At 70.3% G+C, this 111,269-nt stretch carries 106 protein-coding genes, 1 tRNA gene and 3 pseudogenes; 61 read left to right on the top strand and 49 right to left on the bottom strand.

All coding sequences use genetic code 11. The features are described from left to right. Nucleotides 1-67: 67 nt before the first annotated feature. From GAS53_RS13430 to GAS53_RS13420, 3 genes are all read left to right on the top strand, one after another. A complete protein-coding gene (locus tag GAS53_RS13430) occupies nucleotides 68-1,273 on the top strand; it encodes a DNA polymerase III subunit delta' (RefSeq protein WP_151477749.1) in 1,206 nt (401 codons plus the stop codon). Between the two features lie 156 nt (nucleotides 1,274-1,429). Next, complete coding sequence (locus tag GAS53_RS13425) at nucleotides 1,430-3,031, top strand: alpha/beta hydrolase (protein WP_151477748.1); 1,602 nt, start codon at nucleotides 1,430-1,432, stop codon at nucleotides 3,029-3,031. Nucleotides 3,032-3,133: 102 nt separating this feature from the next. After that, nucleotides 3,134-3,210, top strand: a tRNA-Thr gene (locus GAS53_RS13420). 81 nt (nucleotides 3,211-3,291) lie between these two features. Here the strand turns inward: GAS53_RS13420 and GAS53_RS13415 are convergent. Further along, the gene (locus GAS53_RS13415; protein ID WP_225858896.1) at nucleotides 3,292-4,605 is read right to left on the bottom strand and encodes a tyrosine-type recombinase/integrase; all 1,314 of its coding nucleotides are present in this window, start codon (nucleotides 4,603-4,605) and stop codon (nucleotides 3,292-3,294) included. Further along, nucleotides 4,602-5,240 (bottom strand): hypothetical protein, encoded by a 639-nt coding sequence (locus GAS53_RS13410; RefSeq protein ID WP_151477747.1) that lies wholly within the window; start codon nucleotides 5,238-5,240, stop codon nucleotides 4,602-4,604. Before GAS53_RS13410 ends, GAS53_RS13415 begins: the two co-directional genes overlap by 4 nt. Before the next feature lie 180 nt (nucleotides 5,241-5,420). Here GAS53_RS13410 and GAS53_RS13405 point away from each other — a divergent pair, with 180 nt between their 5' ends. The 5 genes from GAS53_RS13405 (at nucleotide 5,421) to GAS53_RS13390 (ending at nucleotide 9,117) form a co-directional block, all read left to right on the top strand. Further along, complete coding sequence (locus GAS53_RS13405; RefSeq protein WP_151477746.1) at nucleotides 5,421-5,807, top strand: hypothetical protein; 387 nt, start codon at nucleotides 5,421-5,423, stop codon at nucleotides 5,805-5,807. Then, nucleotides 5,807-6,499, top strand: a complete 693-nt coding sequence (locus GAS53_RS55110) for a hypothetical protein (RefSeq protein ID WP_192583091.1) — start codon at nucleotides 5,807-5,809, stop codon at nucleotides 6,497-6,499. Before GAS53_RS13405 ends, GAS53_RS55110 begins: the two co-directional genes overlap by 1 nt. Then, nucleotides 6,496-6,813 carry a hypothetical protein gene (locus GAS53_RS13395; protein WP_151477745.1) on the top strand — a complete coding sequence of 106 codons (318 nt, stop codon included), beginning with the start codon at nucleotides 6,496-6,498 and terminating at the stop codon, nucleotides 6,811-6,813. The genes GAS53_RS55110 and GAS53_RS13395 overlap by 4 nt, the downstream gene beginning before the upstream one ends. A 2-nt stretch (nucleotides 6,814-6,815) precedes the next feature. Further along, entirely contained in the window at nucleotides 6,816-6,980 is a 165-nt protein-coding gene (locus GAS53_RS55105; protein WP_192583090.1) for a DUF6257 family protein, read from the top strand. Between the two features lie 85 nt (nucleotides 6,981-7,065). Then, a complete protein-coding gene (locus tag GAS53_RS13390) occupies nucleotides 7,066-9,117 on the top strand; it encodes an ATP-binding protein (protein WP_151477744.1) in 2,052 nt (683 codons plus the stop codon). A 229-nt stretch (nucleotides 9,118-9,346) separates the two neighbouring features. Here the strand turns inward: GAS53_RS13390 and GAS53_RS13385 are convergent, their stop codons facing one another. Further along, complete coding sequence (locus GAS53_RS13385; protein WP_151477743.1) at nucleotides 9,347-9,928, bottom strand: XRE family transcriptional regulator; 582 nt, start codon at nucleotides 9,926-9,928, stop codon at nucleotides 9,347-9,349. Between the two features lie 694 nt (nucleotides 9,929-10,622). Here GAS53_RS13385 and GAS53_RS13380 point away from each other — a divergent pair. Beyond that, nucleotides 10,623-10,844, top strand: a complete 222-nt coding sequence (locus tag GAS53_RS13380) for a hypothetical protein (RefSeq protein WP_151477742.1) — start codon at nucleotides 10,623-10,625, stop codon at nucleotides 10,842-10,844. A gap of 60 nt (nucleotides 10,845-10,904) precedes the next feature. Here the strand turns inward: GAS53_RS13380 and GAS53_RS13375 are convergent, their stop codons facing one another. Further along, nucleotides 10,905-11,510 carry a hypothetical protein gene (locus tag GAS53_RS13375; protein WP_151477741.1) on the bottom strand — a complete coding sequence of 202 codons (606 nt, stop codon included), beginning with the start codon at nucleotides 11,508-11,510 and terminating at the stop codon, nucleotides 10,905-10,907. Nucleotides 11,511-11,537: 27 nt separating this feature from the next. Beyond that, nucleotides 11,538-11,804, bottom strand: a complete 267-nt coding sequence (locus GAS53_RS13370) for a hypothetical protein (RefSeq protein WP_151477740.1) — start codon at nucleotides 11,802-11,804, stop codon at nucleotides 11,538-11,540. Nucleotides 11,805-12,010: 206 nt separating this feature from the next. Between GAS53_RS13370 and GAS53_RS13365 the strand changes: the two genes are divergently transcribed. Then, a complete protein-coding gene (locus GAS53_RS13365; RefSeq protein WP_151477739.1) occupies nucleotides 12,011-12,523 on the top strand; it encodes a hypothetical protein in 513 nt (170 codons plus the stop codon). A 96-nt stretch (nucleotides 12,524-12,619) separates the two neighbouring features. Here GAS53_RS13365 and GAS53_RS13360 read toward each other — a convergent pair whose 3' ends face one another. From GAS53_RS13360 to GAS53_RS13320, 9 genes and pseudogenes are all read right to left on the bottom strand, one after another. Next, nucleotides 12,620-12,892, bottom strand: coding sequence for a hypothetical protein (locus tag GAS53_RS13360; RefSeq protein ID WP_151477738.1), 273 nt, complete (start codon nucleotides 12,890-12,892; stop codon nucleotides 12,620-12,622). 332 nt (nucleotides 12,893-13,224) lie between these two features. Beyond that, nucleotides 13,225-14,286, bottom strand: a complete 1,062-nt coding sequence (locus tag GAS53_RS13355) for a tyrosine-type recombinase/integrase (protein ID WP_151477737.1) — start codon at nucleotides 14,284-14,286, stop codon at nucleotides 13,225-13,227. A 723-nt stretch (nucleotides 14,287-15,009) separates the two neighbouring features. Then, nucleotides 15,010-16,560 (bottom strand): hypothetical protein, encoded by a 1,551-nt coding sequence (locus tag GAS53_RS13350; RefSeq protein WP_151477736.1) that lies wholly within the window; start codon nucleotides 16,558-16,560, stop codon nucleotides 15,010-15,012. Further along, nucleotides 16,557-17,720 carry a hypothetical protein gene (locus GAS53_RS13345; protein ID WP_151477735.1) on the bottom strand — a complete coding sequence of 388 codons (1,164 nt, stop codon included), beginning with the start codon at nucleotides 17,718-17,720 and terminating at the stop codon, nucleotides 16,557-16,559. Before GAS53_RS13345 ends, GAS53_RS13350 begins: the two co-directional genes overlap by 4 nt. A gap of 139 nt (nucleotides 17,721-17,859) precedes the next feature. After that, complete coding sequence (locus GAS53_RS13340) at nucleotides 17,860-18,273, bottom strand: hypothetical protein (protein ID WP_151477734.1); 414 nt, start codon at nucleotides 18,271-18,273, stop codon at nucleotides 17,860-17,862. A gap of 86 nt (nucleotides 18,274-18,359) precedes the next feature. After that, nucleotides 18,360-18,584 (bottom strand): helix-turn-helix domain-containing protein, encoded by a 225-nt coding sequence (locus tag GAS53_RS13335; RefSeq protein ID WP_151477733.1) that lies wholly within the window; start codon nucleotides 18,582-18,584, stop codon nucleotides 18,360-18,362. Nucleotides 18,585-18,907: 323 nt separating this feature from the next. Further along, nucleotides 18,908-19,240, bottom strand: a pseudogene (locus GAS53_RS13330) (tyrosine-type recombinase/integrase); the annotation flags it as partial. Between the two features lie 132 nt (nucleotides 19,241-19,372). Continuing rightward, nucleotides 19,373-19,765 carry a type II toxin-antitoxin system VapC family toxin gene (locus tag GAS53_RS13325; protein ID WP_151477732.1) on the bottom strand — a complete coding sequence of 131 codons (393 nt, stop codon included), beginning with the start codon at nucleotides 19,763-19,765 and terminating at the stop codon, nucleotides 19,373-19,375. Beyond that, nucleotides 19,762-20,040: a hypothetical protein gene (locus GAS53_RS13320; protein ID WP_151477731.1), complete on the bottom strand. Its 279-nt coding sequence runs from the start codon at nucleotides 20,038-20,040 to the stop codon at nucleotides 19,762-19,764. The genes GAS53_RS13325 and GAS53_RS13320 overlap by 4 nt, the downstream gene beginning before the upstream one ends. Nucleotides 20,041-20,143: 103 nt before the next feature. Between GAS53_RS13320 and GAS53_RS13315 the strand changes: the two are divergent. After that, a pseudogene (locus tag GAS53_RS13315) lies at nucleotides 20,144-20,356 on the top strand (hypothetical protein); the annotation flags it as partial. A 320-nt stretch (nucleotides 20,357-20,676) separates the two neighbouring features. On the opposite strand, the gene GAS53_RS13310 reads toward GAS53_RS13315, so the two are convergent. Next, nucleotides 20,677-23,472, bottom strand: a complete 2,796-nt coding sequence (locus GAS53_RS13310; protein WP_151477730.1) for an alpha/beta hydrolase family protein — start codon at nucleotides 23,470-23,472, stop codon at nucleotides 20,677-20,679. Nucleotides 23,473-23,810: 338 nt separating this feature from the next. Then, nucleotides 23,811-24,758 carry a M56 family metallopeptidase gene (locus GAS53_RS13305; protein WP_151477729.1) on the bottom strand — a complete coding sequence of 316 codons (948 nt, stop codon included), beginning with the start codon at nucleotides 24,756-24,758 and terminating at the stop codon, nucleotides 23,811-23,813. A gap of 173 nt (nucleotides 24,759-24,931) precedes the next feature. Here GAS53_RS13305 and GAS53_RS13300 point away from each other — a divergent pair, with 173 nt between their 5' ends. The 3 genes from GAS53_RS13300 to GAS53_RS13290 all read left to right on the top strand — a co-directional run bounded on the left by GAS53_RS13300 (nucleotide 24,932) and on the right by GAS53_RS13290 (nucleotide 30,374). Continuing rightward, on the top strand, nucleotides 24,932-25,381 hold the full coding sequence (locus GAS53_RS13300) for a DUF3052 domain-containing protein (protein ID WP_151477728.1): 450 nt from the start codon (nucleotides 24,932-24,934) through the stop codon (nucleotides 25,379-25,381). Between the two features lie 248 nt (nucleotides 25,382-25,629). Continuing rightward, on the top strand, nucleotides 25,630-26,520 hold the full coding sequence (locus GAS53_RS13295) for a glycosyltransferase family 2 protein (RefSeq protein ID WP_263974132.1): 891 nt from the start codon (nucleotides 25,630-25,632) through the stop codon (nucleotides 26,518-26,520). A 473-nt stretch (nucleotides 26,521-26,993) separates the two neighbouring features. Next, nucleotides 26,994-30,374 carry a BTAD domain-containing putative transcriptional regulator gene (locus tag GAS53_RS13290; RefSeq protein ID WP_151477819.1) on the top strand — a complete coding sequence of 1,127 codons (3,381 nt, stop codon included), beginning with the start codon at nucleotides 26,994-26,996 and terminating at the stop codon, nucleotides 30,372-30,374. Between the two features lie 79 nt (nucleotides 30,375-30,453). Here GAS53_RS13290 and GAS53_RS13285 read toward each other — a convergent pair whose 3' ends face one another. From GAS53_RS13285 to GAS53_RS13270, 4 genes are all read right to left on the bottom strand, one after another. Further along, a complete protein-coding gene (locus GAS53_RS13285) occupies nucleotides 30,454-32,163 on the bottom strand; it encodes a bifunctional 3'-5' exonuclease/DNA polymerase (RefSeq protein WP_151477727.1) in 1,710 nt (569 codons plus the stop codon). A 114-nt stretch (nucleotides 32,164-32,277) separates the two neighbouring features. Continuing rightward, complete coding sequence (locus GAS53_RS13280) at nucleotides 32,278-33,009, bottom strand: Clp protease N-terminal domain-containing protein (protein WP_151477726.1); 732 nt, start codon at nucleotides 33,007-33,009, stop codon at nucleotides 32,278-32,280. 84 nt (nucleotides 33,010-33,093) lie between these two features. Beyond that, a complete protein-coding gene (locus tag GAS53_RS13275) occupies nucleotides 33,094-33,723 on the bottom strand; it encodes a LysE family translocator (RefSeq protein ID WP_151477725.1) in 630 nt (209 codons plus the stop codon). Nucleotides 33,724-33,849: 126 nt separating this feature from the next. Beyond that, the gene (locus tag GAS53_RS13270) at nucleotides 33,850-34,563 is read right to left on the bottom strand and encodes a Crp/Fnr family transcriptional regulator (RefSeq protein WP_151477818.1); all 714 of its coding nucleotides are present in this window, start codon (nucleotides 34,561-34,563) and stop codon (nucleotides 33,850-33,852) included. 26 nt (nucleotides 34,564-34,589) lie between these two features. On the opposite strand from GAS53_RS13270, the gene GAS53_RS13265 reads away from it, so the two are divergent. Further along, nucleotides 34,590-34,898, top strand: coding sequence for a YciI family protein (locus tag GAS53_RS13265; RefSeq protein ID WP_151477724.1), 309 nt, complete (start codon nucleotides 34,590-34,592; stop codon nucleotides 34,896-34,898). A 20-nt stretch (nucleotides 34,899-34,918) separates the two neighbouring features. Here the strand turns inward: GAS53_RS13265 and GAS53_RS13260 are convergent, their stop codons facing one another. Further along, nucleotides 34,919-37,186, bottom strand: coding sequence for an ABC transporter permease (locus GAS53_RS13260; protein WP_225858895.1), 2,268 nt, complete (start codon nucleotides 37,184-37,186; stop codon nucleotides 34,919-34,921). Beyond that, the gene (locus tag GAS53_RS13255) at nucleotides 37,180-37,905 is read right to left on the bottom strand and encodes an ABC transporter ATP-binding protein (protein ID WP_151477723.1); all 726 of its coding nucleotides are present in this window, start codon (nucleotides 37,903-37,905) and stop codon (nucleotides 37,180-37,182) included. The genes GAS53_RS13260 and GAS53_RS13255 overlap by 7 nt, the downstream gene beginning before the upstream one ends. Before the next feature lie 129 nt (nucleotides 37,906-38,034). Between GAS53_RS13255 and GAS53_RS13250 the strand changes: the two genes are divergently transcribed. Continuing rightward, nucleotides 38,035-39,213, top strand: a complete 1,179-nt coding sequence (locus tag GAS53_RS13250; protein WP_151477722.1) for a DUF2786 domain-containing protein — start codon at nucleotides 38,035-38,037, stop codon at nucleotides 39,211-39,213. A gap of 34 nt (nucleotides 39,214-39,247) precedes the next feature. Here GAS53_RS13250 and GAS53_RS13245 read toward each other — a convergent pair whose 3' ends face one another. The 4 genes from GAS53_RS13245 to rpmB form a co-directional block, all read right to left on the bottom strand. Next, nucleotides 39,248-39,796, bottom strand: a complete 549-nt coding sequence (locus GAS53_RS13245; protein WP_151477721.1) for a DUF4232 domain-containing protein — start codon at nucleotides 39,794-39,796, stop codon at nucleotides 39,248-39,250. A gap of 302 nt (nucleotides 39,797-40,098) precedes the next feature. Continuing rightward, a complete protein-coding gene (locus GAS53_RS13240; RefSeq protein WP_151477720.1) occupies nucleotides 40,099-40,617 on the bottom strand; it encodes a hypothetical protein in 519 nt (172 codons plus the stop codon). A 100-nt stretch (nucleotides 40,618-40,717) separates the two neighbouring features. Next, on the bottom strand, nucleotides 40,718-41,023 hold the full coding sequence (gene rpsN, locus GAS53_RS13235) for a 30S ribosomal protein S14 (protein ID WP_151477719.1): 306 nt from the start codon (nucleotides 41,021-41,023) through the stop codon (nucleotides 40,718-40,720). After that, nucleotides 41,023-41,259 carry a 50S ribosomal protein L28 gene (rpmB, locus tag GAS53_RS13230; protein WP_151477718.1) on the bottom strand — a complete coding sequence of 79 codons (237 nt, stop codon included), beginning with the start codon at nucleotides 41,257-41,259 and terminating at the stop codon, nucleotides 41,023-41,025. The genes rpsN and rpmB overlap by 1 nt, the downstream gene beginning before the upstream one ends. 64 nt (nucleotides 41,260-41,323) lie before the next feature. On the opposite strand from rpmB, the gene rpmG reads away from it, so the two are divergent. The 8 genes from rpmG (at nucleotide 41,324) to GAS53_RS13185 (ending at nucleotide 45,085) form a co-directional block, all read left to right on the top strand. Continuing rightward, nucleotides 41,324-41,488, top strand: coding sequence for a 50S ribosomal protein L33 (gene rpmG / locus GAS53_RS13225; protein WP_151477717.1), 165 nt, complete (start codon nucleotides 41,324-41,326; stop codon nucleotides 41,486-41,488). Nucleotides 41,489-41,493: 5 nt separating this feature from the next. Continuing rightward, complete coding sequence (locus GAS53_RS13220) at nucleotides 41,494-41,760, top strand: type B 50S ribosomal protein L31 (RefSeq protein WP_151477716.1); 267 nt, start codon at nucleotides 41,494-41,496, stop codon at nucleotides 41,758-41,760. After that, nucleotides 41,760-43,079: a GTP-binding protein gene (locus tag GAS53_RS13215; RefSeq protein ID WP_151477715.1), complete on the top strand. Its 1,320-nt coding sequence runs from the start codon at nucleotides 41,760-41,762 to the stop codon at nucleotides 43,077-43,079. The genes GAS53_RS13220 and GAS53_RS13215 overlap by 1 nt, the downstream gene beginning before the upstream one ends. Before the next feature lie 3 nt (nucleotides 43,080-43,082). After that, entirely contained in the window at nucleotides 43,083-43,325 is a 243-nt protein-coding gene (rpsR, locus tag GAS53_RS13210; protein WP_151477714.1) for a 30S ribosomal protein S18, read from the top strand. A 67-nt stretch (nucleotides 43,326-43,392) separates the two neighbouring features. Further along, nucleotides 43,393-43,767, top strand: a complete 375-nt coding sequence (locus GAS53_RS13205) for a VOC family protein (protein WP_151477713.1) — start codon at nucleotides 43,393-43,395, stop codon at nucleotides 43,765-43,767. A gap of 7 nt (nucleotides 43,768-43,774) precedes the next feature. Beyond that, nucleotides 43,775-44,119, top strand: a complete 345-nt coding sequence (locus tag GAS53_RS13200; RefSeq protein ID WP_151477712.1) for an ArsR/SmtB family transcription factor — start codon at nucleotides 43,775-43,777, stop codon at nucleotides 44,117-44,119. Further along, nucleotides 44,116-44,691: an SRPBCC family protein gene (locus tag GAS53_RS13195; protein ID WP_151477711.1), complete on the top strand. Its 576-nt coding sequence runs from the start codon at nucleotides 44,116-44,118 to the stop codon at nucleotides 44,689-44,691. Before GAS53_RS13200 ends, GAS53_RS13195 begins: the two co-directional genes overlap by 4 nt. Nucleotides 44,692-44,866: 175 nt before the next feature. Next, nucleotides 44,867-45,085 (top strand): DUF397 domain-containing protein, encoded by a 219-nt coding sequence (locus tag GAS53_RS13185; RefSeq protein ID WP_151477816.1) that lies wholly within the window; start codon nucleotides 44,867-44,869, stop codon nucleotides 45,083-45,085. Between the two features lie 168 nt (nucleotides 45,086-45,253). Here GAS53_RS13185 and GAS53_RS13180 read toward each other — a convergent pair whose 3' ends face one another. Further along, on the bottom strand, nucleotides 45,254-45,751 hold the full coding sequence (locus GAS53_RS13180) for an ATP-binding protein (protein ID WP_192583088.1): 498 nt from the start codon (nucleotides 45,749-45,751) through the stop codon (nucleotides 45,254-45,256). A gap of 344 nt (nucleotides 45,752-46,095) precedes the next feature. Here GAS53_RS13180 and GAS53_RS13170 point away from each other — a divergent pair, with 344 nt between their 5' ends. From GAS53_RS13170 to GAS53_RS13140, 7 genes are all read left to right on the top strand, one after another. Beyond that, nucleotides 46,096-46,920: a helix-turn-helix domain-containing protein gene (locus tag GAS53_RS13170; protein ID WP_151477814.1), complete on the top strand. Its 825-nt coding sequence runs from the start codon at nucleotides 46,096-46,098 to the stop codon at nucleotides 46,918-46,920. A 119-nt stretch (nucleotides 46,921-47,039) separates the two neighbouring features. Next, nucleotides 47,040-48,500: an aldehyde dehydrogenase family protein gene (locus GAS53_RS13165; RefSeq protein ID WP_151477708.1), complete on the top strand. Its 1,461-nt coding sequence runs from the start codon at nucleotides 47,040-47,042 to the stop codon at nucleotides 48,498-48,500. A 146-nt stretch (nucleotides 48,501-48,646) separates the two neighbouring features. Further along, nucleotides 48,647-49,195 (top strand): DinB family protein, encoded by a 549-nt coding sequence (locus tag GAS53_RS13160; RefSeq protein WP_151477707.1) that lies wholly within the window; start codon nucleotides 48,647-48,649, stop codon nucleotides 49,193-49,195. A 43-nt stretch (nucleotides 49,196-49,238) separates the two neighbouring features. Continuing rightward, complete coding sequence (locus GAS53_RS13155; protein WP_151477706.1) at nucleotides 49,239-49,880, top strand: PadR family transcriptional regulator; 642 nt, start codon at nucleotides 49,239-49,241, stop codon at nucleotides 49,878-49,880. A 186-nt stretch (nucleotides 49,881-50,066) separates the two neighbouring features. Next, complete coding sequence (locus GAS53_RS13150) at nucleotides 50,067-51,032, top strand: ATP-binding cassette domain-containing protein (protein ID WP_151477705.1); 966 nt, start codon at nucleotides 50,067-50,069, stop codon at nucleotides 51,030-51,032. Further along, nucleotides 51,029-51,790, top strand: a complete 762-nt coding sequence (locus GAS53_RS13145) for an ABC transporter permease (protein WP_225858894.1) — start codon at nucleotides 51,029-51,031, stop codon at nucleotides 51,788-51,790. The genes GAS53_RS13150 and GAS53_RS13145 overlap by 4 nt, the downstream gene beginning before the upstream one ends. 343 nt (nucleotides 51,791-52,133) lie before the next feature. Then, on the top strand, nucleotides 52,134-53,372 hold the full coding sequence (locus tag GAS53_RS13140; protein WP_151477704.1) for a WD40/YVTN/BNR-like repeat-containing protein: 1,239 nt from the start codon (nucleotides 52,134-52,136) through the stop codon (nucleotides 53,370-53,372). Between the two features lie 38 nt (nucleotides 53,373-53,410). On the opposite strand, the gene GAS53_RS13135 is transcribed toward GAS53_RS13140, so the two are convergent. Next, complete coding sequence (locus GAS53_RS13135) at nucleotides 53,411-54,817, bottom strand: glutamate decarboxylase (protein WP_151477703.1); 1,407 nt, start codon at nucleotides 54,815-54,817, stop codon at nucleotides 53,411-53,413. 180 nt (nucleotides 54,818-54,997) lie between these two features. Between GAS53_RS13135 and GAS53_RS13130 the strand changes: the two genes are divergently transcribed. Then, entirely contained in the window at nucleotides 54,998-55,759 is a 762-nt protein-coding gene (locus tag GAS53_RS13130) for a MerR family transcriptional regulator (protein ID WP_151477702.1), read from the top strand. Nucleotides 55,760-55,820: 61 nt separating this feature from the next. Here GAS53_RS13130 and GAS53_RS13125 read toward each other — a convergent pair whose 3' ends face one another. Further along, a complete protein-coding gene (locus GAS53_RS13125; RefSeq protein ID WP_151477701.1) occupies nucleotides 55,821-56,186 on the bottom strand; it encodes a YbjQ family protein in 366 nt (121 codons plus the stop codon). Nucleotides 56,187-56,328: 142 nt separating this feature from the next. Between GAS53_RS13125 and GAS53_RS13120 the strand changes: the two genes are divergently transcribed. Further along, the gene (locus GAS53_RS13120) at nucleotides 56,329-57,324 is read left to right on the top strand and encodes a DedA family protein (protein WP_151477700.1); all 996 of its coding nucleotides are present in this window, start codon (nucleotides 56,329-56,331) and stop codon (nucleotides 57,322-57,324) included. Nucleotides 57,325-57,480: 156 nt separating this feature from the next. Here the strand turns inward: GAS53_RS13120 and GAS53_RS13115 are convergent, their stop codons facing one another. Both GAS53_RS13115 and GAS53_RS13110 read right to left on the bottom strand, forming a co-directional pair. Continuing rightward, nucleotides 57,481-59,118, bottom strand: coding sequence for a threonine/serine exporter family protein (locus GAS53_RS13115; protein ID WP_151477699.1), 1,638 nt, complete (start codon nucleotides 59,116-59,118; stop codon nucleotides 57,481-57,483). 104 nt (nucleotides 59,119-59,222) lie between these two features. Next, on the bottom strand, nucleotides 59,223-59,714 hold the full coding sequence (locus GAS53_RS13110) for an inorganic diphosphatase (protein ID WP_033321679.1): 492 nt from the start codon (nucleotides 59,712-59,714) through the stop codon (nucleotides 59,223-59,225). A 79-nt stretch (nucleotides 59,715-59,793) separates the two neighbouring features. Between GAS53_RS13110 and dacB the strand changes: the two genes are divergently transcribed. From dacB to folE, 6 genes are all read left to right on the top strand, one after another. Beyond that, a complete protein-coding gene (gene dacB, locus GAS53_RS13105) occupies nucleotides 59,794-61,380 on the top strand; it encodes a D-alanyl-D-alanine carboxypeptidase/D-alanyl-D-alanine endopeptidase (RefSeq protein WP_151477698.1) in 1,587 nt (528 codons plus the stop codon). A 151-nt stretch (nucleotides 61,381-61,531) separates the two neighbouring features. Further along, nucleotides 61,532-62,656, top strand: coding sequence for a zinc-dependent metalloprotease (locus tag GAS53_RS13100; protein WP_151477697.1), 1,125 nt, complete (start codon nucleotides 61,532-61,534; stop codon nucleotides 62,654-62,656). Nucleotides 62,657-62,829: 173 nt separating this feature from the next. Next, the gene (tilS, locus tag GAS53_RS13095) at nucleotides 62,830-63,879 is read left to right on the top strand and encodes a tRNA lysidine(34) synthetase TilS (protein WP_151477696.1); all 1,050 of its coding nucleotides are present in this window, start codon (nucleotides 62,830-62,832) and stop codon (nucleotides 63,877-63,879) included. A gap of 107 nt (nucleotides 63,880-63,986) precedes the next feature. Continuing rightward, nucleotides 63,987-64,547 (top strand): hypoxanthine phosphoribosyltransferase, encoded by a 561-nt coding sequence (gene hpt, locus GAS53_RS13090; protein ID WP_151477812.1) that lies wholly within the window; start codon nucleotides 63,987-63,989, stop codon nucleotides 64,545-64,547. A gap of 212 nt (nucleotides 64,548-64,759) precedes the next feature. Next, on the top strand, nucleotides 64,760-66,802 hold the full coding sequence (gene ftsH / locus GAS53_RS13085; RefSeq protein WP_151477811.1) for an ATP-dependent zinc metalloprotease FtsH: 2,043 nt from the start codon (nucleotides 64,760-64,762) through the stop codon (nucleotides 66,800-66,802). Nucleotides 66,803-66,948: 146 nt separating this feature from the next. Continuing rightward, nucleotides 66,949-67,554, top strand: a complete 606-nt coding sequence (gene folE / locus GAS53_RS13080) for a GTP cyclohydrolase I FolE (protein ID WP_151477695.1) — start codon at nucleotides 66,949-66,951, stop codon at nucleotides 67,552-67,554. Nucleotides 67,555-67,722: 168 nt separating this feature from the next. On the opposite strand, the gene GAS53_RS13075 is transcribed toward folE, so the two are convergent. The 6 genes from GAS53_RS13075 to GAS53_RS13050 form a co-directional block, all read right to left on the bottom strand. After that, nucleotides 67,723-68,208 carry a DUF3180 domain-containing protein gene (locus GAS53_RS13075; RefSeq protein ID WP_151477694.1) on the bottom strand — a complete coding sequence of 162 codons (486 nt, stop codon included), beginning with the start codon at nucleotides 68,206-68,208 and terminating at the stop codon, nucleotides 67,723-67,725. Between the two features lie 67 nt (nucleotides 68,209-68,275). After that, nucleotides 68,276-68,884: a 2-amino-4-hydroxy-6-hydroxymethyldihydropteridine diphosphokinase gene (gene folK / locus GAS53_RS13070; protein WP_151477693.1), complete on the bottom strand. Its 609-nt coding sequence runs from the start codon at nucleotides 68,882-68,884 to the stop codon at nucleotides 68,276-68,278. Then, entirely contained in the window at nucleotides 68,881-69,240 is a 360-nt protein-coding gene (gene folB / locus GAS53_RS13065) for a dihydroneopterin aldolase (RefSeq protein WP_151477692.1), read from the bottom strand. The genes folK and folB overlap by 4 nt, the downstream gene beginning before the upstream one ends. Before the next feature lie 236 nt (nucleotides 69,241-69,476). Continuing rightward, entirely contained in the window at nucleotides 69,477-69,980 is a 504-nt protein-coding gene (locus tag GAS53_RS13060; RefSeq protein ID WP_151477691.1) for a nuclear transport factor 2 family protein, read from the bottom strand. After that, entirely contained in the window at nucleotides 69,977-70,855 is an 879-nt protein-coding gene (gene folP, locus GAS53_RS13055; RefSeq protein WP_151477690.1) for a dihydropteroate synthase, read from the bottom strand. The genes GAS53_RS13060 and folP overlap by 4 nt, the downstream gene beginning before the upstream one ends. A 268-nt stretch (nucleotides 70,856-71,123) precedes the next feature. Further along, nucleotides 71,124-72,929 (bottom strand): phosphatidylglycerol lysyltransferase domain-containing protein, encoded by a 1,806-nt coding sequence (locus GAS53_RS13050; protein ID WP_151477689.1) that lies wholly within the window; start codon nucleotides 72,927-72,929, stop codon nucleotides 71,124-71,126. A 227-nt stretch (nucleotides 72,930-73,156) separates the two neighbouring features. Between GAS53_RS13050 and GAS53_RS13045 the strand changes: the two genes are divergently transcribed. The 3 genes and pseudogenes from GAS53_RS13045 to GAS53_RS57990 all read left to right on the top strand — a co-directional run bounded on the left by GAS53_RS13045 (nucleotide 73,157) and on the right by GAS53_RS57990 (nucleotide 76,925). Then, complete coding sequence (locus GAS53_RS13045; RefSeq protein WP_151477688.1) at nucleotides 73,157-74,281, top strand: alpha/beta hydrolase; 1,125 nt, start codon at nucleotides 73,157-73,159, stop codon at nucleotides 74,279-74,281. A 101-nt stretch (nucleotides 74,282-74,382) separates the two neighbouring features. Then, a pseudogene (locus GAS53_RS13040) lies at nucleotides 74,383-74,789 on the top strand (glycine betaine ABC transporter substrate-binding protein); the annotation flags it as partial. Between the two features lie 222 nt (nucleotides 74,790-75,011). Then, entirely contained in the window at nucleotides 75,012-76,925 is a 1,914-nt protein-coding gene (locus GAS53_RS57990; RefSeq protein ID WP_318722151.1) for a cell division protein ZapB, read from the top strand. Nucleotides 76,926-77,034: 109 nt separating this feature from the next. On the opposite strand, the gene GAS53_RS13025 is transcribed toward GAS53_RS57990, so the two are convergent. Next, nucleotides 77,035-78,339, bottom strand: coding sequence for a PH domain-containing protein (locus tag GAS53_RS13025; protein WP_225858904.1), 1,305 nt, complete (start codon nucleotides 78,337-78,339; stop codon nucleotides 77,035-77,037). Nucleotides 78,340-78,521: 182 nt separating this feature from the next. Then, complete coding sequence (locus GAS53_RS13020) at nucleotides 78,522-79,037, bottom strand: PH domain-containing protein (protein ID WP_151477687.1); 516 nt, start codon at nucleotides 79,035-79,037, stop codon at nucleotides 78,522-78,524. Nucleotides 79,038-79,068: 31 nt separating this feature from the next. Here GAS53_RS13020 and GAS53_RS13015 point away from each other — a divergent pair, with 31 nt between their 5' ends. After that, nucleotides 79,069-80,220 carry an NADH-quinone oxidoreductase subunit D gene (locus GAS53_RS13015; protein WP_151477686.1) on the top strand — a complete coding sequence of 384 codons (1,152 nt, stop codon included), beginning with the start codon at nucleotides 79,069-79,071 and terminating at the stop codon, nucleotides 80,218-80,220. A 67-nt stretch (nucleotides 80,221-80,287) separates the two neighbouring features. On the opposite strand, the gene GAS53_RS13010 is transcribed toward GAS53_RS13015, so the two are convergent. After that, on the bottom strand, nucleotides 80,288-81,322 hold the full coding sequence (locus GAS53_RS13010; protein WP_151477809.1) for an SAM-dependent methyltransferase: 1,035 nt from the start codon (nucleotides 81,320-81,322) through the stop codon (nucleotides 80,288-80,290). A 152-nt stretch (nucleotides 81,323-81,474) separates the two neighbouring features. Between GAS53_RS13010 and GAS53_RS13005 the strand changes: the two genes are divergently transcribed. The 3 genes from GAS53_RS13005 to GAS53_RS12995 all read left to right on the top strand — a co-directional run bounded on the left by GAS53_RS13005 (nucleotide 81,475) and on the right by GAS53_RS12995 (nucleotide 84,133). Next, nucleotides 81,475-82,677, top strand: coding sequence for a sensor histidine kinase (locus GAS53_RS13005; protein ID WP_151477685.1), 1,203 nt, complete (start codon nucleotides 81,475-81,477; stop codon nucleotides 82,675-82,677). A gap of 38 nt (nucleotides 82,678-82,715) precedes the next feature. Next, nucleotides 82,716-83,387 (top strand): response regulator transcription factor, encoded by a 672-nt coding sequence (locus tag GAS53_RS13000; RefSeq protein ID WP_151477684.1) that lies wholly within the window; start codon nucleotides 82,716-82,718, stop codon nucleotides 83,385-83,387. A gap of 113 nt (nucleotides 83,388-83,500) precedes the next feature. After that, nucleotides 83,501-84,133, top strand: coding sequence for an AAA family ATPase (locus GAS53_RS12995; protein ID WP_151477683.1), 633 nt, complete (start codon nucleotides 83,501-83,503; stop codon nucleotides 84,131-84,133). A gap of 70 nt (nucleotides 84,134-84,203) precedes the next feature. Here the strand turns inward: GAS53_RS12995 and GAS53_RS12990 are convergent, their stop codons facing one another. Beyond that, nucleotides 84,204-85,307 carry a DUF5937 family protein gene (locus GAS53_RS12990; RefSeq protein ID WP_151477682.1) on the bottom strand — a complete coding sequence of 368 codons (1,104 nt, stop codon included), beginning with the start codon at nucleotides 85,305-85,307 and terminating at the stop codon, nucleotides 84,204-84,206. A 209-nt stretch (nucleotides 85,308-85,516) separates the two neighbouring features. On the opposite strand from GAS53_RS12990, the gene GAS53_RS12980 reads away from it, so the two are divergent. Beyond that, a complete protein-coding gene (locus GAS53_RS12980) occupies nucleotides 85,517-85,720 on the top strand; it encodes a hypothetical protein (RefSeq protein WP_151477681.1) in 204 nt (67 codons plus the stop codon). 27 nt (nucleotides 85,721-85,747) lie between these two features. Here GAS53_RS12980 and GAS53_RS12975 read toward each other — a convergent pair whose 3' ends face one another. After that, nucleotides 85,748-86,935: a threonine aldolase family protein gene (locus tag GAS53_RS12975; RefSeq protein WP_151477680.1), complete on the bottom strand. Its 1,188-nt coding sequence runs from the start codon at nucleotides 86,933-86,935 to the stop codon at nucleotides 85,748-85,750. Nucleotides 86,936-87,082: 147 nt separating this feature from the next. Here GAS53_RS12975 and GAS53_RS12970 point away from each other — a divergent pair, with 147 nt between their 5' ends. From GAS53_RS12970 to GAS53_RS12920, 10 genes are all read left to right on the top strand, one after another. After that, the gene (locus GAS53_RS12970) at nucleotides 87,083-88,030 is read left to right on the top strand and encodes a Rossmann-like and DUF2520 domain-containing protein (protein WP_151477679.1); all 948 of its coding nucleotides are present in this window, start codon (nucleotides 87,083-87,085) and stop codon (nucleotides 88,028-88,030) included. 31 nt (nucleotides 88,031-88,061) lie between these two features. Next, nucleotides 88,062-89,051, top strand: a complete 990-nt coding sequence (gene panC / locus GAS53_RS12965) for a pantoate--beta-alanine ligase (protein ID WP_151477678.1) — start codon at nucleotides 88,062-88,064, stop codon at nucleotides 89,049-89,051. Continuing rightward, nucleotides 89,048-90,769 carry an L-aspartate oxidase gene (locus GAS53_RS12960; protein ID WP_151477677.1) on the top strand — a complete coding sequence of 574 codons (1,722 nt, stop codon included), beginning with the start codon at nucleotides 89,048-89,050 and terminating at the stop codon, nucleotides 90,767-90,769. Before panC ends, GAS53_RS12960 begins: the two co-directional genes overlap by 4 nt. Before the next feature lie 5 nt (nucleotides 90,770-90,774). Continuing rightward, the gene (nadC, locus tag GAS53_RS12955; RefSeq protein WP_151477676.1) at nucleotides 90,775-91,782 is read left to right on the top strand and encodes a carboxylating nicotinate-nucleotide diphosphorylase; all 1,008 of its coding nucleotides are present in this window, start codon (nucleotides 90,775-90,777) and stop codon (nucleotides 91,780-91,782) included. A gap of 2 nt (nucleotides 91,783-91,784) precedes the next feature. Further along, a complete protein-coding gene (locus tag GAS53_RS12950) occupies nucleotides 91,785-92,582 on the top strand; it encodes a type III pantothenate kinase (RefSeq protein ID WP_151477675.1) in 798 nt (265 codons plus the stop codon). A 249-nt stretch (nucleotides 92,583-92,831) separates the two neighbouring features. Next, nucleotides 92,832-93,446, top strand: a complete 615-nt coding sequence (locus GAS53_RS12945) for a hypothetical protein (RefSeq protein ID WP_151477807.1) — start codon at nucleotides 92,832-92,834, stop codon at nucleotides 93,444-93,446. A gap of 224 nt (nucleotides 93,447-93,670) precedes the next feature. Continuing rightward, nucleotides 93,671-93,850: a hypothetical protein gene (locus tag GAS53_RS12935; protein WP_151477674.1), complete on the top strand. Its 180-nt coding sequence runs from the start codon at nucleotides 93,671-93,673 to the stop codon at nucleotides 93,848-93,850. A gap of 187 nt (nucleotides 93,851-94,037) precedes the next feature. Next, nucleotides 94,038-94,496: a BlaI/MecI/CopY family transcriptional regulator gene (locus GAS53_RS12930; RefSeq protein WP_151477673.1), complete on the top strand. Its 459-nt coding sequence runs from the start codon at nucleotides 94,038-94,040 to the stop codon at nucleotides 94,494-94,496. A 9-nt stretch (nucleotides 94,497-94,505) separates the two neighbouring features. Further along, the gene (locus GAS53_RS12925; RefSeq protein WP_151477672.1) at nucleotides 94,506-95,045 is read left to right on the top strand and encodes an amino-acid N-acetyltransferase; all 540 of its coding nucleotides are present in this window, start codon (nucleotides 94,506-94,508) and stop codon (nucleotides 95,043-95,045) included. Between the two features lie 259 nt (nucleotides 95,046-95,304). Further along, nucleotides 95,305-95,640, top strand: coding sequence for a histone-like nucleoid-structuring protein Lsr2 (locus GAS53_RS12920; RefSeq protein WP_151477806.1), 336 nt, complete (start codon nucleotides 95,305-95,307; stop codon nucleotides 95,638-95,640). On the opposite strand, the gene GAS53_RS12915 is transcribed toward GAS53_RS12920, so the two are convergent. Beyond that, entirely contained in the window at nucleotides 95,619-96,212 is a 594-nt protein-coding gene (locus GAS53_RS12915; RefSeq protein WP_151477671.1) for an SCO3374 family protein, read from the bottom strand. The two genes, GAS53_RS12920 and GAS53_RS12915, sit on opposite strands and share 22 nt — an antisense overlap. A 429-nt stretch (nucleotides 96,213-96,641) precedes the next feature. Here GAS53_RS12915 and GAS53_RS12905 point away from each other — a divergent pair, with 429 nt between their 5' ends. Then, nucleotides 96,642-99,167, top strand: coding sequence for an ATP-dependent Clp protease ATP-binding subunit (locus GAS53_RS12905; RefSeq protein WP_151477670.1), 2,526 nt, complete (start codon nucleotides 96,642-96,644; stop codon nucleotides 99,165-99,167). Between the two features lie 99 nt (nucleotides 99,168-99,266). Here GAS53_RS12905 and GAS53_RS12900 read toward each other — a convergent pair whose 3' ends face one another. The 3 genes from GAS53_RS12900 to GAS53_RS57590 form a co-directional block, all read right to left on the bottom strand. After that, on the bottom strand, nucleotides 99,267-99,908 hold the full coding sequence (locus tag GAS53_RS12900; RefSeq protein ID WP_151477669.1) for an HAD family acid phosphatase: 642 nt from the start codon (nucleotides 99,906-99,908) through the stop codon (nucleotides 99,267-99,269). Between the two features lie 131 nt (nucleotides 99,909-100,039). Then, on the bottom strand, nucleotides 100,040-100,162 hold the full coding sequence (locus GAS53_RS57595) for a hypothetical protein (RefSeq protein ID WP_263974131.1): 123 nt from the start codon (nucleotides 100,160-100,162) through the stop codon (nucleotides 100,040-100,042). 96 nt (nucleotides 100,163-100,258) lie between these two features. After that, on the bottom strand, nucleotides 100,259-100,384 hold the full coding sequence (locus tag GAS53_RS57590; RefSeq protein WP_263974130.1) for a hypothetical protein: 126 nt from the start codon (nucleotides 100,382-100,384) through the stop codon (nucleotides 100,259-100,261). Between the two features lie 187 nt (nucleotides 100,385-100,571). On the opposite strand from GAS53_RS57590, the gene GAS53_RS12895 reads away from it, so the two are divergent. Continuing rightward, nucleotides 100,572-102,113 (top strand): carboxylesterase/lipase family protein, encoded by a 1,542-nt coding sequence (locus GAS53_RS12895; protein ID WP_151477668.1) that lies wholly within the window; start codon nucleotides 100,572-100,574, stop codon nucleotides 102,111-102,113. A gap of 120 nt (nucleotides 102,114-102,233) precedes the next feature. Here the strand turns inward: GAS53_RS12895 and GAS53_RS12890 are convergent, their stop codons facing one another. Beyond that, nucleotides 102,234-104,798 carry an NACHT domain-containing protein gene (locus GAS53_RS12890; protein ID WP_151477667.1) on the bottom strand — a complete coding sequence of 855 codons (2,565 nt, stop codon included), beginning with the start codon at nucleotides 104,796-104,798 and terminating at the stop codon, nucleotides 102,234-102,236. A gap of 51 nt (nucleotides 104,799-104,849) precedes the next feature. Next, entirely contained in the window at nucleotides 104,850-107,414 is a 2,565-nt protein-coding gene (locus GAS53_RS12885; protein WP_151477666.1) for an NACHT domain-containing protein, read from the bottom strand. 453 nt (nucleotides 107,415-107,867) lie between these two features. Here GAS53_RS12885 and GAS53_RS12880 point away from each other — a divergent pair, with 453 nt between their 5' ends. Beyond that, entirely contained in the window at nucleotides 107,868-108,584 is a 717-nt protein-coding gene (locus GAS53_RS12880; RefSeq protein WP_151477665.1) for a M23 family metallopeptidase, read from the top strand. 54 nt (nucleotides 108,585-108,638) lie between these two features. Here GAS53_RS12880 and GAS53_RS12875 read toward each other — a convergent pair whose 3' ends face one another. Further along, nucleotides 108,639-109,223 carry a TetR/AcrR family transcriptional regulator gene (locus tag GAS53_RS12875; RefSeq protein WP_151477664.1) on the bottom strand — a complete coding sequence of 195 codons (585 nt, stop codon included), beginning with the start codon at nucleotides 109,221-109,223 and terminating at the stop codon, nucleotides 108,639-108,641. Between the two features lie 134 nt (nucleotides 109,224-109,357). Between GAS53_RS12875 and GAS53_RS12870 the strand changes: the two genes are divergently transcribed. Then, on the top strand, nucleotides 109,358-111,121 hold the full coding sequence (locus tag GAS53_RS12870; RefSeq protein WP_151477663.1) for an MDR family MFS transporter: 1,764 nt from the start codon (nucleotides 109,358-109,360) through the stop codon (nucleotides 111,119-111,121). The last annotated feature ends 148 nt before the right edge of the window (nucleotides 111,122-111,269 follow it).

Below are 111,269 nucleotides of genomic sequence, written 5' to 3'. Positions count from 1 at the left end.
GTTGTCAGTCCCCTCCCGCACAATGGGACGCGGCAAGGCACATGCGTGACGGAAGGGCGGGCAACCCATGACCGTGTGGGACGACCTGGTGGGCCAGGAGAAGGTGAGCGCGGAGCTCGGCGCCGCCGCCCGGGACGCCGACACCCTGGTCACGGCGGTGGCGGCCGACACCCCGGTGCCCGAGTCGTCGAAGATGACGCACGCCTGGCTCTTCACGGGCCCGCCCGGCTCGGGCCGTTCCACCGCGGCGCGGGCCTTCGCGGCGGCCCTCCAGTGCGTGAGCCCCGACCGCGCCCTCGGCGGAGCCCCCGGCTGCGGCTTCTGCGACGGCTGTCACACGAGCCTGATCGGCACCCACGCCGATGTGCAGATCATCCGCACCGACCTGCTGTCGATCGGTGTGAAGGAGACCCGTGACCTCGTACGCCGCGCTCAGATGTCCCCGGCGGGCCGCCGCTGGCAGGTCATCATCCTGGAAGACGCCGACCGCCTCACGGAGGGCGCGGGCAACGTACTGCTGAAGGCCGTCGAGGAGCCCGCCCCGCGCACGGTCTGGCTCCTCTGCGCGCCCTCGATCGAGGACGTCCTGCCCACCATCCGCTCCCGCTGCCGCCTCCTCACGCTCCGGACCCCGCCCGTGGACGCGGTCGCCGACATCCTCGTACGCCGAGACGGCATCGAGCCGGACGTGGCGGCCGCCGTGGCCCGCGCCACCCAGGGCCACATCGGGCGCGCCCGCCGCCTCGCCACGGACGAGCGTGCCCGCGCGCGGCGTGCCGCCGTCCTCAAGCTGCCGCTGCGTGTCGACGACGTGGGCGGTTGCCTCAAGGCCGCCCAGGAGCTGATCGACGCGGCCTCCGAGGATGCCAAGCAGGTCGCCGAGGAGATCGACGTCAAGGAGACCGACGACATGAAGGCGGCGCTCGGCGCGTCCCAGGGCGGCCGTATGCCGCGCGGTACCGCCGGCGTGATGAAGGAGCTGGAGGACAAGCAGAAGCGCCGCAGGACGCGTACGCAGCGCGACAGCCTGGACCTGGCCCTCATCGACCTCACGGCCTTCTACCGCGACGTGCTCGCCCTCCAGTTCGGCACGAATCTCGCCCTCGCCAACACGGAGATGCGGGACACGCTGGACCGGCTGGCACACGGTTCGTCACCCGAGGCGACCCTGCGCCGGATAGAAGCGATCGCCGCCTGCCGCGAGGCTCTCGACCGGAATGTGGCGCCGCTGCTGGCGGTGGAGGCGATGACGATGGCGTTGCGGGCGGGCTGACCCTCACTCGCCGCCCACTCACTCTCACCACACCCACACCCACACCCCACCCACCACCCATCGCTCACACCCGGCGAAGAGTTGACTACGTCACTCGTACGAGGCGCGTCGACCACTCTGAGCGATCATGGCATCGCGCAGGGTTACTCTCGCTTGATGTACATCAGGCGCCAGCCCAGGTCATCCCGGGCCAACCGATCCCTCCGCGCGTGCGGCACGCTGCTCGCCGTCGCCGGACTGCTCGTCTCCGCCTGCTCCGCGGGGAGTTCGACGAGCTCCGCGAGCCCTGCCGGGGCGGCGGCGCTGCGCGCGCTGCCCGAGGCCACCCCGTCGGCGCTGGCCCCGTACTACGGGCAGCGGCCGAACTGGCGATCCTGCGGAGTCCCCGGCTTCCAGTGCGCCACGCTGAAGGCCCCACTCGACTACACCGAGCCGGCCAAGGGCGACATCCGACTGGCCGTCGCCCGCAAGAAGGCCACCGGCCCGGGCAAGCGGCTCGGTTCGCTGCTGGTCAACCCGGGCGGGCCGGGCGGTTCGGCCGTCGGCTACCTCCAGTCGTACGCCGGCATCGGCTACCCGGCGGAGGTGCGCGCCCGCTACGACATGATCGCGGTGGACCCGCGCGGCGTCGCCCGCAGCGAGCCGGTCGAATGTCTCACCGGGCGCCAGATGGACGCGTACACGCAGACGGACACGACCCCCGACGACGCGGGCGAGACCGGTGAACTGGTCGATGCCTTCAAGGACTTCGCGGAGGGCTGCGGGAAGCGCTCGGCGGACCTGCTGCGCCATGTGTCCACGGTCGAGGCGGCCCGCGACATGGACGTCGTGCGCGCCGCGCTGGGCGACAAGAAGCTGACGTACGTGGGTGCTTCGTACGGCACGTTCCTGGGGGCGACGTACGCGGGCCTGTACCCGGACCGAGTCGGCCGCCTGGTTCTGGACGGTGCGATGGACCCGACCCTGCCCGCGCGGGAGATGAACGAGGATCAGACGGCCGGGTTCGAGACGGCCTTCCAGTCCTTCGCGAAGGACTGCGTACGTCAGTCCGACTGCCCGCTGGGCGGCAAGGGCACGACGACCGAGCAGGCCGGCAAGAACCTGAAGGCCTTCTTCCAGCGGCTGGACGCGGCCCCCATCGACGCGGGCGACGCGGACGGCCGCAAGCTGGGCGAGGCGCTGGCCACGACGGGCGTCATCGCCGCGATGTACGACGAGGCGGCCTGGCCGCAGCTGCGCGAGGCCCTCACCACGGCCATGGAGGACAAGGACGGCGCGGGCCTGCTCGTCCTGTCCGACAGCTACTACGAGCGGGACGCCGACGGACAGTACGCGAACCTGATGTTCGCGAACGCGGCGGTGAACTGCCTGGACCTGCCGGCGGCCTTCTCCTCCCCCGAAGCGGTCGAAGACGCCCTCCCCGCCTTCGAGAAGGCCTCCCCGGTCTTCGGCGAGGGCCTCGCCTGGGCCTCCCTGAACTGCGCGTACTGGCCGGTGAAGCCGACCGGCGAGCCCCACCGCATCGAGGCGAAGGGCGCCGCCCCCATCGTCGTCGTCGGCACGACCCGAGACCCCGCGACCCCCTACTCCTGGGCCCGGTCCCTCGCCGCCCAGCTCTCCTCCGGCGCCCTCCTCACCTACGACGGCGACGGCCATACGGCGTACGGGCGGGGCAGCGCCTGCATCGACTCCACGATCAACCGCTACCTCCTGGAAGGCACCCCTCCGAAGGGCGGAAAGCACTGCTCAGGGGCCTGATGGCGGGGCATGTCGGGGGGTGCTCCGAGGCCTGTGCGGAGCACCCCCCGAAACTGTGTAGACTTACCGGCGTTGCCGATCGCACCATAGTTCTGGCAGCGCGCCGCCTTAGCTCAGATGGCCAGAGCAACGCACTCGTAATGCGTAGGTCTCGGGTTCGAATCCCGAAGGCGGCTCCACCTCTGACCAGCGGTTTCCTTGCGGGAGCCGCTGTTCTGTTTTCCGCCTAGTTGCAGTGCTAGTTGCGATAGAACACGCGTTCACCCCCACAGTGCGTCCCCCATCCGCTTCGCCGCATCGTTCGCGAGGACCGACGCAACGTGCGTGTAGCGGGTCATCATCCGCATGGAACTGTGGCCGAGGAGCTCCATCACGACGCGCGGCGAGACGCCTGCCTCGATCAGCAGCGTGCCCGCGGTGTGCCGGTTGTCGTGCACCCGCGCGTCGCGCAGGCCCGCGGCCGTGAGGATGTCCTTGAATTCCTCCCAGTCCATCCGCGGATCGATCGGCTTCCCGTTGGGCTGGCAGAACACGAGGTCGTTCTCCTCCCACAACTCACCGGCCGCCAGGCGCTCGCGCACCTGGTCCTTGCGGTGGGCGCGCAGGAGGGGAATCAGCGGCGGGGGGATGGGCGCCAACCTCTTGTTCTTCCCCTTCGGCTCCCGGAAGACCAGGCCCCCGCCCGTGCGCTCCGGGCAGACCTTCGCGTGCGCCGTGCAGTCCTTCGCGCACGGCTTCGGGCACCCGTTCTTCAGCTTCGCGTGCTGCTTGCAGCCCTTCTTGCACGCCTTCCGGTGGTGCTTCTCCCCACAGGCGTGCGCGTCCTCGCATCCGTGCTGCCACGTCAGCCGTTGCAGCTGCCACCAGATCTTCATGACCCCGGTGTCCAAGTCGACGTACTTCCAGCGCAGTCCGAGCGCCTCGCCCTGACGCAGGCCCTCGGCGAGCGCGACAGACCAGCGGGCGCCGTTGCGCCGGTCGGCCGCCTCGGCGAGCAGCGCGCGCGCCTCCGCCTGGTTGAAGGGCTCGATCTCACCCTCGGCCGCAGACGGCGGCTCGACCATCAAGGCCACGTTGCGGGAGACGATCTCCCGTTGCCACGCCACCTTCAGCGCGCGGGAGAGGATCCGGTGCGTCTTCAGCACCGTGCCTGACGACAACTTGCGCTTGGTCATATCGAGGTACAGGGCGTCGATGTGGGACGCCTCCAGCTTGTCGACGCGGTGCTTCCCGATGCCCGGAAACAGATACAGGCGGCTCTTCGACCGGTAGTCGTCCAGGGTCCGCGGGCTCATGGTCCCGTCCGCGACCTTGCGGGCGCAGGCCGTGTCCATCCACGTGGTCAGCCACTGCTCGATGGTCGGCGGACGGCCCGCCTTCCGGGTCTTGCCCGCGTCGCGCTCGCGCTCCAGCTGCCGCACCTTGGCCCGCACGACGTTCTCGTCCGGACCCATCCGGTGTCGACGGTCGGGGGCACCGTTCGGCTTCGTGCCGACGGTTACCCACCCGTGCCACTTCCCGTCCGCCTCCGAGAAGTAGACGCTGCTCTCGCCGTTGCTCCGACGGCCGCTCACCCCGCGCGCCCCGGCCGCGCTGGTGGGAGGAACCCGCGCTTACGAGCGTCGGCAACCCACCGGTGCACCCGGCGGACCGGCACATCGGTGAGTTCAGCTAGGGAGGGGGCGGGGGGCACGCCAGCCTTCGTGCACCACAGGTAGGCCTCGGCGACGTCCTTCAAGAAGTCGTCCGTCAGGCGACCCTCGGGAGCTTTGATGCGCGGCAGCTTTCCTGTGTCGCTGCCGAGCATCCCGCTTGGCATGGGGTTGAAGTACATCGGCGTGATGTCCTTCGTTCGCTCGAAGTACTCGTCGAGCGTTTCCAGAGGGGTCGGCCCGCTGCCGCGTTCCGTGAACACCTGACGTGACTGGGCAACGGCTTCGCCGATCGAGTCCGTGGGCGCGTTCCGCATAAGCAGGGTGCGGTTCAGCGCCTGCTCGATCTCTGTCATGGGGATTCGGCGCCACGTTCGGCCGCTGAGAACCTCATCTTCCCCTGCTTGGACCACGGCCGTCTTGAGGTCGATCCGTTCTCTGTCTGTTGGGCCAGTCAGTTCGAATTTCAGGTAGACACGCGGCCCACCCTCTTCGCTGAACCTGATCCATCCTCCGGGGCGGACGTCGATGTTCCAGGCGAGTTCGCGTAGTTGCATGGGGTGAGGGTCCCAAAGTGTCACTCAACATGCAACCCGACCCACGTACTTGCGCGACCCTCAGCGACCCAGTACAGTCATAAATGTGTAAGCGACCCGCTTACACGAACGGCCCCCGGCGGTGCGTCAACACCGACCGAGGGCCTGACGGAATCACCTGCGTCAACAGGAGACCCGCTAATGCAGAAGTTTGCCACCCGCCGCGAGCGTCGCGCCCAGCGTCGGGCACTTCGCGCCACCCTCCGCCGCCGGACCAATACCCACCGCGCTGCCAACAAGGCTCGCCGCACCCTGGCCACCGGCACCCCTCAGACCGCCAAGACTCATCTCATCGGCCGTGGTCTCGACCCCGCCACCGCGAAGCGGTTCGCCGGAGCCTTCTCACGCGGTGTCCAGCCCACCGCCACCGCTGAGACCGCCGTGAAGCTCAAGGGGCGTGCGCGCAAGACCGTTGCCGTGAAGCTGTACGACACCGCCACGTTCGCCGCACGCCTGGCCGCCTACCGGCCCAAGGACGCCACGGCCGCCGCCGCGTTCGCGCGGCTCGCCCTGGAGGTGGCCGCCTGATGACCACCCCGAGCCGTACCCCCGACGCCGATCCGATGCGGACGTGGCTGACGCGGCTGTCCCTCGCCGCCGGTATCGCCTTCACCGCGCACGCCGAATATGCCCTTGCCCGCACCCTGGGGGCGGATCCGTTCATCGCGGCCATGCTCCCCGTGTCCATCGACGCGTACGTGGTGGCCGCTCTGCGGTGGTTCCGGGCGCTCGACATCATGCTCAGTCTCAGTCTGATGAGCGCGGCGCAGGTGGCCGCTCACGCCCTCGACGCCCGCGTGATCGCGGTCAGCTTCGAACTCGTGGTGGTCGTCTCGCTGCTCGTGCCGGTGGCGCTGTGGCGCACCCATGCCCTCGCCCGAGGAGAGGAGACGGTGACCGCTCCTCCCGTGGCGTACGCCCCCGTGCCGGTGGTCACCCGACCGTCACCGACGCCGTTCGTCTGGGACGACTACGTGAGATCCGGAGTGACCGCGAAGGTGACCACTTCCCTGCCCGCTGCCACCCCCCGTCAGGTGGTCACCGAGGTGGTCACCCTCACCCCTGCTGAGCTGCGGAAAAGGGCGCTGAAGCTGAACCGGGAGGTGGTCACCGAGACCGGACGGCCGGTGACCATCGACCGACTGCGCGATGAGCTGGGTCTGTCCCGCCGCGATGCTGCCGAACTGCGCCGCGAGATCGTCGAGGGGAAGCGGTCATGAACATCCCCGACCGGACCCCGCCGCAGTACCACGTGCCCCCCATCGGGATGACCGCCGACGGACAGCCCATCTACCCGTGGCCGGTCACTCCCGCACCGGTCACCCCGGCGCCGCTGAAGGCGCATCCCGTCGGCGCGTACGTGGCTGGTGGCTGCCTCGGCGTGTTCGCCCTGGCCATCGTCGGCACGGTCCTGGTGGCCGTCCTTATCGGCCTGTCCATCGCCCTGATGGTGCTGGCTATCGCCGTCGTCGCCCTGACGATCTGTGTCCTGGTTCTGCGCTCGATGTGGCGCGACTACCAGAAGGGCAACTGACCGTGCCGAAGAAGGTCAAGCTCACCGCGTGGGAGAAGGCGCAGATCGTGCGCCTGGAGATCAAGGGCCTGAAGCAGGCAGCCGCAGGCATCACCGACCAGCCCGACCTAGAGAAGCGCATTGAGCGCATCAGGGACGGCGCCCGCAGGCGCGCCAACGGCAAGTAGCAGCGCCCCGGGGACGGCGTCCACCGCCAAGCAGACCGTCGCCCCCGGGTCTTCCGTACCCCAGACGAGGCAGGAAGCCCCCAGCATGACCGATCTTCTGATCAAGACGCCACACGCCCCGATCGCCGAGGCGTCCTTGACGCATTCCGAGCGACGCCGCGCCCGATACCTCAAGCTCACCCGAGCCGCCCTCAACGACGAACGCGTCCGCTCCGTAGGACGCCTGATCGTCCGTCACGGCGCGTACGCCATCGGAGGCACCAGGGCTCTGGCACGCCGTGCGTGGGACGGCCGTACCGCCGCCCGGTACGAACGAATGATCCGGGCAGCCGAATCCGCGGGCCTCATGGAAGAGGTCCGGGAGTGGGAGGCACGCGGCCACGCCTTCCGCGAGGCGCGCCACCGGCGGCGTATGGACCTCCTTGCCGCCCTGTTGAACGCCCCCAAGGCCATCGCGTCCGCCCTTGCCACCGGGGCGGGGGTGCTGCTCCTGCTCGGCCTGCTGCTCGCGTGGGCGAACAACGACGTGAGCGACGTCCTCGCCCCCGCGCACGCGGTCATTGAGACCGTGCGCCTGGTGGCGCTCATCGCGGGTGTGGTGTGGGATCCGATGCTGTTCGCCCTCCCGTGGATCGCTCTCGCCGCCGTGTGGGCAATCGGCCGGCACTCTCGCACGGCGCCGCAGTGGGCGCTCCCGCCGCACCAGCGTGACGACGGCGGACCGGTCACCCCGTCCATCGTCGTCACCGCGTTCCGTGACCTCGGTATCTCCGCCCTGCGCCGAGCCATTGAGGACATGGGCGACGTCGGCGCGGCAATGCTGTCGCCGATCGTCATGGCGGGGTGCGGCGTCGAGGTCGACGTGACGCTGCCCTCGGGGGTGTCCACGGACGAGATCCAGAAGCGGCGCCGGAAGCTTGCCGAGAACCTCGGCCGTCATGAGCACGAGGTGTTCGTGACGATCCCTGAGGCGGCCCGTACGGTGCGCCTGTGGATCGCCGACTCCGGCGCCCTCGACGAGCCGATCGGTCCGTCTCCACTCGTCACCGACCCCGACAGCCGCGCCGACTACCGGACGGGGCGCGCCCCGTGGGGGCAGAGCCTGCGGGGCGACGCCACGGCCGTCAGCCTCTACCAGCGGCACCTACTGATCACGGGTCTCTCGAACCAGGGCAAGACCGCAGCCCTGCGTGCCCTCGCCCTGTGGCTCGCCCTCGACGCATCCGTTGAGTTCTGGATTGGTGACCTGAAGGGCGTGGGCGATTGGGCGATGTTCGAGGGGCTCGCCTCGGTACTCATCCAGGGGCCGACCGACGAACACGCCTGCGCCGTCACGGAGATGGTGGAGGCAGGCGTACAGGAGATGGAGCGCCGTCTGATGGCGCCTCCGGGCTCCGTGTTCGACCCGCTCGTGATCCTCGTGGACGAGGCGCAGGTAGCGTTCATGAACCCCGTCAAGGGTCCCGACGGCCGCCCGTACGGCGGGAGCAAGGCGACGAGCCGGTACTTCATGGCCGCGCGCCGGATCCACAACCAAGGTCGCGCCGTGTCCGTGACCCTGTGGCAGGGGACGCAGAACCCCACCGACCAGAACCTTCCGGTCCTGGTTCGGGAGGGTGCCCACATCCGCTCCTCGCTCGTCGTGGGCACGGAGTCTCAGTCGAAGATGGCGCTCGGCGACAAGGCCGTGGACGGCGGCGCCGCTCCTCACCTGCTGCGCCAGGGGCTCGACAAGGGGACGCTCGTCGTCGCCGGTGACGGAGTCGAGCTGGAACCGGGCCAGTCGTCCATCACGATCCGCACGCACTTCATCGACGACGAGCAGGCGCGCGAGATCACCAACCGGGCCAAGGCCGCGCGGTCCGGTGTCGCCACGGTGCACAAGCTGACGCCCGTGCGCGACGTCGACCCGTTGGCGGACATCCTGACCGTGCTCGGCACCGAGCCCCGCATGCGCACGCAGGAGGTTCTCCAGCGCCTCGCCGAGCGGGATCCGGGCACGTACCGCGAGTGGCACAACTCGGATCTCCGTGAGCTCCTCGAAGGGTTCGACGCCGCCCCGCACAAGAGTGACGGGGTGATGGTGGTCGACCGTCAGAAGGTGCGCGACGCCCTCGCCGAGCGCGACGCCGCGTAGAGGGAGGCGCGAGGGGGCAGGGAGTTCTCCCTGAGCGCCTCCCTGCCCTTGCCTCCCTGGCCTGACCTGCGAATGCACGTCGTCAGGGAGGCCAGGGAGGCGCCGTCAACGGACCGCCGCCAGGGGAGCCGGGGGCAACCGCGGTGGGCCCCTGAGTCCCTCCCTGACGCACAGCATTGCGCCCCGCTCTCCTCCGGGAGGGCGGGGCGCATTCGTGCGTTCGGAGCGGTCAGGATCCGACCGGTACGCCCCTGCTCCACAGTTCCTCGGCATGCTCGGCGAACCGGGAGAACATGCCGCCGTCCCCCTGCCGACGCAGGTGGAGCAGCGGGGAGTCGTGACCGACCAGACGCGCCAGATGCGGCGTCACCATCGCCTGATCGTCGAAGCGGAACACCGACAGGCTCACATGGTTCACGGCATCGTCCGGGGCGCTGAAACGCGCCTCCAGCCCTTCAAGCGGCCCGAGACGTTCCAGTGCCTCAAGGGTCATGCGGACGCGTGTGGAGACCGTCAACGCCGTGTCCTCGATGGCCTCGCGCTGCCTGGTCACCTCGCCCTCGGGGTCTCCTACGAGGAACCGCACCCGGCACCCTGATTCGATCTTGCGACGTAGGGTCTCGGGGAACGTGGGGACGGACGTCCAGAAGAAGTAGTTCGTATAACCGCTCAGGTAGATCTCTTGCGTGGCGCCCTCGATCAGCTCGGACCACACCGTGTTGGGGCACGCGGATCGGTACGGGTACGACTGGACGATCTCTAGGTCTCCGCCCGTCTTGATGCGGTCCTTCACGATCTTGGGCCACAACATCTCTTCGTCCACTCCCAACGCTTGGGCAGCGTCTTGCCTGTTCCGAGCGTGCGGTACGAGATCCTCGTCTGCGATCCACCGCTCGATCGTCTTGCCAGTCACACCGATGCGCGCAGCGAGGCGCCTCGGTGACTGTCCGGCCGCATCCATAGCCGATCTTAAGGCTGTGTTCAAGGCTCCCCCTGCGGACGTTTGGGCCTTTTCCAAGGTAGCGCCCGGACGTCTCAACTGTCCTTGCACAGTGGCCAGATACGTCCTCACGCAGGCGCAAAGATCGGTGCATGGATGACGACGAGGGCCCACTTGCGCCCGCGTGCCCCGCCTGCCGCGTCCTAGTGATTTGGGACGACGTGACGGGCGAGTGCATTCACTGCGGCAAGCAGCTCAAGGACAAGAACGACCGGCCGTACCTGGTCCGGCTAAAAGCAGACAGACGACGCGCAACGACGTTGACGGAGGACTGAGCGACGAACTGCCCGAACTGCGGAGCATGGGCCTACCAGGACAACTTGGGCCGGTGGATCTGCTCCAACCATTGCGGCTGGGAGACCGGAGTCATCCCGGCATTAGGAGGTAGACATGAACTGTCCGAACTGCGGCGGAGCGACTCAGCAGGGACCGGGCGGAGGGTGGCTCTGCGGCAACTGCGGATGGCAGAGCGGCTACGCGCCCCCGCCGCGGGTACTCTCGGTACATGACTCAGCAGTGGTCACCGGAAACCGTGTCGGCTGACACCACGACGTCCCCGACCGGGGCGGAGATCACCACGACCGAGTGCCGGGGTTGCGGCGCCATGGTGAGCGGCCTCAACGGACGCTATGCCTGTGGTGTCTGCGGCTGGGTCAACGACTGGTCGGAGGGGCACACGGAACTGCCCCGAGCCGAGGACGATCCGGACTACCCGGGACGACACTGACAGACGACAGCGCCCCCTCTCCCTGAGTTGCCGGGAGCGGGGGCGCTGTCGTGTTCGTGGTCAGGCGACCTTCAGGCGCTCCGTCAGGGCGCCGCCCATACCCCGCTGAAGGCTGTGTATGCGGGGGTCCGCCACACGGGCAGCCGGATGTTTGGGGCCGAACTCCGCTTTCGCCACCTCGGCCGTGGCGTACTGGAGCAGCGTGTCAGCGGGCACCGGACCCCAGTCCGTACCGGCGAGGCGCAGAGTGCCGGACGATCCAGCTCCCGTGTCGTACGTGGCGTCCTCGTCACCGAGTGGCAGCCCGAGAGCGGCCAGACGGGCGTGTACGGAGCTGACAGAGGCGTTGTGGTCCCGCAGGGCACCGACGAGTTTGAGCAGCGCCTGAGTGGCCTCACGGTGCGCCTTGCCGACCGCCCCGGCGGAGTCGGACAGCGTGGCGCCCAGCGCCTTCAGCTCGGCCGCGTGCGGCTTCTCGGTAGCCTTCCGCGCCTTCAACGCCTCATCCTGCCGAGTCTTCGCCGCCTTCAGCTCCTCGGCTGCCTGGACTTCCCGCTCGATCATGGCCGCGACGTCGTCACGGGCGGCCATCTTGGCGTCGTGACCCCGCTCCCGCGTCTTGGTCACACGGGCTTCCGCCTGCTCGATGTCCTCGTCGGTGATCACGCTTGCTGCTCCTTCAAAGCGGTGGGGTCAGGCGATGTACCTGCGGGCGTGCATGCGCCACGGCTCGGGGTCGGCGTACCGCTGCGTCTCCACCACCTCCGGGGCCGCGAGGGCGAACAGGGCGCGCGCCTCATGGATGGATCGGATGGCATCGGGGTCACCGGCCATTGCGGCGTCCTGGTGCTCGGCGAGGGTGCGGACGTACGCCTTCGACGCCTCGACGGCCATGATGGGCGCGGACGCCTCGTACGTGGCACGCACGGTGTGCATGTCCATGGGTTCGGCCGTCGCCATTTCCGCCCTCTTTCCGTCATGGCCTGACGGCCGAATGAATGCACCGAGGCACTTGATTTCGCCTTACACATTCTAGCGGTTGACGGTGGGTCAGGGATAGAGAATCAGCAAATGTCAACCCCCGCGAGGGTTGACAAAATTACCTCGAATCCTCTTGATCTTGGGCGCGCGGTATCGTGCAGAATGCATGCCGGAATACCCGCTATATGGATTCCGACATAACGGGCAAATGGTTCACGGGGAAGCGGGAGACCATGGCGTTGAATTCCTCGGCGATCCTCGACGCCGTCGCCACGCACGCAATGAGCCTCGGCCATTTTCAGAGCGTCACCCTGCACGAGCCACGGGCGGTCACGGGCAACGGCATCGCGGCGTGCGTCCTGGTGGAGAGCATCACGCCCATCCGGTCCTCAGGCGCGGCCATGACGTCCGTGCGCCTGGAGCTGATGGTCGGGATCTACACGACAACGCTCACCGACGCCGACACCGACAGCATTGACGCGGTCCTGGGCGAAGCCGCTGACGCCCTCATGGAGACGTACACCGAAGACTTCACCCTTGGCGGTCTCGTGCGCCAGGTCGACATTTTCGGCGCGTATGGCCAGGCGCTGGGCGCGCGGGCCGGGAACTACATCCGGCCCGACGGCAGTCCGCCCCTGCGGGTGTTCCGTGTGACGCTGCCGCTGATCGTGGACGACGTGTTCGCGCAGGCCGCGTAGACGCAACGCGAGGGGCTGGAGCGCCCCCTGAGGGGCCGTAGGCCGCAAGGCGGGGGATTAGCCATCCGGCCCCGCGTACGGCCGCCTGAGGGGCACTCAGGGCGCCGGACGGATCAAGGGCGGCCAGCCGTCCGCCCTGGCGTACACGCTGCCGCGCTTGCCTGCCACGACGGGCGTGAGCGTCGCGTCGTTCGACTCCAGCCAGACGAGGTCGACCCGCACCCGGTCGCGGTCACGGGTCCGGCGGACGTTCCGGACGCGGGCGCGGGTGAACGGCGAGACGACGGAGCATCGGGCCAGCACCTCGGCGCCCACGGTCGGGACGATGCCGGGCGCGATGTCTCCGTATCGGAACCTCAAGCGGTGCATGCGACCTCCAGGGTGCGGCGTCCTGCATCCATGTTAACGATCGTTTATCGCGCGTCCGGCCCGTCGCGGGGTGCCGAAGTTTTGGATTCGAGGTGCACTTCTCCCTGAACGCAACGGTCCGGCACCTCGAAAGCGATCTCGCTAAAAGTAACTGCCCCACTCCCCTGCGTCACCGTCACGATGCGTGACCACTCGTCACGATGCTCCACATGATCACGTCAAGAGGCCAGGCCTGACATCCATGTCATGTCATGTTCTTCACTGTTCCGTTGTGACCCCGGACATGCAGCAGCCCCGGACGATGGAATCCGTCCGGGGCCGTCGGGCTCTGGCTACAAACCGATCCCCACGAGGGGCGACTCGGTGACGCGGTCCGCATCCTCCATGTACCCGAGCAGGGCGCGTGACCCATCCGCCCATCCACCCGTACGTCCGATGCGGAGCATGTCCGCACCCGCCCGCCGTGCTGCCGTGGCGAACCCACGGCGCAGCGAGTGCCCCGTCCACTGACCCTCCAGGCCGGCCGATGCCGCCGCCTTCTCCACTACCTCGGCTGCCGCCTCCTCGGTCATGCGCCCGGCAGGGTCACCGATGGCGCGGCCGTGGCGCAGCATGGGGGGCGCCACGTGGCCGTGCCTGCTGACCCGCACGAAGAGCGGTCCCTCAGTGCGGCCCTCCTGTTCCAGTGCGGCCAGGTAGGCGTTTACTGCCCTCACGGGACACGTGGCCGGACGGCTGCCGTACAGCACCATGTTGTCGGTGTGGTTGTGCGTCTTCTTGCGGTAGACCGAGATGTCGATGCCGTCCTCGGTGCGCAGCAGCTCCTCGATGTTCATGGCGACCAGCTCGCTGACGCGGGCGGCCGTGGCGAAGCCGAGCAGCATGAGCGCCGCGTCCCGCTTCCCCTTGAGGGTGTCCCGGTCCAGGGTGGCGAGCAGCTTGCGCAGGATGTCGGGGACGGCGGCCGAGGCCTTCTTCGTCTTGGCAGCCTGGTCCTTCTTCACGGCCAGCTCCGCCTTGTACGCCTTGAGTACGCGGCGTGCCCCCTCCTGTACCGGCTTGGCCATGCCCACCTCCTCGTGCATGGTCGACACGGCGGCGATGGCCCGGTCGATCGAGGAGGGTGCGGCGGGTCGTCCAGTGCGGGGACGCGGCGCAGTTGTCATGTGCTTGACGTACACGGTGAGCAGCTCGGGGGTCGCCGGTAGCGGAGTGTGCCCCTCCGCCTGGCACCACCGCATGTACTCCTCGCGGTCCGCCCGGTACGCGCGCAGCGTCGAGTCCGGGCGCGTGCCCTCCACGGCAGCGCGAGCGGCCTCGGATAGTTGAAGACTCGACGAGCCTGCTTCGACGATCTCCGCCTCGACCACTTCGTACCGCTCGACCTCACCCATCGGGCCCCCTCTTCTAGCTCTTGAGAAGTCAGCTTATCACGAGCTAGCGCCTAGGCCCGATCTGACTGCGCAACAGATATAACGATGAAACAACGGGGCCTGGCGGCGCCGTCGCGAGGTAGCTGCCCCCTGCACGCAACATGTTGAGGATTCAAATACGCACCCCGGGCCTGTTCGATAGGCGGAAAAGTTTTCACCAGGCGAACACGGTCCTGCGCCTAACGTGGCGCGTTCTGTTCGGCCAGTCCATGGGATCCGGGACGCGGAGGGTGGGCAGATCGGGCTAAACAGTAAATGCAGGCATATGGGTGGACGGTACGCGCCGGGTGAACGATCTTGACGTTCCCCTGATGGTGGCAGGTGTCACGGCTACCCGATCGCGGTGCTCGCTGGCCCGCTTGACGGTGGGCGCGGTTGCGGCATGTGGGGGTTAGTTGCCCCGGGGGCTACTACGTATCCCCCCCAAGGGGTTTGCAAACCCGGTTAGACGGAACCAAATAACCCCTCTGACCTGCGACGATGGGTTAGAGGGGGTTAGGTTAGAGGGAGGGTTAGTTGGAGGGGTTAGAGGGTTGTCTAGACCACAAACCCAATTAACCCTCTGACCTGCGACGATCGATGATTTGACCGTTCCGCCCCTTAAAAACCCCTGATTACGGTTTGCGCCTCGAACGCAGAAGGCCCCAGCACCCGGAGGGCTGGGGCCTGTTCGCTGCCTGGAGGTCAGGAGGGGAGGGGAGGCGTCACCACGGCGCGGTACCGGGCGCAAGGCCTGCCACCCTTGCCCGTCGCGGGCCGCTCGGACGCTGCCGCGTCCTGGACGACCATGCTGCGATTGATCATGTCGTCGACACGGACGCGCAGACGCTCCTTGGGGATGGTGCACCCCATGTCCTGGAGCCGTACGTACAGCTCGGCGATGCTCAGCGCCTCCGGCGAGTTGCAGAGCGCAGTGTGGATGTCGGTGATGTCGTACTCGCGCGTCTGGTCCGCGCTTCCGAGCTTCTCGATCACCTTGGCCTGCTTCTCGTCCAGGAGAGCCTGTGCGTCCCTCTCGCGGGAGAACGTGACGAGGACTGACCCGTCACCTTTTGTGCTGTCGTACGTGGCATAGGCGGCCACGGAGCCGACCTCCCCGGCCTCGCCCTGGTTGTCCTTGGCGAGCTTGAGCGTCACGAGGCCCTTCGACCCCTTGGCGGGCTGCTTCACCACCTCGGCCAGGTACAGGGCGCCCTGCATGGCGCCGTACATGCGGTGGGAACCGGCCTGCCTGTCCTGGTTCTCGTGGCCGACGTGACCGACGAACACGCCCGTCGCCCCCCGCACCGTGAAGGGCTGCATGAGGGTGCGCAGCGCGAGGTCGGTACCACTCGGCTGGTTGACCTCGCCGCCTAGGGCGTTGATGGCAGGGACGAGGGCGTCCAGGGTGACCAGGCCGGTGTTGGCGGTGAACTCCTCGGAGATCTTCGAGCGCTCCTCGTCGGTGCGGACGATCTTCAGCTGAGTGACCACCATCTCCCTCTTCGCCCCCGCGTCCACGAGGCGCCGGATGATCATCTGGTTGGAGTTGTTGTCGAACTCGTGATGGACGACGTTCTTCCCCAGGCGCATGGTCTCGACCTTGAGCCGGGCCAGGATGAGCGACTTACCGATACCGGAACGCCCGAAGAGGCCGTTCGTGGTGCCCTCGTAGAACAGACCGCAGTCACAGTCGGAGAGGTACCCGAACTTCGGCCGCCGGTCCACGCTGTCGCCCGATACGATCCTGTCGAAGATGTCCCCATATGCCTCCTCGGGCTCCTCGACCTGGAGCTCCCTGGCACGGCGCTTCTGGGCCTTCTCCTTGCCGACGATGTCGGTGTAGTGGTACTTCGCCCGCTGCTGGATCTCGGCCATCTCGGCGAGCATGCGGCGGTCTTCCTCGCTGGTGTCCGCGAGGTACTGGAGCCGCTCCTCCTCTTCGATGTCGCTGAGGAGCCGCCCCGGAACCTTGGTCGAGGTGAGGGTTTCGGGGTCCCAGACGTAGTGGAAGTCCCCCGTGGCCTGCTCGGCAGGTCCAGCAGATTCGGCCGGCTCGCCCACCCCCCGCTGCTTGGGCAGGCTGACCACGTTGCCCATGCTCGGCATCTCGCCCGACGTCTCGGCGATCCGCTTCTCGAAGGGGAGCAGTTCACCCCCCGTGTCGCCGTTCGCTGCCCTCTGAAGGTCGTTCACGTAATCGTCAACGCCGTCGATGTGCGGCTGATCGTCTGCGGCGGACTCCTCTGTGTTCACCGGGCCACCCCCCGGTACGCCGAGCGGATCGTCGCGATGGCGTTGCGCTCCTCGCGGTCGTCCCACGGCTGCGCGGCGGCGAGGATGTCGCGCTCGGCGGATTCCACGGGCCACCTGCCCTCTTCGTACCGGTGGGCGGCCCAGTAGATCTTTTTGTTCCAGTTGCCGAGCTGATTGGCTTCGTGGACGACGCGCAGGACGCCTGTGCGCCACCGGTCCATGAGCGAGAGGTCGATGACGGCAGCCCCGTGCCCCCGCCTGGTGCGCGCGTAGGTGCGGCGGTGGACGGCCTCGAAGCCTTCTTCTGCCTTCTTCATGCGCTTGCCGCCGACCGGGTCGAGCGTGTTGTTCAGCTCGACGAGCAGTTCGACGAGGCGCTTCGCCGCGACCTTGACGGGGCGGTCCTTCAGGACGGTGTATCCGGGGGACGGGTAGCAGCCGCGCCAGTTGTTGACACTGGCTAGGACGTCGACCCGGTACTCGTGGCGGTGGTGCATGGTCCGCTCAATGCGGATCACGGGGTGCTGCTTCAGGACGATGTGGCAGCCGCAGGACTTCGTGCGTTCGGTCCAGGAGTCGAGGTAGTCGTCCAGCTCCTCGGCCTTCATGCCCCGTGCGGCGGCCTCACGGTAGAGGTCGTCCAGGCCGTACCGGCTGTACGTCGGGGCCCTGGTCGCCGAGTTCGGCTTGCCCTCGACGGCGACGAACGGCGTGCCGTCCGGGCTGTCGAAGTAGGTCTTCATGTCGCAGTCGATGACGAACATGTCGTCCAGCCACGGCATGTGGGCGATGTCCTTGGCAGCGCTGGGGTAGCGGCCGAACGCACCGGACCGGAGCAGCTCGCGGTCGTAGTCGGTCAGTTCGCCATCGACGATGCGCCAGGCCTCGTCGAGAGTGAACACTTGGCCGCCCCACCACCGCGTAGACCAGTCGCGGTCGCTTTTGGCCTGCCAGCCGTCGCCCTTGATGGTCTCCGGCAGAGGAAACAGCGGCTTACGCGGCTGCTCCTCGCCCTTGTGGTCGACGAGACCGGCGCGGTACACGGGCATCCGGGACCAGTCGTCACCCCAGTGGATCGGGAGTCCCGGCCCCTGGTCGGCGACGTCGTCGACCTTGTCAACCTCAGGGTTACAACCCGGGCCGACATCTATTACGCTCACGATTGAGCGCCCTCTCTGTGCAGCGAGCGGCCCCGGGAAGACTGCCGAGTCATCCCATCCGGGACCGTCGCGAACGATTGGGTGTGCGCCCCCTGCGGCTGCCGGTGCGACCAACACCAGCGATCAGCAGGGGGCTTACTCATGCGGCCAGGGCCGCCGCGCGCTGACGGGCGCGGTACCGGTACAGCGGGGCTGCGATCCGGTCGTGGTCCTCCGGTGCCCACCGCATGCCGATCCTGATGTTGAACAGCGGGTGTCGGCCCTGCCGGTACGCGAGGATCGCGGCGCCCTCGTAGGTGTGCCGCTTCTCGTGCGGCACTTCGCACAGGACGACCGCGCGCGGGGCGTGGTCGAGAGTGCGCAGCCACCGGACGTACGCGGGGTTCCTGCGCTCGACGGCGGGATCGAGCCGCTTTGCCCACGCGCGGTACACGCGGTGCTGAGCGTTCTGCGCGGTGCCGATCCACACGAACCTGCCGTCTTGCCGGGGGACGGCGTAGATCTGGGAAGTCTGCGGTTCGGGGGTGTCAGGCGGGGCGAGAGTAAGTATCATGGGGCGTGTAGCTCCTTACGGGTGGTTGGGCGAGACAAGTCCTCGGGTGGTCGCGCGGGCGATCCGGGGACTTCGTCATGTCGGGGTCATGCGGCCTCTGGGTGCGCCGCACGATCGCCGTGCGACTCCTCGCCGTTCTGCTCAGCGTCGAGCTGCTGCACGTACTCGCGCAGGGCGTCGGCCGGGACGCGTCGGGAGCGGCCGATCTTCACGCTCCGCAGCTCGCCCGACTTGATGAGCGCCTTTGCGGTCGTCATCCCTATGCAGAGCTGCTGCGCGACCTCGTCGGTCGGGTACAGGATTCGGGACATGGCTACCTTCCATGCATGTCGACCCACCCACAGTGGAGGCGGGTCGGGTTACATGCCAGAACGTACAGGGCCGCCGCGAGCCGCGCAAGTACGTGACCCGCTTACATGCTAAGGGCCTTGGGCTGCCCTGCAGACGTCTGCGCGCGCAGTTGCATTCCTAGTTGCGGTTCGCCCTCGGTCGCAGCGGTTCGCGGAGCGAGAAAAGGCCAGTTGACCAGCGCATACGACCCGTGGCGCACTGCCGCGACCGTTCAGTATGGAAACTCGTAATGCGTAGGTCTCGGGTTCGAATCCCGAAGGCGGCTCTGTAGAAGCCCTAGGACTCACTCGCCGTGACCTGGGGCTTTTGCTTTTTCGCGGATGCGGCGGCGACGGCGAGCACGAGCCGCGCGGCTATCAGCGGTCTCAGTTCTGGTCTCAGTTGCGGGTTCCGGCTGGGGCATGAAGTGGTCTCCCATCCGGCGCATGGCGTCCTTCGACAGGTGTGACCTTCCTTTCATGTACCGCCGTGTCTGACTGATCTGTGTGTGCCGCAGGATCTCCATGATCGTGGGCATGTCGACCCCCAGCTCGTTGAGGATCGTGCCTGCGGTGTGGCGGCTCCCGTCGTACAGGCGGCGGTCGTCGATACCCGCTTCGGCGAGCAGGTCTTTGAATGCCGCCACTGGGGGTGGAACAGCTCCGCTTCGAAGTCGAGTAGGTCCACCGCAGTCCCGCTGCCCCGGTCAGGAATCCCCCGCCTGGCTGGGGTCTGTTCTTGCCCGCGGGGCGTCCCGCCTCGCACCGTGTCAGATCTTGATGACGTGGACCCCCGGGCCGCACAGCATGTGGAGGTCCTCGGGGTCCGAGGTCAGGACGGTAACCGGGGCAGGGGAGGCGAGTGCGGTGGCGGTCACGATGGCGGCGAGGGCGTACTTGTGGCCGTGCAGGCCGGCCGCGGCGAGCAGCTTGCTCGCGTGGCGGGCGATGGCTTCGGTGGGCGGGACGATGTTGACGCGCGAGACGGCGTAGTCGAAGCGGGCCTGATTGGTCTTGGGGTCGCGGGCTTCGACGAGGGTGACGGAGCTGGTGACGACGCGGATGTCCTCGGCCTCGGCGGCAGCCAGCCATTCGGTGAGTTCGGGGGTGCGTCGTACGAGTTTGGACAGGCCTTCGCGGTCCAGGACGAGGGTGCCACTCATGCCGCGTCAGCCGAGCCGGCTGCGTCGCTGCGCAGGAGTGCCCGCTTGGCCTCGACCGCTGTCTGATCCACTGGCCCGTGCTCGGTCTCCGCGTCTTCGATGAGTTCGCGCAGGCGGTCCCGTTCGAGTTGGCGCTGGATGAGGGCTTCGACGTAGGCGGACATGCCGCGCTTGCCGGTGCGTGCCTTGAGGGCGGCGATGGTGCCCTCGTGGAGGGAGACGGAGACCGGGCGGACGGGGCCTTCGCCGGGAGCGGGGTCGGAGGTCGTGGCCATGGAGCCATATTAACAAAACTCTTGTTAATGGGTGGGGTGCTCCTGTTGCGTGCGGCTTGACCGGAGGCAGGTGGTGGATTGCCTCGCGGGGTACAGATCCTCTGTGATCACCAAGCGCGACGATGCGTCCCGAGGACTGACACGTGAGGAACTGCTCGCGCTGCCCGCGGCCGTGGCCCTGGAGACGGCGAACCGCGTGGTGTCCCTCGGCCGCACCACGGGGTACGACCTCGCCAAGCGCGGTCGGTATCCGTGCACGGTCCTCCGTCTGGGCAACGCCTACCGGGTCGTCACCGCCGACTTGCTCAAGGTGCTCCACATCGACGTGCCCGAGCGCACAGGCATCCGAGAGCCGACGGCTGCGACACCCGAGGCGGAAACGGGCGGCCTCTTGTCGAGCTGCTGTTGTTGCTGTACCAGGCCGGTTCATCGCATTGCCAGGAGGTGGGGAGCGCGGGGAAGAGGAGGCTGACGGCCGGGAAGTGGCGTGGGAAAGGCCAGGTCAGAATTCTTCTGACCTGGCCTTTCCGTTGTTCGAGTCGACCGTTCGAGTCGACCGTTCGAGTCGACCGTTCGAGTCGACCGTTCGAGGCGATCGTTCGAGGCGGTCGCTCGAGGCCGCGTCGGACAGGGACCCTAGCCTGCGTCCCGCACCGTGCCGGTGAGTAGCGGGCCGCCCTCCTGCGGCTCGCCGTTCTCGTCCCAGGTGGTCAGCTGGATCCGCAGGGACTCCTCCGGCTCGGGCAGCCCGTCCGTGGCCGTGGGTACGGTCACTTCGGTGGTCAGCTGCCCGGCGGGGATGGAGGCGGACAGGTAGAGCTCTTCCACCTGGGACAGCGGTCGGGACGGGGTCGGTGACTCGCCGGTGTTCTGTTCGAACCAGTCCGGGTCGAGGTCCGTGGTGGACAGTTCGGTGCCACCGCTGACCGGCAGGAACGCGGCGTTGAACCATATTTCCGTGTCGGCGACCGCGGACTGTGTGATCCGCCAGGTCAGGCTCTGCCCTTCGGTGACCCGGTCCGCGACCGGCGTCGCAGTGAACGTGGGCATCGGGTCGTCGTTCTCGACGCTCACGCCGCCGCGGTGGGAGCCGACCACCGCGCCGCGGACCGCCTTCACGAACACATTGTGCGACGTGCCGTAGCCGAAGCGCGTGTTGCCCTGTACGTCGACCGGCACATCGATGCTGCTGCCGGGGCGCACGGTCAGTACCCGGGACGTGGCCTTGTCGCTGTCGGGTTCGGCGACGAAGAGCCGGACCTGGCCGCTGCCCTGCCCGGAGACCCGCACGGGCACCCGGTAGGTCCGGACTCCGGAGTCGCCTTCCTCGACCTTCAACCGGCCGATGTCCACGCGGGGCAGCACGGCCGGCCGCACTGCCGCCATACCGGGGCGCCAGCCCCAGGCATCCATCAGCCATGCCTGCCCGGACTGGTTGCGGGGGGTCAGTTCGAGGGAACTCACCCGCTTCAGGTCCAGTCCGGCCCTGCTCGCGGCCGTCAGCGGTACGCGTACCTCCCGCCCCCAGTACGAGGCGGTCCGGTCGGTTCCCGGCAGTCCGTCGACCCGGATCCCGCCCAGTGTCGCCTGCTTGCCCGTGGCGTCCGTGAGGGACACGTCCATCCGGGTGCCGGTGGTGTTCGGCGGCACGACGACCCGCAGGGCCAGCGCCTCGGCTCCGGCCACGGAGACCGGCCGCGCGGGACGTACCCGTACCGCGGAACCCGGTGCCGACCAGTCCAGCGCCACGGCGTGGCGGCCCGGTTCCGGCGACGTCTCCCACTGGGCGAAGTGCGGTGACAGACCGGGCACATCGGGGTTCAGGCAGGCGGCGGCCGGATCGGTGTCCACCTGTGCGCACAACCGGCCGCCGTCCACCGAGACCGAGGAGTCCGGCAGGAACGCGGCCGTGCGACGGGCTCCGACGGCGTGGGTGAGTACGCGCGCCGGGTCCGCCGACGCCGCTCGCACGTTCGAGCCGTCCAGCAGCGGACGTACCCGGTCGTCCCCGGCGACGAACAGCCGGGCCGCGGCGGCTATGTACGTGGAACCGGCGGCCTGCTGCCGGTCGGCGGTCAGCCGGGTCGCGGTGCCCGGGGAGCAGACCGGGTCCGGCGCCTCCTCGTCGTGCCAGAAGTCGTCGTCGGCCGGTGCCTCGGCCTGGCCCGGCGTCCACTCGCTGTTGAAGAAGTTGTGGTTGGCGCCCACCATGTAGACCGCGCTGTGCAGGGCGGCGCCACGGCTGACGCCGCGTGTGCCGTCCACGTAGATCTCACCCTGAAGGTCGGACACGTCGCCGTCGCAGCCGGGCAGGATCGTCATGGACGGCACCTCGGGAGCCGGGTTCTGCCCGAAGACGGTGGGGCCGATGAGGACCGTTCCGCGGATCTTCCACCGCACCGGACCTCGGTAGCCGTCCTGGTCGGCAGGCGGCTTGGAGAGGCTGTCCATCGCGGCCCGGTTCACGCCCTCGCCGCCCCGCGAGTGTCCGACCAGGAGCACTCGGGACAGGTCGGCCCGTGCGGTGGTCCGTACGATCCCGGGTGCCGCGGCCCGCCCGGCACCCGACCAGTCCGCCCAGTGGGCGAGGTGCTGTCGTACCAGGGACGAGCGGGCCTGCGCTCCGCCGTCCTCCGCCAGGTAGTCCTGACCGTTGATGCCGTTGGCGGCGATGGACACCGTCACGTACCCCTGGGACGCCAGGAGTTTCTGGTCGTGCAGGTAGCCGCGGTGGCTCGGTATCGGCTTCGAACCGGTGGGGCAGGGCCACTCGCCGAGCACGTCGCCATCGCCGCCCTCGGTCGTGAAGCAGGTGGAGTGGCGGCCGTGCAGGAACAGGGCCAGCGGTCGGCGGCCCGGGGCTCCGGCCGGCGCCACCACGGTCCCGCGCATCTCCACCGGGGCGGGGAAGCCGGGCAGTCGCACCGACTTGAGCTCGTACTCGCCGGTGGTCGTCCGGTACGCGCCGGGGACACCGGGGTCGACGGGGTTGGCCGGCGGCAGGGCCGACGGCTTCACCGCCGTCGTGGAGCGCCGCCGTTGCCGGTCGGCCGTGGTCCCGTCTCCGTCGAGGCGGCGCCCGCCGGCCCGCACCTGTAAGTCCGTCACCGGCCCGAGGCGTACGCCGTCGAGGCTGAGGTCGAACGTACGCCGGTCCTTGTCGGCCATGGGCCGGCCGAGCAGCCGGTCCCCGGCGTAGAACTCGACGGCGGCGTCGCCCATGGGCACCGGGCTGGTCGAGTGCCAGGTCAGCTGCCGGCCGGAGCCCGTGTCCGTGATCTGCCAACCCGCTGGAAGCCTGTTGTCGGGGTCGGCCGACGGCGCGGGCGGTACGGGATCGGCGGCCGGTTGAGCGTGCGCCAGTCCTGGCGACCCCACCATCACCGCGAACAACGCCGCAGCGGCAACTATCGTGCGCCGGGCATGGATCAAGGTTCCCCTCCTCCTGGTTGGCTCCTGTGCCCGGGCATCCGAGTCGTCCCAGGTGTCTCGGGAGCCTCGTGCATCCCTGAGAAGAAGATGAGAACCAAGGCCAAAGGGTTGCTAAGAGTTGAGTTCTCGCAGCGCGAAGTGGCCCCAGGCGGGGCGGAGTTGGCCGACGCGTGGATGCCCCGGGCTGCGGCCGGCGTGGTGCGGCGGTGCTGTCAGCTGTGCGACTCGCGTGCCGTGCGCATCCGGTTGGGGCGCCTCGCCTGCCGCGTGCATCCGGTTACTGCGCCTCGCGGCGCACGCCGATGAGACCCCGGCTCGGGCAGGCTCGCCAGGAGCCGCTAAGAGCCGAGCGTCGCCAGGGCCGGGGCGAAGGCGATGAACAGGGGGACGAGGGGGGCCAGGGCGGCGGCTGTGGTGGTGCCGCGGCGGTGGGTCCGGGTGAGACGGGGCGGGGGGTCCAGGAGGCGTTCCACGCGCTGGTGGAGCAGCGGGCGAGGGGTCGCGCACGACAGGACGCCTCGGTGTTGGTTCAGTTCGATCAGGGCCAGCGCCGTGGTGAGGTGGCCGCAGCGGCGGGATGCCGTGTCGTCGGCGGAGAGTTCGACCAGGCGGTGGGTCTGGTCACGGAAGTGGGTGAAGAGCGGGATGCCCGGGAAGCCGCCGGCCAGGGCCTGGGACAGGTGCAGGAGCCAGTCGTGGCGGGCGCGGGCATGGCCCAGCTCGTGGGCCTGGATGGCGTCGAGCTGACCGCCGGTGAGGCGGTGCAGGGCGCCCGTGGTGACGACGAGCTGGGGCGGATGACCGGGCATCCACCAGGCGTCCGGGTACTCGTCCTCCAGCACGAGGAGCGGGCCGCGGGAGGCCGGGAGACCGGCCGGCAGCTCGGGGGCCCGTTCGGCCAGGTGCGCGCGGCGCAGCCGACTGCGCCTACGGGCCTCGACGACCTCGCGGGCCAGCATGGCCGTGGTCCAGGCGGCACCCCCGGCCAGCAGCAGCGTCAGCGCGGTGGTCCAGGGCGGGGCGGCGGCCAGGTCGTACGCCGCGGTGACCGAGGGCGGCGCGGGCGCGAAGACATGGACGCGGACCGTGTGGAAGACGGCCGAGGCGCTCAGTACGAGGGATGCCAGGCAGCACAGCAGGACGGTGGCGACCAGGCACTGCCACACCCACAGCGCGAGCACCGGTTCCCGTTCGGGCCAGGCGGCGCGGGTCAGGACGCGGGGAGCCACGACCGCGGCCGTCAGCGCGACGGCCGCCATCAGCAGGAGCGAGACGGATACGGTCATGTCGCGGGCTCCTTCTCCTTGGTCGCCATGTCCCCGGTCGCCCACTCTTCGGCCTTCGGTGCCTTGCCCGGGACGGGCCGGGTGCGGAGGCGGGCGGTGGACACGCTACCGGTCCCAGAGGCGCCGACGGCAATACGCGGCGCGACGGGGCAGCGCGCGCGACGATGGAAGGCATGGGAGTCACCGACGCGGCGAGCGGGCCGAGTGGCGGGTACTCCGGTACGCCACTGGCCAAGAAGATCGGGGTCAAGGCAGGCCATCGGGTGCGGCTGCTGCACGCGCCGGCGGAGGGATGGGGGATTCCCGGGCTGCCCGAAGGGTGCGAGGTCGCCGAAGGGGGACCGGAGGGAGCGGACGTGGCCTTGGCCTTCTACCGGGAGGCCGCGGTGCTGGCCGCCGAAGGCCCCGGGCTCGTCGAAGCGCTCGCCGATTCCGCGATGCTCTGGATCGCCTGGCCGCGGAAGGCCGCCGGGCACGACAGCGACATCACCGAGAACAGGCTGCGGGAGCTGTTCCTGCCGCTGGGTGTCGTTGATGTGAAGGTCGCCGCGCTCGGTGACGACTGGTCGGGGCTGAAGTTCGTACGCCGCAAGGAAAGGCGCGAGGCGAACCGGCCCGGCTGAGCAACCCACCCGGCTGAGCAACCCACCTGGCTGAGCAACCCCGCGTGCCTGAGCAACCCGCGTGCTTGAGCAATCCGCGTGCCTGAGCGTTCCGCTGCCTGAGCAGCGGCTTGTCCGAAACTCGATGCGCCGCTCCCCGGTCCCGCGACACTCTTAAGAACCTGCGTACTTAAGGAGTCCTTACCGTGAACGGCTAGCATCGCCCTTTGTTGTCGGACGAGGTTGAGATTGGGGTGGGTGTCGTGTCGGTGGGGCCGCGGATCGCGGTGGCCGTGGTGACGATGGGCACGCGGCCCCAGGAAGTGGACGCGCTGCTCGCCTCGGTGGCCAAGCAGGACATCGCGCCCGCGCGGATCGTGATCGTCGGCAACGGATGCCCGCTGCCCGAGTTCGCCGAGCGGCTGGGGCTGCCCGGCGAGGTCACCGCCATCGAGGTCGACGAGAACCTCGGCTGCCCGGGCGGGCGGAACGTCGCGCTGCGGCGGCTGCGGGAGTTCGGGGACGTGGACGTCGTCGTCGAACTGGACGACGACGGACTGCTCGTGGACCCCGATGTCCTGCGGAGGGTACGGGACCTGTACGCCGCCGAGCCGCGCCTGGGCATCGTCGGCTTTCGGATCGCCGACGAGAACGGGGAGACCCAGCGACGGCACGTGCCCCGGCTGGGCGCCAAGGACCCGATGCGGGGCGGCGAGGTGACCGGCTTCCTCGGCGGCGGCCACGCCCTGTCCATGGAGATGCTCGCGCAGACCGGGGACTGGCCCGCCGAGTTCTTCTTCGCGCACGAGGAGACCGATCTGGCGTGGCGGGCCGCCGACGCCGGGTGGACCATCCGGTACGAGCCCGAGCTGCTGCTCCAGCACCCGAAGACCTCACCCGCCCGGCACGCCATCTACTACCGCGTCACCGCCCGCAACCGCGTCTGGCTGGTCCGGCGCCGGCTGCCCCTTCCGCTCATCCCCGTCCACCTGGCGGTCTGGATCGCGCTGACCCTCGTACGGACGCGGTCCGCCGGCGGGCTGCGGGCATGGTTCGGCGGCTTCGTGGAGGGGCTCCGCGCATCGGCGGGGGAACGCCGGCCGATGCGCTGGGGGACCGTGTGGCGGCTTACGCGGCTGGGGCGTCCGCCGGTCGTCTGAGCCGTCGGGGCAGCTGAGCGGCTACGGGTCGGACGAACCGGGTTTTGCCCATGGGAACTCCTGGACGACTGAACGCGGGGAGTCCGGAGAGAGGCCGGGGTTGAACGCGGGGGAGTCCGGACAGGGCCGGGGCTGAACGCGGGCCGGTCCGGAGAAGGGCCGGGGTTCGCCCGTGCCTCCAGATACTGCCTTCAGATACTCGGACCCGGCCGCGACGGCGACACTCCCCCGAGCCGCGGCGACTTACGACGCCAACCGCGTACCGGAGCGACCGGGTCCGATGAAGTGATCAAATCAGGCCACGCCAACCGATCGCTAACATGGGGCGAAACGGTGTGGCGGGGCACAGAGTTTCGCCTGGAGGCTGGCGGAGCGGCTGATTCTGGCCGTGGGTACCGCCGGCGGGAAAAGGCGGACAGGTGGGCGGCGGGAAGCGGGCGGAGCGAGGGGCGGCCGGGCTGCCGCCCGGGCCGATGCCCGCGCGGTCGTCCGGGGCGCGTTCCGGGCTGCGTTTCGGGCTACTCGGGCCGACCGTCGTGTACGACGCCGACGGGGTGCCGCGGCCGGTCAGCAGTGCCAAGGGGCGGGTGCTGCTCACCGCTTTGCTTCTGGAACCGGGGCGCGTCGTCTCCGTCGACGTGCTCAAGTACGCGCTCTGGGGCGGGACGCCGCCCGCGTCCGCCCACGCCTCGCTGCACAACCATGTGACCCGTCTGCGGCGGCTGCTGGACGACCCGGACCGGCTGAGGTCGGTACCGCCCGGCTACCAACTGCGCGTCTCTGAGGGCGAGTTGGACGTACGGGTCTTCGAGGCCCGGGTCGCGGCCGCCCGCGCGGCACACGCACGGCGGCACTGGGAACGGGCCGCCACCGAAGCCGTGGCGGCCCTCGCGCTGTGGCGCGGCACCCCGCTGAGCGGTATGCCTCCGGAGGCAGGCGGGCTCTCCCTCGTCCAACGGCTGAGGGAGGCACGGCTGTTCGCGCTGGAGTGCCGGTACGACGCCGAACTGGAGCTGGGCCGTGGGGTGGCCGACGGGTCCGTACGGCTCGCCGCTCTCGCGCCCGAACTGGCCGAGCTGGTCGCGGAGTTCCCCCTCCGCGAGGCCTTCCATCGCCAGCTGATGCTGATCCTGCACCGGACGGGCCGCCAGGCGGAAGCCCTCGCCGTCCACCGTGACCTGCGGTACACCCTCGACCACGAACTCGGCGTGGAGCCGGGGCGCGCGGTACGGGAGGCCCATCTGGAGATCTTGCGGGAGCCGGGGACGGAGCTTCCGGGAGCGTTCGCGGGGGATGGGGCGTCTTCTGCCGAGCAGGCGGCCGCCGTGGAGTCCGCGCACGCCCGACACCGTGACCCAAACCCTCGCTTCCCGTCTACCGAGTCCGCTGCCGCCACCGAGTCGGCTTCCGCCGTCGAGCCGACAGCCGCCACCGAGCCCGCTTCCGCCACTGAACCGGCTTCCGCTGCTGGGCAGGCAGTTGCCGCCGAGCATGCTTCCACTGAAGACGACGCCGTCTCCGCGCCGCTGTCAGCCGAGCCGACCGCCGCCCACCCTGGCCTCCGCGAAGCCGACCCGCCCTCGGCGGAGGCCACCCCCACCGCCCCGAAGGACCCCGTCGCCGTCTCGCTCCCCGCCTCAGTCCCTCGCCCTGCCCAACTCCCGCCCGGCCCGGTCCACTTCACGGGCCGCACCCAAACCATCGGCGATCTGCGCACCGCGCTCGTCCCGGCCGGGGACGAGCACCCCCGCGTGGCCGTCGTCAGCGGTATGGCGGGGGTGGGAAAGAGCGCGCTGGGCGTGCAGGTGGCGCACGGGCTGCGGGCGGAGTTCCCGGACGGTCAGCTGTACGTACGGCTGCACGGGGCAACCCCGGGCGTGCCCCCGCTCACCGTCGGGCAGGCCCTCGCCGCGCTCGTCCGTGACCTGGGCGTGGAGCCCTGCGATGTGCCCGAACACCCGGACGCGGCAAGCGCGTTGCTCCGCTCGCTGCTGGCCCCCACCCGCACCCTGCTCGTGCTGGACGACGCCGCGAACGCCGCCCAGGTCCGCCCCTTGCTGCCCGCGGGCCCCGGTTGCGCGGTGATCGTCACCAGCCGCTCGCCCCTCACCGCGCTGGACGGTGCGACGCGCTTCCCGCTCGCGCCCCTCTCCGAGGAGGAGAGCGCCGAGCTGCTGCGGGCCGTCTCCGGACGGGACGGCCTCGACGGTACGCACCCTCTTGTCGGCCTCACCGGACGGCTGCCGCTCGCACTGCGGATCGTCGCGGCCCGGCTCGCCGCCCGCCGGGTCCTCACCCCGGACGCGCTCGCCGGCCAACTGGCCGCAAGCGACGAACGGTTGCACCACCTCGAGTACGACGACCTCAGCGTGCGCCGTTCGCTCGCGGTCGCCCTCGACGCACTGCGGGCCTCGGACCGCGAGGCCGACCGGGATGCCGCGCTCGCCCTGCGCCGGATCGGCGCGCTCGACCTGCCGACATACGGAGTCCCGCTGCTCGCCCGGCTCCTGGGCACCGGCGAACGGCGAGCCGAGGCCGCCCTCGACCGCCTCGTCGACGTCGCCCTCCTCGACGAGACGACGTACGGCCGCTACACCCCGCACGACCTGGTACGCGACTTCGCCCGTGAGGTCGCCCGGGTGGCGGCAGAGGGCGAGGGGGAGGGTCCCAACTCTGCAGGCCCCAATCCCGCAGGTCCCAACCCCTCAGGCCCCGGCCCCGACCCCACCGACATCGCCCTCCACTGGTACATGGCGTCCGCCCGCCAGTGCGTGCTCGCCCTCATCCCCTCCGGCGCCGAGCGCGACAACCGGCTCGGTGCGACCCCGGCCGAGCGGGACCGTACGGTCGCCGAGCAGGACCGTATGGTCGCGGAAGGCGACGAAGCCGCCCCGTTCGCCTCGGCCGCCGAAGCCGTCGCCTGGGGTGATCGCGAGGTGGCGAACGTCGTCGCTCTTGTCGAGGGCCGCGCCGCCGACTCCCCGCTCGTCCCCGTCCTCGTGCGCTCCCTCTTCCCGTATCTGCAGCGTCGTGGCCGGCTCCGTGAGCTGGCGGCGCTCGGGCGGCGGGCGCTGGACGTGGCGCGGCGCCTCGGGGACGAGGCCGCCGAGGCGATCGCGCTGTCCGATCTGGCGGGGCTGCACTTCATGCAGGGCCGCGCGGGGGAGGCGCTCGCCCTGACCGACCAGGCCCTCGCGCGCTGGCGCGGCCTCGGTGTCGTGTCGCGCGTCCAGCGCTGTCTGAACAACCGGGGTCTGCTGCTCGAAAGCCTCGGCCGGTACGCCGAGTGCGAGGTTGCCCTCCGTGAAAGCCTGGAGCTGGCACGGGAGTTGGGCGACGTGGACGGCGAGGCCGTCGCCTACAGCAACCTGGGCAACCTCTACGAGCACACCGACCCGCGCGCCGCCATCGCGTGGCACGAGCGGAGTATCGCGCTCGGGGAGGCCATGGGCGACTCGCGCGTCCGTGAGTCAGGGCACTGCAACATCGGGTACGCCCACCTCACGCTCGGCGAACCGGCCGGTGCGCTGGAGCACTTCGACCGTGCCCTGAGCGTCTCGGACGGCGTCGACTGGCAGAGCGGCTCGCAGACCCGCCTCGGCCTGGTCCGTGCACTGCGTGGCCTCGACCGCACCGAACGCGCCGCCCGCGAATGCGCCCTGCTCCTGGAACGCGCCGAACAGCGCGCCGACCGCTACACCGCCGGTCTCGCCCGGCACCAGCAAGGACTCCTGCTCAGGTCGGCGGGCCGCACCGAGGAGGCGTACGAGCAGTGGGGACTGGCTCTCGACGCACTGCACGGCACCGACAGCCCGGTGGTCGAGGAGCTGAGACAGCTACTGCTGGAGGGCTGAGACCGCTACTGCCGGAGCAGACCAACTGACCTCCTCCACAAGGGAGTTCGCAGGGAGTCGGCCAGTCCGAGGAAGTGGCTCACTTCGCGTCCGCGTAACACTCCACCACCGCCGTCGTGAACGGAAACCGCACCGGCGTCTCCCCGAATGTCAGCCGCCCCGCCAGCTCTGCCGCCTCCCGGATCGCCTCGACCACCGCGTCGGCCTCCTCCGCGGGACAGTGCACCATCACCTCGTCGTGCTGGAAGAAGACCAGCTCGGCCGCCATGTCCCGGCAGGCACGGCGGAGTGCGGCGAGCACGAGAAGGGTCCAGTCGGCGGCGCTGCCCTGCACGACGAAGTTGCGCGCGAAGCGGCCGCGGGCACGGGAGTTGGTGGAGGCGTACCCCGGCACCCACTCGTCGCCGTCGGAGCCGCCGGATGCTCCCTCGATTCCTCCGCCCGGCTCGTCCTGCGGAAGCCCCGCCTCCTCCCCGGACGACTCCGACTCCACCGCCGGTGGACAGGTCCGCCCCAGCCACGTCCGTACGAGCCGGCCCTCCTCGCCCGCCCGCGCCGCGTCGTCCACGTACGCCACCGCCCTGGGGAAGCGGCGGCGCAGCAGCGCGAGGTTCTTCAGGCCGTCGCCGGACGTCTGGCCGTAGATCGCGCCGAGCACGGCGAGCTTGGCCTGCGCGCGGTCGCCGGAGAAGGCGCGGTCGGAGACGGACTGGTAGAGGTCGGTCTCCCGCCCGGCGACCTCCATCAGGCCGGGGTCGCGGGAGATCGCGGCCAGCACGCGCGGCTCCATCTGGTCGGCGTCGGCCACGACGAGCCGCCAGCCGGGGTCGGCGACTGCGGCCCGGCGGATGACCTTGGGGATCTGCAGCGCGCCGCCGCCGTTCGTCACCCAGCGTCCGGTGACCGTGCCGCCCGGCAGGTACTCCGGTCTGAACCGCCCGTCCCGCACCCAGTCCTGGAGCCACGACCAGCCGTGCGCCACCCAGATCCGGTACAGCTTCTTGTACTCGACGAGTGGCTTCACCGCCGGATGGTCGATCGTCTCGATCTCCCAGCGGCGCGTGGACTTCACCTTGATCCCGGCCTGCGCGAAGGCCTTGACGACGTCCGCGGGCAGATCGGGCCGCACCCGGCGCCCGAACGCGGCCGACACCTCGTCCGTCAGCTCGGCAAGGCGTCGTGGCTCGCCCCCGCCCGCGTACCGCTCGCCCAGCAACTCGTGCAGCACCTCGCGGTGTACGTCCGCGCGCCAGGGCAGCCCGGACGCGTTCATCTCGGTCGCCACGAGCATGCCCGCCGACTCGGCGGCCGTCAGCAGCCGCATCCGCTCGGGGTGCGCGGTCGCGTCGTGTCTTCGCTGCTGGTGCTCATACACCTCTATGAGCTGTTCCAGCGGTACGTGGACGGGGCGCGGCTCGAAGAGCGAGGACTGCGAGCCGGGCTCGGCGGCGCGCTGACGGGGGTCCGGAGGTACGGGGCCGCCGCGCAGCCTGGCCAGGGCGGCGGCCGCCGATCGGGGCTCGCCGAGGCGCCCTTCGTGGCCGAGGAGGAGGGTCTCGGCGGCCTCCATGTCGTAGCACCGCTCCACGTGGACGCCCGCGTCGTGCAGCCGGGGATGGACCTCGGCCGTCGACCGCCACACCCAGCGCGTGACGTCCGGCCGGGACCGTACGGACTCGGCGAGGTCCGGCTCCCTGAGGAGCGGTCCGGCGGGCAGCCCGTCGGGGCCGAGGGGGGCGAGCTCGGCGCCGCCGTCCTCGGCCGGCGCGAGAGCCCACCGGTCGGTCATGACTGCGAGTCTCGCAGGAGGGTCTGACAATGGCCCTGAACTGCGAGTTCAGGGTTATGTCCAGCGCCGGGCACCGGGCGGCCCGGTCAATGGGCGGCCCGGTCATTGGGCCGGTCAGTCCTCCTGGAGGGGCTTCCGCACCTTCTCCAGCGCCTTCTCGATGTTCGCCTCGACCGCCGTCTTGTCGACGCCGAGTCCGCTGAGGAGGCCCGTCCCGGCCTCGTGCTCCAGCAGCGCGAGCAGGATGTGCTCGGTGCCGATGTAGTTGTGGCCGAGGCGGAGGGCCTCGCGGAAGGTGAGTTCGAGGGCCTTCTTGGCGTTGCTGTCGAAGGGGATGAGTGCCGGTACGTCCTCGGCGCGCGGCGGCAGGGCGGCGGTCGCGGCCTCGCGCACGGCGTCCAGGGTGACGCCCTGCGCGGTGATGGCCTTCGCCCCGAGGCCCTCCGGCTCGGCGATCAGGCCGAGGACCAGGTGCTCGGTGCGGATCTGGTCGTTGCCCGCGGTCTTGGCCTCGTTCTGGGAGACGACCACCACGTTCCTGGCCCGTGGCGTGTAACGGCTGAAGCCCTGGCTCGGGTCGAGGTCCGACTCCGCCTTCGGTACGAACCGCTTCTGGGCCGCCTGCCGGGTGACCCCCATGCTCTTGCCGATGTCCGTCCAGGAGGCGCCCGAACGCCGGGCCTGGTCGACGAAGTGGCCGATCAGGTGGTCGGCCACGTCGCCGAGGTGGTCCGCGGCGATCACCGCGTCCTCGAGCTGGTCGAGCGCGTCGTCGTGGACCTTCTTGATGGCGTCGATGAGGTCGTCGAGGCGTACGGATGTGGCGGTGCGTGGATTCGTGGTCATGTGTCAACCGTAGGTTGACAGTGGAGGGGTGTCAACCTTGAGTTGACACCCCTCGCTGATGGCCCGCGGGCGGTCTGCGGGCGGCTACTTCGGGGACGCCACGAGCAGGCGTACGGCCAGCCCCGTGAAGACCGTGCCGCTGAAGATGTTCAGGCCCCGGGCGACCCGTCGGCTGCGGCGGAGCAGTTCGGAGAGACGGCCGGAGAGCAGGCCGACCGAGGCGTCGAAGACGAAGCCCATGACGACGATGGTGACGCCGAGGACGAGGAACTGGCCCATCACATGGCCGAGTTCCGGGTTCACGAACTGCGGCAGGAACGCCACATTGAAGAGGATCACCTTGGGGTTGAGCAGATTCGTCACGGCCCCCTGCCAGAAGGCCCGCCGTCGGCCCGGGCCCGGCTCGGCGCCCTCCTCGACCGGTACGGAGCGGTCCCGGAACGCCTTGACCGCGAGGTACAGGAGGTATGCCGCGCCGGCCCAGCGCAGTACGTGGTAGAGCGTCGGCAGGGTGGTGAACAGCGCGGAGAGGCCCAGCATCGCGGCCACCGCGTGCACGAGCATCGCCGTGGCCACGCCCGCCGCGGCCATCACCCCCGCGACCGGTCCGCCCCGGCCGCCCATCGCCACGATGAACATCATGTCGGGGCCGGGACTCACGACGAGCGCGAGCGCGGCGACCAGAAACGCTGCGTACAGAGATGTGTCGACCATGGGGGCATGCTTGGCGGCGCCTTCCGGGGGGTCGACCGAATTTCGCGGACTGAGACGGCGTGGTTCGGCGACCCTCCAAGTCCGGCTCACCGCAGGCCGGTTGCGGCGCGCAGGGGCGACGGGCCGTCAGTCCGTCGTGACGTTCCGCGCCCGGAGCTCGAGCAGTTCCGGGGCCAGGACGCGGATCGTACGCCGGTCCATGGCGATCAAGCCGTTGCGTCGCAGCCGGGACAGGGCGCGGCTCACGGTCACGCGGGTGACGCCCAGGCGGTCGGCGAGTTGTTCCTGGCCGCCGGGGAGGACGGCACGCTCGTGCGGGCCCGCCGCGATCTGCTCCAGGATCCACGCGGCGACCCTGGCCTCGGTCGGCAGGGCCACCGCATCCGTCCAGCGCTCCTGCCCACGTCGGGCCTGGTCGGCGAGGATGCGCAACACGTGTCGCCGTACGGCGGGCACGTCGTCGACCAGCGCCAGGAAGCTTTCGCGCCGCAGACTCCGCAGCGTGCAGGGAGCGTCGGCGATCAGCGTGGCGGTGTGGCCGGCCCCGTCGATGACCGCGACCTTGTCCAGCGCGCACGGCCCCGTCCAGTCGCCGTGGCAGACACGGCGGCCCGCCTCCGTGGACGCAGTGGCCGTGACCCGCCCGCGCAGCAGGAGCAGGAGGTGGGTCGCCGGGGTTCCGGCGGCCCGCAGGACCTCCCCCGTACGGGCGCGGCGCGGCAGCGACTCGTTCCACAGGAGGCGAAGGCGTTCCTCCGGGAGCCCGGCCAGCAGGGGTACGGCCCGCAGGGCGTGCCAGTCCGGAGATGTATCGGATGTATCAGTTGATACGGATCGCATCACGTGCCCGACCGTACGGTCGCCGCATGCTGATCGTCGAACTCGCCTTCACACCCGCCCCGGAACGCCTGGCCGCCCGCCCCGCCCACCGGGAGACCCTCGCCCGCCTCCACTCCGACGGGCATCTCCTGGCCGCCGGACCACTGGCGGACGACTCCGGCGCGGTACTCCTCTTCACCGTGGCCCGGGACCAGTTGGACCGGATCCTCGCGGCCGACCCGTACTACCGGACCGCCGGCGTGGAGGTGGTCTCCGTTCGGGACTGGCGTCCGGTGGTCGGTGGGGACCGCGCAGCCGGCCGACCCGGACCGCGAAGCCAGCCACCCGGACCGTGAAGCCGACCCGGACCGCGGAGTCACCTGACCCCGCGCCAGGCCCCCGCCCCCGAAGCCCCCACCCCCACCACCACACAGACCCCCACGCACGCCCCCACCACGTCCCACGGCACCGCAACCCCCACCGGCGCCGACAACCGCCCAAGGGCGACGCACAGCCCGGCGAGGTTCACCGCCGTGACCGCGCCGCCGAGCAGCACCCCCACGCAGACCCCGACCACCGACTCCCCGGCGACCACCCGCAGCACCTGCCCCCGCGTGGCCCCGGCCAGCCGCAGCGACCGCAGCTCGGTCCCTCGGGCCGACGTGGCCATCAGCAGGGTCCCGGCCAGCGAGATCCCGGCGTACACAAGGGCGATGCCGAGCACGACGAACAAGCCGAGCCGGGTCTGCGCCCCGGTCCGAGGCCGTACGGAGGAGACCCACTCCTCCGCCGACTGCACGGTCCCACCGGAACTCCGCAGCGCCGCGGCAACCTCAGCCCGATGCGCTTCATGTGCTTGATGTGACTGATGCGCCCGATCACCCTGCCCCACCCCCGGAGGGACCCGTACCTCCAGCCGGTCGACCACCGCACCCCGGGCGTTCGCCATCGTCACGTACGCCCCGTTGTCCCCGGTCCCGCGCGCCAGCACCGCCGCGACACGCAGCCGGGCCGGCCGCCCGTCGCCCAGCCAGACGGAGACGACCGAACCGACCTCGTGCCGTTCCCACTCCTCGTTCACGACGATCGACCGGTCGTCGAGATCGCGTATGTCCCCGTCCACGACCGGCAGTCGGGACACGGCGGCGAAGGCCGCCACATCCGTCACGGCCCGCGCTTCGGACCGTATGAGCGCGGTCTCCTCCTCCCGTACGAAGACCGCGGTCGGGGCGGACCCGGCGACGGTGGCCCCGGCGGCGCGTGCCGCTCGCACCGCGCCCGCTGTTCGCACCACGCCCGCCGTTCGCGTCGCGCCCGCCGTTCGCACGGCGCCTCCCGTCTTCAACTCCTCACCCGTGACCACGAGATCGGCCCGGGTCCGCTCCCGTATCTCCTCCGCCTTCGCCCCCGAAACCGTCCCCGCCGCCCCCAGCAACGACCCCGCCAGCGCGACGGTCAGCAGCACGGGCGCCGCCACGGCGGCCGTACGTCGCATCGAGGCGCCCGCGTTCTCGCGGATCAGCATTCCGGTGGCGCCGGGCAGCCGGAGGAGTCGTACGACCGGACGGACCAGAACGGGCGCGAGCGCGGCGACGGCGGTCACGAGGAGCATCGGCTGGGTCGTGTACGTCTTCCGCTTCAGCAGGGCGGACGGGTCCGACCACAACATCCAGCCCAGCAGCCCGAGTCCGCCCGCCAGCAGCCCCGCCCCGACGATCCGCCGTGACCACGGCATCACCCCGGTGTCCACGGACGCTTCGCGCAACGCCTCGACCGGCCCGATCCGCCCGGCCCGCCGCGACGCGGCCCACGCACCCGACAGCGCGACCAACACCCCGGTCCAGAACGCCACTTGATACGGCCACTGCGAGAGCGACGAGCCGTCGACCGCGAACCACGGCGGAGCCACCCCGCTGTCCACCAACGCCCGCGCCAGCCGAGGCGCACTCCAAGAACCCAGCGCACACCCGACCGCCGACGCCAGGACCCCGACCGCCACCGCCTCCCCGAGCAGCAGTCGCCGTACCTGCCCGGGCGTGGCCCCGGCCATCCGCAGCAGCCCGAACTCCCGTCGCCGCAGCGCCACGACGAAGGCGAAGGTCGACGCCGTCACGAAGACCGACACGAAGGCGGAGACCCCGGCGGCCGTCCCCAGCAGCGAGTTCACCGCGACCAGTGCCTCGGCGTCCCGCTCGGTCGTCGGGTCGGCGAGGCGGCGCGCGTCGCCGGTCAGGACGCGGGCGCGGCCACCGGCCACCTCGCGCACGACCTTCCGCACGGCCGCCGCGGGCGCGTCCACGCCGGCCGCGTCGCGCCGGTCGCCGTCCTGACGTACGGGACCCAACTCGCTCAGCCTGTCCAGCAGTTGACTGTCCACAGGGTGTGGATGAGCCAACGGCTTGGACACCTGTGCGGTCCCGGGCCCCCGCCGCACCTCCACCGTGAGCGTGTCCCGCCCCATCACGACGACGGGCGACGACGCGAGCCGCTCCGGCGGGCGCGAAGGCGCGTCGAGGGAGGCGGCGAGCCCGAGGCCCATCGCCGTCATCACACCCACCCCCAGCGCGACGGCAACGAAGGAACCGGCGAAGGACGCCCACCGGGCGCGCAACGACGACAGGCGGGGCGGCCGCAGACTCAGCACGGCACGCCCTCCAGCTCCGTCATGCGCGCGGCGACCCGCTCGGCTGACGGCCCGGTCAGCTCACCGCTCACCCGGCCGTCGACCAGGAAGAGGACCCGGTCGGCGTACGAGGCGGCCACCGGATCGTGCGTGACCATGACCGTCGTCTGGCCTTCTCGATCCACCAAATCCCGTAGCAGCGAAAGAACCTGACGGCTCGTCGCCGTGTCCAGCGCACCCGTCGGCTCGTCCGCGAACAGCACGGCGGGGCGCGTGAACAGCGCCCGCGCGAGCGCGACCCGTTGCTGCTGCCCGCCCGACAACTGCGACGGCCGGTGCCCGGCGCGGTCGGCGAGGCCGACCCGCTCCAGCGCCTCCCGCACCGCCGCGCGCGAGGGCCGGCGGCCGGCCAGGCGCAGCGGCAGCGCCACGTTCCGCGCGGCCGTCAGCGACGGCAGCAGGTTGAACGCCTGGAAGACGAACCCGATCCGCTCCCGCCGCAGCAGCGTCAGCCGACGCTCGCTCAGCCCGCCCAGCTCGATCCCGTCGACGGCCACCGTCCCGGACGTCGGCCGGTCAAGACCGGCCGCACACTGCAGCAAGGTCGACTTTCCCGACCCCGAAGGCCCCATCACGGCCGTGAAGGTCCCGGCGGCGAAGTCGAGGTCGACCCCGTCCAGGGCGGCGACGGCACCGTAATGGCGGCGCAGGGATCGGATACGTACGGCTGTGGTCGTCATGCCCTCCAGCGAACCGTCCGCGGGCCGCCCGCACACGACCAGCAGGGGGCGTCCCCGGGGTAGGGCCGGCCATACCAGCCAGGCCAGGGCGTCCCCGGGCCGACCGCAGGCCCATGACACGATCGAGGAATGAGTAGTACGTCCAGCACCGTGGAGCGCGCCTTCGAGGCCGCCCTCTACGCCGACTCCGACGCGGCCCTCGACACGGGCGCCTCGATGCTCGCCGCCGACCCGGCGTCCGACGCCGAACTCGCCCGCCGCGGCGAGGAGTTCGTCGCCGCGGCCTGGCGTCGCGGCTGGCAGCCCGCCGATGTCGTACGGATCGTGCGGCGCGAGCTGGACGACGTTCACGTACGCCTGGTGTCGGAGCTGATCCTCGCCGAGGCGGGCAGGAACCGGCAGCCCGGGCAGGCGAAGGGCCCGCGCTGGGCGGCGCAGCTCGCGGAGCTGGACGCCGAGGCGGGGGCGGGGGCGGGGGCACAGGCTCAGGCTCTGGCACCCCGCCCCGACCGCTTCTCGCACGCCACCGCCGTACTGGAGCTGTACCGGCTGCTGCTCCGCCTGCCCACCATCGAGCCACTGGACGCACACGTACCGCACGGCCCGAAAGGGACCGCCGACGCCCCGCAGCACTCCCGCATGCTCACCCGCATCCGCGCGCTGCTCGCCAAAGCCGAGGCGACCGGGTTCCCGGAGGAGGCTGAGGCGCTCAGCGCGAAGGCGCAGGAGCTGATGGCGCGGCACAGCATCGACGAGGCACTGCTCGCGGCCCGTACGCACGCCAAGGACGCCCCCGGCGCCTGCCGGATCGGCGTCGACCCGCCGTACGAGACGGCCAAGGCGGTACTCCTCGACGCGGTGGCCGGGGCGAACCGCTGCCGCGCGGTGTGGAACGAGGCCCTCGGCTTCTCGACCGTCGTCGGCTTCGAACCCGACCTGGAGGCGGTCGAGCTCCTCTACACCTCGCTCCTCGTGCAGGCCACGGCCGCCATGACGAAGGCGGAGGCGGCCCAGAGAGCCGGCGGCAGGAAGCGTACGAAGTCCTTCCGGCAGTCGTTCCTCGCCGCGTACGCGCATCGGATCGGCGACCGGCTGGCGGACGCGGCCGAGGGGCAGGTGACGGCCACGGAAGGGGAGTTGCTGCCGGTTCTCGCGGCCCGTGACGTGGCGGTCGCGGACGAGATGGAGCGGATGTTCCCCGACACGGTCACGACCCGGATGCGCGGGGTGAACGACGCGGCCGGGTGGGAGGAAGGGGCCGCGGCGGCGGACCGGGCACAGGTGAGGGCGCGGCCGCCGCTGCGATAACGGGATGGCTGGATTGCCGGGACAGCCCGGTGACTCAGTCGCCGGCGCGCTGGAACGGGCTCACGGAAGCGTCCGGCTCGCTCTCGCTCCGCAGGGCGACCTCGCCGTACTCCCAGGCGAAGGACAGGTCGTCGCCCGCACCGGGCAGGCTGAACTTCACGGTCTTCACGGCGGCGCTGTTCTCGGTGTCGCCCGCGGGCCCTCGTACGTAGGTGATCGTGAAGCTCGCCGTCTCGTCCGGCTTGACCGTCAGCTTCTCCGGCTGCGCGCCCTCCTCGGCGGGGACGGTCCGTGAGGTGCCGCCCGCGTACAGGTCGACGCCGGCGAAGCCCTCCAGGGTGCAGTCGGCGCCGGAACGGTTGGTGAGGGTCACGGAGACGTTTCCGGTGTCGCCGGCGGCCGGGGCCTCGTTGGCGGCGACCTGTCTGCCGAGCTGGTCGGCCTTGCAGGCGGTGGAGTCGGCCGGTGCCGCGGACTTGGTGGGCTCCTTGTCACCGTCACCGCTGCCGTCGTCCTCGCAGGCGGTCAGGGTCAGGGTGAGGGCCGCCGCGAGGGCGGTGACAGCGATCGGCAGGGCGCGCATGGATTTCCTCTGGCCTCTTGGGTCGTGCTTCCGGGGTCGCACCGCTGGGCCGTCGGGCTCACTGCGGTGCTCGTAGATCATCATGCGGCCCCGCCGGGCGGGCGCGACCGGCCCACAACAATCCGCACCCGACCCGATGGTCCCCCCCCCGGCAAGCCGGACGGCCCCCGACAAGCCGGACGGACCGCGGAACCCGGGGGATTCCACGGCCCGTTGACGTGAATCGTGGAGGTGAACCGGCGACGTGAACCGGCGATGTGAACCGGTGAAGTGAATCCTCAGCCGGTGATGTGAATCGTCGGCTAGGAGCCCAGGCTCGCCGTAGGCAGCCCGGACGGCAGCTTCCCGCCCTCCGCCTTCGTATACGTTTCCTCGCCGAAGCCCTCCCACGTGACCTTCATGGTCTTGGAGTCGACGGAGTCGACCATGCCCTCGGCCCGGTCCTTGTTCCCGTCGGAGCACTTCAGCGCGATCATCTGCATGCCCGAGGCTTCCTTGGCGGTGCCGCTGCACACGGACCCGCCCGTCGAGAACAGCCCGGCCTGCTCACCGGTGATCACCAGTGCCACGGCCTTGCCGCCCTTGGTGGCCAGCCAGCTGCCCTCCAGCGCGCCGGCCTCGGCCGTACTCCCGCCGGAGTCGCCCGAGCCGCCGCCGGTGTCCGCCGACTCGGTCGGCGCCGGGCCGGTCGCGGAGGGCGAGTCGTCCCCGCCGCCCCCGTCGTCACTGCTGCAGCCGGTCGTCAGGACGAGCGCGGCCGCCAGCCCCGCCGCCGCGGCCGCGATCCGCGCCTGCCTGCGCGAGAAGGTCGCCGAAGTCACTGAAGCCCCCAAGGGTCTGGCCGTACAGGTCGCCGGTGTCACCGGTGTCGCCGGAACGACCGCAGCAAGCTATCAGGCCAGTCCTCAAGCGCTTCCGGCGCTACCAGGACGACTTGCGGACCCCTGGCAGGAACCCCTTGTGCGCCTGCTCCCGCAGATTCACCCGCGAGAGCCCGAAGGTCCGCAGATACCCGCGCGGCCGCCCGTCCACACTGTCCCGGTTGCGTACGCGCGTGGCGCTGGCGTCACGCGGCTGCCGCTCCAACTCCCGCCGGGCGGCGGCCCGTTCGGCGTCCGGCGTGGACGGCTTACGGATGATCTCCTTCAGCTCGGCCCGCCGCTCGGCGTACCGGGCGACGATCACCTGGCGCTTCTCGTTCTTCGCGATCTTGCTCTTCTTGGCCATCAGACCTTCACCCCACGGGCCCGGATCCGGGCCACGGCCGCCTCGACGCCGATCGTGTCGACGGTCTTGATCCCCTTCGTGCTCAGCTTCAGCCGTACGTACCGGCCTTCGCTCGGCACCCAGTAGCGCTTGCTCTGGATGTTGGGGTCGAAGCGGCGTGACGTACGCCGGTGCGAGTGGGAGATGTTGTTGCCGAAGCCCGGCTGGGCCCCGGTCAGCATGCAGTGCGCGGACATGTGAGTGACGAACCTCTCTACTTTTCGCTATCGATAATGGGATCCGTTTTCATATACTAGCCACATGGCACGCAATGAACTCCGCCCGGTCATCAAGCTCCGGTCCACGGCCGGGACCGGCTACACGTACGTCACCCGCAAGAACCGCCGTAACGACCCCGACCGGATGGTCCTGCGCAAGTTCGACCCGGTCGCCGGCCGGCACGTCGACTTCCGAGAGGAGCGCTGAGCACCATGCGTGAGGGAATCCACCCGGCGTACGGTCCTGTCGTCTTCCGGGACCGGGCCGCGAACCACGCCTTCCTGACCCGCTCGACCATGACGAGCGAGAAGACGATCGAGTGGGAGGACGGCAACACGTACCCGGTCGTCGACGTCGAGATCTCGAACGTGAGCCACCCCTTCTACACGGGGACGGCCCGCGTACTGGACACGGCGGGCCGCGTGGAGCGCTTCGAGCGGCGGTTCGGCAAGGGCGTCGGCAAGCGCGGGGAGCGCTGATGCTGTCCGTCGCCATCGTGGGCGGGCTGCACGCCGACGCGCGTGCGGCGGCCGTAGAGCGGCTGCTCGCGGAGGTCCCGGGGGCGGTCGCGCTGCACCACGACCTCGCGACGGCGGTGCAGGGCACGGTCGTTCGCACCGTCCGCGACCGCACCGGCATCGTCTCCGCGGGCGAGGCCCCGCTCGTCAACGACTGCGCGTGCTGCGCCCTGCGCGAGGACCTGGTCCCTGAGCTGGAGCGGCTCGCGGAGGACGGGGTGACGAGGCTCGCGGTCGTCGAACTGTGGGACTCGGTCGAGCCGAAGGCGATGGCCGAGGTGGTCGCGGGCGCGGGGCTCCGCCTGACCGGCGTGATCACCGCGGTCGACCCCGCCCTGGTACTCCCCTACCTCGGCAACGGCGACGACCTCGCCGACGCGGGCCTCGCCGCGGCCGCCACCGACCAGCGCACCATCGCCGACACCTTCGCCCGCCAGCTGGAGTACGCCCCCGTACTGGCCCTCGCCGACTCCCCGGATGCCGACGACGAGGACCGCGCGCTGCTGTCCCAGCTCCACCCGACCGCCCGCCAAGTCCCGATCGGCCACGGCGACTTGGCGGGCCCGGAGGGCTGGGACGCCTGGTTCGCGGCGTCCGGGCCCGGCGGATCGGGTTTCACGGAGCCGGGGTCCGTGGGCTCAGGGTCTGAGGGCCCAGAGGTTCCCGGACCGGGAGCTGCGGTTCCGGGAGCCACCGGCCCGGAAATCCCCGGCCCCGGAGATATGCGCCCGCAGACCCCGAGGTCTGCGCTCGCGGAGGCCGCCTTCGCCGGGTTCGACGTGGAGGCGGCGGCCGCCGCTCAGCATCCGGCCTGTGCGCTGTTGCCGGCCGAGGCGGACGAGTGCGGGGTCTCCACGCTCGTATGGCATCGGCGCCGGCCGTTCCACCCGGAGCGGCTGTACGAGGCGCTGGAGGACCTGACCTGCGCGGCGGCACGCAGCCGTGGCCGGTTCTGGCTCGCGGACCGGCCGGACACGCTGCTGCACTGGGACGCGGCCGGCGGCGCCCTGTGCGTGGAGAGCACCGGACCCTGGCTGGCCTCCCTGCCGGACGCAGCGTGGGAGATGGTGCCGCCGGTACGCCGTGCCGCGGCCGCGCTCGACTGGCACCCGGAGCACGGCGACTGCTGCCAGCACCTCGTCTTCACGTCACCCGGTCTTGACCGCGACGGGCTCGAACTGCTCCTGGAGTCCTGCCTGTTGACCGACGCGGAGTACGCCGCCGGCCGCACCGCCTGGAAACAGCTCCCGCCCGCCTTCGACAGCCTCCTGGAGGTCTGACCCATGCCCCGCAAGCCCGACCGCGACCGCAAGCCCTCGTCTCGTCCCAATCCGCTGGACGCGGCCAAGATCACGTACATCGACTACAAGGACACGGACCTCCTCAGGAAGTTCATCTCCGACCGCGGCAAGATCCGCAGCCGCCGGGTCACCCGCGTGAGCGCCCAGCAGCAGCGCCTGCTGGCCCGCGCGATCAAGAACGCGCGGGAGATGGCCCTGCTGCCGTACTCCAGCTCCAGCCGCTGAGGGCTCCGCATAGGTAGGAGATTCCCTACGTTTGACGCGTAGGGAATCTCCTACCTATCGTGTCCGCATGAACATCACTCACGCTTCATTCGTCACCCTCCCCGTCGCCGACCAGGACCGGGCCCTGCGCTTCTACACGGATGTGCTCGGCTTCGAGGTCACCGCGGACCTGGACATGCCGCAGGGGCGGTGGCTCCAGGTGGCGCCCGCGGGCGCGCAGACCGTGTTCACGCTGTCCGGCCCGGGGATGGGCGGTTTTACGCAGGGTGAGACCCGGGGGATCATGTTGCTCACGACCGACGTCGACGCGGACTGCGCGCGGCTCGCGGCCGCCGGGGTCCAGGTCGACGGGCCGGACGACCTCCCGTGGGGCCGGATGGCCGGCTTCCGGGACCCGGACGGCAACGGTCTGATGCTGCTCACGGAGAAGGAAGGTTTCTGACCGCACCATGACCACGACCGGGGCGCGCGAGGACCGCGTCTTCGCCGCGCTCGCCAACGCCACTCGCCGTGAGGTGCTGCGCCTGCTGCGGGACGAGGGCCCGCAGCCGGTACAGGCGTTGGCCGACCACTTCGACATGCGCCGCCCGAGCCTCTCGGAGCACCTCAAGGTGCTCCGAGAGGCCGGCCTCGTCTCCGAGGAACGCTCCGGGCGGCAGCGGATCTACCAGCTGGAGGCCCAGCCGCTCGCCGAGGTGCAGGACTGGCTCCATCCGTACGAGCGGTTCTGGCGCGACAGGCTCAAGGGGCTGAGTGATCTGCTGGACCGCATGCCCGACGATGGCGAGACATGAGTCCCGAACCGCATCCGCACGACCCCGGTGACCGTGACCGTGGTGACCACGACCCCGGTGACCACAATCGCAGTGACCACGACCCCGGTGGTCAGGACTTCGGTGGCCAAGCCTCCGGCGCGGCGGACGACGACCTCACCACCGTCCGCGTCGACCAGTTCCTGCCCCACCCGCCTGCCAAGGTCTGGCGTGCGCTCACCGAGCCCGAGCTGCTCGTGCAGTGGCAGATGCAGGGGGCCGAGCACTTCCGGCTCGAAGTGGGGCACCGGTACACGATGACGTCGGTGCCGCGCCCCAACTCCAACTTCTCCGGCACGGTCGACGTCGAGGTCCTCGCATACGAGACCTGCCGGACGCTCAGCCTCCGCTGGGCGGACCCCGATCCCGCGAACTCCGCGGACTGGACCATCACTTGGACCCTGGAACAGGAAGGGCGCGGAACGCGTCTCTTCCTAGTGCACGAAGGGTTCGATCCGGACGACCCGGCACAGATGATGGCGCGGAAGATCATGGACGGGGGCTGGAGGTCGCATGTGATGCGGGCTCTGGGACAGGCACTGGAACGGTTTTAGCGCTTCGACCGTCGAAGTTGTAATCGGAGGACCACCCCCCGTGCACGTGCATCTGCCCATGCATCCGCATGTGAAGACGGCTATGATCCGGGCAGTTGACCACCACCGCATCACTGGCAACAGACGCCAATGCACCACCGGGGAGCGACCTGTGGACCACGACGTGTACAACGGCATGGCTGCCACGGAGCTGCGTGGGGCGGCCTGGCAGAAGAGCAGGCACAGCAACTCGCAGGGCTCCTGCGTGGAGTTCGCCAGGCTGCCCGGCGGCGAGGTGGCGGTGCGCAACTCGCGCTTCCCCGACGGGCCGGCCCTCGTCTACACGCGCGCCGAGATAGAGGCCATGCTCCTGGGCATCAAGGACGGCGAGTTCGACCACCTGATAGCGGGCTGACCGGCGGCCTTCCGGCTGACAGCGGGCTGACCGGCCGGCCCCCCGGGGCCACGCGGGGCGCTCGCTCTCTCCAGGAGTTCCCTTCGCGGACCGCTCACTGAAAGCGTTCGGGCGGCAGACAGAACGTAACGCGCGTAGAACCGCGGCCCGAAAAAGCGCCGCGGTTCCTCACGCCGCAGGCGGCAGCCTGAACAGCGCCCACACGACCTTGCCGTTGAGCGTGCCGGCGAGCGGATGCCACCCCCAGCTGTCCGCGAACGAGTCGACCAGGAACAGGCCGCGTCCCGACTCCGCCGAGAAGTCGTCGGAGTCGCCCGCGACAGGACTGTCGTGGCTGGGGTCGCGCACCGCGCACACGAGTCTCTCGGTCCACCGCATCAAGTGCAGCCGCACGGGCGGATCCTGATCGGCCGGCCGCGGAGTGTCCGCGGGCAGCGCGTGCCGCAGTGCGTTGGTGACGAGTTCCGAGACCACCAGACAGACATCGTCGAAGCGGTTGCCGACGTCCCACTGGTCCAGTGTGCGGCGGGTGAACTGCCGTGCGTCGCGCACCGCTTCATAGCGGGGCGGCAGGGCGCAGGAGGCGGCGTTGGACACGGCCGCGGGGTCCAGTGGCGGAAGCCCCTGCCGTAACGGCTCGAGCATGGTCGATCCATTCGTCCCCATGCGAGGCACTCCCGGGGTTCGCGGTCGTTGCGATGCAGCGGTGGCGCGAGACCATCGTTCCGAAAGCGTTCGGCAGATGCAAGGGCAGATGCACGTGCACGCGCCCGAATTGGACCTTCCCATACCGCTTCTTGGTCATTTTTTCCGCCGTCTTCCTGCCGCTTTTCTGTGTCTGGCTTGTCTTCTCCTTGCCGATTCCTGTGTGTCCTCATTGAAACCTTGCCGTTTCTGTAATCGAACGAGTACTGCTTGGAGTGATTTAGTGGCAGACTGCGGCCCTTGAGGACGGGTTGGGGAGGCGGACGAACGTGAGCGCGCAGGAGTCGGGATCGGTGGTACGGCGCATGCTGCTCGGCTCTCACCTGAGGCGGCTGCGGGAGTCGCGCGGGATCACCCGGGAGAAGGCCGGTTACTCGATCCGCGCCTCCGAATCGAAGATCAGCCGTATGGAGTTGGGCCGGGTGAGCTTCAAGACGAGAGACGTCGAGGATCTGCTGACGCTCTACGGGATCGCCGACGAGGCGGAGCGCAACTCGCTGCTCTCTCTCGCCAAGGAGGCCAACGTCGCGGGCTGGTGGCACAGTTACTCCGACGTCCTGCCCAGCTGGTTCCCGACGTACGTCGGCCTGGAGGGCGCCGCGTCCCTGATCCGCTCGTACGAAGTCCAGTTCGTGCACGGCCTGTTGCAGACCGAGGCGTACGCGCACGCGGTCGTCGCCCGTGGCATGAAGGGCTCGAGCGAGGCGGACATCGAGCGGCGTGTGGCGCTGCGCCTGGAGCGCCAGAAGTACCTGGTGTCCGAGAGCGCCCCGGAGTTCCACGTCGTACTCGACGAGGCCGCGCTCCGGCGCCCGTACGGCGACCGGAGTGTGATGCGGGGTCAGCTCCAGCACCTCATCGACGTCTCGCAGCGCCCGAACGTGCGGCTTCAGGTCATGCCGTTCAGCTTCGGCGGGCACGCGGGCGAGAGCGGAGCCTTCACGGTGCTCAGCTTCCCCGAGTCCGACCTGTCCGACGTCGTCTACCTGGAGCAGCTCACCAGCGCGCTGTATCTGGACAAGCGCGAGGACGTCGCCCAGTACGAGAAGGCGATGAAGGAACTGCAGCAGGACAGTCCGGGCCCCGACGAGAGCCGCGACTTGCTCAGGGGGCTGCTGCAACTCTCCTGAGGACCGCTCTCCTGAGGACCGCTCCAACTCCCTTGACACACCAGTACGATGACGTGTGATCAGACCGTGAAGATGATCAACCGGATGTCTGCTGCGGCAGCAAGGGATTGAGGGAGCACATGTCGTCCTACTTCACCGACCTGGCCCAGCAGTACATCGACGGCGAGTGGCGCCCGGGTACCGGCTCCTGGGACATCATCGACTTCAATCCGTACGACGGTGAGAAGCTGGCGTCGATCACGATAGCCACGGTCGACGAGGTGGATGAGGCCTACCGGGCCGCCGCCCGCGCCCAGAAGGAATGGGCCGCGACGAACCCGTACGCGCGTCGCGGGGTGTTCGAGAAGGCGCTGCGGATCATCGAGGAGCGCGAGCAGGAGATCACCGAGGCGATCATCGCGGAGCTCGGCGGTACGCATCTGAAGGCCGGCTTCGAACTGCACCTCGCCAAGGAGTTCCTGCGCGAGTCGATCAACCTGGCGCTGCGGCCCGAGGGCAAGATCATCCCTTCGCCGGTCGACGGCAAGGAGAACCGCCTCTACCTCGTCCCGGTCGGCGTCGTCGGTGTGATCAGCCCCTTCAACTTCCCGTTCCTGCTGTCGCTGAAGTCCGTGGCGCCCGCGCTGGCCCTCGGCAACGGCGTGGTCCTCAAGCCGCACCAGAACACACCGGTCGTCGGCGGTGCCCTGGTCGCCAAGGTCTTCGAGGACGCGGGCCTGCCGGCCGGTCTGCTCAACGTTGTGATCACCGACATCGCGGAGATCGGCGACGCCTTCATCGAGCACCCGATCCCGAAGGTCATCTCCTTCACCGGCTCCGACAAGGTCGGCCGCCACGTGGCCACGGTCTGCGCCTCGAACTTCAAGCGCTCCGTCCTCGAACTCGGCGGCAACAGCGCGCTGGTGGTCCTGGACGACGCGGACATCGACTACGCCGTGGACGCCGCGGTCTTCAGCCGGTACGTGCACCAGGGCCAGGTCTGCATGGCCGCGAACCGCGTTCTCGTGGACCGCTCGATCGAGGCGGAGTTCACCGAGAAGTTCGTCGCCAAGGTCAAGACGCTGAAGTCCGGCGACCCGCGCGACCCGCAGACCGTCATCGGCCCGGTCATCAACTCCTCGCAGGCGGACGCCCTTTCGAGCACCGTGGACCAGGCGATCGCCGAGGGCGCCACCGCCCTCGTGCACGGCGCCACCACCGACAACCTCGTCGAGCCGACCGTCCTGACCGGCCTGCCCGCCGACTCGGCCATCCTCCAGCAGGAGATCTTCGGCCCCGTCGCACTCCTCGTCCCGTTCGACGGCGAGGAGGAGGCCGTACGGATCGTCAACGACACCCCGTACGGACTGAGCGGCGCCGTGCACACCGCCGACGTCGAGCGCGGTGTCTCCTTCGCCAAGCAGATCGACACGGGCATGTTCCATGTGAACGACGGCACCGTGCACGACGAGCCGCTGGTCGCCTTCGGCGGCGAGAAGTCCTCGGGCATCGGCCGCCTGAACGGCGAGGCGACGGTCGAGGCGTTCACCACGCAGAAGTGGATCTCGGTGCAGCACGGGCGCAGCTTCTTCCCGTTCTGAGTCTCGTTCCGGGCGTGTTCCGGGCCGCTTCCGGACCTCCTCAGGTTTCTTCGGCTGTGGCGGACCCTTGCGGACAGAAGCTGACCGCAAGGGTGCGTAGCTTCGTGGGTGTCGAGAACGAACGGCATCCACGAAAGGCGGCTCCCATGGTCATGCACGTGCACGCAGAGGCCCACGGCGACGAGCGCGGCGCGCTGCTCGCCTTCCTGGACGAGCAGCGCGGGGGCATCCGCCGGACGCTGCTGGGTCTGACCGACGAGCAGGCCGCTACCCGTCCGAGTGCCAGCGAACTCTCCCTCTCCGGGCTGCTCAAGCACGTCGCGGAGACCGAGCAGGGCTGGCTGTCGCGGGCCCAGCAGGTGGCACCCGACGTCCAGCGCTCCGAGGAAGACTGGGGCCACAGCTTCCAGCTGACCGGCGACGAGACCGTCGAGTCGATGCTCACCTACTGGGACAAGGTCGCCCGGCAGACCGAGGACTTCATCCGGTCCGTACCCAGCCTGAACGACACCTTCCCGCTGCCCGATGCACCGTGGTTCCCGGACGACGAGGCCGTGTCGATGCGCTGGCTGATGCTCCGGCTGATCGCGGAGATGGCCCGGCACGCCGGCCACGCCGACATCATCCGCGAGTCCCTGGACGGGAAGACGGCCTTCGAGCTCATCGCCCAGGCGCAGGGCGACTCCTGGGGGTGAGGCGCCACCCGGCCCCGGGGAGGCGGGTCATACGCTGGACCGCATGTCAGCGATCCGTCTCCTCGTGCTCGGCGCCGTACGCCAGCACGGCCGGGCCCACGGCTACCAGGTGCGCAACGACCTGGAGTACTGGGGCGCACACGAGTGGTCCAACGCCAAGCCGGGCTCGATCTACCACGCGCTCAAGCAGATGGCGAAGCACGGCCTGCTGCTCGCCCACGAGATCGCGCCCTCCACGGCCGGCGGCCCGCCCCGCACGGAGTACGAGATCACGGAGAAGGGCACGGAGGAGTACTTCACGCTCCTGCGCGGATCCCTGACCGCGTACGACCAGAAGCCGGACATCCTCTCAGCCGCGCTCGGTTTCATGGTGGACCTGGAGCGCGGGGAGGCCCTCGAACTCCTCGAGGAGCGTGTGCGCTCCATCGAGGCGTGGCGCGCGGCCGTCACCGAGCACTACACGCCCGAGGACGGCCCCGAACAGCTCGGCCACATCGGCGAGATCATGAATTTCTGGGTCACCTCCGCCGACACCGGCGCCGAGTGGACCCGGGGCTTGATCGAGCGGATCAAGGATGGCGCCTACACCTTCGCGGGCGAGGGGGAGCCGTTCGTGGGAGTGCTGGTGGAGGGCGAGGAGAACCCGTACGCGACGGGGGAGAAGCATCCGGGGGATGCGAGCTGAGTCTGCGCTCGTCCCTCGTCCCTCGGCCTGAGCGGCTGCTCTGTCCGAGTGGCTCCGCGGCCTGAGTGGCTCCTCGACGGCCTGACCGACTTCTCGACTCATCAAGTTTGACTAATCGTCCTGGCGGGCATACGCTTCGTTGGTAGCTGGTAGTCAAGTTTGATTACTCGGAATGAGAGGAGCCCGATGACCGACGCGATCGTCGTCGAGGGCGTACGGAAGCGGTACGGGGACAAGCATGCGCTGGACGGACTCGACCTGACGGTCGGGCGCGGCACGGTGCACGGGGTGCTCGGGCCCAACGGCGCGGGCAAGACGACGCTGGTCCGGATCCTGTCCACCCTGCTGCGGCCCGACGAGGGCCGGGTCGAGGTGGCAGGGCACGACGTGGTGAGCGACGCGCACGAGGTGCGCTTTCGCATCGGACTGCTCGGCCAGCACGCGGCGCTCGACGAGGAACTCGGCGGACGGCAGAACCTGGAGATGTTCGGTCGCCTCTACCACCTGGGCGCCCGCCACGCGCGCGTGCGGGCCGACGAGCTCCTGGAGCGTTTCGGTCTCGCGGACACGGGCCGCAAGGCGGTCAAGGAGTACAGCGGCGGCATGCGGCGCCGCCTGGACCTCGCGGCCTCGCTCATCACGGAACCGGAGGTGCTCTTCCTGGACGAGCCGACGACGGGCCTCGACCCACGCGGCCGCGCGGAGGTGTGGGACGCGGTGCGTTCCCTGGTCGGCGGCGGCACGACCGTACTGCTGACCACGCAGTACCTGGAGGAGGCGGACCAGCTCGCCCACCGCATCTCGGTCGTCGACCAGGGGAGGGTCATCGCGGACGGCACGGCGAACGAACTGAAGGCCCTGACGGGCGGCGACCGGATCGACGTGGTGCTGCGGGACGGGGGCCAACTGGGCGCCGCGGTGGCCCTGTTGCCGCTGCCCAAACCGGAGGTCTCGGTGGACGCCGACCGGCGTCTGCTGAGCGCTCCGGTCACCGACCGCATGGGGGCGCTCTCCGGGGTCGTACGGGCCCTGGAGGAGGCCGGGATCGAGGCGGAGGACGTCGCCCTGCGGCGGCCGACGCTGGACGAGGTGTTCCTGCACCTCACCGGAGGGGACGACCGTGTTCACGACCATGTCGGGGAGGCCGTGTGACCACGTACGCGCTGAGTGATTCCTGGACCATGACCCGCCGCGAACTCGCCCACTGGGCGCGGCAGCCGGTCCAGGTCCTGGTCGCCCTGGTCTTCCCGGTGATGCTGCTGCTGATGTTCGGCTATCTGATCGGCGGTGGCCGGGGCCTCGAAGGCGACTACGTCGACTTCCTGGTGCCCGGCATGCTCGCGCTGACCATGGCCTTCGGCCTGGAGGGCACGATGCTGGCGGTCACCCAGGACCTCAACAAGGGGGTGATCGACCGCTTCCGGTCGATGCCTATGGCCAACGGAGCGGTTCTGGTGGGCCGTTCGGTCGCCGACATGCTCCAGTCGGCGCTCGGCCTGGCCGTACTGATCGGGGTCGGGTACGCGATCGGCTGGCGCGCGCACGGGGGCTTCGGGGCCTTCATGGGGGCCGTGGGGCTGCTCCTGCTGTTCCGGTTCGCGATGCTGTGGATCGGCATCCAGCTGGCGATGGTGGCCGGGAAGCCGGAGATGGTGCAGGCCGTGCAGATCCTGGTCTGGCCGGTCGGCTTCCTGTCCAATGCCTTCGCGACCCCGGAGTCCATGCCGGGCTGGCTGGGCACGGTTGTCGAGTGGAACCCGATGTCGCAGACAGCCACGGCCGTACGGGACCTGTTCGGCGGGCCGGGCGGCGAGCCGGGACACGTCTGGGCCGCGGTGGCCTGGCCGTTGGCGCTGCTGGCGGTGTTCTTCCCGCTCGCGGTACGGAGGTTCGGGGCGCTGAGCAAGTAGCTGAGCTTCGGGGCGCTGAGCATGTAGCTGAGCAAGTAGGGGCGTCGGCCGAGCGGGCCGGGGTGAGCGCGGGCTGAGCCGGTCGGGCGTCGGCGGGACGGTCGCCGGCGTCGCGGGCGCGGGAGGGCGCCGGGCGGAAGCGGATAGTCGCCCGGCGGAAGAAGTGGACAGTCGCCGAGCGGAAAAGTCGCTGCCGGGAAATGGGAACCCGATCGCGGCGAGCGGTGTACCAGAAGCAGACGCTGCGTGGGCAGCGCGCCGGGACATCGGTTCGTCGCTGATGGGGGATTCCATGGGGTGGTCGGGGTCGGGGCCGGGATCGGGGCCGAGGGGGAGGGCCGGGGTGGTCCTCGCCGCCGTGCTGGGCATGTTGGCGGTGCTGGGGGCGTGCGCCGAGGCGGATGCGGGAGGGGACGGGGCGTCACGGCCCTCGCGGTCGTCGGCCGATCCCGTTCCGGCGGGGGCGGCACCTCCCCGCATCCCTTCGGCGCCCCAGCTGCCGGGCAGCCCGGCCGGCGTCGTCTTCGCGGCGGACGGCAGCGGGTTCGCGCTCTTCGCGCAGTGCGGTGAGAAGCGCTGCCGGCAGAGCGTGGCTGTGCTGGACCAAGGCGCCGAAGCCTGGCGGCCCGTGCGCTCACCGCTGCCGGACGTGACGGGCGACCTCGGCATCACGGTGGGGCTCATGGGGCTGGGCCCCGGCCGGGCGCTGATCACCGAGGGAGTGTGGCCGCCGACGCACCGCACCTGGTTCACAGGTGACGGCGGGCGCACCTGGCGGACCGGGTCCGAGAAGCCGTCGGGGACGATTCCAGTGGTGCCCGAGGGAGGGGCGCTGGTCCGGGAGTGCGTGGAGGTGCTGGAGGACAACAGCTACTGTGCGCGGGCCCGGCTGCTCGTCGTGATGCCCGACACCGGGGAGTTCCGGGTGCTGGCCACGCAGCCGATGCTCAAGGGCGTGGTGGGTCCGGCGGGGGAGGTCGCCCTCACGGACAGCGGAACCGAAGGCGGCAAGGAGAGCGGGTCCGCTCCTCCGGCGAGCGGGACGGCGAGGACGCTGCTCTTCGCCTCCGCCGAGGAGCAGGGATCGGGCGTGCCGCTGCTCGCCGCCAGCGAGGACCGGGGCCGCACCTGGAGGACGACTCCGCTGCCTGGGGCCGATCCGGGATCGTCCGTGCGCGTGACAGCGGCGGGAGGCACGCTGTATGCCGTGCAGACGGGCGAGTTGCCCGAGGACGAGACCGTGAAGAACGGACTGCAGACCATCCACCGCAGCGCCGACGCCGGCCACACCTGGCAGCGGATCTGGAAGCACCGCAAAGGCGTGGAACCGCGCTCCCTCGTCGGAGACCTGGTGCCTGCCGCCGACGGGAGCCTCACCGTCCACGGCCAGGACGGCCTTTGGCGCAGCACAGACGGCGCCCGTACGTTCGAGCGGGCCAGCAGCGGTGCGCGATACCCCGTGGGCGCGGTGAGCGTGACCCCACTCGGCTTCCTGGGGACGGACAGTTTCGGAAACGGGAGCTTCCGGATATCCGCCGACGGCATCCACTGGCACTCGTTCGAGCTGGGGGACGGAGACTGACGGCGGGGGTCTACGCCGAGTCCAGGTGGCCTGACGCCTCAGTGATGGAACCCGGTCGCCGCCTCCTTGTCCCGCGTCAGCGGATAAGGCTGTCGGCGCAGTTCGGGCAGCAGCCGGTCCAGGTCCTCCACGAACAGCTGGGCGAGGTCGGCCGAGAATCCGTTGCGGCACACCACCCGCAGCACGGACAGGTCCTCCCGGTTCGCGGGGAAGGTGTACGCGGGCAGCAGCCAGCCCCGCTCACGCATGCGCCGGGACACGTCGAAGACGTCGTACGCGGTGACGTGCGGAGCGGTCGTAAAGGCAAATACCGGCAACTGATCGCCCCGGGTGAGGAGATGGAAGTCGCCGAGCGCCTCGATCCGCTCGGCGAGTTCCTGGGCGACATCCCTCGTTGCCCGCTGCACGACCCGGTAGCCTTCGCGGCCCAGCCGCAGGAATGTGTAGTACTGCGCCACGACCTGCGCCCCCGGCCGGGAGAAGTTGAGCGCGAAGGTCGGCATGTCGCCGCCCAAGTAGTTGACGCGGAAGACCAGTTCGTCCGGCAGCTCGGCGGCCGAGCGCCACAGCGCCCAGCCCACTCCCGGGTAGACCAGGCCGTATTTGTGTCCCGAGGTGTTGATGGAGGCGACGCGCGGCAGCCGGAAGTCCCAGACCAGGTCCTCGTCGAGGAAGGGAGCGACCATCGCACCGGAGGCGCCGTCCACATGGACCGGGATGTCCAGCCCCGTGCGCGACTGCAACGCGTCGAGCGCGGCGCAGAGTTCGGCGATCGGTTCGTACGACCCGTCGAAGGTGGAACCGAGGATGCCGACGACGCCGATGGTGTTCTCGTCGCACAGCTCGGCGGCGGCCTGCGGATCGAGGTGGAACCGGTCGCCCTCCATGGGCACTTGGCGCGCCTCGACCTCCCAGAAGTTGCAGAACTTCTCCCAGCAGACCTGCACATTGACGCCCATGACGAGATTGGGGCGGGCCCCCGGATACCGGTCGGCATTGCGCTGGGCCCAGCGCCGCTTGAGCGCCATACCCGCGAGCATGCACGCCTCGCTGGACCCCGTCGTCGAACAGCCCACAGCGGCCGCCGGATCCGGCGCGTTCCACAGATCGGCGAGCATCGCCACACACCGCCGCTCCAGCTCGGCCGTGCGCGGATACTCGTCCTTGTCGATCATGTTCTTGTCCCGGCACTCGCCCATCAGCACCCCGGCCTGCGGCTCCATCCAGGTGGTGACGAAGGTGGCGAGGTTGAGGCGGGAGTTGCCGTCCAGCATCAGTTCGTCGTGCACGAGCTGATATGCGGTGGTGGGTGGCAGCGGCCCGTCCGGCAGCCGGTGCTGGGGCGGGGCCTCGGTCATACCGCCGACCGGATTCGCCTCCCCGTAGAAGGGGTTGACGGCCGACGGACGCTCGTCGGGCTTCTCGGGGCCGGTGTGGAGCGGCATGGTGCCTCCGGGTCGGTGGGGTCGTCGGGTCTCCGGCGGGGGGATCGGGTTTCCATGGTGGGCCACCACCCCGTCATAAGCGGGTAAAACCGACACGGCGCCCGGTGAATTCGGGCTTGCACCTCACGTGGCGTGAGGGCTCAGCCTGAGGTGCGTACCGAAAAGGAGGGAGCGGAGGCGATGAGCTACTCCGTGGGACAGGTCGCCGGTTTCGCCGGGGTGACGGTGCGGACGCTGCACCACTACGACGAGATCGAGCTGCTCGTACCGAGCGAGCGCAGCCACGCGGGCCACCGGCGTTACAGCGACGTCGACCTCGACCGGCTGCAGCAGATCCTGTTCTACCGGGAGCTCGGCTTTCCGCTCGACGAGGTCGCGGCCCTGCTCGACGACCCGGAGGCGGACCCGCGCGCGCATCTGCGCCGCCAGCACGAGCTGCTGACCGCCCGGATCGAGAAGCTGCAGAAGATGGCCGCGGCCGTGGAGCACGCCATGGAGGCACGCAAGATGGGCATCAACCTCACGCCCGAGGAGAAGTTCGAGGTCTTCGGGGAGTACGACCCGGACCAGTACGAGGAGGAGGCCCGGCGCCGCTGGGGCGACGGCGAACCGTACCGGGAGTCCCAGCGCAGGGCCGCCACGTACACGAAGGAGGACTGGCTGCGGATCAAGGCCGAGGGCAACGGGAACACCAACGCCTTCGCCGCGCTCATGGACGCCGGCGTCGCCCCGGACTCCGAGTCGGCGATGGAACTCGCCGAGCAGCACCGGCAGCAGATCAGCCGGAACTTCTACGACTGCACGTACGAGATCCACACCGGCCTCGGCGAGATGTATGTCGCCGACGAGCGGTTCGCATCCACCTTCGAGCAGATCAGGCCCGGCCTCGCGGCCTATCTGCGCGTGGCGTTCCTTGCGAACGCCGCGCGGCACGGAGCCTGATGGTGAAGCATGTCGGTAAGGGGTGCCTGCCCTGGCGGGCACCCCTTACCGGGTTACCGCTCTACTCCTTGACCAGCACCACGGCTGTGCCGTACGCGCACACCTCCGTGCCCACGTCCGCGGCCTCGGTCACGTCGAAGCGGAACATCAGCACACCGTTGGCGCCCCGCACCCGGGCCTGCTCGACGAGCCGTTCCATCGCCTGGTTGCGGGTCTCCACCAGCGTCTTGGTGAGGCCCTTCAACTCGCCGCCGATCATCGACTTCAGGCCCGCGCCGATCTGGCTGCCGAGGTGCCGGGACCGCACGGTCAGCCCGAAGACCTCACCGATGACCTGCTCGATCCGGTAGCCGGGCACGTCGTTCGTCGTCACGACCAGCACATCCGACTGAGGGCCTTGGCCGCCCCCGTACTCTTCGATTCCCATGGCTCACAGCTTTGTCCCAGTCGGGGCACAGTGCATCCTGTAGGAGTCGGTGGAACCTGGTCACTTCATGCTGCGTTGATAACTTTGGTCGGCTACACCTTCGCCCGACGCCGTATCCACCACCCCTCAGGAGTCCGGAACCGTGACAACGACGCTTGCCCTCGGTCCAAGCTGGTTGGATCCGGACTACCTGCTCGACTCGTTCGGGATCTGGGGGCTGCTCCTGATCGTCTTCGCCGAGTCGGGCCTGCTCATCGGCTTCTTCCTGCCGGGCGACTCCCTGCTGTTCACGGCGGGTCTGCTGATCACGTCGGACCAGCTGGACTTCCCGCTGTGGGCGGCCGTCGTCCTGATCTGTATCGCCGCGATCCTCGGCGACCAGGCGGGCTACATGTTCGGCAAGAAGGTCGGCCCGGCGCTCTTCACCCGCCCGGACTCACGCCTCTTCAAACAGGAGAACGTGGTCAAGGCCCACGAGTTCTTCGAGAAGTACGGCCCGAAGTCGCTGGTGCTGGCCCGTTTCGTGCCCATCGTGCGCACGTTCACGCCGATCATCGCCGGCGTCAGCGGCATGAAGTACCGCTCGTTCCTCACGTTCAACGTCATCGGCGGCATCCTCTGGGGCGCGGGCGTCACGCTGCTCGGCTCCTGGCTCGGCAAGATCGACTTCGTCAACAAGCACATCGAGTCGATCCTGATCCTGATCGTCCTCCTCTCGGTGGTCCCGATCATCATCGAGTTCATGCGGGCCCGGAGTAAGTCCAAGAAGAACCCGCCGCAGACCCCGGCGGCCCACGCCCCCCCGACGGCCCCCGTCATGGACGACCAGACGACCCAACTGCGCCGCGTACCGCCGGCCCACCAGGACGACCAGAACCAGCACTACGGCAACAACGGCCACGGCCAGCAGTACCAGCAACAGCCCTACGCCTCGGACCAGCCCTACCCCTCGGACCAGCCCTACGGTTCGGACCAGCCCTACGGCTACCCGCAGGACCAGTACGCCCAGCAGTACCCCCAGGGCTATCCGCAGGGCCAGCAGTACCCCCAGCAGGGCCAGTACCCCCAGGGCCAGAACCAGCAGTACCCGCAGCAGAACCAGGGCTACCCGTACGGCCAGGACTATCCGCAGAACTGACCGACTCAGGCCAACCGGAACTCGCCCCCGAAAGGGGCGCGGGGCTGTGACATTTGCGGCTCCGCCGCGTGGGCGCGATCAGCCACAACTGACCGGCACTCGGCCACGAGACCGTAGCCACCCACGATCTCAGCCGCCCACGAACGAACCCGTACCTCAGAACCCGCGCGTCCGCTTGGCCGCGCGGCGCCCCGCCGAGCTGGTCGCTCCCGGTAGCCGCAGGAACATGCGGGAGATCTCGGACCCCAGGTTCACGCCGATCGCGATCGCCATCGCGAGGGCGGCGGCCTTGGTGAGGGACACCAGCCCCGCGTCGACGTCGTTCTGGGCGATCGCGAGCAGCCCGAAGTACGTGGCCGAACCGGGCAGCAGCGGCCCGATCGCGGCGGTCGTGAACGGGAGCGCGGACGCGAACCGGTAGCGCGACAGGAGCTGCCCGAACAGGCCCACCAGACCGGCGGCGACGGCCGTCGAGGCGACCGGCGAGATCCCGCCCGCGTAGTGCATCGCCCCGTACACGCTCCACGCCACCCCGCCGTTGAGGGTCACGATCAGCACGGTGGATCGTTCCTGCTGGAGCAGCACCGCGAAGGCGAGCGTCAGCAGCATCGACGCGGCGATCTGCAGCACCGGCCGCTCGGCGAACAGCAGCGCCGCGTCCGGATTCAGCTCGACGCCCAGCTTCACACCGAAGTACAAGGCCACGAGGACACCGATGACGACGCCCACGAAGAGGTACATGACCTCCAGGAGGCGGGCCGCCGCGGTGATGTAGTAGCCGGTCAGACCGTCCTGCACGCCCGCCACCAGCGCCCGCCCGGGCATCAGCGCGAAGAGACCACCGGTGATCACCGCGGACGCGCGCACGTCGACGTCCGCGAGCGTGAGCGCGACCCCGATCGCGGCGGGCGGCATCGCGGCCACCGTGAACTGGTAGAACTCCGGAAGTCCGCGCCCCGAGCACAGCCACGCCAGCCGGTCGCCCAGCAGCGCGCCGAGGGCGGCCGCCACGAAGACGACCAGTCCACCGCCGACGAGCATGGAGGCTCCGCCCGCGAGGAGGCCGGAGGCCCCGCTCAGCACCCAGCCGTTGTACGGGTGCCGGTTGCGGCGGATCTCCGCGAGCCGCCGGTAGGCCTCCTCCAGGGAGACCTCGGTCTCGTCGTCGCTGATGTCGTCGACGAGCCGGAACACGGCTGAGAGCCGCGTGTAGTCGGTTCCCCGGCGGCGTACGGTCCGCGAGGCGGTCACCGGATCGTCGACCAGCGACGGCTGGTACGAGATGGAAAGCAGCGTGAAGGTGACGTTCGGCTCGCAGCGGTCCAGGCCGTACGAGCGGCAGACGGCGAACATCGCCGCCTCCACGTCCTCGGCGCCTTCTCCGCCCGCGAGCAGCAACTCCCCGATACGCAGGGTCAGGTCGAGCACGCGCGGGACGGCCGGACCCTCGTCCTCCGTCTTCTGCACGGTCTCGGGCACGGGCCGCTCGGCGACCGGCATACGCAGCATCGTGCGCATCCGGTCCTGCCAGGGAACGTCCTTGGTGAGGTTGACCTGCGGTATCCCCATCGGCGGGGTGAACGTGGGGGCGCGATACGTCCGTGGGGTATTGAAGGCCGAGCCCTCGGGCTCCGTCGTCGGCGGCTCGGGCGGCGCGAGCCCCTCGGGAATCGCGAACTCCGACGTCGTCTGCGATTCGTCCTCCAGCGCCGGGGCCACACCTGGCGGTGGCTGGAAAGCGCTCCTCGCCTCGTCCGACTGCGGCTTGCGGTCTTCCGCCTCCGGCTCCGTCACCAGCTACTCCCGACTCGCACCTCCAGTACGCCTCAGTATGCGCACTGACAGACGAACGGGCCGCGCCACCCAGTAGGATCGCACGGCCCGCAGGTCACAGAGGCTCAGTGACCGCCCGTCTCCTTGAAGCGCTTGTACGACCGCTCGATCTCGGCCTCGGCGTCCGTGCGGCCCACCCAGTTGGCACCCTCGACGGACTTGCCGGGCTCCAGGTCCTTGTAGACCTCGAAGAAGTGCTGGATCTCCAGGCGGTCGAACTCCGACACGTGGTGGATGTCCCGCAGGTGCTCCACGCGCGGGTCGTGCGCCGGCACGCACAGCAGCTTGTCGTCGCCGCCGGCCTCGTCCGTCATACGGAACATGCCGATCGTGCGGCACTGGATGAGGCAGCCGGGGAAGGTCGGCTCGTCCAGGATGACGAGGGCGTCCAGCGGGTCGCCGTCCTCGCCGAGGGTGTTCTCGACGAAGCCGTAGTCGGCCGGGTAGCTGGTCGAGGTGAAGAGGCGACGGTCCAGGCGGATCCGACCGGTCTCGTGGTCCACCTCGTACTTGTTCCGCGAACCCTTCGGAATCTCGATCGTGACGTCGAACTCCACCGGTGGCTCCTCCATGATCAGCACATAGTTCTGGTGGTTAAGTGTCCCTCACGCAGGTGTGTGATCGCGAAAGGGGCTGGTGGTCGTGCCAGAGCTGAAGGCTTGGCGGGCCGCGAGACCGCATGTGGTGCGGGTCGCGCGATCCGTGAGACCTCAACTCGTACGGGCCGTGGGAGCAGTGAAGCCACCGCTCGTCCGGGCTGCGGGAGCCGTGAAGCCGCTGGTCACGCGGCCGTCGACCGTGCAGTTCACGGCGGGCTCCGCCACCCTCGGACTCGTCGTGGCGGCCACCGTGGTCACTGCGGCCGGGCCCTGGGACTCCACCGGTCAGCGTACGGCGGAGCGCGACTGGGCCGCATCGCGGGAGCGCGCAGGTGGCGCAGATCACGGTCATGTGTCCGGTACATCCGGAAAGGCGCCGGCGCCCGCACCCAGCGCGGCGTCCGTGCTCACCGGACTGGGCCGGTCCGTCGGTTCCGGTCCGTCGCCCACGGAGAAGGCCCTCGCCGACGTCCTCGGGCCGCTCCTGGGCGACGCCTCGCTGGGCTCCGAACGTTCGGCCGCCGTCGTCGACATGACCACCGGCAAGCGCCTGTACGGCAAGGGCGCGGACGACGCGCTGACGCCGGCCTCCACCACGAAGATCGCCACGGCCGTCGCGGTCCTCTCCGCGGCGGGCGCCGACCACCGCATCGCGACGCGTACGGCCCTCGAACCCGACACCGGGGAGCTCGTCCTCGTCGGCGGCGGCGACCCCACGCTGACCGCCCGCAAGGACGCGGCCGGCAACGCGAGTCTGCGCACCCTCGCCGACGACACCGCCCGCGCCCTCAAGGCCCGCAAGACCGCCGAGGTGACGCTCTCGTACGACACCTCGCTGTACGAGGGCTCCGCCGCGCACCCCATCGGCCCAGACAACGGCAACCTCGCCCCGGTCACCGCCCTGATGGCCGACGAGGGCCGCCTCGACGACTCCTCCAGCGGCACCGCGGACCGCAGCGAGGACCCGGCGGCCGACGCGGCGAGGAAGTTCGCGGACCTGCTGAAGGACCGCGGCATCAAGACCACAACCCCCGGCCCCTCCAAGGCGACCGACCGCGCCAAGCCCCTCGCCACCGTCGAGTCACCGCCCCTGTCCGCCCTGGTCGAGCGCATGCTGACCAACAGCGACAACGACATCGCCGAGGCCCTGGCCCGCCAGACCGCCCTCGCCTCCGGCGAACAGGCGAGCTTCAAGGGCGGCTCCGCGGGAATCCGTAAGCAGCTGAAGAAGCTCGGCCTGCCCCTGAAGGGCGTCGAGTTCGCGGACGGCAGCGGTCTGAACCGCGCCGACAAGCTCACCGCGGACCTGCTCACCGCTCTGCTCGCCAAGGCAGCCGACCCCGCCCACCCGGACCTCCGCCCGGCCCTCACCGGCCTCCCGGTGGCCGGTTTCACCGGCACCCTCAGCAAGCGTTACGCCGACCAGCCCGGCACCGGAGTCGTACGCGCCAAGACGGGCACCCTGACCGGCGTACACACCCTGGCAGGCACGGTCGTCGACACCGACGGCCGCCTCCTCGCCTTCGCCTTCCTGACCTCCTCCAACCGCCCCATGGACCCAACGGCGACCCAGCAGACCCTGGACCGCCTGGCATCAACACTGGCGTCCTGCGGCTGCAACTGAGCATGCGGGGGCGCGCCCCGTAAGGGGCGCCCCGCTCAGGGGCGCGGGGAACTGCGCGATCAGCCACACTCGACCCGCACTTTCTCCACAAGGGAACCCCCCACGACCCCACTCCCTGCCCCAAGCGGCAGCGCTCACGTACGGTTGACGCATGACGAGCATCGGTGGTGCGGAGATGGTCGACTGGAATCTCGCGGTGGCGACCGCGACCCGGCTCGTAAGGCCGGGCCCAGAGGTGAGTCGCGACGAGGCCAGGGCCGTCGTCGCCGAGCTGCGCCGACACGCCAAGGCTTCGGAGGAGCACGTCCGCGGCTTCACGCGGATGGGCGGCGACGACCTCCACGACACTCCCATCCTCGTCGTCGACCGCCCGGGCTGGGTCCGGGCGAACGTCGCGGGGTTCCGGGAGATCCTCAAACCGCTGCTCGACAAGATGCAGGAACGTCGCGGCAGCACTCCGGGCGGAGCCGTTCTCGGCGCCGTCGGCGGCAAGGTCACCGGCGTCGAGCTGGGCATGCTGCTGTCCTTCCTGGCCTCCAGGGTCCTCGGCCAGTACGAGACCTTCGCCCCGGCCACGCGGGAACTCCCGGCCGGTGAGAACGGCGGCGGCAGGCTCCTCCTCGTCGCGCCGAACATCGTGCACGTGGAGCGCGAGCTCGACGTCCAGCCCCATGACTTCCGGCTCTGGGTCTGCCTCCACGAGGAGACCCACCGCACGCAGTTCACGGCCGTGCCCTGGCTGCGCGACCACCTCGAGGGCGAAATCCAGTCTTTCTTGGGGGAGACCGAGGTCGACCCCATGACCGTCCTGGAGCGCATCCGCGAGGCCGCCCAGTCCCTCGCGGGCGGCCGTCCCGAGGGCGAGGAGGGCGACGACGCGCGGTCCATCGTCGAGATCGTGCAGACCCCCGCCCAGCGCGAAATCCTCGGCCGGCTGACGGCCGTGATGTCCCTCCTGGAGGGTCACGCCGACTTCGTGATGGACGGCGTCGGCCCCGCCGTGGTCCCGTCCGTCGCCGAGATCCGCGAGAAATTCCAGCAGCGGCGCGCCCGCGGCGCCTCCCGCCTCGACCTGGCCCTGCGCAAGCTGCTCGGCCTCGACGCCAAGCTGCGCCAGTACCGCGACGGGGAGCGGTTCGTACGCGCGGTCGTGGACCAGGTGGGCATGGACGGCTTCAACCGCGTGTGGACCTCGCCGAACACGCTCCCCACCAAGACGGAGATCGCCAAACCGGCGGACTGGGTCGCGCGGGTGCACCGTAAGGCAGAGTCGTGAAACGAATCCGGCCGACGGCAGGTGAACGCCCCTCCAATCACCCGTCCGAGGGACCGTGAGCGATGGGTAGGCGTGCAATGCTCGGGGAACGGCCCGGTTCTGTCACCATCTACACACTCTGAGTGACCGAACCTCGGGCTCACCCCCCGACAATTTCATGAAGGGAACCGGACATGGGTCCCCATCCTGCGGTCGCGGCGATACGCCTGGCGGTCCGCCGCGTGCTCCACGACCTCCTCACCGACCACACCCCCGCCTCTGACGAGACCTCGCACGAGACGCCTGGTCCGACCTCGCACGAGCTGCCGCCCCCGCCGCTCGTGCTCGTCGCGTGCTCCGGCGGCGCCGACTCCATGGCGCTCGCCTCCGCCCTCGCCTTCGAAGCTCCCAAACTCGGCATCCGCGCCGGCGGCATCACCGTGGACCACGGTCTGCAGCCCGGCTCCGACCTGCGCGCCGCCGAGGTCGTGCTGCGCCTCACCGACCTGGGGCTGACCCCTGCCGAGTCCGTCGCCGTCACCGTCGGCCGCGACGGAGGCCCTGAAGCCGCCGCCCGCGACGCCCGCTACGCCGCCCTGGACGCCGCGGCCGAGCGCCACGGCGCCGCCGCGATCCTGCTCGGCCACACCCGCGACGACCAAGCCGAAACCGTCCTGCTCGGCCTGGCCCGCGGCTCCGGCATCCGCTCCCTGTCCGGAATGGCCGCGGTCTCGGGGGCCGACGGCCGTTACCGCCGCCCCTTCCTCCACCTCGACCGGCAGACCGCCCGCAAGGCCTGCATGGTCCAGTCCCTGCCCGTCTGGGACGACCCCCACAACGCCGACCCGGCGTACACCCGCTCCCGGCTGCGCCACGAGGGCCTGCCCGCCCTGGAGAAGGCGCTCGGCAAGGGCGTCGTCGAAGCCCTCGCCCGTACGGCCCAGCTGTCCCGTGACGACGCCGACGCCCTCGACGCGTGGGCCGGCCAGGCCGAGGCCTCCGTACGCGACGCCGCCGGCCTCCTGGAGTGCGCCAAGCTGTACGCCCTGCCGCCCGCCGTGCGGCGCCGGATCCTGCGCCGCGCCGCCATCGAGGCCGGGGCGCCCGCCGGTTCGCTGTTCGCCCGGCACATCGAAGAGGTCGACCGGCTGATCACCGGCTGGCGCGGTCAGGGAGCCATCAATCTCCCGGGCAAAGTCGTCGCCCAGCGGCAGGGTGGCAGACTGGTGATTCGGCAAGGCTGAAAAAGGGTCCCCCCTTTGGGGACCGACTCCCTCGAAGGGCAACCCCTTCGGGGAGCGGCTCCTCTTCGAGGAGGGCCGGGAAGCAGCCGGTGGGACGACCGAAAGTGATGCGGGTGGACGCGAAAGACCTGGGCACCGACCTCAAGTCGGTGCTCATCACCAAGGAAGAGATCGACGCGAAGCTGGCCGAGCTGGCCGCGAAGATCGACGCGGAGTACGCGGGCAAGGACCTGCTGATCGTCGGTGTCCTGAAAGGCGCCGTGATGGTCATGGCGGACCTGGCGCGTGCCCTGTCCACCCCCGTCACCATGGACTGGATGGCCGTGTCCTCGTACGGCGCGGGCACCCAGTCCTCCGGAGTGGTGCGGATCCTCAAGGACCTCGACACCGACATCAAGGGCAAGCACGTCCTGATCGTCGAGGACATCATCGACTCCGGGCTCACGCTGTCCTGGCTGATCTCCAACCTCGGTTCCCGCGAGCCCGCCTCCCTCAAGGTGTGCACGCTGCTGCGCAAGCCCGAGGCGGCCAAGGTCGCGATCGACGTGGAGTGGGTCGGCTTCGACATCCCCAATGAGTTTGTCATCGGGTACGGCCTCGACTACGCGGAGAAGTACCGGAACCTTCCGTTCGTCGGTACGCTCGCGCCCCACGTCTACGGCGGCTGAGGCACCCTTGGAGGGCAGCGGCTCGCGAGCAGGGGACCAACCCCTGTAGGACGACCGGGAACCCCAGCGGGTTTCGCGCCGTTGGAGCATGCGTAGACGGGTTTGTCAGCCGGACCGTGCGGCTTCGGGTGACAATGCTGGGGTACCGTCCGAAGAACAGTCTTATCAAACTCACTATGGCAGGAGGGACGGGGCGGCACCGCTCCGTATGGATGGACGTGAAGCGATACTTCCGTGGGCCGGTCATGTGGATCGTGCTGGCCGTCCTTGCCGTGGTCGTGTTGATGCAGGTCGTCGGCTCGTCCGGCGGCTACAAGACGGTGGACACCGGCCAGGTCGTCCAGGCGATCAGTGACAACAAGGTCCAGCAGGCCAAGCTCACCACCGGCGACGAGCAGATCATCAAGGTCGAGCTCAAGGACGGCGAAAAGATCGAGGGCAGCTCGAAGATCCAGGCGAGCTACATCGGTGACCAGGGTGTGACCCTGGCCAACACCCTCCAGAACAAGTACGAGGACAAGCAGATCGCGGACGGCTACACGGTCTCGCCGACCAAGCAGAACGCTTTCGTCGGCATCCTGCTGTCCCTGCTCCCCTTCGTCCTCATCGTCGTCGTCTTCCTGTTCCTGATGAACCAGATGCAGGGTGGCGGCTCCCGGGTCATGAACTTCGGGAAGTCCAAGGCGAAGCTCATCACCAAGGACACCCCGAAGACGACGTTCTCGGACGTCGCAGGCTCGGACGAGGCGGTCGAGGAGCTCCACGAGATCAAGGAGTTCCTCCAGGAGCCGGCGAAGTTCCAGGCCGTCGGGGCGAAGATCCCCAAGGGCGTGCTCCTCTACGGGCCTCCCGGTACGGGCAAGACGCTGCTCGCGCGCGCTGTCGCGGGCGAGGCGGGCGTCCCCTTCTACTCGATCTCGGGTTCCGACTTCGTCGAGATGTTCGTCGGTGTCGGTGCCTCCCGAGTCCGTGACCTGTTCGAGCAGGCCAAGGCGAACGCTCCGGCGATCGTCTTCGTCGACGAGATCGACGCGGTCGGCCGCCATCGCGGCGCCGGCCTCGGCGGTGGTCACGACGAGCGCGAGCAGACGCTGAACCAGCTGCTCGTCGAGATGGACGGCTTCGACGTCAAGGGCGGTGTGATTCTCATCGCCGCCACGAACCGTCCGGACATCCTCGACCCGGCCCTCCTGCGCCCCGGCCGCTTCGACCGCCAGATCGCGGTCGACCGCCCGGACATGCAGGGCCGTCTGGAGATCCTCAAGGTTCACCAGAAGGGCAAGCCGGTCGCGCCGGACGTCGATCTGTCCGCAGTGGCGCGTCGTACGCCGGGCTTCACCGGCGCCGACCTGTCGAACGTGCTGAACGAAGCGGCGCTGCTCACCGCGCGCAGCAACCAGAAGCTGATCGACAACCACATGCTGGACGAGGCGATCGACCGTGTGGTCGCGGGCCCGCAGAAGCGGACCCGGATCATGTCGGACAAGGAGAAGAAGATCACCGCGTACCACGAGGGCGGACACGCCCTGGTCGCGGCGGCCTCGCCGAACTCCGACCCGGTCCACAAGATCACGATCCTCTCCAGAGGCCGTGCTCTGGGCTACACGATGGTCCTGCCCGACGAGGACAAGTACTCCACGACGCGCAACGAAATGCTCGACCAGCTGGCGTACATGCTGGGCGGGCGCGCGGCCGAGGAACTCGTCTTCCACGACCCGACCACGGGTGCTGCGAACGACATCGAGAAGGCCACAACGACGGCCCGCGCGATGGTCACGCAGTACGGCATGACCGAGCGTCTCGGCGCGATCAAGTTCGGCGGCGACAACACCGAGCCGTTCCTCGGACGTGAGATGGCTCACCAGCGCGACTACTCGGAAGAGGTCGCGGCGCTCGTCGACGAAGAGGTCAAGAAGCTCATCGAGACCGCGCACAACGAGGCGTGGGAGATCCTGGTCGAGAACCGCGACGTCCTGGACAACCTGGTCCTCGCGCTGCTCGAGAAGGAGACGCTGAACAAGGAGCAGATCGCCGAGATCTTCGCCCCGATCGTCAAGCGTCCGGCCCGCCCCGCGTGGACCGGCTCCTCCCGCCGCACGCCGTCCACCCGCCCGCCGGTGCTCTCCCCCAAGGAGCTGTCACTGACGAACGGGACGAACGGCGCGACCCCGGCGATCACGGCGAACGCCAGCACCACCTCGGCCGAGCCGCTCCCGGTGACCGAGACGGCCCCCGAGGACCGCTCCGAGAGCTGACCACGGAGGCCCCACCAGGCCCGGAATGAATGCCGCGCCCCCCAGGTCTTAGCCTGGGGGGCGCGGCATCTTCGTATGCCGTCTGCGAGACGCGTGGTGCATACGCGTAGTGCATACGCGTGTGAGGCACAGAAACGAGGCACCAGATGACCGACCCCGTGACACTGGACGGCGAGGGCACGATCGGCGTGTTCGACGAGAAGCGCGCCGAGAACGCCGTACGAGAGTTGCTGATCGCGGTCGGCGAGGACCCGGACCGGGAAGGGCTCAGGGAGACCCCCGGCCGCGTGGCCCGGGCCTACAGGGAGATCTTCGCGGGGCTGTGGCAGACGCCCGAGGAGGTCCTGACGACGACGTTCGATCTCGGCCACGACGAGATGGTCCTGGTGAAGGACATCGAGGTGTTCTCGACCTGCGAACACCATCTGGTGCCGTTCAGGGGCGTCGCGCACGTCGGCTACATCCCCAGTACCACCGGCAAGATCACGGGGCTGTCCAAGCTGGCCCGGCTCGTGGACGTCTACGCCCGGCGGCCGCAGGTGCAGGAACGACTCACCACGCAGATCGCCGACTCGCTGATGGAGATCCTGGAGCCGCGCGGTGTGATCGTCGTGGTCGAGTGCGAGCACATGTGCATGTCGATGCGCGGCATCCGCAAGCCGGGGGCGAAGACCATAACGTCGGCCGTTCGCGGGCAGTTGCGGGATGCGGCGACCCGTAATGAGGCCATGAGCCTCATCATGGCTCGATAGCGCTTATTGGCTTCGGGCCGTCGGTCGCGTTCGCGGGTGCGCCGTTGGGGGTGCAGTGCTTCGGCGGGTGCGGGTTGGGTGTGGCTGGTTGGGTGGCTGGTCGCGCCCACGCGGCGGAGCCGCAAATGTCACAGCCCCGCGCCCCTGAAAGCGGGGCTGCGCCCCGCCTCAGGCCGCGGAGGCCGTCCCGCCGTTCGTGTCGTCGTCCTCCGGGAGTTTGCAGACGCGCTCCAGGAAGAAGGCGGCCGCTATGACGGCGATGCCTGCCAGGACGGAGAAGCCGGCGTAGATGGCCTGGTCGCGGCGGGCGGGGATGTCGAGGGACTCCAGGAGGAAGGCGCCCGTGCCGCCGTACATGCCGGCGACGAGGGCGGCGACCAGGGCGCTGGCCTGGCCGAAGACCACCGCGCGGGCGGCCATCAGGGGGTCAACGCCCTTGGCGCCGGGGCGGCGCTCGCGCTGGGCCTTCAGCCGGGCCCTGAGGGAGAGCGCCGTGGCCAGGAGGACCACGGCGATCAGGGCGAGGACGATGGGGGCGGCCAGGGGGACCCGAGGGAGCGTGCCCACCGAGTTCCACAGGCGGGCGCCCGCCCAGGACAGCACCCCGGCGATGACGAACACCACGGCCAGCGTCCTGATGCGCAGCTCTTTCACATTGCCCCTTCGGTCAACCCGCCTGTGTGCGTCTCCGACCCGCGTGTGTGCGTTTCGACCTTAACGACTACTCGGGCAGCCGGAGTTCCAGGTCGGCGCGGGGCGCGACACCTTCCCGGGGGACGGCGGCGAGCAGCTGCGCCACGGGGCCGCGGCCGGGCAGCTGGGCCTCGGGCTCCACGTCGTACCAAGGGGCGAGGACGAAGGCGCGCTCATGTGCGCGCGGGTGGGGGAGGGTCAGGACCGGGTCGTCGGAGACGACGTCGGCGTACGCCACGATGTCCACGTCGATCGTGCGCGGGCCCCACCGTCCGTCCCGTACGCGGTGGAAGGCCTCCTCGACCGCGTGCGCCCGCTCCAGGAGCGAGGAGGGCGGGAGGGTCGTCCTCAGGACGATCACCGCGTTGAAGTACGTCGGCTGGCTGCCCGGCTCCACGCCCCACGGCTCCGTCTCGTACACCGGAGAGACCGCTTTGACGCGGACGCCCGGGGTGTCCTCCATCGCGTCGATGGCGCCCTGGAGGGTCTCCAGGCGGTTGCCGAGATTCGAGCCCAGGGAGAGCACGGCGCGCCTGGGGTTCTGCAGGGTCGTGTCGGCGGCGTCCACACGCTCCACCACGGAGGCGGGCACCGGCTGTACGGTCGGGTCGCTCTGGCCCTCGGTGAACGCGGTCATACTCGGCTCCGGGTGATGGTGACGGTCACGTCGTCGAAGGGGACCGTGATCGGGGCGTCCGGCTTGTGGACGCACACCTCGATCTCCCGGACCCCGTCGTGCTTCAGACACGTCTGGGCGATGCGCTCCGCGAGCGTCTCGATGAGGTTCACCGGCTCGCCCTCGACGACGGCCACGACCTCCTCGGCCACGATGCCGTAGTGCACGGTCTTCGTGAGGTCGTCGTCGGCCGCCGCCTGCCGGGTGTCCAGGCCCAGCGTGAGGTCCACGATGAAGGTCTGGCCCTCTTCGCGTTCCTTGGGAAAGACACCGTGGTGCCCGCGGGCCCTGAGGCCGCGCAGCGCGACACGATCCACGCGAATCACTCCTGCAATCGTCGGTAACGGCGGGCTCTCCCGAGTGCGGTCGGCACACCAGCCTCAGTCGAATCTACCTGCGAGCACTGACAGCGCTCGCCCGCAGGGGCCTCGGCCCAGGTGGGGGCCAGGAGGGTTCATCGAGTGTTTTCCTGGGGGAACGCGGCGGCTCACGGGCTGGTAGCCGCCCATACCCAGGGGCCGGTGATCTCAACCCATGCTTGGCCCCTACCCACTCAGGCGGGCGAGTCGTCGTCCTCTTCCTCGCCGGATTCGGCCAGTACGGGAGAGGCGTGGTGCGACCAGAGTTTCCAGCCGTCGGGTGTGCGGCGGAACACATTCGTGGCGACGACGAGCTGTCCCACGAGCGGCCCGAGTTCGTCGCTGTCGTCCGGCGAGGGGCCGCCGCTGAGGATGTTCTCCGTACACGTCACCAGGGCGGTGTCGCCGGTGACCGAAACGTGTACATCGGTCAGGAAGAACTGGATGTACTCGGTGTTCGCCATGATCAGCGCATACGACCTCAGGACCTCGCCGCGGCCGTTGAGGACCGGCCAGCCGGGGTGGACGCAGGAGACCTCGCCGGCCTGTGCGGGGTCGTGGTACCCCTCGTCGTGGCCCAGGTCGGACGGGGTCAGCCAGAGCGACGACAGCGCCTCGAAGTCGCCCCGCTCCATCGCCTCGTAGAAGGCGGTGTTGGCGAGTTCGACCTGCTCGACGTCCGTGTGGGGGGCGCTCACCGGTCTCCCTCTGCGATCCGGGCGCCTTCCACGGCCCGGGCGACCCGGACGGCGTCGGCCGTGGCCCGCACCTCGTGGACGCGGACGGCCCACGCGCCCTGATGGGCGGCGAGCGCGGAGACGGCGGCGGTGGCGGCGTCACGCTCCCGGGCGGGCGGCGGGGCGCCCTCCGGCCCGGCCAGTACGCGGCCGAGGAAGCGCTTGCGGGAAGCCGCCACCAGCAGGGGGTGGCCGAGCTCGCGGAGACGGTCGAGGTGGGCGAGCAGGGTCAGGTCGTGCTCGGCCTCCTTGGAGAAGCCGAGGCCCGGGTCGACGACGACACGGTCCGCGGTGATGCCGCCCGCCAGAACAGCCTCCACGCGCGCGTGGAGCTCGTCGACCACTTCGGAGACGACGTCCTCGTACGACCCTCGTACGTTGCCGCCCTCGAGGAAGCCGCGCCAGTGCATGACCACGAAGGGGGCGCCCGCGGCGGCGACGACCGGGATCATCGCCGGGTCGGCGAGGCCGCCGCTCACGTCGTTGACGAGGGCGGCGCCCGCGGCGAGCGAGCGCTCGGCGACCGAGGCGCGCATCGTGTCCACGGAGACGGTGACGCCTTCGGAGGCGAGGCCGCGGACGACCGGGATGACGCGCTTGAGCTCTTCGGCCTCGTCGACGCGGGTGGCGCCGGGGCGGGTGGACTCGCCGCCCACGTCGACCAGGTCCGCGCCTTCCGTGACCAGGTCGAGGCCGTGCTTGACGGCGGCCGTCGTGTCGAACCAGCGGCCGCCGTCCGAGAAGGAGTCGGGGGTCACGTTCACGACCCCCATGACCGCGCACCGGTCCCACACCGGAAGCCCGGTCACTTGGCCTCGCCCGCTCTTCTTGCTCATACGTCCAGCCTAGGCCCCCGGGGGTTGGCGGTTGGTCGCGCTCGGTGGGTGGGGGCTCGTCCTGTCCGGCGCGTGCGGGTCGCCTCCGGCGGAGGTTTTGGCCGCTTCGCGGTGTGCGGCCTCCCCAAGATCCCCCGCGCCGGGGTCCCCGCAACAAGCCGACCGCCGCGCGGCACGGGGGAGTGTGTCGCGAGGCGGTCGGGGTCTCGTGTGGGGACGGGAGCGCGGTGGGGGTCTCGTGGGGGACGGGAGTGCGGTGGGGGGGCGGTTACGCCGCTCGTACGTCGCGTTCCGCCAGGCCGTGCGGGCACGGGCGGGGAGCCGGTGCGCGGCGGCGCAGGACGCGCGGGAGGGCGAGGTTGACGAAGCCCTCGGCCTGCATCGCGGCGAGGCCGATGCGGGGGAGGTCGCGGGAGGAGCGGTAGACGACGAAGCGGGGCTCCCAGTCGGGGCGGAACTTCGCGTTGAACTTGTAGAGCGACTCGATCTGGAACCAGCGGGAGAGGAACACCAGCAGGCCGCGCCAGGCGCGCAGGACGGGGCCGGCGCCGATCTTCTCGCCGCGGGCCAGGGCCGAGCGGAACATCGCGAAGTTCAGGGAGACGCGGGTGATGCCCAGGCGGGGGGCCGCCTGGAGGGCCGCCACGATGAGGAGTTCGTTCATGCCGGGGTCCGCCGAGCGGTCGCGGCGCATGAGGTCCAGGGAGACCCCGTCCGCGCCCCAGGGGACGAAGTGGAGTACGGCCTTCAGGTCGCCGTACGGGCCAGGCTCGGCGTCGGCCTTGTGGGCCGTCGCGATCAGACAGTCCCCGTCGGCCGGGTCGCCGATGCGGCCGAGCGCCATGGAGAAGCCGCGCTCGGTGTCCGTGCCGCGCCAGTCCTCCGCAGCGCGCCGGATCCGGTCCAGCTCGCCCTCGCTCAGGTCACGGATGCGCCGTACGCGGGTCTCGTAACCGGCTCGCTCGATGCGCTTCACCATCTGGCGTACGTTCCGCATCGCGCGTCCGGCCAGGGAGAAATCCGCGACGTTCACCACCGCCTCGTCGCCCAGTTCGAGGGCGTCGAGGCCGGTCTCGCGGGTCCATACCTCGCCGCCCGTCTCGGAGCAGCCCATGACGGCGGGCGTCCAGGAGTGGGCCTTCGCCTCGTCCATGAAGCGCTCGATCGCGCCGGGCCAGGCCTCGACGTCGCCGATCGGGTCGCCGCTGGCGAGCATCACTCCGGAGACGACGCGGTACGTCACCGCCGCCTTGCCGCTCGGCGAGAAGACGACCGCCTTGTCGCGGCGGAGCGCGAAGTGGCCGAGCGAGTCGCGGCCGCCGTGCTTCTCCAGGAGGGCGCGCAGACGGGCCTCGTCGTCCTCCGTCAGGCGTGCGGCCGGGTGTTCGGGCCGGAAGGCCAGGTAGATCGTGGTGATGGCGGTCAGCAGGCCGAGCGCGCCGAGGGAGAAAGCCACCGTCCAGGACGTGTTGCCCTGGTAGTCGACCGGACCCTCGAAGCCGAACAGGCCGTACAGAACGTGGCTGATGCGGTCCGCGACGCTCGGATCGCCGACCAGGCGGTTCGGGTGGACGCTGACGATGACCAGGCCGAGAACGAGTGAACCGGCGCCCATGAGGACGAAGTTGGCGAGCGCGCGCCAGCGGCTGCGCGGGTCGGGCAGCGCCGCGAACTCGTCGCGATGGCGCAGCAGCGGGGCGAGCAGCGCCAGCGAGATGAGGACGCCGATGAGTGAGTGCCGGTACGTGAACTGAGCGAGGGCACCGGCCGGCAGCAGCAGCACGGCGGCCCGCCACGCCCTCCGCTTGCGCCGGCGCAACCCATGGGCGAGAAGCAGCAGCAGGACGCCCGCGCTGAGCGACAGAGCGGCGGCGAACGGGCCGAACGCGCCCGGCAGCACCTCCGCGAGCGTGTGCATACGGCTGTGGCGGAAGCGCGGGAAGACGCCCGCGGCGATGTCCAGGAGTCCTACGAGCGTGCAGGCCCTGGCGACCAGGGCGGGGACGGCCTCGGGGCGCGGACCGCGGAGTACGCCCCGCAGTCGGCCCGTTCGAGCCGGAACCTCGCCCGACATTTCCCCATCTATCCTGACAGACATCGCATCCCGTAGTTCTGCGAGAGACCTTGAATCCGGTGCCAATCCGGCATCCGGCGACATTGCGCCCTCTAGGACGGTGTCTTGGGGAGTCAGGTTCACTCCCCTTCGGAAAACCGTTTCAAAGGGCAAGGAAAGACCGGGGCAAGTCGCCGTGACGGAAACGGCGTCGGAGACCGGCCGGAAAGCGCAGGCAGGAACAGCCCATGGGTCTCACGAGCAACAAGGTGCTGGCATTCGCGGTCCTCTTCGCGGTGCTGCTGTTCGTCGGCACGGTGTGGATGTGGCCGCGGCTCGCACGCCGCAACTGGCGTGCCGTGTCGGGGCGGATCGGTCTGCTGCTGGCCACCCAGGTCATGCTCTTCGCGTCGGTCGGCCTCGCCGCCAACCAGGCGTTCGGGTTCTACGCCAGCTGGGCCGACCTCTTCGGCCAGGAGTCGGGCCAGGGCGTCGTGGTCGACCACGACGCCGGCGGCACGGCCGGACCGCTCCAGGTGGTCGACACCCGGCAGGTGGACGTCTCCGGTGGTACGCGGCCGCAGATCGGCGGCCAGATCCAGAAGGTCGACATCGTGGGCCGGCAGACCCACATCGCGACTCCCGCGTATGTCTATCTGCCGCCGGAGTACTTCCTGCCGCAGTACCGCACCCGCACCTTCCCGGCCGCCGTCGTGCTCACCGGCTATCCGGGCACCGCCGAGGCGCTGATCAAGGGCCTGCACTACCCGCAGACCGCCCACAGGCTCGCCAGGAACGGCAGGATGCAGCCGATGATCCTGGTCATGATGCGGCCGACCGTGGCGCCGCCGCGCGACACGGAGTGCGTGGACATCCCCGGCGGGCCGCAGACCGAGTCGTTCTTCGCCAAGGACCTGCCCGACGCCGTGTCGCACCACTACAGGGTGGGCAGAAAACCCGGGAGCTGGGGCATCATCGGCGACTCCACCGGCGGCTACTGCGCGCTGAAGCTCGCGGTCCACCACCCGGAGACGTACGCCGCCGGAGCGGGCCTGTCCCCCTACTACAGGGCGCCGATCGACCCGACGACGGGCGATCTCTTCCACGGGGACAAGGAGTTGAAGAACAGCGCCGACCTGATGTGGTACCTGAAACACCGGCCCGCGCCCGACACGTCGCTGCTGGTCAGCAGCAGCAAGCACGGGGAGAGCAACTACCGGGAGACGCTGCGGTTCATCGACCTGGTGAAGGCGAAGCAGCCGACGCGGATCTCGTCGATCATCCTCGACAGCGGCGGACACAACTTCAACACCTGGCGGCGCGAGATCCCGGCGACCCTGCAATGGATCAGCGGGCGGCTGAGCGACCGCTGACGGTCTCTCCGAAGGGCGTTCAGGGGGCTCCGGGGGCTCCGGGTGTTCAGCGGCACTCGTGGCCTCATCGGCCGCTCACGATCGCGTCCAGGGTCTCCGACTCCACCGATGTCGACGCCACAGTCGCGGCGCTCGAAAGGTGGCCGAGTCCAAGGGACTGAAGGTGCTGTCGGCCGGGCGGTCGACCAGAACGCGTTCGCGGTGAGCACCGAATTTGCCGAGGAGCACAATCTCGAGACCCTTTCGGATCTCGGGAAGTCGGGCGTCAAGGTCAGGATCGCGGCCGGTGACGAATGCGGGGAGCGGCCCTTCTGCGCGGTCAAGAACGGCACCGGCCAATTGGTGCTGACGACCACCACCGACGCGACGCCGGAGAACTTCGCCCTCGTGCTCGTGGCGGACGCAAGAAGCGCTCGTGGAACTGAATCGGCAGGTCGACGCCGAGCGGAAGAAGGAAGCGGATGTGGCGAAGGCGTATCTGGAGGAGAAAGGGTTGATCGAGAAGTAGCGGTCGGCGGCAGGCCGGTGATCCTGAATCGGCCGGATGACGCGTGGCCGATGCGGGGCCGATGACGGGGCGAAGTGGTGGCCGGTGACAGGTCGGAGTGGTGGTCGGGGAGAGGCCGGTGCGGGGATTGTTCGGTGATGGGACGGCGAGAAGGTTTCGGTGTGGCTGAGTTTTTGCCGGGTGGGGCACCACGATTCGCCTACGCGCGGTAAGTTTCTGGCCATGCCACGAGGACGTCACCGCCATTCCCCACCTCTGCACCGGCTGCTGCCCCCCTCGGCGATCGCAGGCGTCTCCGCCGTCTGCGCCGCCGGGCCATGGCTGTTCTCCGAACCGTTGGTGCTCCGCGGGCTGGCCGCGGGTGCCGCGTTGACGGCTGTCGTGGGCGCGGTCGTCATGCGCCGCTGGGACTCCGCGGCGGGCAAGCGCGTCGCCGACCTCACGCGCGCGCGTGCGAGCGACGAGTGGCGTCACGAGGAACGAGTCGCCGAGCTCGAGACCGACCTCGACGAGTCGCGCGAGCTGCGCACCAAGCTGGAGCACAAACTCCGCGCGAAGCGGGCCGAGTTGCAGGGGCTGCGCAACGAACACGCCGCGCTGCTGCGGCGGTACGCGACGGCGGAGACCGAGCGGGCCACCGCACTGGAGGGCCGTCGGCTCCTCGCGATAGAGGCGACGGCTCCGGCCCCTGCGTTGCCCGCGGCGGCTTCGGCGGCGCCGGGCGACGAGGAGACGGCCCCTGCCGGATCCGCCGGCGCGGCGCCCGAGGCAGCGGTTCCGGAAGCGACCGCGGCGACGGTCCAGGCCGCCCTCGCGGCGTCTGCGGCGGCCTCGGTCGTTCTCTACGTGAAGGCCAACGCGGCGCTGGACAGGCTCGCGGGTGCCGGTGCCGCCGGCGTGGTCGAGGACGAGTCGGCTGCGGACGCGTCCGAGGACGGTGCGCCTGCGGAGGGCGTGTCGGCGGAGGAAAGCGGTCCGGTGACGGACGGCTCTGCGACGGACGGCTCTGCGACGGACGGCTCTGTGACGGTCGACGCCGACGCCGGGGCTGTCGACGCGGAGGTTGCCGACCCCGAGGCGGCCGACTCCGCGTCCGCCGAGGACGGTCCGGCGCAGGACGCCAAGGACGCCAAGGACGCCAAGGACGATGGGGCGACGGACGGGCTCGTACAGGACGGCCCCGTGGAGGACGGTCCGGTGCAGGACGGTCCGGTCGCGGGTGGCTCCGCGTCGAGCGGCGCGTCCGCGAAGGGCGGTTCCGTCAAGCGGACCGCCGCGAAGGGCGGTGCCCGGAAGGGTTCGCCCTCGCCGGGAGGCCCCGGCAAGGGAGCGCCCCGGCCGGGCGGTTCCCCGAAGGGCGCGTCCGCGGCGGGCGGGACCGTGACGGGTGCCCCCGCGAAGGGTGAAGCCGGGCAGGAGGGCGAGACGCGGGGGAAGCCCGAGGCGGTCGGCGGGCATGAGCGCACGGCCGCCGCGACCGCACCGATATCCGCACAGCCTTCCGAGACCGCGCAGCCTTCCGAGACCGGGCGGCCGCACGCGCAGGCCACCGCGACCGACGTGATGCCTACGCCCACGCAGTCCACCGCGACCCACGCCCCGCCCGCGCCCGAGGCACCGGCCACCTCGCACGCGCCGACGACGCCCACGACCACCCCGGCGCCCCCGCAGGGCACGGCCCTCGCGCGGCCCACCCCGGCGGAAGTGGCCCGCGTACAGCAGCGGCCCGCGCCCGGAGCGACGACTCTCCCCCAGCCTTCGGCCGGGGGGACCCCCACCCCAACGAGCGCGGCCGCACTCACGCCCGCCGCGAGGCCCCCGCAGTCCTCCGGGCACTACACCGTGCCCACGGCCGTGGCGGTCGTACCGGCCTCGCCCGCACGGCGCCCCTCCGTGGAGGGCGGCTTCGACTTCTTCGGCACGCAGAAGGGCGCGGAGGCGCTGGAGGCCGTACAGAACGAGGACCTCGCCGACGTGGTGGGCCAAGAGGCGCTCGAGGTCCACAAGGCCGAGGCCGAGGCCGAGTTCAAGCCCGCGAGCGACGAGTCCCGCGGTATCGGCCAGGTCATCGACCTGACCGCGCACGACGAGACGGAGCAGATCGACGTGGCGGAACTGCGGAGCGCGGTTTCCTAGCGTTCACAGTCGTACGTATCCGCAGTCGTACGTATCCGCAGTCGTACGCACCTGAGGGCAGTGGCAACCCGCCACTGCCCTCACGCCGTTCAGGTTTCCCGCAAGCCGTTCAGGCCATCCACCGGTCCGGCCGCGCCTCCCGCCGCCCCGTACGCGACCGGTCCGCCTGCCCGTACAGCAGCTCCGCCGCCTCCGAGGCGTCCCGCAGCCGGGCCGTCACGGTCTTGTTGGCCCCGGTGTCGACGCGGACGTCGGCCAGCCCTCTGAAGCGCTGCCACGGCCCCTGCTCCAGCCGCACGCTCTGCACCTTGGCGTGCGGCACGAGCGCGATGCTGCGGCGCAGCAGCCCGTGCCGGGCCACGAAGACGGTGTCGGTCACGGCGAGCCCGTAACCCCGCCACCAGAACGGCACGCACCAACCCGCCCGGCGCGGTGGCCGCGCCAGCGAGGCCGGCACGGTCACCCCGGGCAGTACCCGCGCGATCACCGATTCGGCGACCTCGCGCGGAGCGACCGGCAGGAGCACGGAGTTGGAAGACCCGGCCACGTCCAGCTCGACGCGGACCCACCCGCGCCGCCGCCAGAGCAGCGGCTCGACGATGCGTACGGTCTGCACACGCCCGGGCGGCACGGTCTCGTGCGCGCGGTCGAGCAGTCCGTGGTCGATGCGGAGTCCGTCGGGGGATTCGCCCACGGTCCAGTCGTACTCGCCGACGAACCGCCCCACGCTGCTCGCGCCGGCCGCGCCGAGCAGCGGTAGTGCCGTCGCGAGGACCGTCCACACGCTGTGGGTGGCGAACCACAGCAGCGGTGGTACGACGAGCGCGGCGGCCAGTGTGCCCCAGGTGGCGCCGGTGAGGACCAGCGAGACGGCGAGGACACCGGCCGGCACGTGCAGCAGCCGCCGGACCGGCGCCTCGCCCACCTCGTGCGCCGTCTCGGGGGCGAAACCGGCGGCCCGGGCGAGCAGTTCGGCCCGCAGCACACGGGCCTCCTCCTGGCCCAGATAGGCCAGCTCATCCTTCTTGTCCGTCCCGATGACGTCGAGTTTGAGCTTGGCGACGCCGGCCACGCGGGCCAGCAGCGGTTGCGTGACGTCGACGGCCTGGAGCCGTTCGAGCCGGATGTGCGCGGTACGCCGGAACACCAGGCCCGTACGGATGCGCAGTTCGGTGTCGGTCACCGCGAAGTGCGTGAACCACCAGCTCAGAAAGCCGTAGAGGGCGGCCGCCAGGACGGACAGGGCGAGGGCGGCCAGCAGCGTGGTGGTCGCGACTCGCGTCAGCTGCCGCTGCGCCTGGTCGGGATCGTGCACGGCCCACCCGGCGATCACGGCGACCGGCGCCCACGCGCGGCGCAGCGGCGTCACGGGGTGCAGCCGCCGTTCGTGCAGCGCGGGGGCGCCCTTCCGCACGGCCTGAGGCTCGTCCGATGCGTCCTGAGGTACGCCCTGAGGCTTCTCCGGTACGTCGCGGGTCCCGTCCGGCACGTCCCAGGGTGCGTTCCGTACGTCCTCGGTCTCGTCCCGTACGGCCTGGGGCTCGCCACGTACGCCCTCGGCCTCGTCCCGTACGTCCTCGGGGACGCCCGGCGTCGTCACAGCCCCGCCGATCGGGCCTCGCCGAGCTCCGTGAGCCGGTCGCGCAGCCGTTCCGCCTCGGCCGGGTCGAGCCCCGGTATGCGGGCGTCCGTCGCCGCGGCGGCCGTGTGCAGTTGCACGCTCGCCAGTCCGAAGTGGCGCTCGACGGGACCGGAGGTGACCTCCACGAGCTGCATGCGCCCGTACGGCACGACGGTCTCCTCGCGCCACAGCACACCCCTGCTGATCAGCAGGTCGTCCGAGCGCTCGGCGTACCGCCAGGACCGCCAGTTGCGCCCCAGCATCGACCAGCCCCACAGCAGGACCGCCAGCGGCAGCAGGGCGAAAGCCGCCCAGCCGGGCCCGATGAGCAGGCCGGGCAGCAGGGCCGTACCGATGGTCAGCAGTCCCAGCCACACCACCAGCAACAGTCGTCGCATCCTCAGCAGCCCCGGCGGGAGTCCGATCCACACCGGCTCGCCTTCGGTCCGCCCTGCTGTCTGCCCCGCGTTTTCCGAGGTCCCCGTCTCCATGTCGCAAGCGTACGTACGCGACACTGTTCCCATGACTCCTACGACGGAGACCACGGTCGGTATCGGTGGCGCCGCGGAGAGCACCGACATGGTGCTCAACATCGGGCCCCAGCACCCGTCCACGCACGGTGTGCTGCGGCTGCGGCTAGTCCTCGACGGTGAGCGGATCCAGCACGCGGAGCCGGTGATCGGCTATATGCACCGCGGCGCGGAGAAGCTCTTCGAGGCACGCGACTACCGCCAGATCATCATGCTGGCCAACCGCCACGACTGGCTCTCCGCCTTCTCGAACGAGCTGGGCGTGGTCCTCGGTGTGGAGCGGATGCTCGGCATGGAGGTCCCCGAGCGCGCGGTGTGGACGCGCACGCTGCTCGCTGAGCTGAACCGGGTGCTGAACCACCTGATGTTCCTGGGGTCGTACCCCCTGGAGCTGGGCGGGATCACCCCGATCTTCTACGCCTTCACCGAGCGCGAGGAACTCCAGCACGTCATGGAGGAGGTCTCCGGCGGGCGCATGCACTACATGTTCAACCGGGTCGGGGGCCTCAAGGAGGACCTCCCCGCCGGATGGACCGCCCGGGCACGTGCCTCCGTCGCGGCCCTGCGCTCCCGTATGGACAGGTTCGACGGCCTGGTGCTCGGCAACGAGATCTTCCGCGGCCGTACGAGGGACGTGGGCGTCCTCGCGCCGGAGACCGTGCACGCCTACGGAGTGAGCGGGCCGATCGCGCGCGCCTCCGGAGTCGACTTCGACCTGCGCCGGGACGAGCCGTACCTGGCGTACGGGGACCTTCAGGACACCCTGAAGGTCGTCACGCGCCAGGAGGGCGACTGCCTGGCCCGCTTCGAATGCCTCCTGGAGCAGACCCACATCTCGCTCGACCTCGCCGACGCCTGTCTGGACCGGCTCGCGGAGCTGCCGCCCGGCCCGATCAACCAGCGGCTCCCGAAGGTCCTCAAGGCCCCCGAGGGCCACACGTACGCCTGGACCGAGAACCCCCTCGGCATCAACGGCTACTACCTCGTCAGCAAGGGCGAGAAGACCCCGTACCGGCTGAAGCTGCGCTCGGCCTCGTACAACAACATCCAGGCACTGGTGGAACTGCTGCCAGGGACGCTGGTCGCGGACATGGTGGCGATCCTGGGGTCGCTCTTCTTCGTGGTCGGGGACATCGACAAGTAAGCCCTCATCAAGCCCGCATCAGAACCGCATCAGGACCTCATCAGGACCTCATCCAGGAAACAGGCCTCTACGTAGAGGCCTGTTTCCCGTCGGCCAGCGGGTCCGGAATTCCCACTCCAACCGGCTGCAGCAGCCATCCGAAGTCGCCGAGTCCGCCCTGCGCGGTGAGCTCGGCGGCCTCTCCCGCTCCCGCGAGGGCCCGTACGTAGGCCGTCGGGTCCGTTGAGGCCAGGGCGAGCGACGGCCGCTCACCGCTCACGCCCAGCGCCCGCAGGGCCTCCCGCTGGCTCAGCAGCCGTGCTCCAGGCAGCGCGCACGCGTCCAGCGCCACATGAGCGGTGATGTCACAGGAACCGTCCGGCACGGGCGCCGTCTCCCGGCCCTCCCTGAATCCGGTCAACGTCCCGAAGGGCGGCCGTGCCCCCGCGAGGTGCGCGTAGTCGACCGCGACGGCGAGGCCCCGGTCGAGCGTGGCCACGGCGTCCGCCCAGGCGCTGTCCCTGGGGAGCCCGATCTCGGCGCGGAGGCCTTCGGCGGGGAGCGGGCCGTCGGCGTCCCCCGCGAGCGGCCACCACCGGTCCAGCCACTCGGCCTCGGCCCCCGTCACCGGCTTCCCAAGGGACTCCGTCCCGTCCTCCCGTACGAGGACGAGCCGCGCCACCCCGTCCGCGTCCACCTCGGCCACGTCCACGGGTACGTTGTCGAGCCACTCGTTGGCGAACAGGAGCCCCGTGACGCCCGCAAGGGGATGCGCGAGCCACTCGATCCGGTGATCGAGATCGGTGGGGCGGTCGGCGCGTTCGACCGCGTACCCGCGCGCGCGGGAGGCCACTTCGGTGGGGAGGGACTTCAGGACGCCGGTCACCAGTTCGCCGCGGCCCGCGCCCATGTCGACGAAAGCGAGTTCGGCGGGGCGGCCGAGGGCTTCGTCGACGAGGCAGAGGAGCCGTGCCACGGCCCCGGCGAACAGGGGCGACGCGTGCACCGACGTGCGGAAATGGCCCGCGGGGCCCTCCGGGCGGCGATAGAAACCGGAGGGCCCGTACAGCGCTTCCTCGGTCGCCCCGCGCCACCCGCGCGCCCCGCGTTCCGCCTCACGCATCACTGCGCTCACCACTGCTCCCAACCGCTCTCACCGCGCCAGGCTAAGCGCCAAGTCCAAGAAGGCCTCCACCTTGGGGAGTACGCGCACCCGTTACGGATCGACCCTCCGGTTGACCCCTGCACACTGCACGCTTCCCTACGCTGGGTTACGTGCAGCGCCTCTATGACTTTCTCCGCAGGCACCCGACGTGGGTCGACAGCTTCTGGGCCGTCGTCCTGCTCGGGATCTCAGTCGTGGGCGGAACGGTAGAGCAGGAGGCCACCGGCTCCGACCTCCCGGCCGTCATCGTCCCGATCACCCTGCTGCTCTGCCTGGTGATCGCGCTGCGCAGGCGCATGCCCGAGAAGATGCTGTTGCTGGCCGTCGCCATGGGTGTGGCACAGCTGGCGCTGGACATGCCGGTCGTCCCGGCCGACTTCGCGCTGCTGGTGATCACCTACACCGTCGCCTCGAACGGCACCCGCTGGGCCTCCCGGCTCGCTCTGACCGCCGGCTTGTGCGCGGCGCCCCTGGCCACGCTGCGCTGGCCGAGCGAGAGCGCGGGCCCGTTCGGGAACCTCGCGATAGTGGTCTTCCAGACGGTCCCCTTCGCCCTCGCCTGGGTCCTCGGCGACTCGCTGCGCACCCGCCGCGCGTACTTCGCTCAGCTGGAGGAGCGCGCCGCCCGCCTGGAGAAGGAGCGCGAGGCGCAGGCCAAGGTCGCCGTCGCCGCCGAGCGGGCCCGGATCGCCCGCGAACTGCACGACGTGGTCGCGCACAACGTGTCGGTGATGGTGGTCCAGGCCGACGGCGCCGCGTACGTCCTCGACTCGGCCCCCGACCAGGCCAAGAAGGCCCTGGAGACCATCTCCGGGACGGGCCGGCAGGCCCTCGCCGAGATGCGCCGCCTCCTCGGCGTACTGCGCACCGGCGAACACCAGGAGTCCGGCGAGTACGTGCCGCAGCCCGACGTCGAGCAGCTCGACGACCTCATCGAGCAGTGCCGCACCTCCGGCCTCCCCGTCGACTTCAAGGTCGAGGGCACTCCGCGTCCGCTGCCCAGCGGCGTCGAGCTCACGGCGTACCGCATCGTGCAGGAGGCCCTCACCAACACCCGCAAGCACGGGGGGCCGAACGCGGGCGCGAGCGTGCGCCTGGTGTACTTCGACGACGGCCTCGGCCTGCTCGTCGAGGACGACGGCAAGGGCGCCCCGCACGAGCTGTACGAGGAGGGCGGCGCCGACGGCCGGGGCCACGGCCTGATCGGGATGCGCGAACGCGTCGGTATGGTCGGCGGCACCCTGGACGCGGGACCGCGGCCGGGCGGCGGCTTCCGCATCAGCGCCCTGCTCCCGCTCAAGCCCGCCCATTGACACGTGCACGTTCCACGAACCGACCGGAGGACCTCCCCATGCCGATCCGCGTGATGCTCGTCGACGACCAGGTGCTGCTGCGCACCGGGTTCCGGATGGTGCTCGCCGCCCAGCCGGACATGGAGGTCGTGGCGGAGGCGGGCGACGGCGTGGAGGCCCTCCAGGTGCTGCGCGCGACCGAGGTCGACGTCGTGCTGATGGACGTACGCATGCCGAAGCTGGACGGTGTCGAGACGACCCGCCGCATCTGCTCGGATCCGAACCCGCCGAAGGTACTGATCCTGACCACCTTCGACCTCGACGAGTACGCCTTCTCGGGGCTCAAGGCGGGCGCCTCCGGCTTCATGCTCAAGGACGTGCCCCCCGGCGAGCTCCTCGCCGCGATCCGCTCCGTGCACAGCGGCGACGCGGTGGTCGCGCCCTCCACGACCCGCCGCCTCCTCGACCGGTTCGCGCCGATGCTGCCCAACGCCGGCAAGGAGCCCCAGCACAAGGAGCTGGAGCGGCTCACCGGGCGCGAGCGCGAGGTGATGATCCTCGTCGCGCAGGGACTGTCGAACGGCGAGATCGCGGCCCGGCTCGTCCTCTCCGAGGCGACGGTCAAGACCCACGTCGGCCGCATCCTCACCAAGCTGGGCCTGCGCGACCGCGTCCAGGTCGTCGTCCTCGCGTACGAGACGGGTCTTGTACGGGCCGGGGGGCAGGGCTGATCCGGGCGCGGCCCGGTGCGCGACCGAGCCGGCGGACCGGGCAGGGGCCGGGTCGAGCCGGGTCGAGCCGGACGCGTGACCGGGGCGTGATCGGCGCCCACTAGGGTCTGCGCATGCTTCTGTGGATCAACGGCCCCTTCGGCGGCGGCAAGACACAGACCGCGCACGAGATCCAGCGGCGGCTGCCCGGCAGCGTCATCTGCGACCCCGAACACGCCGGCTTCGGGCTGCGCCGCATGCTGCCGCCCGAACTGCGGGGCGACTTCCAGGACTTGGCGTCCTGGCGGCAGGGCGTGGTCGAAGTGCTCGACCTCACCCTCACCAAGCACGAGGGCGTGGTGATCGCGCCCATGACGGTCACGGACCTCGGCTACTTCGACGAGACCGTCGGGCGGCTGCGCGAAAAGGGCCACGACGTACGCCACTTCACGCTCCTCGCCGAGCGCGAGACCGTCCTGAAGCGGCTGCGCGAGCGCGGCTTCGGCCACCTCCTCCAGTACGTCGCCGGCAAGGACGCCCCCTTGCGCAGGGAGAGTTGGGCCGTGCGGCAGCTCGACGACTGTCTGGAGCGGCTGCGCGAGCCGGAGTTCGCCGAGCACCTGTGGACCGACCACACGACGGTCGCCAAGACCGCCGACCGCATCGCCGTACTGGCCGGGCTGACGCTGGCGCCCAACAAGGACGGGCTCCTGCGGGGGCGGCTGCGGCGGGCGTGGACGAGCGCGAGGCACATTCGGTTCGACTGACGGTTGCGGCAACCGACGACTCACGAGGGCGTACGCTGCGGCGCCCTGCAGCTCCGTCGCCCCGGACGGGCTACCGCAGGATCCCCTCCAGGAAGTCGCTCCCCAGCCGGGCCACCATCGTGACGTCCAGCTGGTGCAGCACGTAACGCCCGCGGCGACGCGTCGTGATCAGGCCCGCCTTCTTCAGGACGGCGACGTGCCGGGATATCTCCGGTGCCGTCATCCCGTGCGTCTGCGCCAGCTCGCTCGTGGTGAACGCGCTGCGGGCCAGACTGCGGCACAGCCGCATCCGCACCGGGTGCGACAGCGCGGTCATCCGCAGGGTCAGCTGCTCGACCGAGGGCGGTGCGACCGGCTGCGGGGAGCCCACCGGGTAGTGCAGGACCGGCTGCCAGCCGTACCGGTGCAGGACCATGAGATGGGGCCAGCCGAGGCTCGTCGGCACGAGCAGGAGGCCGCCCGAGGCCGTGGTGCGGCCCTGGCCCATCTTGTCGACGGTGATCCTTCCCTCGGCCTCGTCGAGCACCACCGCGGGTGACACCGAAGCCAGCGCCTCGGCCAGTCCCTTGTGTCTGAGCAGCTCCGTCTTGTGACGGGCGTCGGCCGCGAGCTGGTGGCGCAGCCGGGACCAGGTCTCGGCGAAGAAGGCCTCGTCGCAGTCCTCCAGGAACTGCCGCAGCCAGGCCCGGATCCTCGGCGGGTCGTCCAGCAGCCGCGTCGTGAACCGCACCTGCCGGGGGCCCCGCGCGGCGGCCAGCTCCAGGGCGCGCCGCCGCGCCTCGGTGTCGCCCAGCGCTCCGGCGCCCTGGGCGTCGTACGGGAGCGCGCAGGTGAACTCCAGTGCCGCGTCCACGAACTGCTCGTCCGTCAGCTTGTCCAGCAGGTCCAGCTCCTCGGCGAAGCTGGCGCCCGGGAGCGTGGCCCCGCCCGGTATCCCCGCATACGGCAGGAACAGGTCCGAGAACGTCGTCCGCCACAGGAAGTCGGCCTCGCACATCCGGTCGGCCAGATGCGGGTCGAGCCGGGCGGTCACCCCCGTCGCCCAGCCCTGCAGCCCGGGGTGGTGCCCCGGCTCGGCCAGCGCGTGCAGCGCCATGCCGAGCTCGGCCAGGGGCGAGGGCACGACGGCGATCCTCTCCCGCCGCAGTCCCGAAATGTCGATGCTCAGGCTCATGACCTCATGGTGCACTCCGCCACTGACAACGCGGCCGCCGATTGACAGCCGCTGTCAATCGACGCGACGGCCCGGCGGGGCGCACGCAAGGTGGGATCACCGGGGCCCCGGAGAAGCCGCTGACAGGCAGGGGGCGGGGCCCACGGAAACGTCGGGACCGACTCCGGTTCCGGAACTCGTCCGTTCCCGTCCCGAAGAGGCGATCCGCCATGAGCATCACCCAGCAGTACCTCCTCGACACCTACCGCGCCCGGCAGCACGGCGACCCCACCCCGCCCGCGCCCGGCGCCCACGACTGGCAGGCCATGCGCGAGCTGTGCGACTACCGCCGGTCCCGCGCGGTCCTGGCCGGACGCCCGGCCCGCGGACGGATACGGGCGGCGCTGGCCCGGCTGTTCCGCAGACCAGGCTGACCCGGCTGAACAGGTTGACCCGGCTGTTCAGTGGGGCAGCCGCGCCACGAAGTCCGTGACGGCCGCCCTGACGTCCTGGGCCGTCCACTCCAGGCCCGGCGCTCCCACCGTGACCTCGGTGAACGCCAGGCCCGGCCCGCCCCGGTCCCAGATCTGCGGGAACAGGGACGTCTTCGTCTCCTCGGCCTGCCGCATCCCCGCGTCGGTCAGGACGTCGGCCTCGTACGGCAGCCAGACCTGGAACTGGTGGGTGTGCGGCTCCTCGGGGTGGACGCGCGCCCACGGGACCCCGGCGCCGGCGAACCCCTCGCGCATCGCCGCCGCGACCACGCGCGCGTGGTCCACGTACTCCGGCAGCCGGGGCAGCTCCTTGTCCAGGCCGATCAGCGCGGACAGGGCGGTGGGGAACTGCTGGAGGATCTGCCCGCCGTACCGGTGACGCCAGGCCTTCGCCTCGTCGACGAGCGTCTTGGGGCCCGCGAGCGCGGCGCCGCCGATGCCGTCGAGCGATTTGTAGAACGACACGTAGACGCTGTCCGCCAGGTCCGCGATCTCGTCCAGGGGGCGGCCGAAGTGCGTGGTGCACTCCCAGAGGCGGGCCCCGTCGATGTGCACCACGGCGTCGCGTTCGCGCGCCGCGTCCGTCACAGCGACCAGTTCCTCCCAGGAGGGCAGGACGAAACCGGCCTCCCTGAGGGGCAGTTCGACGAACAGCGCCCCGAAGGGCTCCGCCAGGTCGTGCACCTCGTCGGCGGACGGCAGCCGTGGCTCGCGCGTGGGATGGACGATCCGCAGGCCGCTGACCGTGCTGAAGGAATGCCGTTCGTGCATCTCCGGATGGGAGAGGGGATGCATCGCCACCGTCGTATTGCCCGTACGGCCGGCCCAGCAGCGCAGGGCGACCTGCTGGGCCATGGTGCCCGAGGGGAAGAAGGCGGCGGCATCCTTGCCGAGCAGGCCCGCGACCCGCTCCTCCAGGGTCTCCACGATCCCGTTGCCGTACATGTCCACCGGCTGGTCCAGGTCGTACACGTCCGGTGCCGCGTCCGTCAGCCGGGCCAGCCGCTCACCGACCGTGGAGCGGAAACTCGGGCGCCACAGCACCCGCCGCGCCCCTCGCCAGGCCATCCGGCGCCGCTCACGCCGCTGCTCGGCCGTCTCTTCCACCGGCTGTTCCGCCGAACCGTCCGCCGCCTGTTCCGCCGTATCGCTCATGCCCGGATCATGCAGGACACCACGACGGCCGGGCATGCGAATTCCCCACAGCCTGTGGACAAGAAAACGGCCCTCGAACCAATCGCGTTAACATGACGAGAAATCGTCCGGTACCCCGAGCGGACTGGAACGGAAGGCCGCCGTCGAGTGAGTACATTTCCCCAGCCAGACCCCAAGGACCGCCCCGCGCGGCTCACCGTCGGCGTCGTCGGCGCCGGCCGCGTGGGCCCCGCGCTCGCCGCGTCGCTCCAGCTCGCCGGGCACCGCCCGGTGGCCGTCTCCGGAGTTTCCGACGCCTCCCGGCGACGAGCGGCGCAGCTGCTGCCCGACGTGCCACTGGTGACGCCTGAGCAGGTCCTCGAGCGGGCCGACCTGGTGCTTCTGACGGTCCCCGACGACGCCCTGCCGGGCCTGGTGGAAGGGCTCGCCGAAACCGGCGCCGTGCGGCCGGGACAGCTGCTCGTGCACACCTCCGGGCGGTACGGCTCGAAGGTCCTGGACCCTGCGCTGCGGGCCGGGGCGCTGCCGCTCGCGCTGCACCCCGCGATGACGTTCACCGGCACCGCCGTGGACGTGCAGCGGCTCGCCGGATGCTCCTTCGGCGTCACCGCTCCCGAGGAACTGCGGCTGGCCGCCGAGGCTCTGGTCATCGAGATGGGCGGCGAGCCCGAGTGGATCGCCGAGGAGGCCCGGCCGCTCTACCACGCGGCGCTCGCGCTCGGCGCCAACCACCTGGTGACGCTGGTCGCCGAGTCCATGGAGCTGCTGCGTGCGGCGGGCGTGGAGGCCCCGGACCGGATGCTGGGCCCGCTGCTGGGCGCCGCTCTGGACAACGCCCTCAGGTCGGGCGACGCGGCCCTCACAGGACCGGTGGCGCGCGGCGACGCGGGCACGGTCGCCGCGCACGTCGCCGAGCTGCGCAAGCACGCTCCGCAGGCCGTCGCCGGCTATCTGGCGATGGCCCGCGCGACCGCCGACCGGGCCCTCGCCCACGGCCTGCTGAAGCCGGAGCTCGCCGAGGACCTCCTCGGGGTGCTCGCCAACGGGACCACCGGGGCCGACGGGACCGACGGGACCGAAGGAGACCCCCGATGACGCGCGCAGCTGCCGAGAACGGAGCCGCCCGATGACCACCGCCCTGCTGCGCACCGCCGACGAGCTCCACGCGCGCGTGCGCACCGGCCGACGAGCCGTCGTGATGACCATGGGCGCCCTGCACGAGGGCCACGCGACCCTGATCCGCACCGCCCGCGGGATCGCGGGCGACGGAGAAGTCGTCGTCACCGTCTTCGTGAACCCCCTCCAGTTCGGCGCCGGCGAGGACCTCGACCGCTACCCGCGCACCCTGGACGCCGACGTCAAGATGGCCGAACAGGCGGGCGCGGACGCCGTGTTCGCCCCCTCCGCGGACGAGGTCTACCCGGGCGGCGAACCCCAGGTCCGCATCAGCGCGGGCCCCATGGGGGAGCGCCTCGAGGGCGCGGCGCGGCCCGGGCACTTCGACGGCATGCTCACCGTTGTCGCCAAGCTGCTGCACCTCACCCGGCCCGACGTCGCGCTGTACGGGCAGAAGGACGCCCAGCAGCTCGCCCTTATCCGCCGCATGGTGCGCGACCTGAACTTCGGCGTGGAGATCGTCGGCGTCCCCACGGTGCGTGAGGCGGACGGCCTGGCCCTGTCCAGCCGCAACCGCTACCTGTCGGCCACCGAGCGCCGCACCGCACTCGCCCTCTCCCAGGCCCTGTTCGCAGGCAGCGACCGGCACGCCGCACAGGAGGCCCTGCGCGCGCGTGCCCGTGAAGTGCCCGCCACGCGCGCGCGTGCCGAGGCCCTCAGCGCCATCGGCGAGTCCCGCGCGGCGGCCGACGCGCACGCCGTCGCCAAGGCGGCCCCCGGCGGCCCCGCCGCGGTCCGCGCCGCCGCCCGACTCGTCCTGGACGACGCGGCGCGCCTCAACCCCCCGCTCGCCCTGGACTACTTGGCGCTGGTCGATCCGTCCGACTTCACCGAGATCCCGGACGACCACACCGGCGAGGCGGTCCTCGCCGTCGCCGCCCGGGTCGGGACGACCCGGCTGATCGACAACATTCCTCTCACCTTCGGAGCCGCCTCGTGACCAGCACAGGCATACGTCTGCACGCACCCGCACCCGGCTGGTCCATCGCCGCCGACGTCGTGGTCGTCGGCTCCGGAGTCGCCGGGCTCACCGCGGCCCTGCGCTGCGACGCCGCAGGCCTGCGCACGGTCGTCGTCACCAAGGCCCGCCTCGACGACGGCTCCACCCGCTGGGCCCAGGGCGGCATAGCCGCGGCCCTGGGCGAGGGCGACACCCCCGAGCAGCACCTCGACGACACGCTGGTGGCGGGCGCGGGCCTGTGCGACGAGGACGCCGTGCGCATCCTCGTCACCGAGGGCCCCGACGCCGTACGCCGCCTCATCGAGACCGGCGCCCACTTCGACGAGTCCGAAGAGGGCGGCCTGGAGCTGACCCGGGAGGGCGGCCACCACCGCCGCCGTATCGCCCACGCGGGCGGCGACGCGACCGGCGCCGAGATCTCCCGGGCCCTCGTCGAGGCGGTACGCGCGCGTGGCATGCGCACGGTCGAGAACGCGCTCGTGCTCGACCTCCTCACGGACGCCGACGGGCGCACGGCGGGCGTGACCCTGCACGTCATGGGAGAGGGCCAGCACGACGGCGTGGGGGCCGTTCACGCGCCCGCCGTGGTCCTCGCGACCGGCGGCATGGGCCAGGTCTTCTCGGCTACCACCAACCCGTCCGTGTCCACCGGCGACGGCGTCGCGCTCGCCCTGCGCGCGGGCGCCGAGGTCAGCGACCTCGAGTTCGTGCAGTTCCACCCCACCGTGCTCTTCCTCGGCCCGGACGCCGAAGGCCAGCAGCCGCTGGTCTCCGAGGCGGTACGCGGCGAGGGCGCCCACCTCGTCGACGCGGACGGCGTGCGCTTCATGGTGGGCCAGCACGAGCTGAACGAACTGGCGCCCCGGGACATCGTCGCCAAGGGCATCATGCGGCGCATGCAGGAGCAGGACGCCGAGCACATGTACCTGGACGCCCGGCACTTCGGCGGCGACATGTGGGAGCACCGCTTCCCGACGATCCTCGCCGCCTGCCGCGCCCACGGCATCGACCCGGTCACCGAGCCCGTCCCGGTCGCCCCCGCCGCCCACTACGCGTCCGGAGGCGTCCGCACGGACTCCAAGGGCCGTACGACCGTTCCCGGCCTGTACGCGTGCGGCGAGGTCGCCTGCACGGGTGTCCACGGCGCCAACCGGCTCGCCTCCAACTCGCTCCTGGAGGGCCTCGTCTACGCCGAGCGCATCGCGGCCGACATCGCGGGCCGCCACGTGGAAAACGGCCTCCACGCGCGCGTGCCCGCGCCGGTCGCCCACCCGGAGAAGCCCGCCCACCCGCTGCTCGCCCCCGAGGCACGGTTCGCGATCCAGCGGATCATGACGGACGGCGCCGGAGTCCTCCGCTCGGCCGTCTCCCTGGAGACCGCCGCCCACCGCATCCAGCAGCTGCACACCGACGCCCGCGACGCCCTCGACGAGAACGGCAAGACGGCCGAACCCGGCGTCGACACCTGGGAGGCCACCAACCTCCTGTGCGTGGCCCGCGTCCTGGTCGCCGCCGCTCGCCTGCGCGAGGAGACCCGCGGCTGCCACTGGCGCGAGGACCAAGGTGAACGGGACGACACGAACTGGCGACGCCACATCGTCGTACGGCTGAATCCCGACCGGACGCTCGCCGTACACACCACCGACACCCCAGACTTCCCCCCGACACAGCAGCCCTCCCGTCCCCAGGAGCAGTGACAGAAGTGAGCACCCCCGACCTTCCCCTCCTCACCGGCGGTGGCTGCGGCGACGGCTGCGGCTGCGGCGCCGAAGGGGAGTACGACGTGAATTCCCCGGAATACGCCGAGTGCGGTCTCGACCCCGCCCTCGCGCAGCTCCTCGCCGACGCCGGGCTCGACCCCGTCGAGATCGAGGACATCGCGCACATGGCCATCGAGGAGGACCTCGACCACGGCGTGGACGTGACCACGGTCGCGACCATCCCCGAAGAGGCCGTCTCCACCGCCGACTTCACCGCACGCGAGGCCGGCGTCGTGGCAGGTCTGCGGGTCGCCGAGGCGGTCATCTCGGTGGTCTGCACGGACGAGTTCGAGGTCGAGCGGCACGTCGACGACGGCGACCGTGTCGAGGCCGGCCAGAAGCTGCTGAGTGTCACGACCCGCACCCGCGACCTGCTGACGGCCGAGCGCAGCGCGCTGAACCTCCTCTGCCGCCTCTCCGGCATCGCGACCGCCACGCGCGCGTGGGCGGACGTTCTGGAGGGCACCAACACGCGCGTGCGTGACACCCGCAAGACGACGCCGGGGCTGCGCTCCCTGGAGAAGTTCGCGGTCCGCATGGGCGGCGGCGTCAACCACCGCATGTCCCTCTCGGACGCGGCCCTCGTCAAGGACAACCACGTAGTGGCCGCCGGCGGCGTTTCGCAGGCCTTCAAGGCGGTCCGCGAGACCTTCCCGGACGTACCGATCGAGGTCGAGGTCGACACCCTGCACCAGCTCCGCGAGGTCGTTGATGCAGGTGCCGACCTGATCCTCCTTGACAACTTCACCCCCGGCGAGTGCGAGGAGGCCGTGGCCATCGTGGACGGCCGCGCGTTCCTGGAGGCCTCGGGCCGTCTCACCCTGGAGACCGCCCCGACGTACGCGAAGACCGGCGTCAACTTCCTCGCGGTGGGCGCCCTCACGCACTCCTCGCCCATCCTGGACATCGGCCTCGACCTGCGCGAAGCGTCGACGAGCGAGGCTGAGTAGGCATGCTGCTCACGATCGACGTAGGCAACACGCACACCGTCCTCGGCCTCTTCGACGGCGAGGACATCGTCGAGCACTGGCGCATCTCCACGGACGCGCGCCGCACCGCGGACGAGCTGGCCGTACTCCTCCAGGGCCTGATGGGCATGCACCCGCTCCTCGGCGACGAGCTGGGCGACGGCATCGACGGCATCGCGATCTGCTCGACCGTCCCCTCGGTCCTGCACGAGCTGCGCGAGGTCACCCGCCGCTACTACGGCGACGTACCCGCGGTCCTAGTCGAACCGGGCATCAAGACGGGCGTCCCGATCCTCACGGACAACCCCAAGGAGGTCGGCGCCGACCGCATCATCAACGCGGTGGCGGCGGTCGAGCTCTACGGAGGCCCCGCCATCGTCGTCGACTTCGGCACGGCGACCACCTTCGACGCGGTCTCCGCGCGCGGGGAGTACGCGGGCGGCGCGATCGCCCCCGGCATCGAGATCTCCGTCGAGGCCCTCGGCGTACGCGGCGCCCAGCTCCGCAAGATCGAACTCGTCCGCCCCCGCAGTGTCATCGGCCGCAACACCGTCGAGGCCATGCAGGCGGGCATCCTGTATGGCTTCGCGGGCCAGGTGGACGGCGTCGTCAACCGCATGTCCCGCGAACTCGCCGAGGACCCCGAGGACGTCACCGTCATCGCGACGGGCGGCCTGGCACCGATGGTGCTGGGCGAGTCCTCGGTCATCGACGAACACGAGCCCTGGCTGACCTTGATCGGCCTCCGCCTTGTCTACGAAAGAAACGTCTCCCGCACGTAAGCGCCCCTTAGGGACGGCGGGGCTGTGACATGTGCGGCTCCGCCGCGTGGGCGCGCCCAGCCCTCACGCACCCGCAGACAACCACCCGGCGAAGCCGCACCAGCCACCCGGCGAAGCCGCCCCACCCGACCGGCGAAGCCACCCCCACCCGGGTGGCGGGGCCACGCCACAAACACCCGCTATACGGATTTTGTCTGATTAGCGCGTATCGTCGCGATCATGCCCACGCCTTACGGACCCCGCGGCGCCATGGCGTTCGGTGCGGAGGAGCTGCGTGTGCTCCGACGTGCGCTCGCTCTCGCCCTGAACCCCACCCCCGCCTCGGCCGAGGACGTCCAGGACTGCCTCCGCCTGGCGGCGGCAGTCGACGAGGCGGCCCGCGAGGGCGCCCGGCTGCGCGCCTTCCTGCTGGCCGACCTCGCCCGCTACCGTGCCGCGCTGCCCGGCACGGCAGCCGGCTACCTGACGCTCCTGGAGGAGGCCCTGGGCGCCGGCCACCGCCCGACCCCCGACGACCTCGCCGCCCTGCGCGCCCTGCGCGGCAACCCGGTCGCGGCCGCCCTCCGGGAGCGCTGCCACACCCTCGCGGAGGAGGACGTACGCAGCCGCCTCGTCCTCCGCACGGTCCCGGCCTCCCGCAACCGCACCCGTACGCGCCTCATGGCCCTGCCCGGCGGTCTCGCCGCCAGGGAGGAGCCCGGCAAGAAGCCCGCGGAAAAGCCCGCCGAGAAGCCCGCGCCCCAGCCCAGGCCGCAGTCACCGCGCCGCGACCGCCCCATCCCGACCCCGGGCGAGGTCTTCCCCCCGAAGCGCAAACCGGCCGCCCCGCCCTCGAATCCCCCGCAGCAGCTCGCCGCGGTCTAGGGCCTGTCTGACAATTCCCGTCGTCGCCCGGAGGGCGGCCGCGCGGCGTCAGGTGCGTGCTCTCGGCGTGCCGGGCGCAGACCCTCGTACTAGACGTACTTGGGTCTGTGCCCGGTGCGGCGAGAGTGCGTGCATGGCGTCGCGGGGCAGACGGGAATTGTCAGACAGGCCCTAGCCCGACCCACCCCATGGGCTCTGGCCGACTCCTGGCTACTCTGGACGGCATGGACTACGTCTCCGCGCTCGTGCCCCCGGTAGTGATGGCCGTGTTCTTCATCGGTCTGATCGTGACGATCGTGAAGTCCCAGGGCGGTGCCAACAAGGCCAAGGAGGACGCGGTCGTCGACGCGGCCCTCGCCCGCGCCGAGAACACCCGCCAGGCGTCCCGCGACGCCGACGCCTGAGCCGCACCCGGGCGCCGAGCCGGTCCTGGACCGGTATCGAACCAGCACCGAACCGGCGCCGAACGGCGCTCACTCGTGGCGTACGACTCATCAGTTTTTCGAGTCGTACGCCCTTTTTGTGACTGTTTGTCATCCAAAGCCACGTCCACCATGCGATTGGCGACATCTCCACCTATTGTTCTGAACTGTGCCTCGCCCATTGGGAGAACTCGAAGACGCGGTCATGACGCGGGTGTGGAAGTGGAACCGCCCGGTGACCGTTCGAGAAGTCCTGGAAGACCTTCAGCAGGAGCGGTCCATCGCGTACACCACGGTGATGACCGTTTTGGACAATCTCCATCAGAAGGGCTGGGTACGTCGCGAAGCGGAAGGCCGGGCCTATCGATATGAGGCGGTCTCCACCCGTGCCGCCTACGCGGCCGCACTCATGAACGACGCCTGGTCCCAGAGTGACAACCCGGCCGCCGCTCTCGTCGCCTTCTTCGGCATGATGTCCCCGGAACAGCGCGAAGCACTGCGCGATGCCGTGCGTATGGTCCAAGGACCGGAAACCCCCGCGCCCGAGAACCCGGCCGGTGAGAACCCGGCCGGTGAGAACCCGGCAGGCGAGAACCCCGCCGCCACCGAGGGCGACACCGGGCGATAGCGTCCGGTCATGCCAGCAGAGCAGCCCGAAGTCACCGCTAAAGCCCTCACCGTCCGCCGGGCCAGGACCAGCGATGTCCCGGCGGTTCGCCGTCTGCTTGACGCCTACGTCCGCGGCGGCATCCTGCTCGACAAAGCGACGGTGACGCTTTACGAGGACATCCAGGAGTTCTGGGTCGCGGAACGCGGAGCCGGCCCGGACACAGAGGTCGTCGGCTGCGGCGCACTGCACGTGATGTGGGAAGACCTGGCGGAAGTCCGGACTCTCGCGGTGGATCCCGCGCTGAAGGGCGCCGGCGTCGGCCATCAGTTGCTGGGGAAGTTGGTGGAGACCGCCCGCTGGCTCGGTGTTCGCCGGGTATTCTGCCTGACCTTCGAAGTCGACTTCTTCGCGAAGCACGGCTTCGTGGAGATCGGTGAGACACCCGTCGACACCGATGTCTACGCCGAGCTGTTGCGTTCCTATGACGAGGGCGTGGCCGAGTTCCTCGGTCTCGAACGAGTGAAACCGAACACCTTGGGCAACAGTCGGATGCTTCTGCATCTGTGATCGCCGCCGCGTAATACCCCCGGCATACCCGCCGCACTACCCCGGCAGCCCTTGCTCGCGGGCCCCTATGTCCGAAACGCGCACGTTTCCGGTCTTCCCGGGACCCGTCGGTCTCTCTCTGTCTCTCCCAGGGGTTTGTGTTTTTCCAGCAAAAGCGGTTTGCTTTCCGACGTACTGCAGTAGTGCATATAACAGGGGCGTGAAACAGCGGCGGCCGCCGCAGACCCTGTCCCTGAAGATATCGATGAAAGGAAATCCGGTGGCACAGAAGGTTCAGGTCCTTCTTGTCGACGACCTCGACGGCGGCGAGGCGGACGAGACCGTGACGTTCGCGTTGGACGGCAAGACGTACGAGATCGATCTCACGACTGCCAATGCGGACAAGCTCCGTGGACTTCTCGAGCCGTACCTCAAGGGCGGGCGTCGTACCGGAGGCCGCGCTTCGGGCGGCCGTGGAAAGGCACGCGCCGCTGCCGGTGGCAGTCAGGACACCGCGCAGATCCGCGCGTGGGCGAAGGAGAACGGTTACGAGGTCAATGACCGTGGCCGCGTTCCGGCGTCCATTCGCGAGGCCTACGAGAAGGCCAACGCCTGAGCACAGGAACGGCGCAGTCGGATGCGGTGACACTCGGTCGCCATCGTGTCCACGAGTCGTACGAGATCGGGGGCGCCCCCACCGCCCCCACCGAGCGCCGACAACGTCGGCAACAACGGCTCCACCTCGCAGTCAGGCTCAGGGGGCCGCAGCCAGACGGCGGCCCCCTGCGAGCCGTCGGCAGGGGTATGCACGGGGGACCCTGCGGTTCCCCGAGTGCCGGGCGGCAGCGGCGCCTCGATGCGCCCGCCCTCGCCGATCGCCCTGAGATCCAGCGCGAGAGCCCCCCACTCCAGCCAGTCGAGCAGCCCCGGCAGCTCGTCCGCGCTCCCCGCGGCCACCAGCAGCCGCATCCGGTCCGCCCGCACGGCCACCGGAGAACCCGGCCCCAGATGCCGCAGCGCCGCGTATCCCGCCTCCGCGGGCGCGTCCAGGACGTCGAAACGCAGCCCCGTCAGCAGTTCCACGGGGGTGCCGGGCACCGTCGCCCAGCCCAGTTCGTTCTCGTACCAGTGCCGGACCGTGTCGCTCGAGTCGAGCGGACGGCGTGGGAAGGGGATCGTGGGGACCATGCAAGGGCAACCGCCAGAAGTGCGTTCGAGTTACGCTCGGTGGTCCGGCGTGTGCGAAGAGTGTCGAAAGCGGGGGCGTGCGGGAGTGGTCGGCGGCGCAAGGATGTTCGCCCGTAGCGGAGGGAACCGGTGTGCGCGGCATGGAGTGTCAGTGCGTACGGGTAAGACATCCCTAGTGGGAGGGTCGACACGCGAGGCTCGGGCATCTCACGTTCGCCATCGGCGTACAGATGGTGAGGGTATCTGCCTGGCCTGCGGGAACATCGTCTCGCACCATCGGGTTGGAGCATATGTCGGCGTTCGGGGTCAGGAGGCCAAGGACGGTGTCGGCAGTTGGAATGAGCGGTCCCCGCTTGCGGGACTAAGCTGCGGAAGGACAGGGAGGGGAGCGTCCCCTTACTGCCTGACCGCTCTGAGGAGCGATTAACGATGTTCGAGAGGTTCACCGACCGCGCGCGGCGGGTTGTCGTCCTGGCTCAGGAAGAAGCCCGGATGCTCAACCACAACTACATCGGCACCGAGCACATCCTCCTGGGCCTGATCCACGAGGGTGAGGGTGTCGCCGCTAAGGCCCTGGAGAGCCTCGGGATTTCGCTCGAGGCGGTCCGCCAGCAGGTGGAGGAGATCATCGGGCAGGGGCAGCAGGCCCCGTCCGGGCACATCCCCTTCACCCCCCGTGCCAAGAAGGTCCTGGAGCTGTCGCTCCGCGAGGCCCTTCAGCTGGGCCACAACTACATCGGCACGGAGCACATCCTGCTCGGCCTGATCCGTGAGGGCGAGGGCGTCGCCGCCCAGGTCCTGGTCAAGCTGGGCGCTGATCTCAACCGGGTGCGGCAGCAGGTCATCCAGCTGCTCTCCGGCTACCAGGGCAAGGAGACCGCCGCCGCAGGTGGGCCTGCCGAGGGCACCCCCTCGACGTCCCTGGTCCTCGACCAGTTCGGCCGGAACCTCACCCAGGCCGCTCGTGAGTCCAAGCTCGACCCGGTCATCGGGCGCGAGAAGGAGATCGAGCGGGTCATGCAGGTGCTGTCCCGCCGTACGAAGAACAACCCGGTCCTGATCGGTGAGCCGGGCGTCGGCAAGACCGCCGTCGTCGAAGGGCTCGCCCAGGCCATCGTCAAGGGCGAGGTGCCCGAGACCCTCAAGGACAAGCACCTCTACACCCTGGACCTCGGCGCGCTGGTCGCCGGCTCCCGCTACCGCGGTGACTTCGAGGAGCGCCTGAAGAAGGTCCTCAAGGAGATCCGCACCCGCGGCGACATCATCCTGTTCATCGACGAGCTGCACACGCTGGTCGGTGCGGGTGCCGCCGAGGGCGCCATCGACGCGGCTTCCATCCTGAAGCCGATGCTGGCCCGTGGTGAGCTGCAGACCATCGGTGCCACGACGCTGGACGAGTACCGCAAGCACCTGGAGAAGGACGCCGCGCTGGAGCGCCGCTTCCAGCCCATCCAGGTCGCGGAGCCGTCGCTGCCGCACACCATCGAGATCCTCAAGGGCCTGCGGGACCGCTACGAGGCGCACCACCGCGTGTCCATCACGGACGAGGCCCTGGTGCAGGCGGCGACGCTCGCCGACCGGTACATCTCGGACCGCTTCCTGCCGGACAAGGCGATCGACCTGATCGACGAGGCCGGCTCCCGGATGCGTATCCGCCGGATGACCGCGCCGCCGGACCTCCGCGAGTTCGACGAGAAGATCGCAGGCGTCCGCCGCGACAAGGAGTCCGCGATCGACTCGCAGGACTTCGAGAAGGCCGCCTCCCTCCGCGACAAGGAGAAGCAGCTCCTGGCCGCCAAGGCCAAGCGGGAGAAGGAGTGGAAGGCCGGCGACATGGACGTCGTGGCCGAGGTCGACGGCGAGCTGATCGCCGAGGTCCTCGCGACCGCCACCGGCATCCCGGTCTTCAAGCTGACCGAGGAGGAGTCCTCGCGTCTGCTGCGCATGGAGGACGAGCTCCACAAGCGGGTCATCGGCCAGGTCGACGCCGTCAAGGCGCTGTCCAAGGCGATCCGTCGTACGCGTGCCGGTCTGAAGGACCCGAAGCGTCCCGGTGGTTCGTTCATCTTCGCCGGCCCGTCCGGTGTCGGTAAGACCGAGCTGTCCAAGGCGCTCGCCGAGTTCCTCTTCGGTGACGAGGACGCGCTGATCTCCCTCGACATGTCGGAGTTCAGCGAGAAGCACACGGTGTCGCGTCTCTTCGGTTCGCCCCCCGGTTACGTGGGCTACGAAGAGGGCGGCCAGCTGACGGAGAAGGTGCGGCGCAAGCCGTTCTCGGTGGTCCTCTTCGACGAGGTCGAGAAGGCTCACCCGGACATCTTCAACTCGCTGCTGCAGATCCTGGAGGACGGTCGCCTGACCGACTCCCAGGGCCGGGTCGTGGACTTCAAGAACACGGTCATCATCATGACGACCAACCTCGGCACCCGGGACATCTCCAAGGGCTTCAACCTGGGCTTCGCGGCCTCGGGTGACAAGAAGTCCAACTACGAGCGCATGAAGAACAAGGTCGCGGACGAGCTCAAGCAGCACTTCCGCCCCGAGTTCCTCAACCGCGTCGACGACGTGGTCGTCTTCCCGCAGCTGTCCCAGGACGACATCCTCACGATCGTCGACCTGATGATCGGCAAGGTGGACGAGCGCCTCAAGGACCGGGACATGGGCATCGAGCTCTCCCAGTCCGCGAAGGAGCTGCTGGCCAAGAAGGGTTACGACCCCGTGCTCGGCGCGCGTCCGCTGCGTCGCACGATCCAGCGCGAGGTCGAGGACAGCCTGTCGGAGAAGATCCTCTTCGGCGAGCTGCGCCCCGGTCACATCGTGGTCGTCGACACGGAGGGCGAGGGCGAGGCCAAGACCTTCACCTTCCGCGGCGAGGAGAAGTCGGCACTGCCGGACGTCCCGCCGATCGAGCAGGCGGCCGGTGGAGCGGGTCCCAACCTGAGCAAGGAGGCCTGACCCTCCGGGGTTGAGCCGAGAGTCGAAGAAGGGGGCCGGTGCTGAAAGCACCGGCCCCCTTCTCCGTGCCCGATGGGGGCGGCTCCCGGTCCGGGTGGCTTACGACAACTGGCCCTCGTAGTCCGGCAGCTTGTACGTCTTCTCCGCGTGGCCGCCGGAGAGGTCGGTGGCGCTGTTGCCTATGTTCGCGATGATCGTGTAGCCCTTGGCCTCGATCTCCGCGCGCTTGGCGGTCTTGAACTCAGCCTTGTCCCTGAAGAGATCGACAAAGTTGCGGACATAGAGCCCGGACACCTTGTAGCCGACGTGCTTGAGGTTGTAGTCGGTCACCGACTTGATGATGTCCGGGCGCGCGGTGACGAAGAACAGGGCGACGCCGTGGTCCTGCGCGTACTTGGCCACGTCGAGGACGGGCGCGTTGGCCGGCGACGGGTAGCTGAAGCCGTAGTCGGTCTCCAGCGTGGTGTTGTCGATGTCGAAGACGATGGCCTGCTTCTCGCCCGCGGCCGCGTCGGCGATACGTTCCTTCAGGTAGGGGAGAGCCTCGGCCATGACGGCCCGGCAGTCCTGCTGCCAGGTGTCGTAGTCCACGTCCTCCGCGGCGGCGGCCGTGGCGACGGCCGTCGCGGAGGCGGGGGCCGCGGCCGGGGTCGCGGCTGCGGCAGGGCTCATCAGGGCCGCGGTGACGGCCGTGGCGGCGGCGGTCACGCCTATCAGGCGCTGCCAGCTGTTTCTCGTCATGGGTGGGGGGTTCCTCTCGCGTCGGAGCGCTGCGGGACGTGGGTCGAGGTGCATGCTCATGGGCGTGTGAGGCCGCAGGGAAGCGAAGAGATTACTGGTCGGTAACTGTAGGATGCCCAGGCGGGGTTGGGCTAGACCCTGGCCTGGGGCACGGTGTGCGTCTCCATGACGGGGTGCTTGCCCGGGAAGAGTTCGAGGACCTGTTCCGGTACTTCCGTCGTCTCCGAGTCGAGTACGAATGTGACCGACCGCAACCCGGGAAACAGAGCCGATACCGCCGAGAGATCTTCGTTTCCGCTGAATTTGTTGCGGCGGAGTCGCCTAATGCCCGGCGGGACGGGGCCTTCGGTTCAGGGGATGGCGGTCCAGTCGAGGCGCAATTCCTCGAGTTCGGGGAGGAACGCGACCTCTTCGTAGTCCTCAGGGGTGAGTTGTTCGAAGAGGCCCGCCAGGCTCAGCGTCTGCACCGAGCGCATATGGCGCAAGCCGCGCAGTCCGGTGAACTCGAGGGCATTTTTGGTGAATCGCAGATATGTCAGGGCCAGTCCCTGAAGGCGACGCGGGACGAGAACCGGGATCCTGGGGCGATAAAACCGGTGGCCGTACGGTCCGGCCCGGCGGGAGGATCCACGGTGACCCGAACTGCCTTCAGAGGGAGCCGTGATGGGCGCCGACGAACCCGAAGTCCGTACGACAGCCGGGATGTTGAGGGGGGTCCGGGAGGTGGCGGGCCCGGCGGTCTTCCGGGGGATCCCGTTCGCCGAGCCGCCGGTCGGTGCGCTGCGGTTCGGGGCGCCCCGGCCCGTACGGGGCTGGGACGGCGTACGCAAGGCGGTGGCGTACGGGCCGCCGCCTCCGCAGTCCGCGGCGTTCGGGATGGACGCGCTGTCGTCCGGGGACGCGGCGGGCGACAGCGACTGGCTGACCCTCAACGTCTGGACGCCCGACCCCGGCCCCGGCGCCGGGCTGCCCGTGATGGTGTGGCTGTACGGGGGCGCGTACACCATCGGGATGTCCGGCCTGCCCGAGTACGACGGCGGTCGGCTGGCGCGGGAGGGCGGCGTCGTCGTGGTGACGCTCAACTACCGCGTCGGCATAGAGGGGTTCGCGCTCATCGAGGGCGCGCCGGCCAACCGCGGACTGCTCGACCAGGTCGCCGCGCTGGAGTGGGTGCGGGACAACATCCGAGCCTTCGGCGGCGATCCGGACCGCGTCACGGTCTTCGGCGAATCGGCGGGCGCGGGTTCGCTGGCCGCGCTGCTCGCGATGCCGCGCGCTCGGGGGCTCTTCGGGCGGGCCGTCGCCCAGAGCGTGCCCGGCACATTCTTCTCCGCCGAGCTTGCCACCGATATCGCCGGGGAGTTCGCGGCGGAGCTGGGGTTGCGGCCGACTGCGAAGGATCTGGGCGCGGTGGAGCCGAGGCGGCTGCCCGCGGCGGGGGATGCGGTCGGGGCGAAGATGGGCTTGTTCGCCGAGCGGTGGGGGGCGTTGGCGCATACGTCGATTCCGGTGGCGCCTGTTGTCGACGGGGAGGTGCTGCCGGTTGCCCCGTGGGAGGCGCTGGCATCCGGGGCGGGGCGGGATGTCGAGCTGGTGGTCGGGCACACGCGGCACGAGTACCGGTTGTTCATGGCGCTCGGCGGGACGCTCGGTGAGGTGACGGAGGAACAGGCGGCTGTCGCGCTGGGGGCGTTTGCGCCCGGCGGAGATGGCGGCGACGGCGACGATGGCGGTGATGCGTACCGTGCCGCGTTCCCGGCAGCGGGCCCGGAGGAGCTGTACGAACTCGTCCACTCCGACTGGCTGTTCCGCATGCCGTCGTTGCACCTTGCCGAGGCGCAGGTCGCGGGCGGTGGGCGCGCCCACTTCTACGAGCTGACGTGGGGTGCGCCGGGTATGGGCGGGGGCCTCGGGGCCTGTCATGGGCTCGATGTGCCGCTGGTGTTCGGCAACCTGAGCGGGGGACTGCCCGCGATTCTGCTGGGGGAGGGGCCGTACGAGGAGGCGGAGGAGCTGTCTGCGCGGATGCGGGCGGCTTGGACGGGGTTCGCGTCGGGGGAGGGACTCGGGTGGCCCGCGTATGACGCCGAGGGACGGCTGGTGCAGGTCTTCGATGTGAGGCCGACCGTGGCCGCGTATCCGGAGGAGGCGTCCCGGGGGCTGTGGCGGGGGCATGCGTTCGGGGCGTTGCTGTTGGGCGGGTAGGCAGTTCTTGGTGGCGCTCACGGCGGTACGGCGGCGAAGGCGTCCTGGACCACGCGGCTCAAGTCTTCGTCCACGAGGACGAGTTCGCGGTCGACCGGGGACGGAGCACGTCGCGTCACCTCACGCCGTGATCGTCACCCCCTCCGGCACGTTCCGTACCCGTGGCAGGCGCGGATTGACGCGGAGCACTCGGAGGCGGGGAAAGCGGGAGAGCCAGGACATGTCCGGGTCGGTCGGTTCGGCGTTGAGCCAGAGGTGGGTGAGCTGGGTGCGGTCCAGGCCGTCCATCAGTTCGGCGGTGGCCATGACACCGGCCACCTGGATCCGGGGGCGGCCGCCGAGATCCCGCAGGGCCGTGAGTTCGGCGGTGTCGGAGACGGGGTAGTACAGGCCGTCCGGGTCCAGGTGGGCGATGATCTCCCGTGCGTAGCGTTCCGTGTCGAAGTGCCGCCACGGCCGGGCGAGTTCCGCCCGGATCGCGAGGGAGGAGCGCCTGCGGAGGCGGGCCAGGTAGTCGATGGCGGCGTCGTCCTCGACACGGGTGGCCGTGATGGCGAGGAGGAGGGCCTGCTGGTCGTCCGGCACCTGTTCGGGGTCGGGGAGGAGTTCCAGGACGATGGGGCCCACCCAGCCCAGGCCGCGGGCGGCCAGCTCTGTCGTGGGGCGTACGAGGTTCTTCGTACGGTCGTGGACGAGCCGCTGGACCGCCGGGTCGAGTTCGGTGACATGGTCCAGGCAGGCCGCGGCCATCAGCCGGCGGTGGTTCACCTGGGGCCTGCGCAGCACCGGCGCGGCGGACAGCAGGCGTTCCAGGAAGTCGCCGCACTCCTCGGGGCGGGCCTGGGCCGCGGCCATGCGGATGACCTCCTCCCACTCGGGCTGATGGGCGTGGTCGACGAGGGTGAGCAGGCGGCCGCGGTCCACGATCTCCTTGGCGGCGAGATAGTCCTGGAAGGTGCGGTGGATGAAGTCCACCGAAAGGCCCGCCTGTTCGCGCAGCAGCCCGGTGCGGTGCAGCAGATGGCGGAAGATCTTCTCGCCGTCGCCCGCCGCGCGTGCGGCGGGGATGGCAGGCAGAGCGCCGTCCAGGATGGTGACCGCCCGTCCGCGCGGCAGCTCCGAGGCGCCGTCCTCCAGCATGGCGTACGCCAGTTTCTGCAACAGCCGCTCGCGCGGCTCCTGTTGGAGACGTACGTCGTCCGCGTACAGCACGTCCCGCTCGGGGTCGCGGCGCTGCAGAAGCATCTCCAGGGCCGCTTCGTACAGCTCCTTGCGGCCGTGCGGGAGGGAGCCGGAACGGTCCCTGTTCAGGGCGCAGATGAGGCCGCACATCAGGGGGTTGGTGGCGAGCTGGCGCAGCTCGCGGTAGATCCGTACGGAGTGGAGCAGCCGTTGCTCGTACTCCTTCAGCTCGTCCCGGTCCCGCTGCTCACGACAGTGCTCGTCGCCGATCGCCGCCGAGTGCCAGTCCCGGATGAACCGCGTCACCTGGTCGCGGGACATCGGCGCGAGCGACAGTTCCGCGAAACCCTCGTCCGAGAGGTGCTCCTCCATGAGCCAGCCGTCCGCCACGGCGGAGGGGCGCGAGGTGACCAGGCAGCCGTTCCCGGAGAATATGCGCAGCAGGCGGCGGAGCTGGTCGCGGAGCTTGCCGCGCGTCTCCTCCGGGGCCTCGTCGATCCCGTCGACGAGGAGTATGGCGCGGCCCGCGAGCAGTGTCCGTACGACCCATCCCTCCGGCGCCCGGTCGGCGAGCGGGTGGCGGATGGCGTGCAGGAAGTCGTCGGGGGCGGGAAAGCCCTCGCGGGCGAAACGGCGCACGGGCAGGACGAAGGGCACGCGCGACCCCTCGCGGGCGGCGGCCACGGCCAGCCACTGGACGAGGGTCGTCTTCCCGGAGCCCGCCACGCCGCGCAGCAGGACCCGCTCGTGCCCCTCCAGTGCCCGGTCCGCGAGCAGCACGGTTCGCTGGTGGCCGCCCGTGGCCTCGCCGCCGCTGCTCTCCTCGGCCTCCAGGCTGAGGTAGGTGTCCTCCAGGAGCCAGCGGTCCGGCGCGTTCGGGAAGTCGACGCCGACGATGGTCAGCCAGCCGTGCTGGCGTACGACCTCCTCGGCGTAGGCGGCTTCGAACTCCGCGTCCTGCTGGGAGCGTTCGGGCCGGCGTGCTGCCGCCTCGGTGTCATTGAGGTCGACGAGCTGACGGATGCGGCTGGAACGCTCGGGCATGTGCTGCTGGATGTGCGGCGAGCGCCGGATGAAGTGGTGCAGGACGTGCAGGCACACGGACACGAGCAGCGCGTCGTGGAACCACGCGGCGTCCGGTGACAGGTCCCGGTCCGCGCCCTGTACGGCCCCGCGCAGGCGGCGTGCGTAGTCCTGCGGGCCCAGTCGTACGGCGTCCACGTCGGTGAGGTCGAGCTCACCGATGGCGAGAAGCGTGCGGGCCAGGACGTCGACCACGGCGGGGAGTTCGGCCGTCGGGGTGGAGTGCTTCTCGGCGGCGAGCTGGGTGAACTCGGCGGCGGCGCGGTGGACTTCGTCCGGGGTTGCGGGGGCGTCGGGGCCGCGCCAGGTGGTTATTGCGGCGATGAGTTCGGGGGTGGTGGGGGGTTGGGGTGGGGTGCGGAAGAGCCGTTGTACGAGGGGTGTGGCGTGGGGGGAGGGGATGCGGACAACGGGCTCCATGGGCATCGGGGTCCCTGGTGGTGGGGCTGTTGCGGGAAGTTCAAGGGTAGGTCAACTCGCCCCGGACTTGGGGGTGATGAGCGTGGTCCAGGACGGGACCTGCTGTGCCAGGGTCCCGCTCACCTCTGTTTCCACGTACACGTCCACGAGGTTCGGGAAGACCGAGAGCCAGGCCAGTCCTTCGACCGGATGAGGCGCCTGCAAGGAGAGGTGGACGAGTCGCTCGCGCACGATGAGCTCGGTGAGTTCCTCGACCTTGTAGGTGCCTCGGACCCGGATGTCCTCCCAGCCGCCGATGGACCGGAGCGTGCGGAGGTCCTCGGTGCTGTGCACGAAGACCCGGCACTGCTGGGGCAGGTGCGCGAGGATGTCGCGCGCGTAGAGCGTGCGATCGAAGTGCTGCCAGGCCCCGGCCAGGGTCGTCTGGACCTTTGTACTCGGGTGTTTGCGGAAGCGGGTCAGGTAGTGCAGCGCGGCCTCGCTGCCCAGCCGGGCCGCCGCCTCGGTCACGCGGTAGGCCATCAGGCTGTTGATCTTCTCCGGGCCTGGAAGGAGGGCGAGCACGAGATCACCGCCTGCTTCCGCCAGCGCGTCGGCCGCGGTCAGCGAGAGCGGCGGGATCAGCGACTCCACCCCCTCCTCCACCAGCGTCCGCACCGAGGGCTCCACCTCCGCCGCGTACCGCAGCCCCGCCGCGGCCAGCAGCTTCCCGCGCGCGGTGTCCTGCTCGACCAGCCGCCGCAGCATCTGCTCCGCCTCCCTCGGCCGCGCGTGCGCGATGGCGAGGAGGATGACGTCCTCCCACTCGTCCTTCTCGGCGTTGTTCACCAGGAGGTCGAAGTCGAGTTCCTGCACGGCCAGTCGGGAGCCGAGGTAGTCCTGAAACGTGCGGTGGAGGAAGTCCACCCGCCCGTCGGCCGGCTCACGCAGCAGCCCGGACCGCAGCAGGAGCGACGCATAGACGTCCTCGCCGCTGCCCACCAGGTTCATCGACGGCACCGCCTGCTTGATGATGTGCAACGCATCCGAACGGTCCATCTCCGAGCGGGTGTTGCGGATCAGCCACCACGCCAGCTTCTGGAGCAGCTGCACCTGGGTCGCGTACGGGATGCGCACCCCGTCGGGGTGGTCCAACTCCCTCTCGCGGTCCCGGCGTTCAAGAAGCATGGTCAGGGCGGCCTCGTACAGGGACTTCCTGTCCTGCGGCAGGAAGCCGCGCCGGTCGCGGTGGAGCGCGCAGAGCATGCCGCACATCAGCGGGTTGGTGGCCAGCCGGTTCAGCTCGGACGTGGTCCGTACGGCCTGCAGCAGGGAGGTTCCCTCGGCCTCGTCCGCTCCGGCGGCGCGGTGCCAGCGCCGTACGAACGTGGCGACGTCGTCGCGTGCCATCGGGGAGAGCGTCAGCTCGTGGAAACCCGACGAACCCAGCCAGCTCTCCGGAACGGCGGAGGGACGCGAGGTGACGAGCCACAGATTGCCGGGGAAGGTCCGGGTCAGCTCCCGCAGCCAGCGCCGGGCTGCGTCCCGGCGGTCACCGGCGATCTCGTCCATCCCGTCGACCAGCAGAACACCCCGCTGAGCCCGGAGCACACGCTCCACCCAGCCGGCCGGCTGCTCCCCGGCGACCGGGCAGCCGACGGCTTTCAGGAAGTCCCCGGGAATGGGGAACTCCGCCCCCGGCCGTACGATCCTGCGCATCGGCAGCACGAACGGCACCCGCCCGATCAGATGCGTCAGCCCGTGGTCGTACGTACGACTCGCCGCAGTCACCGCGAGCCACTGGACGAGAGTCGTCTTCCCGGAGCCCGCCACGCCGCGCAGGAGTACCTGGTCGTGCTGTGCCAGGACCTGCTCGGCGGGCACCTGGAGTCCGTCGCCCCGTCCATTGCCCCGCCCGTCGCGCTCCCGGGTCGCCTCCAGGCTGAGATACGCCGTGTCCAGCGACCACTCGCTCGTCCCGGCGTCCAGGCCGTAGATGGTCAGCGTTCCGTACCGCGCGGCGACGTGTTCTGCGTACCGTGCCTCGAACTCCGCGTCCTCGGCCGACTGCGACGGCAGGCGCTCCAGCAGGAGGTCCACGGCCCGCACCAGCCGTGCCAGCTGTTGGCTCTGCACGGTCTGCTGCCGGGCGATGTACGTGGAGCGCTGCGTGAAGAAGTTCAGGATGTGCAGCGAGGCGGTGTGGAGCAGCTGCTCGTAGAAGAGCTCGCCGTCGCCGCTGAGCCCGTAGGCGGCGACGGCGGGGTTGGAACGGAGAACGCGCGCGAACTCGTCGGGTCCGAGAGCCACGGCTTCGTAGTCGTCGATGGTGATGGTCCCGAGCGCCGCGAGGGAGTGCCCGAGGGCGTGTTTGACGGCCACCGCCTCCTCGGCCCTCACCGGCCGTTCCCCGGGCCCCGCCGCCTTCAGCGCTCGGCGGACCAGTTCCTCCGCGATCTTCTCGACGTCTCTCGGCGTGACGTTCCGCTTCTCCCGCCCGAACGAGACCAACGCCGATATTCGCACCGGCCTGGTCACCAGCCCGGCCCCCGGCTGATCTTTCACGAAGAGCTTCTTCACGAGCGGTGCGACCGCACTGGACGCGATACGGGCCCCGAGCACTCCGGCGTCGACCATGCACCGAGCGTAGGCGAACCACCTGCACCCTTGTGTAGCCCCCGCCACACTCCTCACCTCCTGGATCTTGCTGTCCGGTGACATGACGCACAGGCGATTTGTCCCCTACTAGGCGGAGTAGTGGGGGTGGCGAGTGGGGCAAAAAGGACCTTTGGCCCAGAACCCGGAGGCGGGTGCGGCTGTCGGGGGCGACGGCCCCGGAGGGGCGGGTTTGGTGCCGAAGCGGACGCCCGTGACGTGGGCGTAAACCAGACTTCCAGTTGAAAACAGGGACTATCCAGTACGGGATGGTGCGGCTGTCAAGGAGTCGGAAGTTTTGGTGTCAAGTACGACTTTGAGTCGTAGATGGCGCTTTTGGGGGATGGCAGGGGGGCGGGTTACCAAGGGATGCCCCGCCCGGCGCATCGACAGCGCGCCGGGTGTGTTGATGTCCGTCCCCCGGAGGTAGTCCCCATGTCGCAGCGCACCAAGAACCAGCATCCCCGTACGTCCCTGCTCCGTGCCCGGGCGGCCGTCGTCGCCGTCGGTCTGGGGGCCTCGGCCGTGCTGGGGGCCGGAGTCGCGGCCGCCGCCGAGACCGGCGCCAGTACGGGGAGCGTCTCCACGGGGAGCGCCGCCGCTTCCGTAAAGGCGCAGGCCGCCGCTCAGGCCAAGGCCGCGAGCGCGAAGAAGGCCGCCGCGAAGAAGGCTGAGGCGAAGAAGGCCGCGGCGAAGAAGGCTGTCGCCAAGAAGGCCGCTGCCAAGAAGGCCCCCTCCTGGGTCGACCCGGTCAAGAAGTACAAGCTCTCCGCGAGCTTCGCCCAGGCCGGCAACATGTGGTCGTCCAACCACTCCGGCCAGGACTTCGCCGTCGCCTCCGGCACCAAGGTCGTCGCCGCGCACGGCGGCACCGTCGTGAAGGCCGGCGGCAACGGCGCCGGTGACGGACCCGCGTACGGCAACGCCGTCGTCATCAAGCACGGCAACGGTACGTACTCGCAGTACGCCCACCTGTCCCGCGTGGACGTGAACGTCGGCCAGGTCGTGAAGACCGGCCAGCGGATCGCGCTGTCCGGCAACACCGGCAACTCCAGTGGGCCGCACCTGCACTTCGAGATCCGCACGTCGGCCGGTTACGGCAACGCGGTGGACCCCGTCGCCTTCCTGCGCTCCAAGGGCGTGACCCTCTAAGGGGCGTCCGAGTCGTCCAAGGGTCGTCCAGGTAAGTCGTCCGGTGGTCCGGGCTCAGGAATCGTGGGCCCCGCCGTGCGCCCGCGTGACCAGTTCGATGGCGACCTCCAGGACGGCCTTCCGCTTCTCCTCGGGGTCGCCTTCCATGTCCTTGAGAGCGAACATCCCCGCGTGCATCGTGAACAGGGCGCTCACACACCGGACTTGGTCCGTGAGCGGGGCGTCGGGCTCCTTGATGAGGTCCATCAGCGCGAGCATGCGGTCCTTGAACGACTCGCCGACGCTCAGCTCGCGGACCGTCGCCTGGTTCTCCTGCATGAAGCGGAAGAGGGGGGCCGCGTCGGTGAGGGCCTCGCTGTAGCGGCTCAGGAGTTCCCGCTTGGTGTCGAGGGTGTGCGGCTGCCCCTTGCCCCACTCGATCAGCTCGTCCATCGGCCTCGTCAGATCCTCGAAGAGGCTGATGAGGATGTCTTCCTTGGTCTTGAAGTGGTAGTAGAGCGCCGCCTTCGTGACATCCAGCCGTTCGGCGATCTCGCGCAGGGACGTCTTCTCGTAGCCCTGCTCGGCGAAGAGTTCAATGGCCACGTCCTGGATGCGCTGACGGGTGTCCCCGCGCCGCCGCTGCCTGCTGCCGCCCATCGTGGCCGCTCCTCGTCCTGGGTAAAGAAAAACTTACTTGACGCCCGGCTAGTTACGGGTCTACGTTCCCCAAGTGTAGTCAACTTGCCGGTCGGCAAGTAAGCGGCAGTGCGGTACCCAGGGGAGTGGGGACAGTGGCGGACACCAAGGCAGCGGACGCGGCCGAGGCAGGAGCAGCCGGGGCGGCGGACGCGGCGGAGGGCGCGGCAGAGGTCGGAGGCAAACAGCCCAGGAGCGTACGCGTCGTCCTGCTCGCGCTGATGATCGCGATGCTGCTCGCGATGCTCGACAACATGATCATCGGCACCGCCATGCCGACCATCGTGGGGGAACTGGGCGGGCTCGAGCATCTGTCGTGGGTGGTGACCGCGTACACGCTCGCGACCGCCGCCTCGACCCCGATCTGGGGCAAGCTCGGCGACATGTACGGCCGCAAGGGCATCTTCATGACCTCGATCGTGCTCTTCCTGATCGGGTCGGCGCTGAGCGGAATGGCCCAGGACATGGGGCAGCTCATCGGGTTCCGCGCGATCCAGGGGCTCGGCGCCGGTGGTCTGATGGTCGGCGTCATGGCGATCATCGGGGATCTGATTCCGCCGCGGGAGCGTGGCAAGTACCAGGGCATGATGGCCGGCGTGATGGCCCTCGCCATGATCGGCGGGCCGCTGGTCGGCGGCACCATCACCGACCACTGGGGCTGGCGCTGGTCCTTCTACATCAACCTGCCGCTCGGTGTCATAGCGCTGATCGCCATCAGCGCCGTACTGCATCTGCCCAAGAAGCGGGCGCAGGCGCGGATCGACTACCTGGGCGCCGCGCTGCTCACCGTGGGCATCACCTCGATCGTGCTCGTCACCACCTGGGGCGGGACCGAGTACGCGTGGGGCTCCGCCATGATCATGGAGCTGATCGGGATCGGGGTCGCCGCGCTCGTCGGGTTCCTGTTCGTGCAGACCAGGGCCGTCGCGCCGGTCGTGCCGCTGCACATCTTCCGGAGCCGTAACTTCTCGCTGATGTCCGTCGTCGGATTCATCGCCGGGTTCGTGATGTTCGGTGCGGTGCTGTTCCTGCCGCTCTATCAGCAGTCCGTGCAGGGCGCGTCCGCGACCAACTCCGGGTTGTTGTTGCTGCCGATGCTCGGCGCGATGCTGGTGACGTCGATGGTCGCGGGGCGGGTGACCACCAGCACCGGGCGCTACAAGGTCTTTCCGGTCGTGGGCAGTGCGCTGATGGTGGTCGGGCTGTTCCTGCTCTCGCAGATGGACACCGATACGACGCGGCTGACGTCCGGTGTGTACATGGCCGTGGTCGGCGCAGGCATGGGCTGTCTGATGCAGATCACCATGCTCGTCTCGCAGAACAGCGTCGAGATGAAGGACATGGGCGTCGCGTCGTCCACCACCACGCTCTTCCGTACGCTCGGGTCGTCCTTCGGGGTCGCGATCATGGGCGCGCTGTTCAACAGCCGGGTTCAGGATGTGATGACCGAGCGGGCCGGGGCGCTGGGGTCCAAGGTCACCGAGCAGTCCGCGCAGTTGGATGCGGCGAGTCTGGCGAAGTTGCCGGAGGCTGCGCGGGAGGCGTATCAGCATGCGGTGGCCTCCGGGACGCATGCGGCGTTCCTGCTCGGGGCCGTGGTTTCGGTTGTTGCTCTGGTGGGGGCGGTGTTCGTCAAGGAGGTTCCGTTGCGGGGTGCCTCCGGCGGTTCCGCGGAGTCGGGGGGCTCTGGAGGTTCGGGGGCGTCGGGAACTTCGGGAGCTTCGGGGACTTCGGGAGACTCGGAGGAGGCGTCGGGGCGGGGGCTTCGGGAGCGCGGAAGTCGGTCGGGGGTGCGGGTGAGGACGCCGCGTACGCCGCGGACGCCGAGCCGGCGGTTGCCGAGGGCGTCTGAGTCCTAGTCGTCCTACTCCTTGGTCGAGGAGGCCCCTGGTGCGGATGGTGTCCGTGGCCGGGGGTCTTTTTTCGCCCCCGCCGCCCCTACCCGTTCCCGTCCCCTGGGGGCTGCGCCCCCAGACCCCCGCTATCGGCCTGAACGGCCTCGTCCTC

It is taken from the genome of Streptomyces albicerus (assembly GCF_008905045.1).
Classification (GTDB): domain Bacteria; phylum Actinomycetota; class Actinomycetes; order Streptomycetales; family Streptomycetaceae; genus Streptomyces; species Streptomyces albicerus.
Note: the sequence above shows the minus strand (reverse complement) of the source record. Positions and strands in the feature narration are given on the sequence as shown.

What these genes read in the sequence shown, in the direction of transcription:
- GAS53_RS13270 (WP_151477818.1), bottom strand. Translation starts at nt 34,563, where the DNA reads ATGCGATCCGTATCAACTGATACATCCGATACATCTCCGGACTGGCAC.
- GAS53_RS13155 (WP_151477706.1), top strand. Translation starts at nt 49,239, where the DNA reads ATGTCAGCGATCCGTCTCCTCGTGCTCGGCGCCGTACGCCAGCACGGC.
- GAS53_RS13370 (WP_151477740.1), bottom strand. Translation starts at nt 11,804, where the DNA reads ATGGCGACGGCCGAACCCATGGACATGCACACCGTGCGTGCCACGTAC.
- GAS53_RS13160 (WP_151477707.1), top strand. Translation starts at nt 48,647, where the DNA reads ATGGTCATGCACGTGCACGCAGAGGCCCACGGCGACGAGCGCGGCGCG.
- GAS53_RS57990 (WP_318722151.1), top strand. Translation starts at nt 75,012, where the DNA reads ATGCCACGAGGACGTCACCGCCATTCCCCACCTCTGCACCGGCTGCTG.
- hpt (WP_151477812.1), top strand. Translation starts at nt 63,987, where the DNA reads ATGCGGGTGGACGCGAAAGACCTGGGCACCGACCTCAAGTCGGTGCTC.
- GAS53_RS12950 (WP_151477675.1), top strand. Translation starts at nt 91,785, where the DNA reads ATGCTGCTCACGATCGACGTAGGCAACACGCACACCGTCCTCGGCCTC.
- GAS53_RS57590 (WP_263974130.1), bottom strand. Translation starts at nt 100,384, where the DNA reads ATGCGCTCGGTGCAGACGCTGAGCCTGGCGGGCCTCTTCGAACAACTC.
- GAS53_RS12990 (WP_151477682.1), bottom strand. Translation starts at nt 85,307, where the DNA reads ATGAGCCTGAGCATCGACATTTCGGGACTGCGGCGGGAGAGGATCGCC.
- GAS53_RS12925 (WP_151477672.1), top strand. Translation starts at nt 94,506, where the DNA reads ATGCCAGCAGAGCAGCCCGAAGTCACCGCTAAAGCCCTCACCGTCCGC.
- GAS53_RS13335 (WP_151477733.1), bottom strand. Translation starts at nt 18,584, where the DNA reads ATGTCCCGAATCCTGTACCCGACCGACGAGGTCGCGCAGCAGCTCTGC.
- GAS53_RS13150 (WP_151477705.1), top strand. Translation starts at nt 50,067, where the DNA reads ATGACCGACGCGATCGTCGTCGAGGGCGTACGGAAGCGGTACGGGGAC.
- GAS53_RS13300 (WP_151477728.1), top strand. Translation starts at nt 24,932, where the DNA reads ATGGGAGTCACCGACGCGGCGAGCGGGCCGAGTGGCGGGTACTCCGGT.
- GAS53_RS13245 (WP_151477721.1), bottom strand. Translation starts at nt 39,796, where the DNA reads ATGCGCGCCCTGCCGATCGCTGTCACCGCCCTCGCGGCGGCCCTCACC.
- GAS53_RS13170 (WP_151477814.1), top strand. Translation starts at nt 46,096, where the DNA reads ATGCTGCTCGGCTCTCACCTGAGGCGGCTGCGGGAGTCGCGCGGGATC.
- GAS53_RS12895 (WP_151477668.1), top strand. Translation starts at nt 100,572, where the DNA reads ATGGGCGCCGACGAACCCGAAGTCCGTACGACAGCCGGGATGTTGAGG.
- GAS53_RS13185 (WP_151477816.1), top strand. Translation starts at nt 44,867, where the DNA reads ATGGCTGCCACGGAGCTGCGTGGGGCGGCCTGGCAGAAGAGCAGGCAC.
- rpmB (WP_151477718.1), bottom strand. Translation starts at nt 41,259, where the DNA reads ATGTCCGCGCACTGCATGCTGACCGGGGCCCAGCCGGGCTTCGGCAAC.
- GAS53_RS13430 (WP_151477749.1), top strand. Translation starts at nt 68, where the DNA reads ATGACCGTGTGGGACGACCTGGTGGGCCAGGAGAAGGTGAGCGCGGAG.
- GAS53_RS55110 (WP_192583091.1), top strand. Translation starts at nt 5,807, where the DNA reads ATGACCACCCCGAGCCGTACCCCCGACGCCGATCCGATGCGGACGTGG.
- GAS53_RS13215 (WP_151477715.1), top strand. Translation starts at nt 41,760, where the DNA reads ATGCTGTCCGTCGCCATCGTGGGCGGGCTGCACGCCGACGCGCGTGCG.
- GAS53_RS13045 (WP_151477688.1), top strand. Translation starts at nt 73,157, where the DNA reads ATGGGTCTCACGAGCAACAAGGTGCTGGCATTCGCGGTCCTCTTCGCG.
- GAS53_RS13355 (WP_151477737.1), bottom strand. Translation starts at nt 14,286, where the DNA reads ATGGGTGAGGTCGAGCGGTACGAAGTGGTCGAGGCGGAGATCGTCGAA.
- GAS53_RS12945 (WP_151477807.1), top strand. Translation starts at nt 92,832, where the DNA reads ATGGCGTTCGGTGCGGAGGAGCTGCGTGTGCTCCGACGTGCGCTCGCT.
- GAS53_RS13015 (WP_151477686.1), top strand. Translation starts at nt 79,069, where the DNA reads ATGACTCCTACGACGGAGACCACGGTCGGTATCGGTGGCGCCGCGGAG.
- GAS53_RS13280 (WP_151477726.1), bottom strand. Translation starts at nt 33,009, where the DNA reads ATGACCACGAATCCACGCACCGCCACATCCGTACGCCTCGACGACCTC.
- GAS53_RS13385 (WP_151477743.1), bottom strand. Translation starts at nt 9,928, where the DNA reads ATGTTGTGGCCCAAGATCGTGAAGGACCGCATCAAGACGGGCGGAGAC.
- GAS53_RS13135 (WP_151477703.1), bottom strand. Translation starts at nt 54,817, where the DNA reads ATGCCGCTCCACACCGGCCCCGAGAAGCCCGACGAGCGTCCGTCGGCC.
- GAS53_RS13205 (WP_151477713.1), top strand. Translation starts at nt 43,393, where the DNA reads ATGAACATCACTCACGCTTCATTCGTCACCCTCCCCGTCGCCGACCAG.
- GAS53_RS12905 (WP_151477670.1), top strand. Translation starts at nt 96,642, where the DNA reads ATGTTCGAGAGGTTCACCGACCGCGCGCGGCGGGTTGTCGTCCTGGCT.
- GAS53_RS12980 (WP_151477681.1), top strand. Translation starts at nt 85,517, where the DNA reads ATGAGCATCACCCAGCAGTACCTCCTCGACACCTACCGCGCCCGGCAG.
- GAS53_RS12975 (WP_151477680.1), bottom strand. Translation starts at nt 86,935, where the DNA reads ATGAGCGATACGGCGGAACAGGCGGCGGACGGTTCGGCGGAACAGCCG.
- GAS53_RS13320 (WP_151477731.1), bottom strand. Translation starts at nt 20,040, where the DNA reads ATGGCCACGACCTCCGACCCCGCTCCCGGCGAAGGCCCCGTCCGCCCG.
- GAS53_RS13195 (WP_151477711.1), top strand. Translation starts at nt 44,116, where the DNA reads ATGAGTCCCGAACCGCATCCGCACGACCCCGGTGACCGTGACCGTGGT.
- GAS53_RS13255 (WP_151477723.1), bottom strand. Translation starts at nt 37,905, where the DNA reads ATGACGACCACAGCCGTACGTATCCGATCCCTGCGCCGCCATTACGGT.
- folP (WP_151477690.1), bottom strand. Translation starts at nt 70,855, where the DNA reads ATGAGCAAGAAGAGCGGGCGAGGCCAAGTGACCGGGCTTCCGGTGTGG.
- GAS53_RS13380 (WP_151477742.1), top strand. Translation starts at nt 10,623, where the DNA reads ATGACTCAGCAGTGGTCACCGGAAACCGTGTCGGCTGACACCACGACG.
- GAS53_RS12890 (WP_151477667.1), bottom strand. Translation starts at nt 104,798, where the DNA reads ATGGAGCCCGTTGTCCGCATCCCCTCCCCCCACGCCACACCCCTCGTA.
- GAS53_RS12935 (WP_151477674.1), top strand. Translation starts at nt 93,671, where the DNA reads ATGGACTACGTCTCCGCGCTCGTGCCCCCGGTAGTGATGGCCGTGTTC.
- GAS53_RS13180 (WP_192583088.1), bottom strand. Translation starts at nt 45,751, where the DNA reads ATGGGGACGAATGGATCGACCATGCTCGAGCCGTTACGGCAGGGGCTT.
- GAS53_RS12915 (WP_151477671.1), bottom strand. Translation starts at nt 96,212, where the DNA reads ATGGTCCCCACGATCCCCTTCCCACGCCGTCCGCTCGACTCGAGCGAC.
- GAS53_RS13020 (WP_151477687.1), bottom strand. Translation starts at nt 79,037, where the DNA reads ATGGAGACGGGGACCTCGGAAAACGCGGGGCAGACAGCAGGGCGGACC.
- GAS53_RS13405 (WP_151477746.1), top strand. Translation starts at nt 5,421, where the DNA reads ATGCAGAAGTTTGCCACCCGCCGCGAGCGTCGCGCCCAGCGTCGGGCA.
- rpsR (WP_151477714.1), top strand. Translation starts at nt 43,083, where the DNA reads ATGCCCCGCAAGCCCGACCGCGACCGCAAGCCCTCGTCTCGTCCCAAT.
- GAS53_RS13390 (WP_151477744.1), top strand. Translation starts at nt 7,066, where the DNA reads ATGACCGATCTTCTGATCAAGACGCCACACGCCCCGATCGCCGAGGCG.
- GAS53_RS13165 (WP_151477708.1), top strand. Translation starts at nt 47,040, where the DNA reads ATGTCGTCCTACTTCACCGACCTGGCCCAGCAGTACATCGACGGCGAG.
- GAS53_RS13200 (WP_151477712.1), top strand. Translation starts at nt 43,775, where the DNA reads ATGACCACGACCGGGGCGCGCGAGGACCGCGTCTTCGCCGCGCTCGCC.
- folE (WP_151477695.1), top strand. Translation starts at nt 66,949, where the DNA reads ATGACCGACCCCGTGACACTGGACGGCGAGGGCACGATCGGCGTGTTC.
- folK (WP_151477693.1), bottom strand. Translation starts at nt 68,884, where the DNA reads ATGACCGCGTTCACCGAGGGCCAGAGCGACCCGACCGTACAGCCGGTG.
- GAS53_RS12875 (WP_151477664.1), bottom strand. Translation starts at nt 109,223, where the DNA reads ATGGGCGGCAGCAGGCAGCGGCGGCGCGGGGACACCCGTCAGCGCATC.
- GAS53_RS12900 (WP_151477669.1), bottom strand. Translation starts at nt 99,908, where the DNA reads ATGACGAGAAACAGCTGGCAGCGCCTGATAGGCGTGACCGCCGCCGCC.
- GAS53_RS12880 (WP_151477665.1), top strand. Translation starts at nt 107,868, where the DNA reads ATGTCGCAGCGCACCAAGAACCAGCATCCCCGTACGTCCCTGCTCCGT.
- GAS53_RS13100 (WP_151477697.1), top strand. Translation starts at nt 61,532, where the DNA reads ATGACGAGCATCGGTGGTGCGGAGATGGTCGACTGGAATCTCGCGGTG.
- GAS53_RS12995 (WP_151477683.1), top strand. Translation starts at nt 83,501, where the DNA reads ATGCTTCTGTGGATCAACGGCCCCTTCGGCGGCGGCAAGACACAGACC.
- rpsN (WP_151477719.1), bottom strand. Translation starts at nt 41,023, where the DNA reads ATGGCCAAGAAGAGCAAGATCGCGAAGAACGAGAAGCGCCAGGTGATC.
- GAS53_RS13410 (WP_151477747.1), bottom strand. Translation starts at nt 5,240, where the DNA reads ATGCAACTACGCGAACTCGCCTGGAACATCGACGTCCGCCCCGGAGGA.
- rpmG (WP_151477717.1), top strand. Translation starts at nt 41,324, where the DNA reads ATGGCACGCAATGAACTCCGCCCGGTCATCAAGCTCCGGTCCACGGCC.
- tilS (WP_151477696.1), top strand. Translation starts at nt 62,830, where the DNA reads ATGGGTCCCCATCCTGCGGTCGCGGCGATACGCCTGGCGGTCCGCCGC.
- ftsH (WP_151477811.1), top strand. Translation starts at nt 64,760, where the DNA reads ATGGACGTGAAGCGATACTTCCGTGGGCCGGTCATGTGGATCGTGCTG.
- GAS53_RS13265 (WP_151477724.1), top strand. Translation starts at nt 34,590, where the DNA reads ATGCTGATCGTCGAACTCGCCTTCACACCCGCCCCGGAACGCCTGGCC.
- GAS53_RS13285 (WP_151477727.1), bottom strand. Translation starts at nt 32,163, where the DNA reads ATGACCGACCGGTGGGCTCTCGCGCCGGCCGAGGACGGCGGCGCCGAG.
- GAS53_RS13305 (WP_151477729.1), bottom strand. Translation starts at nt 24,758, where the DNA reads ATGACCGTATCCGTCTCGCTCCTGCTGATGGCGGCCGTCGCGCTGACG.
- GAS53_RS13010 (WP_151477809.1), bottom strand. Translation starts at nt 81,322, where the DNA reads ATGCGTGAGGCGGAACGCGGGGCGCGCGGGTGGCGCGGGGCGACCGAG.
- GAS53_RS13365 (WP_151477739.1), top strand. Translation starts at nt 12,011, where the DNA reads ATGGATTCCGACATAACGGGCAAATGGTTCACGGGGAAGCGGGAGACC.
- GAS53_RS13340 (WP_151477734.1), bottom strand. Translation starts at nt 18,273, where the DNA reads ATGATACTTACTCTCGCCCCGCCTGACACCCCCGAACCGCAGACTTCC.
- GAS53_RS13425 (WP_151477748.1), top strand. Translation starts at nt 1,430, where the DNA reads ATGTACATCAGGCGCCAGCCCAGGTCATCCCGGGCCAACCGATCCCTC.
- GAS53_RS13220 (WP_151477716.1), top strand. Translation starts at nt 41,494, where the DNA reads ATGCGTGAGGGAATCCACCCGGCGTACGGTCCTGTCGTCTTCCGGGAC.
- GAS53_RS13360 (WP_151477738.1), bottom strand. Translation starts at nt 12,892, where the DNA reads ATGCACCGCTTGAGGTTCCGATACGGAGACATCGCGCCCGGCATCGTC.
- GAS53_RS12885 (WP_151477666.1), bottom strand. Translation starts at nt 107,414, where the DNA reads ATGGTCGACGCCGGAGTGCTCGGGGCCCGTATCGCGTCCAGTGCGGTC.
- GAS53_RS13250 (WP_151477722.1), top strand. Translation starts at nt 38,035, where the DNA reads ATGAGTAGTACGTCCAGCACCGTGGAGCGCGCCTTCGAGGCCGCCCTC.
- GAS53_RS13000 (WP_151477684.1), top strand. Translation starts at nt 82,716, where the DNA reads ATGCCGATCCGCGTGATGCTCGTCGACGACCAGGTGCTGCTGCGCACC.
- GAS53_RS13050 (WP_151477689.1), bottom strand. Translation starts at nt 72,929, where the DNA reads ATGTCGGGCGAGGTTCCGGCTCGAACGGGCCGACTGCGGGGCGTACTC.
- GAS53_RS13275 (WP_151477725.1), bottom strand. Translation starts at nt 33,723, where the DNA reads ATGGTCGACACATCTCTGTACGCAGCGTTTCTGGTCGCCGCGCTCGCG.
- GAS53_RS13130 (WP_151477702.1), top strand. Translation starts at nt 54,998, where the DNA reads ATGAGCTACTCCGTGGGACAGGTCGCCGGTTTCGCCGGGGTGACGGTG.
- GAS53_RS13125 (WP_151477701.1), bottom strand. Translation starts at nt 56,186, where the DNA reads ATGGGAATCGAAGAGTACGGGGGCGGCCAAGGCCCTCAGTCGGATGTG.
- GAS53_RS13395 (WP_151477745.1), top strand. Translation starts at nt 6,496, where the DNA reads ATGAACATCCCCGACCGGACCCCGCCGCAGTACCACGTGCCCCCCATC.
- GAS53_RS13325 (WP_151477732.1), bottom strand. Translation starts at nt 19,765, where the DNA reads ATGAGTGGCACCCTCGTCCTGGACCGCGAAGGCCTGTCCAAACTCGTA.
- panC (WP_151477678.1), top strand. Translation starts at nt 88,062, where the DNA reads ATGACCACCGCCCTGCTGCGCACCGCCGACGAGCTCCACGCGCGCGTG.
- GAS53_RS13290 (WP_151477819.1), top strand. Translation starts at nt 26,994, where the DNA reads ATGCCCGCGCGGTCGTCCGGGGCGCGTTCCGGGCTGCGTTTCGGGCTA.